The 115,343-nt window shown below is 53.8% G+C and carries 114 protein-coding genes, 11 tRNA genes and 2 other RNA genes; 50 read left to right on the top strand and 77 right to left on the bottom strand.

Features of this window, described 5'->3' with window-relative positions; translation table 11 throughout:
* The 14 genes from JOE25_RS14095 to JOE25_RS14160 form a co-directional block, all read right to left on the bottom strand.
* Positions 1-269: lysozyme (locus JOE25_RS14095; protein ID WP_209636150.1), on the bottom strand; the 269-nt coding region annotated here is incomplete at its 3' end.
* A complete protein-coding gene (locus tag JOE25_RS14100; protein WP_209636893.1) occupies positions 253-567 on the bottom strand; it encodes a phage holin family protein in 315 nt (104 codons plus the stop codon). The genes JOE25_RS14095 and JOE25_RS14100, both read right to left, overlap by 17 nt.
* Positions 568-737: 170 nt before the next feature.
* Positions 738-1,430, bottom strand: coding sequence for a bacteriophage antitermination protein Q (locus tag JOE25_RS14105; protein WP_245209905.1), 693 nt, complete (start codon positions 1,428-1,430; stop codon positions 738-740).
* A gap of 51 nt (positions 1,431-1,481) precedes the next feature.
* A complete protein-coding gene (locus tag JOE25_RS14110) occupies positions 1,482-2,477 on the bottom strand; it encodes a DUF968 domain-containing protein (RefSeq protein WP_209636152.1) in 996 nt (331 codons plus the stop codon).
* Positions 2,474-2,845 carry a RusA family crossover junction endodeoxyribonuclease gene (locus tag JOE25_RS14115; protein WP_209636154.1) on the bottom strand — a complete coding sequence of 124 codons (372 nt, stop codon included), beginning with the start codon at positions 2,843-2,845 and terminating at the stop codon, positions 2,474-2,476. Before JOE25_RS14115 ends, JOE25_RS14110 begins: the two co-directional genes overlap by 4 nt.
* Positions 2,842-3,282 (bottom strand): hypothetical protein, encoded by a 441-nt coding sequence (locus JOE25_RS14120; protein ID WP_209636156.1) that lies wholly within the window; start codon positions 3,280-3,282, stop codon positions 2,842-2,844. The genes JOE25_RS14115 and JOE25_RS14120 overlap by 4 nt, the downstream gene beginning before the upstream one ends.
* Positions 3,279-3,848 (bottom strand): MT-A70 family methyltransferase, encoded by a 570-nt coding sequence (locus JOE25_RS14125; protein ID WP_209636158.1) that lies wholly within the window; start codon positions 3,846-3,848, stop codon positions 3,279-3,281. Before JOE25_RS14125 ends, JOE25_RS14120 begins: the two co-directional genes overlap by 4 nt.
* Positions 3,845-4,072, bottom strand: coding sequence for a hypothetical protein (locus tag JOE25_RS14130; RefSeq protein ID WP_209636161.1), 228 nt, complete (start codon positions 4,070-4,072; stop codon positions 3,845-3,847). The genes JOE25_RS14125 and JOE25_RS14130 overlap by 4 nt, the downstream gene beginning before the upstream one ends.
* On the bottom strand, positions 4,069-4,413 hold the full coding sequence (locus JOE25_RS14135) for a hypothetical protein (protein ID WP_129543837.1): 345 nt from the start codon (positions 4,411-4,413) through the stop codon (positions 4,069-4,071). The genes JOE25_RS14130 and JOE25_RS14135 overlap by 4 nt, the downstream gene beginning before the upstream one ends.
* Complete coding sequence (locus JOE25_RS14140) at positions 4,410-5,132, bottom strand: replication protein P (protein WP_209636163.1); 723 nt, start codon at positions 5,130-5,132, stop codon at positions 4,410-4,412. The genes JOE25_RS14135 and JOE25_RS14140 overlap by 4 nt, the downstream gene beginning before the upstream one ends.
* Complete coding sequence (locus JOE25_RS14145; protein ID WP_209636165.1) at positions 5,129-6,016, bottom strand: helix-turn-helix domain-containing protein; 888 nt, start codon at positions 6,014-6,016, stop codon at positions 5,129-5,131. Before JOE25_RS14145 ends, JOE25_RS14140 begins: the two co-directional genes overlap by 4 nt.
* Positions 6,013-6,195 carry a DUF4222 domain-containing protein gene (locus JOE25_RS14150; protein ID WP_209636167.1) on the bottom strand — a complete coding sequence of 61 codons (183 nt, stop codon included), beginning with the start codon at positions 6,193-6,195 and terminating at the stop codon, positions 6,013-6,015. Before JOE25_RS14150 ends, JOE25_RS14145 begins: the two co-directional genes overlap by 4 nt.
* Before the next feature lie 451 nt (positions 6,196-6,646).
* On the bottom strand, positions 6,647-7,120 hold the full coding sequence (locus tag JOE25_RS14155) for a YmfL family putative regulatory protein (protein WP_209636169.1): 474 nt from the start codon (positions 7,118-7,120) through the stop codon (positions 6,647-6,649).
* A 19-nt stretch (positions 7,121-7,139) separates the two neighbouring features.
* Complete coding sequence (locus tag JOE25_RS14160) at positions 7,140-7,361, bottom strand: YdaS family helix-turn-helix protein (protein WP_209636171.1); 222 nt, start codon at positions 7,359-7,361, stop codon at positions 7,140-7,142.
* 87 nt (positions 7,362-7,448) lie between these two features.
* Here JOE25_RS14160 and JOE25_RS14165 point away from each other — a divergent pair, with 87 nt between their 5' ends.
* The 14 genes from JOE25_RS14165 (at position 7,449) to JOE25_RS14230 (ending at position 15,235) form a co-directional block, all read left to right on the top strand.
* The gene (locus tag JOE25_RS14165; RefSeq protein ID WP_209636173.1) at positions 7,449-8,126 is read left to right on the top strand and encodes a LexA family transcriptional regulator; all 678 of its coding nucleotides are present in this window, start codon (positions 7,449-7,451) and stop codon (positions 8,124-8,126) included.
* 574 nt (positions 8,127-8,700) lie between these two features.
* Complete coding sequence (locus JOE25_RS14170) at positions 8,701-9,231, top strand: HD family hydrolase (RefSeq protein WP_209636175.1); 531 nt, start codon at positions 8,701-8,703, stop codon at positions 9,229-9,231.
* Positions 9,231-9,851: a 3'-5' exonuclease gene (locus tag JOE25_RS14175; RefSeq protein ID WP_209636177.1), complete on the top strand. Its 621-nt coding sequence runs from the start codon at positions 9,231-9,233 to the stop codon at positions 9,849-9,851. Before JOE25_RS14170 ends, JOE25_RS14175 begins: the two co-directional genes overlap by 1 nt.
* Positions 9,848-10,318 carry a hypothetical protein gene (locus tag JOE25_RS14180; RefSeq protein ID WP_209636179.1) on the top strand — a complete coding sequence of 157 codons (471 nt, stop codon included), beginning with the start codon at positions 9,848-9,850 and terminating at the stop codon, positions 10,316-10,318. The genes JOE25_RS14175 and JOE25_RS14180 overlap by 4 nt, the downstream gene beginning before the upstream one ends.
* Positions 10,315-11,028, top strand: a complete 714-nt coding sequence (locus JOE25_RS14185) for a hypothetical protein (protein ID WP_209636181.1) — start codon at positions 10,315-10,317, stop codon at positions 11,026-11,028. The genes JOE25_RS14180 and JOE25_RS14185 overlap by 4 nt, the downstream gene beginning before the upstream one ends.
* 149 nt (positions 11,029-11,177) lie before the next feature.
* Positions 11,178-11,666, top strand: coding sequence for an HNH endonuclease signature motif containing protein (locus tag JOE25_RS14190; protein ID WP_245209907.1), 489 nt, complete (start codon positions 11,178-11,180; stop codon positions 11,664-11,666).
* A 149-nt stretch (positions 11,667-11,815) separates the two neighbouring features.
* Positions 11,816-12,205 carry a hypothetical protein gene (locus JOE25_RS14195; RefSeq protein ID WP_209636183.1) on the top strand — a complete coding sequence of 130 codons (390 nt, stop codon included), beginning with the start codon at positions 11,816-11,818 and terminating at the stop codon, positions 12,203-12,205.
* On the top strand, positions 12,198-12,536 hold the full coding sequence (locus tag JOE25_RS14200; RefSeq protein WP_245209908.1) for an ead/Ea22-like family protein: 339 nt from the start codon (positions 12,198-12,200) through the stop codon (positions 12,534-12,536). The genes JOE25_RS14195 and JOE25_RS14200 overlap by 8 nt, the downstream gene beginning before the upstream one ends.
* 2 nt (positions 12,537-12,538) lie before the next feature.
* Positions 12,539-12,814, top strand: a complete 276-nt coding sequence (locus tag JOE25_RS14205; protein WP_209636185.1) for a hypothetical protein — start codon at positions 12,539-12,541, stop codon at positions 12,812-12,814.
* Positions 12,811-13,059 carry a hypothetical protein gene (locus JOE25_RS14210; protein ID WP_209636187.1) on the top strand — a complete coding sequence of 83 codons (249 nt, stop codon included), beginning with the start codon at positions 12,811-12,813 and terminating at the stop codon, positions 13,057-13,059. Before JOE25_RS14205 ends, JOE25_RS14210 begins: the two co-directional genes overlap by 4 nt.
* Complete coding sequence (locus JOE25_RS14215) at positions 13,056-13,643, top strand: hypothetical protein (RefSeq protein ID WP_209636933.1); 588 nt, start codon at positions 13,056-13,058, stop codon at positions 13,641-13,643. The genes JOE25_RS14210 and JOE25_RS14215 overlap by 4 nt, the downstream gene beginning before the upstream one ends.
* The gene (locus tag JOE25_RS14220; RefSeq protein ID WP_209636189.1) at positions 13,636-13,974 is read left to right on the top strand and encodes a hypothetical protein; all 339 of its coding nucleotides are present in this window, start codon (positions 13,636-13,638) and stop codon (positions 13,972-13,974) included. The genes JOE25_RS14215 and JOE25_RS14220 overlap by 8 nt, the downstream gene beginning before the upstream one ends.
* 56 nt (positions 13,975-14,030) lie before the next feature.
* A complete protein-coding gene (locus JOE25_RS14225; RefSeq protein ID WP_209636190.1) occupies positions 14,031-14,282 on the top strand; it encodes a pyocin activator PrtN family protein in 252 nt (83 codons plus the stop codon).
* Between the two features lie 128 nt (positions 14,283-14,410).
* Positions 14,411-15,235, top strand: a complete 825-nt coding sequence (locus JOE25_RS14230; protein WP_209636192.1) for a pyridoxal phosphatase — start codon at positions 14,411-14,413, stop codon at positions 15,233-15,235.
* A 39-nt stretch (positions 15,236-15,274) separates the two neighbouring features.
* Here the strand turns inward: JOE25_RS14230 and modC are convergent, their stop codons facing one another.
* The 9 genes from modC to JOE25_RS14275 form a co-directional block, all read right to left on the bottom strand.
* A complete protein-coding gene (modC, locus tag JOE25_RS14235; protein ID WP_209636194.1) occupies positions 15,275-16,342 on the bottom strand; it encodes a molybdenum ABC transporter ATP-binding protein ModC in 1,068 nt (355 codons plus the stop codon).
* Positions 16,343-17,032 (bottom strand): molybdate ABC transporter permease subunit, encoded by a 690-nt coding sequence (gene modB, locus JOE25_RS14240; protein ID WP_209636196.1) that lies wholly within the window; start codon positions 17,030-17,032, stop codon positions 16,343-16,345.
* Positions 17,029-17,802 (bottom strand): molybdate ABC transporter substrate-binding protein, encoded by a 774-nt coding sequence (modA, locus tag JOE25_RS14245; RefSeq protein ID WP_209636198.1) that lies wholly within the window; start codon positions 17,800-17,802, stop codon positions 17,029-17,031. The genes modB and modA overlap by 4 nt, the downstream gene beginning before the upstream one ends.
* A 157-nt stretch (positions 17,803-17,959) precedes the next feature.
* Positions 17,960-18,103, bottom strand: coding sequence for an AcrZ family multidrug efflux pump-associated protein (locus JOE25_RS14250; RefSeq protein ID WP_037421566.1), 144 nt, complete (start codon positions 18,101-18,103; stop codon positions 17,960-17,962).
* Positions 18,104-18,272: 169 nt separating this feature from the next.
* Positions 18,273-19,058, bottom strand: coding sequence for an ABC transporter ATP-binding protein (locus JOE25_RS14255; protein ID WP_209636200.1), 786 nt, complete (start codon positions 19,056-19,058; stop codon positions 18,273-18,275).
* Positions 19,055-20,104 (bottom strand): iron ABC transporter permease, encoded by a 1,050-nt coding sequence (locus JOE25_RS14260; RefSeq protein WP_209636202.1) that lies wholly within the window; start codon positions 20,102-20,104, stop codon positions 19,055-19,057. The genes JOE25_RS14255 and JOE25_RS14260 overlap by 4 nt, the downstream gene beginning before the upstream one ends.
* Position 20,105: 1 nt before the next feature.
* Positions 20,106-20,861: a class I SAM-dependent methyltransferase gene (locus JOE25_RS14265; protein WP_209636204.1), complete on the bottom strand. Its 756-nt coding sequence runs from the start codon at positions 20,859-20,861 to the stop codon at positions 20,106-20,108.
* Position 20,862: 1 nt separating this feature from the next.
* Positions 20,863-21,864, bottom strand: a complete 1,002-nt coding sequence (locus JOE25_RS14270) for an ABC transporter substrate-binding protein (RefSeq protein WP_209636207.1) — start codon at positions 21,862-21,864, stop codon at positions 20,863-20,865.
* 7 nt (positions 21,865-21,871) lie between these two features.
* Positions 21,872-24,046, bottom strand: coding sequence for a TonB-dependent receptor (locus JOE25_RS14275; RefSeq protein ID WP_209636209.1), 2,175 nt, complete (start codon positions 24,044-24,046; stop codon positions 21,872-21,874).
* Positions 24,047-24,246: 200 nt separating this feature from the next.
* Between JOE25_RS14275 and modE the strand changes: the two genes are divergently transcribed.
* From modE to gpmA, 9 genes are all read left to right on the top strand, one after another.
* On the top strand, positions 24,247-25,038 hold the full coding sequence (gene modE, locus JOE25_RS14280; RefSeq protein ID WP_209636211.1) for a molybdenum-dependent transcriptional regulator: 792 nt from the start codon (positions 24,247-24,249) through the stop codon (positions 25,036-25,038).
* Between the two features lie 90 nt (positions 25,039-25,128).
* On the top strand, positions 25,129-26,592 hold the full coding sequence (gene modF / locus JOE25_RS14285; RefSeq protein ID WP_209636213.1) for a molybdate ABC transporter ATP-binding protein ModF: 1,464 nt from the start codon (positions 25,129-25,131) through the stop codon (positions 26,590-26,592).
* A 128-nt stretch (positions 26,593-26,720) separates the two neighbouring features.
* On the top strand, positions 26,721-27,293 hold the full coding sequence (locus JOE25_RS14290) for an isochorismatase family cysteine hydrolase (protein WP_209636215.1): 573 nt from the start codon (positions 26,721-26,723) through the stop codon (positions 27,291-27,293).
* Positions 27,294-27,429: 136 nt separating this feature from the next.
* A complete protein-coding gene (locus JOE25_RS14295; protein ID WP_209636217.1) occupies positions 27,430-28,251 on the top strand; it encodes a CPBP family intramembrane glutamic endopeptidase in 822 nt (273 codons plus the stop codon).
* A gap of 287 nt (positions 28,252-28,538) precedes the next feature.
* A complete protein-coding gene (gene galT / locus JOE25_RS14300; protein ID WP_209636219.1) occupies positions 28,539-29,588 on the top strand; it encodes a galactose-1-phosphate uridylyltransferase in 1,050 nt (349 codons plus the stop codon).
* Entirely contained in the window at positions 29,585-30,739 is a 1,155-nt protein-coding gene (galK, locus tag JOE25_RS14305; RefSeq protein ID WP_209636899.1) for a galactokinase, read from the top strand. The genes galT and galK overlap by 4 nt, the downstream gene beginning before the upstream one ends.
* Complete coding sequence (gene galM, locus JOE25_RS14310) at positions 30,733-31,776, top strand: galactose-1-epimerase (protein WP_209636222.1); 1,044 nt, start codon at positions 30,733-30,735, stop codon at positions 31,774-31,776. Before galK ends, galM begins: the two co-directional genes overlap by 7 nt.
* A gap of 196 nt (positions 31,777-31,972) precedes the next feature.
* Entirely contained in the window at positions 31,973-32,311 is a 339-nt protein-coding gene (locus JOE25_RS14315; protein WP_209636224.1) for a PsiF family protein, read from the top strand.
* 214 nt (positions 32,312-32,525) lie between these two features.
* Positions 32,526-33,278 (top strand): 2,3-diphosphoglycerate-dependent phosphoglycerate mutase, encoded by a 753-nt coding sequence (gene gpmA / locus JOE25_RS14320; protein ID WP_004941818.1) that lies wholly within the window; start codon positions 32,526-32,528, stop codon positions 33,276-33,278.
* A gap of 68 nt (positions 33,279-33,346) precedes the next feature.
* Here gpmA and aroG read toward each other — a convergent pair whose 3' ends face one another.
* Positions 33,347-34,402 carry a 3-deoxy-7-phosphoheptulonate synthase AroG gene (aroG, locus tag JOE25_RS14325; RefSeq protein WP_209636226.1) on the bottom strand — a complete coding sequence of 352 codons (1,056 nt, stop codon included), beginning with the start codon at positions 34,400-34,402 and terminating at the stop codon, positions 33,347-33,349.
* Between the two features lie 331 nt (positions 34,403-34,733).
* On the opposite strand from aroG, the gene JOE25_RS14330 reads away from it, so the two are divergent.
* Genes JOE25_RS14330 through zitB form a run of 3 tightly spaced genes read left to right on the top strand, consistent with a single transcriptional unit; the run spans position 34,734 to position 39,510 of the window.
* The gene (locus JOE25_RS14330) at positions 34,734-35,339 is read left to right on the top strand and encodes a response regulator transcription factor (protein ID WP_209636228.1); all 606 of its coding nucleotides are present in this window, start codon (positions 34,734-34,736) and stop codon (positions 35,337-35,339) included.
* The gene (locus JOE25_RS14335) at positions 35,336-38,548 is read left to right on the top strand and encodes a transporter substrate-binding domain-containing protein (RefSeq protein WP_209636230.1); all 3,213 of its coding nucleotides are present in this window, start codon (positions 35,336-35,338) and stop codon (positions 38,546-38,548) included. The genes JOE25_RS14330 and JOE25_RS14335 overlap by 4 nt, the downstream gene beginning before the upstream one ends.
* A complete protein-coding gene (gene zitB / locus JOE25_RS14340; protein WP_209636232.1) occupies positions 38,548-39,510 on the top strand; it encodes a CDF family zinc transporter ZitB in 963 nt (320 codons plus the stop codon). Before JOE25_RS14335 ends, zitB begins: the two co-directional genes overlap by 1 nt.
* A gap of 49 nt (positions 39,511-39,559) precedes the next feature.
* Here the strand turns inward: zitB and pnuC are convergent, their stop codons facing one another.
* From pnuC to sdhC, 28 genes are all read right to left on the bottom strand, one after another.
* Entirely contained in the window at positions 39,560-40,285 is a 726-nt protein-coding gene (pnuC, locus tag JOE25_RS14345; protein ID WP_209636234.1) for a nicotinamide riboside transporter PnuC, read from the bottom strand.
* 32 nt (positions 40,286-40,317) lie between these two features.
* Positions 40,318-41,379, bottom strand: a complete 1,062-nt coding sequence (gene nadA, locus JOE25_RS14350; protein WP_209636236.1) for a quinolinate synthase NadA — start codon at positions 41,377-41,379, stop codon at positions 40,318-40,320.
* 430 nt (positions 41,380-41,809) lie between these two features.
* A non-coding RNA gene (locus tag JOE25_RS14355) (RtT sRNA) lies at positions 41,810-41,932 on the bottom strand.
* Between the two features lie 113 nt (positions 41,933-42,045).
* Positions 42,046-42,170, bottom strand: a non-coding RNA gene (locus tag JOE25_RS14360) — RtT sRNA.
* Between the two features lie 44 nt (positions 42,171-42,214).
* Positions 42,215-42,290 (bottom strand) — tRNA-Lys (locus JOE25_RS14365).
* Between the two features lie 55 nt (positions 42,291-42,345).
* A tRNA-Lys gene (locus tag JOE25_RS14370) sits at positions 42,346-42,421 on the bottom strand.
* 131 nt (positions 42,422-42,552) lie between these two features.
* Positions 42,553-42,628 (bottom strand) — tRNA-Lys (locus JOE25_RS14375).
* Positions 42,629-42,635: 7 nt separating this feature from the next.
* Positions 42,636-42,711 (bottom strand) — tRNA-Val (locus tag JOE25_RS14380).
* A gap of 32 nt (positions 42,712-42,743) precedes the next feature.
* A tRNA-Lys gene (locus JOE25_RS14385) sits at positions 42,744-42,819 on the bottom strand.
* 179 nt (positions 42,820-42,998) lie between these two features.
* Positions 42,999-43,799: a cell division protein CpoB gene (cpoB, locus tag JOE25_RS14390; RefSeq protein WP_209636237.1), complete on the bottom strand. Its 801-nt coding sequence runs from the start codon at positions 43,797-43,799 to the stop codon at positions 42,999-43,001.
* Positions 43,800-43,808: 9 nt separating this feature from the next.
* Complete coding sequence (pal, locus tag JOE25_RS14395) at positions 43,809-44,318, bottom strand: peptidoglycan-associated lipoprotein Pal (protein WP_037418161.1); 510 nt, start codon at positions 44,316-44,318, stop codon at positions 43,809-43,811.
* Between the two features lie 44 nt (positions 44,319-44,362).
* Positions 44,363-45,655 carry a Tol-Pal system beta propeller repeat protein TolB gene (gene tolB, locus JOE25_RS14400; protein ID WP_020825685.1) on the bottom strand — a complete coding sequence of 431 codons (1,293 nt, stop codon included), beginning with the start codon at positions 45,653-45,655 and terminating at the stop codon, positions 44,363-44,365.
* Positions 45,656-45,788: 133 nt separating this feature from the next.
* Complete coding sequence (tolA, locus tag JOE25_RS14405) at positions 45,789-47,030, bottom strand: cell envelope integrity protein TolA (RefSeq protein WP_209636246.1); 1,242 nt, start codon at positions 47,028-47,030, stop codon at positions 45,789-45,791.
* A gap of 81 nt (positions 47,031-47,111) precedes the next feature.
* Positions 47,112-47,540 carry a colicin uptake protein TolR gene (gene tolR, locus JOE25_RS14410; RefSeq protein ID WP_037418155.1) on the bottom strand — a complete coding sequence of 143 codons (429 nt, stop codon included), beginning with the start codon at positions 47,538-47,540 and terminating at the stop codon, positions 47,112-47,114.
* A gap of 12 nt (positions 47,541-47,552) precedes the next feature.
* Entirely contained in the window at positions 47,553-48,236 is a 684-nt protein-coding gene (gene tolQ / locus JOE25_RS14415; RefSeq protein ID WP_209636248.1) for a Tol-Pal system protein TolQ, read from the bottom strand.
* Positions 48,233-48,637 (bottom strand): tol-pal system-associated acyl-CoA thioesterase, encoded by a 405-nt coding sequence (gene ybgC / locus JOE25_RS14420; RefSeq protein WP_012005710.1) that lies wholly within the window; start codon positions 48,635-48,637, stop codon positions 48,233-48,235. Before ybgC ends, tolQ begins: the two co-directional genes overlap by 4 nt.
* A gap of 130 nt (positions 48,638-48,767) precedes the next feature.
* A complete protein-coding gene (gene ybgE / locus JOE25_RS14425) occupies positions 48,768-49,064 on the bottom strand; it encodes a cyd operon protein YbgE (RefSeq protein WP_209636250.1) in 297 nt (98 codons plus the stop codon).
* Positions 49,064-49,177 carry a cytochrome bd-I oxidase subunit CydX gene (gene cydX, locus JOE25_RS14430; RefSeq protein ID WP_004949761.1) on the bottom strand — a complete coding sequence of 38 codons (114 nt, stop codon included), beginning with the start codon at positions 49,175-49,177 and terminating at the stop codon, positions 49,064-49,066. The genes ybgE and cydX overlap by 1 nt, the downstream gene beginning before the upstream one ends.
* Positions 49,178-49,194: 17 nt before the next feature.
* A complete protein-coding gene (gene cydB / locus JOE25_RS14435; RefSeq protein WP_209636252.1) occupies positions 49,195-50,334 on the bottom strand; it encodes a cytochrome d ubiquinol oxidase subunit II in 1,140 nt (379 codons plus the stop codon).
* Positions 50,335-50,348: 14 nt separating this feature from the next.
* Entirely contained in the window at positions 50,349-51,917 is a 1,569-nt protein-coding gene (cydA, locus tag JOE25_RS14440) for a cytochrome ubiquinol oxidase subunit I (protein ID WP_209636254.1), read from the bottom strand.
* Between the two features lie 794 nt (positions 51,918-52,711).
* Positions 52,712-53,584, bottom strand: a complete 873-nt coding sequence (sucD, locus tag JOE25_RS14445; RefSeq protein WP_209636256.1) for a succinate--CoA ligase subunit alpha — start codon at positions 53,582-53,584, stop codon at positions 52,712-52,714.
* A complete protein-coding gene (gene sucC, locus JOE25_RS14450; RefSeq protein ID WP_012005704.1) occupies positions 53,584-54,750 on the bottom strand; it encodes an ADP-forming succinate--CoA ligase subunit beta in 1,167 nt (388 codons plus the stop codon). Before sucC ends, sucD begins: the two co-directional genes overlap by 1 nt.
* Positions 54,751-54,991: 241 nt before the next feature.
* Complete coding sequence (gene odhB, locus JOE25_RS14455) at positions 54,992-56,206, bottom strand: 2-oxoglutarate dehydrogenase complex dihydrolipoyllysine-residue succinyltransferase (RefSeq protein WP_209636258.1); 1,215 nt, start codon at positions 56,204-56,206, stop codon at positions 54,992-54,994.
* Positions 56,207-56,223: 17 nt separating this feature from the next.
* On the bottom strand, positions 56,224-59,031 hold the full coding sequence (gene sucA / locus JOE25_RS14460) for a 2-oxoglutarate dehydrogenase E1 component (protein ID WP_209636260.1): 2,808 nt from the start codon (positions 59,029-59,031) through the stop codon (positions 56,224-56,226).
* A 261-nt stretch (positions 59,032-59,292) separates the two neighbouring features.
* Positions 59,293-60,009 carry a succinate dehydrogenase iron-sulfur subunit gene (locus JOE25_RS14465; RefSeq protein ID WP_209636262.1) on the bottom strand — a complete coding sequence of 239 codons (717 nt, stop codon included), beginning with the start codon at positions 60,007-60,009 and terminating at the stop codon, positions 59,293-59,295.
* A gap of 16 nt (positions 60,010-60,025) precedes the next feature.
* Complete coding sequence (gene sdhA, locus JOE25_RS14470) at positions 60,026-61,792, bottom strand: succinate dehydrogenase flavoprotein subunit (RefSeq protein WP_209636264.1); 1,767 nt, start codon at positions 61,790-61,792, stop codon at positions 60,026-60,028.
* A gap of 1 nt (position 61,793) precedes the next feature.
* Positions 61,794-62,141: a succinate dehydrogenase membrane anchor subunit gene (gene sdhD, locus JOE25_RS14475; protein WP_209636266.1), complete on the bottom strand. Its 348-nt coding sequence runs from the start codon at positions 62,139-62,141 to the stop codon at positions 61,794-61,796.
* Positions 62,135-62,524 carry a succinate dehydrogenase cytochrome b556 subunit gene (sdhC, locus tag JOE25_RS14480; RefSeq protein WP_020825671.1) on the bottom strand — a complete coding sequence of 130 codons (390 nt, stop codon included), beginning with the start codon at positions 62,522-62,524 and terminating at the stop codon, positions 62,135-62,137. Before sdhC ends, sdhD begins: the two co-directional genes overlap by 7 nt.
* A 733-nt stretch (positions 62,525-63,257) precedes the next feature.
* Between sdhC and JOE25_RS14485 the strand changes: the two genes are divergently transcribed.
* Positions 63,258-64,550 (top strand): citrate synthase, encoded by a 1,293-nt coding sequence (locus JOE25_RS14485; protein ID WP_209636268.1) that lies wholly within the window; start codon positions 63,258-63,260, stop codon positions 64,548-64,550.
* 59 nt (positions 64,551-64,609) lie between these two features.
* Here JOE25_RS14485 and nei read toward each other — a convergent pair whose 3' ends face one another.
* The 12 genes from nei to JOE25_RS14545 form a co-directional block, all read right to left on the bottom strand.
* The gene (gene nei / locus JOE25_RS14490; protein ID WP_209636271.1) at positions 64,610-65,401 is read right to left on the bottom strand and encodes an endonuclease VIII; all 792 of its coding nucleotides are present in this window, start codon (positions 65,399-65,401) and stop codon (positions 64,610-64,612) included.
* Positions 65,402-65,457: 56 nt separating this feature from the next.
* Positions 65,458-66,102 (bottom strand): pyroglutamyl-peptidase I, encoded by a 645-nt coding sequence (pcp, locus tag JOE25_RS14495; protein WP_209636273.1) that lies wholly within the window; start codon positions 66,100-66,102, stop codon positions 65,458-65,460.
* A 9-nt stretch (positions 66,103-66,111) separates the two neighbouring features.
* On the bottom strand, positions 66,112-67,131 hold the full coding sequence (locus JOE25_RS14500; protein WP_209636275.1) for a DUF979 domain-containing protein: 1,020 nt from the start codon (positions 67,129-67,131) through the stop codon (positions 66,112-66,114).
* Positions 67,128-67,859 (bottom strand): DUF969 domain-containing protein, encoded by a 732-nt coding sequence (locus tag JOE25_RS14505; protein WP_209636277.1) that lies wholly within the window; start codon positions 67,857-67,859, stop codon positions 67,128-67,130. Before JOE25_RS14505 ends, JOE25_RS14500 begins: the two co-directional genes overlap by 4 nt.
* A gap of 60 nt (positions 67,860-67,919) precedes the next feature.
* On the bottom strand, positions 67,920-68,657 hold the full coding sequence (gene pxpA / locus JOE25_RS14510; protein WP_209636280.1) for a 5-oxoprolinase subunit PxpA: 738 nt from the start codon (positions 68,655-68,657) through the stop codon (positions 67,920-67,922).
* Positions 68,647-69,579 (bottom strand): 5-oxoprolinase subunit PxpC, encoded by a 933-nt coding sequence (gene pxpC / locus JOE25_RS14515; protein WP_209636282.1) that lies wholly within the window; start codon positions 69,577-69,579, stop codon positions 68,647-68,649. The genes pxpA and pxpC overlap by 11 nt, the downstream gene beginning before the upstream one ends.
* Positions 69,573-70,229, bottom strand: coding sequence for a 5-oxoprolinase subunit PxpB (gene pxpB, locus JOE25_RS14520; protein ID WP_209636284.1), 657 nt, complete (start codon positions 70,227-70,229; stop codon positions 69,573-69,575). Before pxpB ends, pxpC begins: the two co-directional genes overlap by 7 nt.
* 152 nt (positions 70,230-70,381) lie before the next feature.
* Positions 70,382-71,125, bottom strand: a complete 744-nt coding sequence (locus JOE25_RS14525; protein ID WP_209636286.1) for a type 2 GTP cyclohydrolase I — start codon at positions 71,123-71,125, stop codon at positions 70,382-70,384.
* A gap of 17 nt (positions 71,126-71,142) precedes the next feature.
* On the bottom strand, positions 71,143-72,123 hold the full coding sequence (locus JOE25_RS14530; protein WP_209636288.1) for an MBL fold metallo-hydrolase: 981 nt from the start codon (positions 72,121-72,123) through the stop codon (positions 71,143-71,145).
* A gap of 22 nt (positions 72,124-72,145) precedes the next feature.
* On the bottom strand, positions 72,146-73,576 hold the full coding sequence (gene phrB, locus JOE25_RS14535) for a deoxyribodipyrimidine photo-lyase (protein WP_209636290.1): 1,431 nt from the start codon (positions 73,574-73,576) through the stop codon (positions 72,146-72,148).
* Positions 73,577-73,591: 15 nt separating this feature from the next.
* Complete coding sequence (locus JOE25_RS14540) at positions 73,592-74,545, bottom strand: 2-thiouracil desulfurase family protein (protein ID WP_209636292.1); 954 nt, start codon at positions 74,543-74,545, stop codon at positions 73,592-73,594.
* 144 nt (positions 74,546-74,689) lie between these two features.
* Positions 74,690-74,896 carry a YbfA family protein gene (locus tag JOE25_RS14545; protein ID WP_209636294.1) on the bottom strand — a complete coding sequence of 69 codons (207 nt, stop codon included), beginning with the start codon at positions 74,894-74,896 and terminating at the stop codon, positions 74,690-74,692.
* A gap of 445 nt (positions 74,897-75,341) precedes the next feature.
* Here JOE25_RS14545 and JOE25_RS26680 point away from each other — a divergent pair, with 445 nt between their 5' ends.
* The 6 genes from JOE25_RS26680 (at position 75,342) to kdpE (ending at position 83,287) form a co-directional block, all read left to right on the top strand.
* On the top strand, positions 75,342-75,431 hold the full coding sequence (locus JOE25_RS26680; RefSeq protein ID WP_004949718.1) for a K(+)-transporting ATPase subunit F: 90 nt from the start codon (positions 75,342-75,344) through the stop codon (positions 75,429-75,431).
* Positions 75,431-77,119: a potassium-transporting ATPase subunit KdpA gene (kdpA, locus tag JOE25_RS14555; protein WP_209636296.1), complete on the top strand. Its 1,689-nt coding sequence runs from the start codon at positions 75,431-75,433 to the stop codon at positions 77,117-77,119. Before JOE25_RS26680 ends, kdpA begins: the two co-directional genes overlap by 1 nt.
* Before the next feature lie 28 nt (positions 77,120-77,147).
* Complete coding sequence (gene kdpB / locus JOE25_RS14560; protein WP_209636298.1) at positions 77,148-79,217, top strand: potassium-transporting ATPase subunit KdpB; 2,070 nt, start codon at positions 77,148-77,150, stop codon at positions 79,215-79,217.
* 19 nt (positions 79,218-79,236) lie between these two features.
* Complete coding sequence (gene kdpC / locus JOE25_RS14565) at positions 79,237-79,806, top strand: potassium-transporting ATPase subunit KdpC (protein WP_209636300.1); 570 nt, start codon at positions 79,237-79,239, stop codon at positions 79,804-79,806.
* Positions 79,807-79,885: 79 nt separating this feature from the next.
* Positions 79,886-82,579 carry a two-component system sensor histidine kinase KdpD gene (gene kdpD / locus JOE25_RS14570; RefSeq protein ID WP_209636302.1) on the top strand — a complete coding sequence of 898 codons (2,694 nt, stop codon included), beginning with the start codon at positions 79,886-79,888 and terminating at the stop codon, positions 82,577-82,579.
* Positions 82,580-82,597: 18 nt separating this feature from the next.
* A complete protein-coding gene (gene kdpE, locus JOE25_RS14575) occupies positions 82,598-83,287 on the top strand; it encodes a two-component system response regulator KdpE (RefSeq protein ID WP_209636304.1) in 690 nt (229 codons plus the stop codon).
* Positions 83,288-83,314: 27 nt separating this feature from the next.
* Here kdpE and JOE25_RS14580 read toward each other — a convergent pair whose 3' ends face one another.
* The 4 genes from JOE25_RS14580 to seqA form a co-directional block, all read right to left on the bottom strand.
* A complete protein-coding gene (locus JOE25_RS14580; protein WP_209636306.1) occupies positions 83,315-83,614 on the bottom strand; it encodes a DUF3861 domain-containing protein in 300 nt (99 codons plus the stop codon).
* Positions 83,614-84,267: a PadR family transcriptional regulator gene (locus JOE25_RS14585; protein ID WP_209636308.1), complete on the bottom strand. Its 654-nt coding sequence runs from the start codon at positions 84,265-84,267 to the stop codon at positions 83,614-83,616. The genes JOE25_RS14580 and JOE25_RS14585 overlap by 1 nt, the downstream gene beginning before the upstream one ends.
* A 184-nt stretch (positions 84,268-84,451) precedes the next feature.
* On the bottom strand, positions 84,452-86,095 hold the full coding sequence (gene pgm / locus JOE25_RS14590; RefSeq protein ID WP_209636310.1) for a phosphoglucomutase (alpha-D-glucose-1,6-bisphosphate-dependent): 1,644 nt from the start codon (positions 86,093-86,095) through the stop codon (positions 84,452-84,454).
* A gap of 77 nt (positions 86,096-86,172) precedes the next feature.
* A complete protein-coding gene (seqA, locus tag JOE25_RS14595; RefSeq protein ID WP_209636312.1) occupies positions 86,173-86,712 on the bottom strand; it encodes a replication initiation negative regulator SeqA in 540 nt (179 codons plus the stop codon).
* A gap of 281 nt (positions 86,713-86,993) precedes the next feature.
* On the opposite strand from seqA, the gene ybfF reads away from it, so the two are divergent.
* The 4 genes from ybfF to fur all read left to right on the top strand — a co-directional run bounded on the left by ybfF (position 86,994) and on the right by fur (position 89,881).
* Entirely contained in the window at positions 86,994-87,767 is a 774-nt protein-coding gene (gene ybfF, locus JOE25_RS14600; protein ID WP_209636314.1) for an esterase, read from the top strand.
* A gap of 291 nt (positions 87,768-88,058) precedes the next feature.
* On the top strand, positions 88,059-88,346 hold the full coding sequence (gene ybfE, locus JOE25_RS14605) for a LexA regulated protein (protein WP_012005675.1): 288 nt from the start codon (positions 88,059-88,061) through the stop codon (positions 88,344-88,346).
* A gap of 228 nt (positions 88,347-88,574) precedes the next feature.
* Positions 88,575-89,114 carry a flavodoxin FldA gene (gene fldA, locus JOE25_RS14610; protein WP_209636316.1) on the top strand — a complete coding sequence of 180 codons (540 nt, stop codon included), beginning with the start codon at positions 88,575-88,577 and terminating at the stop codon, positions 89,112-89,114.
* 320 nt (positions 89,115-89,434) lie between these two features.
* Positions 89,435-89,881 carry a ferric iron uptake transcriptional regulator gene (gene fur / locus JOE25_RS14615; protein ID WP_020825646.1) on the top strand — a complete coding sequence of 149 codons (447 nt, stop codon included), beginning with the start codon at positions 89,435-89,437 and terminating at the stop codon, positions 89,879-89,881.
* A gap of 206 nt (positions 89,882-90,087) precedes the next feature.
* On the opposite strand, the gene JOE25_RS14620 is transcribed toward fur, so the two are convergent.
* The 8 genes from JOE25_RS14620 to nagE form a co-directional block, all read right to left on the bottom strand.
* Positions 90,088-92,049, bottom strand: a complete 1,962-nt coding sequence (locus JOE25_RS14620; RefSeq protein ID WP_209636318.1) for a glycosyltransferase — start codon at positions 92,047-92,049, stop codon at positions 90,088-90,090.
* Positions 92,039-93,076, bottom strand: a complete 1,038-nt coding sequence (galE, locus tag JOE25_RS14625; protein ID WP_209636319.1) for a UDP-glucose 4-epimerase GalE — start codon at positions 93,074-93,076, stop codon at positions 92,039-92,041. Before galE ends, JOE25_RS14620 begins: the two co-directional genes overlap by 11 nt.
* Before the next feature lie 49 nt (positions 93,077-93,125).
* Positions 93,126-94,271, bottom strand: a complete 1,146-nt coding sequence (locus tag JOE25_RS14630; protein WP_209636322.1) for an MFS transporter — start codon at positions 94,269-94,271, stop codon at positions 93,126-93,128.
* Between the two features lie 76 nt (positions 94,272-94,347).
* Positions 94,348-97,005, bottom strand: coding sequence for a beta-N-acetylhexosaminidase (locus JOE25_RS14635; RefSeq protein WP_209636325.1), 2,658 nt, complete (start codon positions 97,003-97,005; stop codon positions 94,348-94,350).
* Positions 97,006-97,019: 14 nt separating this feature from the next.
* Complete coding sequence (chiQ, locus tag JOE25_RS14640) at positions 97,020-97,346, bottom strand: ChiQ/YbfN family lipoprotein (RefSeq protein ID WP_209636327.1); 327 nt, start codon at positions 97,344-97,346, stop codon at positions 97,020-97,022.
* A 216-nt stretch (positions 97,347-97,562) separates the two neighbouring features.
* Positions 97,563-98,966, bottom strand: a complete 1,404-nt coding sequence (locus tag JOE25_RS14645) for an OprD family outer membrane porin (RefSeq protein WP_209636329.1) — start codon at positions 98,964-98,966, stop codon at positions 97,563-97,565.
* Positions 98,967-99,536: 570 nt separating this feature from the next.
* Entirely contained in the window at positions 99,537-101,201 is a 1,665-nt protein-coding gene (gene glnS / locus JOE25_RS14650; protein ID WP_209636330.1) for a glutamine--tRNA ligase, read from the bottom strand.
* Positions 101,202-101,453: 252 nt separating this feature from the next.
* Positions 101,454-103,400 (bottom strand): PTS N-acetyl glucosamine transporter subunit IIABC, encoded by a 1,947-nt coding sequence (gene nagE, locus JOE25_RS14655; RefSeq protein WP_209636332.1) that lies wholly within the window; start codon positions 103,398-103,400, stop codon positions 101,454-101,456.
* Positions 103,401-103,734: 334 nt separating this feature from the next.
* Here nagE and nagB point away from each other — a divergent pair, with 334 nt between their 5' ends.
* The 12 genes from nagB (at position 103,735) to JOE25_RS14715 (ending at position 112,287) form a co-directional block, all read left to right on the top strand.
* Positions 103,735-104,535, top strand: a complete 801-nt coding sequence (gene nagB, locus JOE25_RS14660; protein ID WP_012005664.1) for a glucosamine-6-phosphate deaminase — start codon at positions 103,735-103,737, stop codon at positions 104,533-104,535.
* A gap of 18 nt (positions 104,536-104,553) precedes the next feature.
* Positions 104,554-105,693 carry an N-acetylglucosamine-6-phosphate deacetylase gene (gene nagA / locus JOE25_RS14665; protein ID WP_209636335.1) on the top strand — a complete coding sequence of 380 codons (1,140 nt, stop codon included), beginning with the start codon at positions 104,554-104,556 and terminating at the stop codon, positions 105,691-105,693.
* A gap of 149 nt (positions 105,694-105,842) precedes the next feature.
* The gene (locus JOE25_RS14670) at positions 105,843-107,063 is read left to right on the top strand and encodes an N-acetylglucosamine repressor (protein ID WP_209636337.1); all 1,221 of its coding nucleotides are present in this window, start codon (positions 105,843-105,845) and stop codon (positions 107,061-107,063) included.
* Between the two features lie 67 nt (positions 107,064-107,130).
* A complete protein-coding gene (locus JOE25_RS14675) occupies positions 107,131-107,883 on the top strand; it encodes an HAD-IIA family hydrolase (RefSeq protein ID WP_209636339.1) in 753 nt (250 codons plus the stop codon).
* A gap of 179 nt (positions 107,884-108,062) precedes the next feature.
* A complete protein-coding gene (locus JOE25_RS14680) occupies positions 108,063-109,517 on the top strand; it encodes a glycosyl hydrolase family 18 protein (protein WP_209636340.1) in 1,455 nt (484 codons plus the stop codon).
* Between the two features lie 289 nt (positions 109,518-109,806).
* Entirely contained in the window at positions 109,807-111,471 is a 1,665-nt protein-coding gene (gene asnB / locus JOE25_RS14685; protein ID WP_209636343.1) for an asparagine synthase B, read from the top strand.
* Positions 111,472-111,691: 220 nt separating this feature from the next.
* Positions 111,692-111,768 (top strand) — tRNA-Met (locus tag JOE25_RS14690).
* 8 nt (positions 111,769-111,776) lie between these two features.
* A tRNA-Leu gene (locus tag JOE25_RS14695) sits at positions 111,777-111,861 on the top strand.
* 28 nt (positions 111,862-111,889) lie between these two features.
* A tRNA-Gln gene (locus JOE25_RS14700) sits at positions 111,890-111,964 on the top strand.
* Between the two features lie 40 nt (positions 111,965-112,004).
* A tRNA-Gln gene (locus JOE25_RS14705) sits at positions 112,005-112,079 on the top strand.
* 37 nt (positions 112,080-112,116) lie between these two features.
* Positions 112,117-112,193 (top strand) — tRNA-Met (locus JOE25_RS14710).
* A 19-nt stretch (positions 112,194-112,212) separates the two neighbouring features.
* Positions 112,213-112,287: transfer RNA gene (locus tag JOE25_RS14715), tRNA-Gln, on the top strand.
* A gap of 107 nt (positions 112,288-112,394) precedes the next feature.
* Here JOE25_RS14715 and ubiF read toward each other — a convergent pair.
* Positions 112,395-113,576: a 3-demethoxyubiquinol 3-hydroxylase gene (gene ubiF / locus JOE25_RS14720; protein ID WP_209636345.1), complete on the bottom strand. Its 1,182-nt coding sequence runs from the start codon at positions 113,574-113,576 to the stop codon at positions 112,395-112,397.
* Positions 113,577-113,898: 322 nt separating this feature from the next.
* Here ubiF and miaB point away from each other — a divergent pair, with 322 nt between their 5' ends.
* Positions 113,899-115,335: a tRNA (N6-isopentenyl adenosine(37)-C2)-methylthiotransferase MiaB gene (gene miaB, locus JOE25_RS14725; protein ID WP_209636347.1), complete on the top strand. Its 1,437-nt coding sequence runs from the start codon at positions 113,899-113,901 to the stop codon at positions 115,333-115,335.
* Positions 115,336-115,343: the final 8 nt, after the last annotated feature.

Raw genomic sequence — 115,343 nt, forward strand, 5'->3', positions numbered from 1 at the left:
TTGAACGCCAGCGACACCATCGCGTCAAACTGGTTCTGCGTCATTGGACGCTTGATAGCGCTGTTTACCGTCAACTCATACACGGCCAAATCATCAGAGAAGAATTGCTCTGCCTGATCCTGTGTGATGCGGTCACCCTGCTTCACTCCCTTGGTATGGCCCCAGCCAATCGTCCAAGGCTTACCACCAGTGCCGGGATCTGGATAGGCGATCAGACGGAGAGCTTCAAAACCCTTGATGAATTCTCTACCCTTAACGCTGGTTTTCATTGATACCTCCAAAAAACCGCTCCCAGAAGTACGTCAGCGCTACACTACCCATCGCGCCACACAAGCCAGCACCAACAAACGCCATGTTGACCGATAGACCGGACTCCATGCTGATGACGCCACCAATCAGTCCGGTGAAGCTCGACACGACTATTTGCGCAAGCGCAGCCGCCCAGCTCCACGTAGCCTTATTGCTTTTTACGTCCATGAGATACCTCACGACACCACCCCAGCCCGCAATGAGAATGAAGACTAGCCAAAGGCTGGAGAATATATGGTTGATTTCTTTATCCGGCATGGCTCCAACTACCTTTAGTGGATTGACCGGATAGCCCGGTAATAGAAATAAAAAAGGCCGCGCAAAAGCGCAGCCCAGAAACAAGAAAACCCCGCCGAAGCGAGGTTTTATTTTGGTGCCGGTCATTACATTTGTGGCACGATATCAAATTAACGATAAATATGGCCTATTTAATTAACTTTTGCAAGACCCTGCTGCGAAAATGTCGCTTTTTGTTGTGATCGTGATCTCGATAGAGAAACTAAACCCTCTCGATCCAACCTAAGGAAGACACTGCGCATGCTTGACCAATAGCCGTTGTAATTCTTGGACCAATTCGGAGCGGAAACGCCTACCAGCTCAGCCAGGTCTTGATTCTGGTATGGAGTAAGCCCTTTCATTTCAGACCGCACATCCTGCGCCGCCAACCAGATTAAAGCTCTCAGTCTGTCCATGGTTTTTGTTGCTACCTTTTGGCCGTTAAGGCTTTCTTTGAACTCCAACCATCCCCACTGGGAGATTGCAACTTGGTGTTTGAATTCCAGATCATGCGCATAGCACCAAGATAACCAGCTACGTTGATGCCCAACCAGCGGATATACAGCGCGGCGCCAAGATGTTGCTAAAAATGTTTCCGGCTCTATCAAGGCAATAGCTCCCGAACTAGGCCTCGTTTCTGTACCCGGTACCGGATTGCTATGAACAACGATCCTTGTACCGTCTGGCTCTACAATAGTGCGACGCTTACGCTTCAATCGCGTTGTGCTGATCTGTGTTGACTCAGTGAATGCCTGTAACTGCCCTTTCGTCTTCCCGCTTAGGTCAGCGGTTGCCATCATGAAGCTCTCTCTAATGTACTGCAGATATTGCTGTGTCACGATCATGCTTAAATCTCCAGGCGTCTGGCCCGCATGCCAGCTTGCCTATACTCCACACTATGAAATTGCGCCCTTGCCGATCGAGCGATCCAAAAAATCAAAAAGCACATCTATCTGGTTGCCGTATTCTTCCTCCCAGCGTGACACGTCACGATGCAATTCCAGATGGTGCTTATTGCAGAGCGGGAATGTGAATAAATCATGTGCCTTAGTCGCCCAACCTCCTTGCCCGTGGCCGATGATGTGGTGAGGATCGTCTGCCTGCTGCCCACAACAAACACAGGGCTGAGACTTAACCCACCGGGTGTATTTCTCACTTGTCCAACGCTCATGTTTGGGTATTTTCATGAATGACTTCGGGGGGGCCGGGTCGATAACTAGCGTCTTCACCGCCTTATTGGCTATCTCGGCGATTATCTGGGTAGGTGCGAGGCTAGGCGTTATGTCTGCCTCTTTCCGGGTGCCTGTTGGGATAGTTATCGGCTTGATGCGCAGTGATGCTGCTGCAACTGCCTCAGGCAACAGATCCGTCAACTCCATAACCCATGCCCACCAGCAAAGCTCCGGCAATGTCAGTTGATGGCTCTCTTCGAACATGAAGTAACTCCGCGCCCGGTACACCACGAAATCCGCTATGTTTTGCTCTGCCGTCGCGGAAAGCTCAGGCATGGTTTTATCGCGGTATAAATGCGAGTGGTGCCAGCACAACCGGATAGCACCAGAGCCATAGCGCATCGTCTCCATGTTCTTGTCGTGGTACCCATCGGCGCATTGGCTCTGGCAGTCAGGACGACGATCCAGCCAGCTCTCCAGGCTATTGATGCCACCAGCAGCGGAGAGCACACGCTCATGCAGGAAGAAGGGACGGAAGCGCGGATCACTGGCAAGCTGCTGCTCAGTGGCTGGTAGTGCACCTGATGGCAATTCCCTGAATTCTGCAGGTACTGTGGCCACCAGCACTCGATCACCGAACATCGGCAACAGTTCGGTTCCTGGCTTCAGGATTATTTGCCCCAACTCGCGTACGATGATCGGTTTCAGTATCCCTCTCATACCTGCACCTCGCTGATCCGTAGTTCTACTTTCCCGCCCTTGGTCACTGGCCCCCACTTCGCGTCGATATGCTTAATCTGACTGTCATCGAGCCACACTCCAGCCTTGGTCATCGCATCGAACAGACCCTTGAAGTAATTATCCAGATCACGTCTGGCTTTGGTCGGTGGACAGAACACTACTTCAACGGCGATATCTGCACTGATTGGTTTTGGTCGGCGGCGTAGTTGCTCAAACACCTGGGCGATAGCCTCGGTTTGAAATGCTCTGCCACGTTCACTGACCAGAGTTCTGCCGCTCAACGACCCCTTGTTCGGCGAGCGCCAGTAGCCGTTAACGCTGGGCGGGAATGGCAACGTTAAAATCATGATTTAACCTCCCCTTTTTTCTTCGCCACCAGCTTATTTCCTGCCTCAACCAAAGCCAGGTTCACATCAGCCAGCCTGAATTGTGCCGTCTTGATACGCCCCTTGCAGTTCACCTCTTCTCGTTTTAGCTTCTCCAGCCCTTCACGGTGTTGTTTGATCTCGCCGCGTAATACACGCAGCTCCCAATCCAGCTTCGTTTCGCCCTTTGCCAATGCCAGCAGGTAGTCAAATGCATCAATCACGGCACCGCACCGGCGACACGTCACTTTCCGCTCATGTTCAGAAACAGACACAGCATCGTGGGCGCAGCGCTGCGATAGCCGCTCATCTTCCTCGACAAAGTTCCGCATTTCCTTGATATCGGCGTTTTCATCGAATCGCTTGGTGAACGCTAGCACCTTGGCGCTGTTGTCTGGGTATAGGGTTTCGTCGCTCACAACACCACCTCCGCTTTTCCCGGTACCAGAAGCACGGACTTATCGCACTGATTACCCCAGGTGTGCCAGCCTTCGGTGTGATTACGGGCGAACAGCTCAATGCGCGGAACATCGCCAAGGAGATCAACCAACTTTTCGCGGAAGACCTCAGGCTTTGCGCTGTGCTCCATTCGTGGGGCCGTAATGTGTTGGCAAATCGATGCATCCAGGCGCGGTGGTAGCTTGCCCTTGACCGCAAACAGGCAGTCTTCGCTGTTGGCTCGGGTCATGTGGCCCATGCCGATCGCGCTGTTCCCTTTCACACGGTTGGTTTTGTGCCAGGTGAAGCCCTTCATGGTCATCAAGCGGAATCCCCAGGCATCGATCACCTTCAGCGCTTCCGTCGGCATCGTCGGTACCCACCACATGGCCAGTAGGCATGAATCAGCGGCCAGATCCCACACCGGTAAACGACAGATATCGGCCACCGTCATGGTCGGGTACTTGAAACCGGCACCGCGGTTGCCGTCCTTGCATTTGTCGCTGTAAGTCCACGCCGGATCGGCGTAAATCAGTGGGTATTTCATTTCAAACCCTCCGTCGCCCTTCGTACCAAATACCGGATCCCGTAGTAATCCCAGCCAAAGTGCTGGCGCTGCCAGTCTGTTAGCCATCCCTGCGAAATTGCGTATTTGCGGAAATCACCGCGCTCCTGCCAAGTACGCCGGGCCTCTCGTAACATCCACCAGCGGTACAAGCGGTGCGCCACAGCCAGCAAAGGTAAAACCTCAATGCCTGATACACACTTCATGCGGCTTGCTCCTCTACGGCTACTAGGCGGTAGAAGTACACGTACTTCCCTGACTCGCTTTTCTCTACCCGGCGTTCCTTGACCAGACCGTGGAATGGTTTACTGAATTCGCGCAGGCGGGCACTGATAGCTGGCTGTGTGTCGTACACGCCGTACATCTGCACCACCAGCAGCTCAAGGTCACGGAGTGTGCGCCACGTGGCACCGGCGGCAGCATTACGTACACGGCATACCTGGCTTTCTGGCTTATCTTTCAGGACACCTGCACGAACCAGGCGGCGGATGCCGCTGTTGATACGATCGCTTTCGAATACGTCTACCGGGATCGTTAATTTTTTCATGATGCCTCCCCCTCTCTTTTCGAGCGGATACGCGCCAGCAGCTCTTCGCCCTTGCGCTGATATTTGCCGTCCTTGTCCATCAGTTCTGATGGTGCAGGGATATGCTGCTGATGGGTGATCTGTGGTGCAGGCTGTGGGACACGTTCACCTTTAGCCAAACGCTTTGCCCAACGTCCGAGGTGCAGCTGAATTGACTTGCGGATCTCGCCGTCGGTGTAGTTGTGCTGATGCATCAGGTGGCGAACGTCGATCACGATCCAGTACATTACCGGCACTGACCAATCAAAGTCCTCAGGTCTTGCATGTAGTCCACGGTTGGTGTTGTAGCGTTTGAACTCTGCTTCGACCTCATCGACCGATGGCAAGCCAGCACTTTCAGCAGCCCCCGTCTTGCACCAACCAATGAATTTTCCGCAGCTCGGCCAAAAGTCGCTCTCCTGCTGCCGTGCCATACGCATTCCAGCTTGTAGTTGCTCAACAGAGGTGATCCCATTCTCTGCAAATGCGAGGATCCACTGACGTTTTGCTGCTGCAACTTCTGCAGTTGTGCTCAACGCGGTCTGTTTTGCAGCGGGGAAGACTTGCATCAGGTTGGTGAATAACAGATCAACCAATTTTTCGGCGTTTCCGTTGACCACTCTCGCCTGTGGCTCCGCTGGCATCATCCGCGCCAAGGCTCCACTGTCACGGTTCTGAACAGCACTCATGAATTTGTTCATAGGGTGTTCCCCCAGGCTTCAGCAGTATTCCAATGACCGCCGTTTGCCGCTGGGCTAGCGCTCAGTTTCAACGTCAGGTCATCCCACTTTTCACGTAGCTTGGATGGGCTGAGGATGTTGTTGCACCAGAACGGATCCCGGTTAGCCTTCGCAAATAACTCGCAGATTTGTTTGTGAGTATGGCCATCCTGAGTGCTCATCAGGCGGATCTCGTTTGCCCAGTCAGCCCAGTTCGGTTCTTTTGGCCTTGCCACTTCGCCATCCGTCTCAGCAGCCTGTTCGTACAGCTTGACGATGCGAGAGCGGATCCACTCGGCACACTTGAGGTCTTCTGCACTGCCCCAGATTTTTTTCTTGGCACTGAAAACGACGGCTTCCGGATGCCGAGATAAAAAAACGTCATCAGGGGAAATGTCTGGTTGCGCAGCGACCTGACAAGAAGGTTTTTTGTCTTTAGGTTCTAATGACTGGTTCTGGTGCCACGTGGTGCCACAGGGGGTGCCAGCAGGTGACACAGGGGCTGTGCTTTCTGACGACTCCCCTATGCTTTCTCCTGACACACCTGTGTTTTTTGACGCCACAGGGGCTGTGCTTTCTGGCGACACAGGGTTATGCAGGGTCAGCATGTAAATGTTTGATGTATTACCTTTTCCGTTATTGACGCCCAGCCGGTTCTCTTTAGAGAGCAGCCCCATTTTTATCAGTGCCGTGATATGAGCCTTTACAGCGCTCTTACTGCACTCGCAATGGTCAGCAATATGTTGGTAAGACGGCCAGCATTCGCCTTTATCATTGGCGTTATCAGCCATCTTAATCAGCACCAGCTTACGCAGGGGATTGCCAACCTTTATGCTCATTGCTTGAGCCATCAGGTTCATACTCATGCTGATACCTTCTTGAATTTGGTACCGAAGTCCCGGCGTGGGCACGCACAATCGTACGGATAGCCTGGGCGGCGGAAAATGACGCGCTGGTTTACTTGATCGACACCAATCACACGAACAATAACGCCGTGACTGTCACGACAATCCATTTCAAACGGCACGATTACCTCGTTTTCCATTGGATCCCCCTTTCAGGTGTTTTGGTGTGTTGAAACGGCAGTACTGCCGGGCTTGAGTAAGGCAATCGTCGTAGATACGCCCCTTCCTGCTTGCCTGGGACATTCGGCGATATAGATCGACTGCCTCCTCTGCCCCCCCTTAGCAACATCTTCTGGGAAGCCTTCGCCAACCAACTGCGTCACGACGTTCTTACGAATGAATTCGATAGGGTTCATAGGCCGCGGCTCCGGTTGAAATTAGCCATCGCGTTGTTGACTACCACCGGAGAAACTTCTTGGTAGTTGTCCACCTGGCCCGGACGCCGTACTATCTGGACATACGAAAGAGAGTGGCCGCTGAATGAGCACTTAAATTGCACTGCTGGCCTGACTCGGTTTAAACTGTTCATGCGTTAATTACTCCACACGTTTAATTGATGCACCCGACGCCCCGGACCGCATATCTGGGGCGTCAACCTTTCTGGTATTTGGATTTTTTGCTAAACAGCGCCACCACTGCCCTAACTTCTGCATCACGCGCCTGCAAGTGCTTGCGGTGAAAACGCATAATGTCGGCAGCTTCTTTCTCATCAATGACTCCATCAGCGAGCGACTCCTGAATGATCTGATCCACATGGCCACGGTGAACGGCGGTGCGGATGCTTTTGCTGAACAACTCTACCTGGTCCAATTCTTCGAGGGCTGGGTTCTCTACCACCAGCAAACCTCGACGCTGGGCGAAATATTCGGTCAGCAGGTTGGTGCCGGAGATATCTTCCATTGCTTCCAACTCCCCGATCTCGAAGAAGCGGCATCCGTTCTTCTCGTACAGGTTGTTGTTAAAAGCTGTCTCAGACATGCCCAGTGCGCCGGCCATCGCCGAACGGCCACCAGCTACCGCCTTACACATGCCTTTCACTACATCTTTCAAATTTGGCTCTACCATGTTGTTTTTCCTTTGGTAGTTAACTAGCTTTAAGGGTGGTGGTAGGATTTGCATAAATATCTGGTCGGAGTTGAGTTTTTGTAACGCCGCCACTGGTTTCCTCTTCGATTTTTTTTGCAAGGGAAAAACCAGCTTTTTTGTAACCGTTGAAAACCAGTCTCAGATAACCAGAACTGCTACCAACACGCTTTGCTAGAGCGTTTTGCTCTGCCTTAGTAAGGGTGTCCCAATATTCTTTCATTTTGTACCTCCGAGATACATTATGCATTATTTATATGAACCCGCAAGGCCCTTGTACCACGCTGGTACACATCCTTAAATGATGGGTATGAAAACTAATGAAGAAATCCGGCGTGAGAACGCCAGAAAGCTGCGTGATAGCACTGGTGGGAACAACTCCTTTGCAGTGCTTCTTGATCGTGAACCAACTCAGATCAGCAGAGTTATAGGCAAAAACCCGACGAAGAAAATCGGGGACGACCTCGCGCGCCATATTGAAAAATGCTTTTCATTACCGGAAGGCTGGCTGGATAAGGAACACCAGACAACCAATGTCACTTCAACCTCCTCCGCACCTGATGTATCTGACACAGATCTAGAAATTCATATGGTCCCTGTTATTTCCTGGGTGCAGGCCGGAGCTTGGACAGAAATTGGTTATTGTGAGGCCGATTTGAGTTTTACCGAAAGATACCCATGCCCCGTACCATGCGGGCCAATGACATACATACTTAGGGTCATCGGTGACTCTATGAGCGATGAGTACAGACCCGGTGATATGATTTTTGTTGATCCAGAAGTTCCCGCAATGCACGGCGATGACGTAATCGCCCTTCTCATTGACTCAGGAGAAACAACGTTTAAGCGGTTAGTTGAAGATGCAGGCCAAAAGTATTTAAAAGCCCTAAATAAGAATTGGCCAGAGCAGTACATCAAAATTGACGGGAACTGCTCCATTATCGGGACTGTCGTTTTCTCTGGAAAACCAAGGCGATATAGAGCCTAAATATTGCAAATTGCAAATAACCTGCTTCGGCAGGTTTTTTTACGCTTGACAATGTACCCTGTAGATACATAATGTACCAATCAGGAACGCAGTGTACGCAACGGCATGCTCACTCGGCCTTTCCCTCAGTTCTGGGAGCGGTGGAGGATCCTAACTCATGAGTGAGCATACCGATGTGGTATCCGGTGATAGACGGGCTCCCTCTCCGTCTGTGGGTTAGACTCCTTCACCACACCTTATGCGCCGCGTCGGCGGCACTGCAGCGAGAGCAAGCGCAGATATCCGACGGAGTTTTGCTGTGTGTAGTGAAGCCTTTGCGGCTGTTCTGATTTGGGTTGGTGTCAGCCGCATTTTTTTCACATATCTGGTGGCGTACTGTTCTGGGTTCCCCTTATCCCATTACACAGTATAAAGCCCCGGTGCGGTGCGCCACCTGATGTGTGAGTAATTAACGGGAGCCAGCGCTATGCGGGTGTCTGGCCTCCATTCTTAAAACCCGATTTTCTCTCTGCGAAAAGTTGCCAATTCTGGCAGGGCTTCGCTTTGCCGAAAATCAGCGTGTGGGAATTAACGTATGAGCTGGATTACCACTTTTACCGGGCGTCATTTCGACTACGCCGCGCCAACAGCAGAGAGTATTTGCATTGAGGATATCGCCCAGGCGCTGTCCCATGAGTGCCGCTTTGCCGGTCACCTGCCGAACTTCTACAGCGTGGCTCAGCATTCTGTACTGTGCAGCCAAATCGTTGCGCCAGAGTTCGCTTTTGAAGCCTTGATGCACGATGCCACCGAGGCCTATTGCAAAGATATCCCTGCCCCGCTTAAGCGTATGTTGCCGGATTACCAGCAAATTGAGGACCAACTCGACGCGGCAATCCGCCAACGCTTTGGCCTGCCACTGCAGATGGATATCGCGGTGAAATATGCCGACCTGGTGATGCTGGCCACCGAACGCCGGGATCTGGATATCGATAACGGCGAAGTGTGGCCAATGCTTGAAGGCATATTCCCAGCTGACATCGTGATTAATCCGGTTATGCCAGTACAGGCACGTGCAATGTTTGTTGCCCGGTTTAATGAGCTGACTGAGTGGGGAGTACTGTGATGATTAACACAATCACGATCGATACTGAAACCCTAGACGTTGTGCCTTCAGCGGTGCTCCTATCTATAGGCGCGTTTGCTTTCGACATTGACGACGTTCGTCAGACCCAGCAAAGCATCATCAAAGTGGCGCGTGATGGCGAACTGACAGACTTCTCAGAAAGTGCCTTCTACTGCCTGGCTGATACCTTCGATCAGTTGATGAAAGGCCGTACCGTCAGCACAGAAACCCAGGCCTTCTGGCGTAAGCAAGGTGAAGAAGCTCAGGAAGCCTTAATCGGTGACCGTGAACCTCTGCGCAAGTGTCTTGAGTTGCTGTCCTACTGGATTAAGGATCACCCTGACGCGCGGATCTTCTTCCGTGGTACCGACTTTGACGGATCGATCCTCGAAAATGCCTACCGCATGTATGCGATCGAATGTCCGTGGCACTGGGGCGGCAAACGCGATGTTCGAACCTATATCGATGCTATGACCAAAGGCACCAAAGGTTACCTGCCTAAAACCCACCAGCCATGCTTCGCGATGGTTAAGCATAACTCCCTGCATGACGCTATGAACGATGCAGAGCAGATGGCCATTGCCTATCAGCTGAATAGCCAACAGGTAGGTGCAGCATGAACGTATACGAAATGGAAGGATTCCTGCGCGGAAAGTGTCTGCCTGGTGACTTGTTGGTTGGTGAAAGCCATGCGGCATATCTGGTCAGGAAACTGAGTGAAGTATCGGCTTTGAAGGCTGATCGCGATGCGCAGCAGAAACGAGCCGATGCTCTGGCTGTGGAGAGTGTGGCGCTGAAGGATGCAATCACCACTCATAGCCAATCAACGCACTTCTGCGAACTGTGTGGGAAAGACGACCCTTGCAGCACAGACGATGTTTGCTATGCACTTAATGAAACCCCAGCCACCTCCGCCGCCCTTGCCGCTATCGAAGCGCGGGGAGTTGAGAAGTTTGCCGAGTTAAAGCTGAAGCAGCTTGCCAACATGCACCCTGATACTCACGCATTTGGCGCTACCGCTATGTCTTTACGTGCTCAGATTAACGAGTTGCAAGCTTTCGTCATCGAGCTGCGGGAGGCCAAATGAAAGAGCACCCAGTGATTTTTAACGGAGAAATGGTTCGCGCCATTCTCAGCGGACGCAAGACGCAGACGCGGCGCACATTAACCGATCGACAGTTACAACTGATCGACCTGGCATCACAGGCCGGGGAGTGCTACCCGCTTGAATCTGGCATCGACCATGCCAACAGCCAGAGCTATTACCGCGAACATTGCCCCTTCGGTCAGGTAGGCGACCGGCTGTGGGTACGGGAGACCTGGGGCGTTGTCAGCCATGATTTTGACAGTGACGGATGGATGATTGATTGGGTGCCAGACCGCCCAGCCACCGCCATTGAAGAAATGCCATTCGGCAACGGCTATTACACCGGTCACGCCATTTATGCGGCAGATGGAGCTTTTAGCTGGGGTGATGACGATGGTCACGGTGAGCGCTCTTGCTGGAAACCGTCAATTCACATGCCCCGCGCCGCCTGCCGCATCCTGCTGGACATCACTGCAGTGCGCGTCGAACAGCTGAAAGATATCAGCCAGTCCGATGCTATGGCCGAAGGTGGGCCGCCAAGCCATCCGTCAATAGATGCAGTTTCCCGCGATTACGGATTCCCTGACTTCTCTCGTTCGTGGTTCGCCCAGACGTGGCAACACATCTACGGCGAAGAAAGCTGGAGCGCTAACCCGTGGTGCTGGGTGATCGAGTTCAAGCGTGTGGGAGGTAGTGATGCCAGCAAATGACATGAAGCCCTGCCCGACCATGGGAAGCGACTGCCGAGGCTGTCCTGATTGCCCTGGAGCCAGCAGCACAGGCTTGAAGAGTGGTGACGTCACCAACAAAGCGGCGCGTAAAGAGATTGAGTCGATGGGTGAATTCGAGGAGGCCCAGCATGGCTAAGCTGACCAAATTGCAGCGAGCGGAATTGCGTCAAAAGTTCGGTGGACGGTGCGCTTACTGCGGTTGCGTGCTGCCAGAAAAAGGCTGGCACGCCGACCACGTAGAGCCGGTTATGCGCGAATCAGAGCAGGACATGGCGGCAGCGGCCAAAGGCTTATTCAAGCTGAAAGCTACCGGCAAGGTCTGGCACGAAAACCGCGATTGCATCGAGAACCTAAACCCAGCATGCGCACCTTGCAACCTGTTTAAAACGACATTCAGCCTCGAGATGTTCCGCGAGCAGATAGCAGCACAGGCAGAACGAGCGCGACAGTACAGCGTCAATTTCCGCACCGCTGAGCGCTTTGGCCTCGTTGAAGTGAAGGATATTCCCGTCGTTTTTTGGTTTGAACGGGCTGAATCCCTGGAGAAGCATCATGAGCAAGTATATGAAACATCCACATTTGCCGAAGGCAAATTTAATAACAATCAGAATCTTTAGACACAAGTGGCGTTATCACACTGTGCGGATGGCAAATGCTCGTGAATTTTTTGTACTGCGGAATATATCAATTGTTGTCCGCATGCCTTGGCTTAAAGGCCCCGCCAAGCAGTTACACCCGGAATTATTCAATAAGCCGGAGGTACGTCATGGACAATAAGCTGAGCGAACTGAGCAAGCCGGTGGCGTATTCACTGCGATTCCGGAATATGAATGGCGAGCCTGATAAAACCATCAACGCCAACACCACTTTCTCTACGCTGGAGAAAGCCAAGGCGTATGGCCTGGGGAGCCGGTATGTAACGCAAGGTGACGGCAAGATAGTTAGCGTTCGCGACCCGTCACAAGATCCAATCGTTGAGCCATTCTACTCGCAAGAGTACGTATCCACCCTGCTACAGCGCATCGCCGAACTTGAGAAAAAAGAGCGTCATACCGAAAGGCAAGACGTTATCGATGGCCTGGCTGGTGCGGGTGAAGCATGGTCTGACATTGAAGAATACATGGTTAAGTGGGATGAGGAGCGCCGCAATGGATAAAATCAGCGAACTGAAAGCAATCGCAGAGAAAGCCAAAGAATTGGGCGGCATTAACAACTACAAGAAGGGGAAGGATGCTGTTGCTGCATTCATCGCCGCTGCAAACCCTGCTGTCATTCTCGCCCTGCTGGCAGAGCTGAAAGTGAAGGATAAGCGCATCTCCGAGCTGGAAGCAAAGCTGGCTGCGCCGATTAAAATCGTGAACTACGACGAGTTCTTCATATGCCATGTGACCGGCGCTAGCGATGACTACTGCAAGGGCTGGGTTGATGGGCGCAATGCCGCCGCTCGTGATGTTGGTAAAGCGGGCTTCACAGTGGGGGATGAGTAGCTATGCCAACACATTCAGAGCTGATTAGCTTCACGCGAGACAGAAAGGAGCGCACAACGACCAGCGTCTATCACACCGAGCAGCATTCACATAATGCCAGAACGGTGGTTGAGCAGGAGCTGGTTATCAAAGGTGAAGGCATGTTCCGGCGGTATACCGCCGATATGCGCTTTGATGACTTCCCCGCCTGCGGATCTGAGCGCGAAGCGGCCCTGAAACTTGCGGACTGGATGCAGCGACTGGGAGCTGCAATTGAAGACCACTGGAGCCAACCATGACACAGAAACTAACGACTGAGGCGATGGAGCGCGAAAGCCGCTATCTGGTAATCAAATTTAAAGACGCCAGCGCAGCGCTCACAGCAGAACAGCGCATAACTTTGGCTGACATTGCTGATGCAATCACCGCATATCGGCTTGGCAGCGGTAAGCAGCCACTTGAGGCCGTTGTGGTTGAAGCTGACTGGCCTGAATACGAGCAAGTCTGGAACATGATTGAAACGCGCGTTAAGGAGGGGTTATGACAAGGGCATCAACAGAAGACCTGCGCATATTCCTGATGGAAGTCACCGATGAAATAGGCAGTGCTCACCCCGAGACTCGCGACACTAAAATCAGTGCGCGACTTCTTCGGGATATCCTGACAGAACTCCTGGCTAACAGGGAGGCGCAGCCGGTGGCTGGTGAGCTTGGCGAAATATGCGTTGGCAGACTGCCGACAATGAACCAAGAAGAATATCCCGGCCTTGGCGATTGGTGGGTGCAGCTTCGCATAGGCGCAAATCATGATGAAATCTTGGCGCGAGTTTACGGGGCAACGCCAGAAGAAGCAGTGACAAGAGCCCGAGCACTCACCGCCCCGCCAGCGCCAGCAGTGGTGAATCTTCCGACTGAATTCTACAGCGACGAAGGAATAGTGATTCAGTTGGAAAAGGTAATGGCGGCATTAGCTATAGTCGGCGTGAGATTCAAGCGCAATGTTGATGCCTGCCGCGCCGCAATGCTGGCACAACCTGTTAGCCAGTATTTCAAGTCGCAAACCAGCATCAACACGAACGATGATAGGGCTATGCGCTTGCCAGAATCGCCGGAGGGTGGGAATGGCTAAGACGGATGCAGAACGCAAAGCCGCTCAACGAGCCCGGCAGCGTAAGGGCGGGATCGTCATACGTGAGCTGCAATTGGAACCAGAGGAAGAACAGATGGCGCAGGCCCTTTTGTCAGGTCTGCGCCCTGGCCGGGAACCCTACGAATTCAACGAGGTTGTCGGGATGCTAATCCGCCGGTGCCATGCTGAGTATCAACAGACTTTAGCCCACCAGCAGAAGCGATCATGTAAGAAATGCGGCGATCAATTGCCGGTTACCGAGTGCCCTTGCGTTGGTGAGTCAGCATGCTGGCTTACCCTTGGTTGGCACGAAACCAAATTAACAGTGTGACATGTCACGATTGAATTGATGCCCGTATGCGGCGGGCTTAACGTGTGGAGATAATCATGAATACAATGTTTTTGTTGATAGCTGAATATGAAAAGTCCAATATCCCTCTATCGGAGATTGCAGAACCTTACCTCGGTCTAAAGCCATCAACCGCCGAACAGAAGGCGGCGGAAGGAAAACTCCCTATAGCGACGTTTCGTGTTGGAAATACACAGAAATCGCCGCGTTTAGTGCATGTTGAAGACCTAGCTGCGTTGATTGATCAGCGCCGCAAAGAGGCAAAAGAAGAACTGGAACGCTGCAAGTAATGTTGTGTGGGGCTCGCCCCACCAGCACCCCTATAGCACCCCATAAAAACGTAATGTATTGATTTATATACATCATAAACAAGATGTACCATCGGTTTAATTTTGTTGCTAACGATAATGAGATCCCTATGAGCTACCGCGTCATTGCCCTCGATCTGGATGGCACCTTGCTGGACACCCAAAAACGCATCTTACCGCAGTCACTGGCGGCCCTGGCTGAAGCACGTGCCGCCGGCGTCAAAGTGGTGGTGGTCACCGGTCGTCATCATGTGGCGATCCATCCGTTCTATCAGGCACTGGAGATAGACACCCCAGCAATCTGTTGCAACGGCACCTATTTGTATGACTTCCAGCAGAAAAAAGTGCTGGCTGCCGATCCGCTGGAAAAAGATCAGGCTCGGTTGGTACTGCAGATGCTAAAACAAAGCGATATTCATGGTCTGATGTACGTTGACGATGCCATGCTATATCAGGATACGAGTGGCCACGTCACCCGTTCATTAGCCTGGGCGGAAACCCTGCCACCGGCGCAACGCCCAACACTGCTGCAGGTCAACAGCCTGGCTCAAGCAGCCGATGAAGCGCAGTCCATCTGGAAGTTCGCCACCTCACATGCCGATATTCCTGCGCTGCGCAACTTCGCTGAAACAGTGGAAAAAGAACTGGGGTTGGCGTGCGAATGGTCGTGGCACGATCAGGTCGATATCGCCAAAGGCGGTAACAGCAAGGGGAAACGCCTGCAGCAGTGGGTCGAGTCACAGGGCCTGAGCATGGATCAGGTGGTGGCCTTTGGGGATAACTACAACGATCTCAGTATGCTGGAAGCGGTCGGTTTGGGTGTGGCGATGGGCAATGCCGATGATGCCATCAAACAACGTGCCGATTTGGTGATCGCCGATCACCTGCAACCCGGCATCGCCGAGGTGATCCGCACGCGTGTGCTGGGCCAGTAATGATGCCATGCCCTCTCCAAAATAGATGAGAGGGCATTTTCAACGAGCTTCCCGGCTGATAGACACGCTTTTAACCTGTGCATACAGCCACTGTCCCGGCCGGATCGCCAATTCGTCTCGCGCCCATGGCGTAATCCGCGCCCACAGTACGCTTTCCCCTACCGCCAGTTTCACCTCTACCTGCCCATCGACCTCCAGGCACTCGGTCACCTTGGCGGGCAGAACGTTGCGAATACTGCTGTTGACCGGCGGTTGTAACACCAAAGAGACATCGGCGGCATTGATTCGTATACGCAGTTGAGCCCCCAATGCGGCATCAACACCGCTGACCCACAGGCGTTGGTCACCCAGTGCCAGCGCAGTCATCGCATAGCGCGCATGGTGTTCGATCACACTGACACGCAACACGCTGCTCTGATCTTCACGCTGTAACCACGGACGCAATGCACTGCTGGCCCACACCTCTTCCAGCCCACCGAATGCCCGTACCTGGCCGTTATCCAGCACCATCACCTGCTCCGCTAACTGCAGAATTTCATCCATGCTGTGGCTAACGTAGAGGATTGGGATATTGACGTCCTGCGCCAGTCGCTCCAGGTAGGGTAGCAACTCACGCTTACGCGGCAGATCCAGTGATGCCAAGGGTTCATCCATCAACAGCAGCTCGGGGGCGGTCAGCAAAGCGCGACCAATCGCCACTCGCTGTTTCTCTCCCCCTGACAACGTCAACGGAAGACGATTGAGCAGCGGGCCGATCCCCAAAAGCTCAACAATGCTGTCGAACTGCTTGCGCATGCCAGCTGCCATGCCGTATTGCAGGTTGCCGCGCACCCGGTAATGCGGGAACAGCCGCGCATCCTGAAACACATAGCCAATACGGCGTTTTTCCGGCGGCAGACAAAGCCCCTGATCGGTATCCACCAGCGTACGGCCATTGAGCACAATGCGCCCCTGTTGCAGAGGTGTCAGACCGCCGACGGCGTTGATTAAGGAGGTTTTACCTGCGCCAGACAGACCAAAGATGGCGGTGATGCCCTGGGCGGGCAGATCGGCGCGGACGTTAAGATTCAGATCGCCAAGCCGTTGGGAAAAATCCAGTTCCAGCATTTACACGCCCATCCGTTTGCGACCCCAGCGGGCAAGCCACTCGGAAACCATCAGTGAAACCAGTGACAACACAATGGCAATCACACACAAGCGCGCAGCGGCGGCTTCTGCCCCCGGCGTTTCTATCAGGGTATACATCGCCAGCGGGATGGTGCGCGTTTCACCGGGAATATTGGAAACAAAGGTAATGGTGGCGCCGAACTCGCCCAATGAGCGGGCAAAAGCCAGTACCACGCCAACAATGACGCCGGGTAACGATAATGGCAACGTGATGGTGAAAAACACCCGCCATGGGTTAGCGCCAAGCGTACGGGCCGCCTGCTCTAAACGGGTATCCACCGCTTCCAGCGCCAACCGAATGGCACGCACCATCAGCGGGAATGCCACCACCGCAGAAGCCAAGGCAGCGCCACGCCAACTGAAGCTGAAACTGAAACCGAACCAGTCATACAGCCATTCGCCAATCACGCCGCGCCGCCCCATGGCGATCAGCAATAAATAGCCGACCACCACGGGCGGCAGCACCAACGGCAGGTGAATAATACTGTCCAACAGTGACTTGCCGGGGAAGCGGCAGCGAACCAACACCCAGGCCATCAAAATGCCAAAGGGCAAGCTGCACACCACCGCCAGGGCGGACACTTTCAGGCTCAGCTCTACCGCCTGCCATTCGTACTCACTCAACATCATTTACGCGGGGAGAATCCATAATGTTTGAAAATAGCAGCCGCTTCTGGGCCCTTCAGGTAGCTGTAGAACGCACTAACGGCCGGTGTTTGATGACCTTTAACGATCGCCATCGGGTATTCAACCGGTTTATGGCTGTCTTCTGGGAAGATGGCCACAACGCTGACTTTATCACTGGCTACCGCGTCTGAACCATAAACAATGCCCAACGGCGCTTCGCCGCGCTCCACTAACGCCATAGCGCTACGTACGTTGTTGGCCCGTGCCAGCTTTGGTTCTAATGCGGTCCAGGCACCGAGGTTTTGCAGTGCTTCCTTGGCATAGATACCGGCCGGTACGTGGTCCGGATCGCCCACCGACAGACGGCCCCCATTGAGCAGTTTTGTCCAATCGGTTTGTTTATCGAGCGTAATTTTAGCCTGTTTGGCATCTTTAGCGGCGATCAGCACCAGTTCGTTACCCAACAGGGTATAACGCGTGTCTTTAACCATCTGCTGTTTGTCGATGGCATAGTCCATCCACTGCTGGTCGGCAGAGATAAATAAATCAGCGGGAGCGCCCTGCTCAATCTGACGTGCCAGCGTGGAGGACGAGGCGAATGAAGACACCACCTGGACATCCTGGCCTTTCTGATACTGGGTTGCGATGTCCTGCAGCGCGTTAGTCAGCGATGCTGCTGCAAAAACGGTAATTTTATCTGCCGCAGACGCCTGCATGACCATACCGGATGCCAATACGATACCGCCGACCCACTTAGTCCATTGCTGTTTCATTGTTTTCTCCGCAAGTTAACGTGCATTATCACTCTTCGTTATATAAAAAATAATATAACGTCGCGCAGAAGCTTGTCATGCGGTTTATCGGCAGAGTGGGACATAACTTGAGAAACACCCGCCGAACGGTGCCGACGGGTATAAGGAAGGGGTGGTGCTAGGTACGATTCTCTTTAGAATGGCCCACTTTGGAGAAAATGTTGAACACCTCACCCAAACCGTAGATCAACCCGAGAATGATAGCCATCACAATAGGTACCATCACGACGGCGAACAGCAAACTTTCCAATAATTCCAACATGGTAGCCTCACTTAACTGCCCATTGAGCGGTAATGAACACCGCCACGTAATCTCTACTTTAAACCAAAATACAGACTAAAACGTGCTTATTTTAAAGGCTGCACGACATTTGTAACCGGCCAAACGTGCCATTTGTGCAGCGATGCGTCATACCGACTGCCGATAGACGTTATTGAGCAGGATAATAGATCAACGGTGCGGCATAATCGCTAACCGATGCCACGCGGGCATTAACAGCATACACGTCACGAATCGTCTCAGGCGTTAGCACCTGCTGCGGTGGGCCAAAGGCATGCAAACGCCCCTCTTTCAACAGCATCAGTCGGTCGCAGTAATTGGCCGCCAAATTCAGATCGTGCAGCGATACCACCACGCTGATGCCCAAACGTCGCAGTAAAGCCATAAACTGTTGCTGGTTGGCAATATCAAGGTGATTAGTGGGTTCATCCAGCAGCAGCCATGGCGTTTGCTGTGCCAATGCGCGCGCCAGATGGACGCGCTGCTGCTCGCCGCCCGACAACTGATGCCATTCTCGCTCAGCAAGCGATGACATTCCCACCTGCTCCATTGCCTGTCCGGCAATGCGGTAATCTTCTGCGCTAAATCCCGCCCAACGGCTGGCGTACACCAAGCGTCCAAGCAACACCACGTCCTTTACCGGTATGGCAAAGGCGCTGGGTCCAGACTGCTCGAGGAACGTCATCCGTTTAGCCCGCTCGTGCCCCTTCAACGTGGCAATATCCGTCTCGTGCAGATAAATCCGCCCACGACTGGGCGGGATCAACCCTGCCAACAGTTTGAGTAGCGTGGATTTTCCGCTACCGTTAACGCCCAACACGCCGGTAACCTCGCCGGGACGCGCCTGAAAACTGAGGTCGTCCAGCACCACATTTTCCGGCGTTGACCACCCCACATGTTCAACACGCAACCCGGATACAGCGTTTTCATCCCTCATGCGTTTATTTTCCGATAGAGCAATGCCAGAAACACCGGGACGCCCAACAACGCAGTCAGTACTCCAACCGGTAATTCACGGGGTGCGAACAGGGTTCTGGCCAGCGTATCTGCTGCAACGGCAAACAGCGCACCGCACAATGCGCTGGCGGGTAGCAACAGCCGGTGGCGCGGTCCAACCAGGAACCTGGCGACATGGGGCACCGTCAGGCCGATGAACCCCACCGCACCGCTGAACGCGACAATCACGGCGGTCAGTGCCATGGTAATGACATACAGCAGCAGCTTCAGTGGCACCACCGCCACCCCCAAAGAGGCCGCGGTCAGGCCTCCGAAAGCCAGTGCGTCCAGCTCCCCTGCCTTCATCCAGCAAATCAATAATGCCACGACCAGCAGCAACGCAATCAGAGCCACCTGCGGCCAACGAGCGTCACTAAAAGATCCCAGCAGCCAAAACATCACGCCGCGAGTGGTATTGGCGTCCGCTTGCCACAGGGTAATCAGCGAGGTCAGGGCAGAAAGCAGCTGCGTAACCGCAACGCCGGCCAGAATAAATAATGATGACTCCGCATGCAGAGCGCGCCCACCGAGCAGTAAAACCAGCGCAAACGCGCCGGCAGCACCGATAAATGCCCCGCCAGATACCGACAGCAAGCCACCACCCACGCCCAAAACCAGCACCAGAACTGCGCCCACACCTGCACCGGAAGAGATCCCCAATACCCAGGGATCGGCCAGTGGGTTACGCGTCAGCGACTGCAGGAGCGTACCGGCCAGCGCCAATCCGGCCCCCGCTACCGCAGCCAGCAAGGCTCTTGGCATTCTCAGCGACCAGATTATCCGTTGGTAGACATCCGTGTTTCCGCAGGCATCAGCAGCACCGGGGGCAAATAAAATATGCCACGCATCCTGCAGCGATATCGGGGCCGGTCCATACAAAGACGCACCCAGTAAAAACAGCGGTAACGCCAGGGTGAGCATTAACAGCCAGCAGCCCCCAGAGCCCCCCGGCAAGCGAGTGAAACGACGACGTACGGACCCATCCATGTTATTTCCAGCCTGCAATCACGTAGTCATCCAGCCATTGCCAGACCGGCCCTGCCTCTTTAAAACCCGCCTGTATCAAACTGGCGACGTGAAAGTCCAATGCTACCGCAGGGGGCACTGGACGCCCGGCGAACAGGCTCTCCCTCTGTTGCTGGTATTGTGCCAATTCAGGCAGTTGCTGCACCTTGGCAAACCACTGGTCCCAGTCCTCAACCCCCTCTTGCCACGCCCGCTGTTGTGTCTGGTCATCGTGCTGTTCGGCGAGCGTTTTAATGCGTGGGTGCCGGTGATCAAAACGCTGGTGATCCGCATTCAAAAACACGCCACCGTCGGGCAATAGTTCGACGATGTTACGATACAAAACCCCCAATTGTTCCGGCATTAGCCAGTGCAGTGCGGTACTGGAAACCGCCGCTTGCGGTGCGGAGCCGCCTAGAGATGCAAAACAGTCAGGATCGGCGAGATCGGCCTGAAGGATACGGACCCGATCGCCGTATTCCGCTAAGGCGCCACGGGCAATTGCCAGCAATAATGGATCCAAATCCATTGCCGTCACCTTGGCTCTCGGGAAGCGTTGAAGGATGCGCAAGCTGAGTGAACCTGGCCCACAGGCCAGATCCAGCACATGAAAATCCTGGCCTACCGAGAGTTCCAGTACATCCAACTGTGCACTGAAACGCGCTTCCCGCTCGGCGATGTAGGCACCTTGTTGTTGATCCCATGAGGCCAGCAGTGAAGAGAATGAAAGGGAGGACATATCAGGGTTCCTTGTTGGGAATGGGCAATGGTGAGACCTGTTGCTGCAGGCCCTTGATTAAACGGTGCAAAGCCGGAACCGTACGGACCGAAGGATCCAGGTCATAACCGGGCAAAATGACGTAGCGTTTTTGTCGCACGGCACGCAAAGTTGCCGTTAACGGGTGATGTTCTAAAAAATAGATTTTGTCTTTGGCGCTGTCGCCAAGGCCACCGCGGGGCAAATCGCCAAGTACAATCACATCAGGATCGCGGGCAGCGATGGTCTCCCATGAGACGGTAGGCCAAAGTGCAGCCAGATCGGCAAACAGATTTTCGCTGCCGACTTCCCGGGTAAGCAGCGCCGGAGCTCCGCAGCACCCTGCCACATATGGGGTTTGAGTACCGGCATACCACCAAAGCAGCCGCTGACGAGGAAGTGACGCCGCCTGTTGCCTGAGTTCCCGCAGCCGATCTTGCTGATGCTGGATTAAGGTTTCGGCGTCGCGAGTGACGTTAAAAATGCGGGCAATCTCTCTCAATTCGGCGAAAATGCCGTCAAAGCTCGCTGTTGAAGTTGTCGCGCTTTGTTGCCCCCCGCAGACATTGGGCGAGAGATACGTCGCTATCCCCCACTCTGTCAGCCGTTCGCGATTCGGGGCTTCCGGGCTGTTAAGCCAGTAGTAGCTGGCCGAGTAGACAAAATCCGGGTTCAATAACAACAAGGACTCCGCCGCAGGTGGCGCGGTGGCCGACAGCTTACTCAGTGCCTTATTCCATCCTGCGGGCGCCGGAGAGGGCACAGTATCCTGCGCGTAGTCATAGCCAATAATGCCAACAACGTGCGCCACGACTCCCAGAGCCAGCATATTTTCCAGCGCAGGGTTCGCGTACACCAACACGCGTTCAGGCACCGAAGGGTAACGGTATTGTTGGCCACAGTTGCTTAGCGTCACAGGCGTAGCCTGTGCCAGCGTGCTCATCACCAGCCCAAGTGCGCACAGCAGGCGGATTATCGATGGCATGGCGCTATCAGAACCTCACCGAAATAAAGCTTTCATACGTACGCGACGGCGCAATCAGCACCTGATCCGGGTAGGTGCGCTGGTAGGCGTACAGTTGGTTGGTCGCATTTCTGATACGAACGCCCAGGTTAACGATTGGGGTTAATTGATAGTCTGCTGCCAGATCGAGCGTGGTGTAGGCCGGCATTTTGCGCTGGTTGGCATCGTCGTTATAGCTGCTGCCTACGTAGCGCAGCGATGACGTAAGCCCTAATGACTCCGTCGGTTTGTAACGCGCAGTGAGGTTGGCGGTCCAGTCAGGAATGTAAGCCGGACGATTGCCGTTATAGCTGCGCAACGGGCTACCGCCACGGTATTCATCGTAACGAGCGTGGGTATAGGCCGCATTGGCAGCCAGTTCCCATTGCCAACTTGGCCGCACCATCACGCTTAACTCAACGCCGCGCGAGGTCTGCCGCCCGACAGCATTCAACGTATCCGGTTGTTGTGCGTTAGGCACAAACAAGTTGTCCTTGCGCAGCTCGTATAACGCCAGCGTGGCTTCCCCCTTGTTCGCCCAAAACTGGCCCTTGGCACCCATTTCCCACTGGCGCGCTCGAGTTAACGGCAAACCTGTTTGTGTCGGGCTTAAAAAGAACAGATCGTTGCCAGGTTCCTGACCCGTGGTGTAGTTAGCGTAGACATTAAGGTTGTCGGTTAGCGCATAGCTGGGCCCCAGACTCCAGACGCTAAACGCGTAGGTGTGCTCATGGCTTTCTTCTTGTGGGCTTTGGAAATGCCAATCCATCAGCATGTGGTTGTAACGCAGCTGCCCCAGCAAGGTTAAGCGCTCAGTCAGACTGAAATGATCTTCCAGGAATCCCGCGTACTGGTTTTGCGTGACGTGACGAACAGGAGAACGCTGAAGATCCGTTCCCTGCGAGAAGTCCTCTCTGACCGGCGTTAGCAGCGAAACGTCCTCAGAACCGGGAAACCCGTTGGAGTAGTACTGGAAGCGTCTTTTGCTTACATCAACACCAATCACCAACCGGTTATCAAAACCGCCCAGCGGCCGATCGAATACCAGTGAACTGCGGTTGCCTATCAGATCATCATCGTGGGCCAACGCCCCGAAAGAATCACGGTTTACATAGCCGGATTGGGTCGCAGCAGCAGCAGATGTACGATAACGTTCTACATTGTGCCACTCACGAAAACCGCTGTAGTAATAGAACTGATTATGCAGCTCGATTTCCGGGGTGGTGAACCAGTCCAAACTGGCCTGGAAAGACGTCGCATTGCTCTGAATCCGGCTGTCAGTCAGGTTGTTGTAGTTGATATCGCGCAGCTCGCGTGCAATGCGCCCGTCCACCAGCGGTGTGCCGTAGTAAGGATTGGTCGTGCGGTTAAGCATGCGATCCAAACTCAGCGTCAGCAGGGCATTTTCTGTCAGTTTAAACAGCAATGAGCCGGATACGCGTTTCTGCTTATCGCGTTCATATTGCACGTTGGTACCGTTGTCGTTACCGCTGACATCCAGACGATAAGCTGCCACATCATCCAAAAGCGTGCCGCCAGAACCAAAATGTAAACGCTGGCTGTTGTAACTGGCTAAGCCGTAGTCGAACTCAACAGGCTGGCGGCTAAACGTTGGCTGGCGTGACACCAGATTGACGCTACCGCCGGCTGCGCTCAGGCCATTGAGCACCGAGCCGGGGCCGCGCAGCACCTCAACACTGTCGTAGTGCGACGGATCCGCCAGTTGGATCGTGCTGCCGGGCGTTTCGACACCGTTATACAGCCAAGACACCGGCCTAAAACCACGTAGCGAAAAGTTATTACTCAGCGTAGGTGATGCCACGCCAGACATACCGGTTGCGTGTTCGACCACGTCAGCCAGCGTTTTGTCCCCACGTTGCGCAATAGCCTGGTGGCCGATCACATCCACACTGCGCGGCGTTTCCTTGTTGGTCAGTCCCAAACGTGAGGCCGCGTGTGTGACCGACGCCAAGGCGCTGTAGGTTCCTGGGGACGCAGTTGAAGCTTCTACGGTAACGCTGTCTTCACAGCCTGGTGACGCGTCTGCTTTGTCGCAACCGTTGACGGCGCCCAGAGCGACACCCGAGAAGAGAAAAAAACCCGAGGCAATCAGACGATAAAGTGATTTTATTGGCGTGACGAAACGCCGGCGTGCAGCACTCATTTACAGCATCCCTGTGGTGAAATAAAAACGTGGCGAGGCCTAAGGCCATCATTATATTTTTTGTTATGTTATAACATATCGAAACTTGAGCGCCAGTTTTATTGTCCTTGTGCACTCCCCACGACAACTAACGCGCCATCCTTTGGCGCTTTGCCGATAAATCAGCGACAATAAGGCTTTTGCAGCCGACAGGACGCGTTATGCAGGCCGAAATTCTTCTCACGTTAAAACTCCAGCAAAAACTGTTCGCCGATCCACGCCGCATCGCGCTGCTTAAACAGGTCCGGCACACAGGCTCCATTAGCCAGGGCGCAAAACTGGCGGGTATCAGCTATAAAAGCGCCTGGGATGCGATTAACGACATGAACCAGTTGGCGGAGCAGACTGTGGTTGAGCGTGCGACCGGGGGAAAAGGCGGTGGCGGTGCGCAGGTGACCCATTACGGTGAACGTCTGATCCAGCTTTACGACCTGTTGGGGCAGATCCAGCAAAAAGCCTTCGATGTGTTGCAACAAGACAACCTGCCGCTCGACAGCCTATTGGCGGCCATCTCGCGTTTCTCGTTGCAAACCAGTGCGCGTAACCAGTTCTTTGGCACCGTGATAGGACGCGATCACCAGAAAGTACAACAACATCTCGATATCTTGCTTAACGACGGCAAAACGCGTCTTAGTGCGGCGATAACCCAGCAGAGTGCCGATAGACTGCAACTCTCCCCCGGTAAAGACGTGCTGGCGTTGATTAAAGCCCCTTGGGTAAAGCTGAATACCGATCCCGCGTTGGCGGGGGCCGCGGACAACGCGCTGGAGGGCGTGGTAGCCAGTATCCAGCCAGGCACCGATCATAGCGAAGTGCTGGTCACGCTGACGGGCGGTGAAACCCTGTGCGCCACAGTAGCCAATCCAGAGTTGCAACAACTTAAATTACGCCCCGGCAGCACAGTACAGGCCTTGTTTAATGCCGATCGCGTGATCGTCGCGACGTTGTGTTAAACGCAACGTTACGTTGCATTTTTGCCGATTGACATCGCCTTGCAATGCGCCTATTTCTAAACAAAATAATTGCATAAAAAGGAATAGGTGATGTCGTCGTTGCACATTTCGCAAGGTTCGTTTCGCTTAAGCGATACCCGTACCCTGACGCTGGAGACGCTGGATATTCAGGCCGGCGACAGTTGGGCCTTTGTTGGTGCCAACGGCAGCGGAAAATCCGCGCTGGCACGTGCACTTGCCGATGAACTGGTGCTGCTCAACGGCGAACGCAGCAGCGATTTCAAGCATGCGGTGCGCATCTCTTTCGAACAGTTGCAAAAGCTGGTCAGCGACGAATGGCAACGCAACAATACCGACCTGCTCAGCCCCGGTGAAGAAGACACCGGGCGCACCGTGGCTGAAATCATTCAGGAAGACGTCAAAGACCCCGCGCGCTGTGCGCAACTCGCCGAGCTGTTTGGCATTACTCCGCTGCTGTCACGCCGTTTCAAATACCTTTCAACCGGCGAAACACGCAAAACGCTGCTGTGCCGCGCGCTGATGCCACAACCCGATTTACTGATCCTGGACGAGCCGTTCGACGGGCTGGACGTGAATTCGCGCGCCCAGTTGGCTGCACTGCTGAGCGACCTTTCTGGGCATGGCTATACCCTGGTCCTGGTGCTCAATCGCTTTGACGAAGTGCCGGACTTTATCCGCCAGGTTGGCGTATTGGCAGATTGCACGCTGGCAAGCCAGGGGACACGCGAACAGGTCATGGCAGACGCGTTGGTCGCACAATTGGCGCACAGTGAAAATCTTGATGGCCTGGCACTGCCAGAAACGGAAGATCCAACCCAAACAACCACGTTACCGGCGGATCAACCGTTAATTGTCCTGCGCGACGGCATTGTCAGTTACGACGACAGACCGATCCTTAACCACCTCGACTGGCAGGTTAACCCCAAGGAGCACTGGCAGATCGTTGGTCCGAACGGTGCGGGAAAATCCACCCTGCTCAGCCTGATCACTGGCGATCATCCTCAAGGCTACAGCAACGATCTCACGTTGTTTGGTCGCCGTCGCGGTAGCGGAGAAACCATCTGGGATATCAAACGCCACATCGGTTACGTCAGCAGTAGCCTGCACCTGGACTACCGTGTCAGCACCAACGTCCGCAACGTGATCCTGTCCGGTTTCTTCGATTCGATTGGTATTTACCAGGCGGTATCCGATCGCCAACGGCAGTTGGCCGATCAATGGTTGGCGCTGTTGGGATTACAGGGAGAAGCGCCGTTTCATAGCCTGTCCTGGGGACAACAGCGATTAGCCCTGATCGCCCGCGCACTGGTCAAGCACCCGACGCTGCTGATCCTCGATGAACCACTACAAGGGTTGGATCCGCTCAATCGTCAGCTGGTACGCCGGTTTATCGACGTATTGATCGGCCAAGGTAACACCCAGTTACTGTTTGTCTCTCACCATGCAGAGGACGCGCCGCAGAGTATTACTCACCGCCTGAGCTTTGTCCCTGACGCTGCAGGATATCGCTATCAGCACGATGCATTAGCCTAATCCCCGAGAATGATGCGGATGGGTGGCAAGGCCACTCATCCGATGACATATCCGGCAACACTTCCTCCGTAACACATCACATTTGGCCTTTTATCATAAGGGGTAAAGGATTCGTTTCTGGAGACACTATGTCCGCCGCACTGATTATTATCGATCTTATTGACGATCTGATTGGCCCCAAAGGCCGTGCGAATCATTGTCGTGAACAGGCAGTGGCGCAAAATCTGATTGCCAACACCAATGCCGCTGCGGCTTACGCCCGTGTGCGTAAAATCCCGGTGATTTGGGTGCGCGTCGGTTTTGCCGACGACTATCACGATATTCCCGCCCACTCCCCTCTGTTCAACCACCTAAAACAGATAGGCGCGCTGCGTTTGAGTAGCCCCGGTTGCCAATGGGATAAGGATTTGCAGGTGTTGCCGGCAGATATTAAGTTTGAAAAGCATGGCGTCTCCGCCTTTGCCGGTAACAATTTGTTAGCCTGGTTGCAGGAACATCATTGCCACCATCTATTGCTGGGCGGCGTCAGCACGCCACTGGCAATAGAAAGTACCGCCAGACAGGCGCACGATGCCGGTTTTCAGATCACGGTCTTACAGGATTTGTGTGCAGCCCCCACCCTGGAAATCCACCAGCAGAGTCTGGACATTTTGCAGAATTTGGCGGAAATTTCCCGGTCGTCAACCTGGATGAAAGGTTAATAGCAACATTTGCGCTACTGCCCCGACCTTTACTGTAACTTCACTGTGTTACTATCCGACTTAGCGCTCAATTCCGCCATAATCACACGCCGCAAAGGCACTGAGCGCCGTGTACATATTTTAAAGGGACATAGTTATGTGGGGCGTACTGGCTGCTTCGTTATTCTTTTTGCCATTTAACCGGCTGATTGCCTGGTCAATTTTGGCCGCTTCAGCAGGGATGGGGATGTACCATGGGGTGCTTACTCCGCTCAGCCTGGCATGCTTATTGGGCATCGTTGCTCTCGCGGGGCTAAGGCATCATTTCCGCGCGCAGCGTAATCTCAGTGTCCTGTTCGAAGTGCTGGTCGTTGCAAGTTGTGTGGCGCTGTTCCTGCATCTGGTGCCGGGCATCAATAACCAATTGATGATCGACGGTGAAAAAGCGGGCCCGTTAAGCGCGCCTTTTACGATGTACTACAACTTCGACAAAGCGCTGGTGCCATTCCTTCTATTTGCTTGTTTACCAACGTTATTTAAACGCGACGAACCGGAAAAAAGCAGAGGGTCATTGTCCTGGATAGCGTTGATTATCAGCGTTCCGGTTCTACTGCTGATAGCCGTGGCACTTGGCGGCCTGAAGATCGAGCTGCATACCCCGGCCTGGATCCTGCCGTTCGTCATGGCTAACCTGTTCTTTGTCTGCATGGCTGAAGAGGCATTATTCCGCGGTTATTTGCAGCAACGTCTTAGCCAATGGTTGGGTGCCTGGCCGGCATTGATTATCGCAGCCGTGATTTTTGGTGCCGCACATCTGGCTGGTGGCATGTTGATGGTGGCTTTCGCCACGCTGGCCGGATTGATATACGGTCTGGCATGGATGTGGAGTGGTCGCTTGTGGGTACCTATTTTGTTCCACTTTGGGCTTAATCTGACACATTTGTTGCTGTTCACTTACCCGCTCTATCAACATTCCTGACACCTTTTAGCCGGTAGGTACCTGCCTGCCGGCCGTCCTGGTGAAAACGTTATCACCCATGCACGAATTCTTGTTTCCTTCCTGATATTCCTCGGACTGCATCACCGGCACTCCTTGCCGGCACACCTTGTGTAAGCGATTCCATTTTTCGCGCTAGATCACCTTTTCCCTCCGAAAGACGTGCTATCTTTTTGCCCATAGCTATCCATTTATATGCATTACTGGGCCGTTAGCGGCAGATGAAAGCGATTACACCCAGCCGCATCGACCAAGAAAAAGGAACCGTCATGACGGAATTTAACCCAATCGATCACCCCCATCGCCGCTATAACCCGCTGACTGGGCAATGGGTATTAGTTTCACCGCACCGCGCCAAACGGCCTTGGCAGGGCCAGCAGGAATCCGCGCAGCAAGAAACACTGCCGCAGCACGATCCGAACTGCTTCCTGTGCCCAGGAAATACCCGCGTGACCGGCGATAAAAACCCGGATTATAAAAATACCTTTGTGTTCACCAATGACTTTGCCGCATTGATGACTGACACCCCACTGGCACCGGAAAGTGCAGACCCTTTGATGCGCTGCCAGAGCGCACGTGGTACCAGCCGGGTGATTTGCTTCTCCCCCGACCACAGCAAAACGCTGCCGGAGTTGACGCTTCCGGCGCTGGAATGCGTGATCGCAACCTGGCAAGAACAGACCGCCGATCTGGGGCGCAGCTATCCGTGGGTCCAGGTATTTGAGAATAAAGGTGCAGCGATGGGGTGCTCCAATCCCCATCCGCATGGGCAAGTTTGGGCCAACAGTTTCCTGCCAAACGAAGTCGAGCATGAAGATCGCCTTCAGCGCGCCTATTTCCAACAACACCAATCCCCCATGCTGCTGGATTACGTTCAACGCGAACTGGCCGACGGCAGCCGCACCGTAGTGGAAACCGAACACTGGCTGGCTGTGGTGCCCTACTGGGCCGCTTGGCCGTTTGAAACGCTGCTGTTGCCGAAGCAGAGCGTGCAGCGTATTACCGATCTCAGTACCGCACAGAGTGGCGATCTGGCCGTGGCACTGAAAAAGCTCACCAGCCGCTACGACAACCTGTTCCAGTGCTCCTTCCCATATTCCATGGGCTGGCACGGTGCGCCGTTCAATGATGCGGATAACCGCCACTGGCAATTGCATGCTCACTTCTATCCACCGCTGCTGCGTTCCGCCACGGTGCGTAAATTTATGGTGGGTTACGAAATGTTGGCGGAAACCCAACGTGATCTGACAGCAGAACAGGCCGCAGAGCGTCTGCGCGCCGTTAGTGATATTCATTACCGTGAAGCCGGAGTCCAATAATGAGTTTGAAAAATCTTACCCACTCCCTGTTCAGCGAACGTTTTGGTTACGCGCCAGAGCTGGCTATTCAGGCCCCTGGCCGGGTGAACCTGATCGGCGAACACACTGACTATAACGACGGTTTTGTGCTGCCGTGCGCCATTGATTACCAGACAGTAATCGCCTGTGCCAAACGCAATGATCGTCAGATCCGGGTCATTGCCGCCGATTACGACAACCAACAGGATCAATTCTCGCTCGACGCGCCGATCGTGAGCCACCCGAGCCAGCGCTGGTCCGACTATGTGCGGGGAGTGATCAAACACCTGCAACAGCGCAACGCCGATTTTGGCGGTGCCGATCTGGTGATCTCCGGCAACGTGCCGCAGGGTGCCGGCCTAAGTTCCTCTGCCTCGCTGGAAGTTGCTGTAGGCCAGGCGATACAGGCTCTGTATCAATTACCGATGGATGGCGTGGCACTGGCACTGAATGGACAAGAGGCAGAAAACCAGTTTGTCGGCTGCAACTGCGGGATTATGGATCAATTGATTTCCGCACTCGGTGAGAAAGATCATGCTCTGTTGATCGATTGCCGTTCACTGGAGACACGGGCGGTATCGGTACCGGAAGATATTGCCGTGGTCATCATCAACTCCAATGTAAAACGCGGTTTGGTGGACAGCGAATACAACACCCGACGCCAGCAGTGTGAAGCCGCAGCGCGCTTCTTTGGCGTCAAGGCGCTACGCGATGTCAGCCCAGATCTGTTTTTCCCGATCCAACATGAACTGGATCCGATCGTCGCCAAACGAGCGCGCCACGTGATCAGTGAAAACGATCGTACGCTGGCCGCGGCTGATGCATTGGCCGCGGGCGATATGACATTGATGGGCCGACTCATGGCGGAATCTCACGCCTCTATGCGCGATGACTTTGAAATTACCGTGCCGCCAATCGACCGGTTGGTAGACATTGTCAAAGCCGTTATCGGCGACCAAGGCGGGGTGCGTATGACGGGTGGCGGCTTTGGCGGTTGTATTGTTGCCTTGATGCCACAGGCGTTAGTTGCCCCCGTGCGCGAAGCAGTAGCCCGTGAATATCCATTACAGACCAATGGGCTGAAAGAAACCTTCTACGTTTGCAAAGCATCCGAGGGGGCTGGTACATGTTGAGCGACAACCAGGCGCTGGCGCCTGACGGCCAGCCCTACCAATTAACCCAGTTGAAAAACGCAGCCGGGATGACGGTAACCCTGATGGACTGGGGCGCTACCTGGCTTTCTGCCGTCCTTCCGCTGAAATCAGGCAAAACCCGCGAACTGCTGCTGGGCTGCCAAACGCCGGCTGACTATCTGCTGCAAGCGGCCTATTTGGGAGCCACCGTCGGGCGCTACGCTAACCGTATCGCGACCGCGAGCCTGCAGATTGATGGCAAGCGGCATCCTCTGGATGCCAATCAAGGGGAACACCAGTTACACGGCGGGCCAGAGGGTTTCAACGCCCGGAGATGGCGGATTATTGAGCAGAGTGAACGTCAGGTCAGTTACACCCTCCATTCGCCAGACGGTGACCAAGGCTTCCCCGGTAATCTCGATGTCCAGGTGTGCTATCAGCTCACTGCCGATAACCGGCTGGAAATCAGTTACCAGGCGCAAACCGATAGCGCCTGTCCCGTCAACTTGACCAATCACGCCTACTTCAACCTGGACGGTGAGGGCACCGATGCACGCCACCAGCGGTTGCAACTGTTTGCCGACCGTTATCTGCCGGTCGACAGTGATGGGATCCCCTGTGCTGCGCTTACACCGGTAGAAGGCAGTGGCATGGATTTCCGTCAACCAAAAACATTGCTGCAGGATTTTCTGCGCGACCGCGACCAACAACGTGTAAAGGGCTACGATCACGCCTTCCTGCTGCACCGCACATGCGTTGCGTTAGACAGCCCGGCGGCGCACCTGTGGTCGGCAGATGGCCAGGTGAAAATGAGTGTCTTCACCACTGCACCGGCATTGCAGCTCTACAGTGGCAACTATCTGGGCGGTACCCCAGCGCGTGACGGGGGCAGCTACGCAAATTACGCTGGCGTGGCTCTTGAAAGCGAGTTCTTACCGGACAGCCCGCACCATCCAGAATGGCCGCAGCCCAATTGCTGGCTGCAACCCGGCCAACGTTATCAAAGCGCCACCCATTATCAGTTTTATCCTATCTGACCCGCTACGCCCCTTGCCATGCGGCAAGGGGCCGTTTGTTATAAATACTTACCTTTTTACATCTCCCCCCTGCCGGCCGTTACCTTTCCTTATTCCAAACCTCGCACTAGAATCAGGCTACGGTGATAAGCACAACACCTTGTGCAACGTCACAATTTTCGGCCAGCCCGGCCGGTCAATAGCTGAAGGAACACCTATGCGTCTGATTACTGCACTTCCATTACTGGCAGGTTTACTGCTTAGCACCAACCTGATGGCGGCTGAAACGGCAACAAAAACACCTTCACCCGCCCAGGCCGCGCAGCAGAAACGCATGACCGATTGTAATCAACAGGCCTCTAGCAAAACGCTGAAAGGCGCGGACCGCTCCACCTTTATGAGCACCTGTCTGAAATCCGAAGGTACCGCTGCGACGAAAACGCTGACACCGCAGCAGCAGAAAATGAAAACCTGTAACGCCGATGCCAAGACCAAAAGTCTGAAAGGCGACGAACGTAAAACCTTTATGAGTAATTGCCTGAAAAAATCGGCCTGATTCCCCTGCTCTTGCCGCACGGCTGAATTCCCTTTAGCCGTGCGACTTTCCCTTTCGGCACCCGCCTGAACGATTCAGCTTTTCCTCAGCACAGCACTTACTTTGCGGCAAGAAATTGGCTATGGTTAAACACTATCGATTGCCGAGCCACTGGCCGCGGCAATATAATGATTTTCGTTATCATTGAAATGTCAGATTATTAAGGAGTTAAGCTATGGCTGTAACTAAGCTGGTTCTGGTGCGTCACGGCGAAAGCCAGTGGAACAACGAAAACCGCTTCACCGGTTGGTATGATGTTGATTTGTCAGACAAAGGCCGTACCGAAGCAAAAGCAGCAGGCAAGCTGTTGAAAGATGAAGGTTTCTCCTTTGACTTTGCTTACACCTCCGTACTGAAGCGTGCAATCCACACCCTGTGGAACATTCTGGACGAACTGGATCAGGCTTGGCTGCCGACGGAGAAATCCTGGAAGCTGAACGAGCGTCACTACGGTGCGCTGCAGGGTCTGAACAAGGCTGAAACCGCAGAAAAATACGGTGATGAGCAGGTTAAGCAATGGCGTCGCGGTTTTGCCGTCACCCCACCAGAGCTGACCAAAGATGACGAGCGTTACCCGGGCCACGACCCACGTTACTCTGCGCTGACCGAAAAAGAGCTGCCACTGACTGAAAGCCTGGCCCTGACTATCGATCGCGTGATCCCATACTGGGACGAAGAAATTCTGCCACGTATCAAAAGCGGTGAGCGCGTTATCGTTGCGGCACACGGTAACTCCCTGCGTGCACTGGTGAAATACCTGGATAACCTGAGCGAAGACGAGATCCTCGAACTGAACATCCCAACCGGCGTGCCGTTGGTGTATGAGTTTGACGAGAACTTCAAGCCGATCAAACGTTACTATCTGGGCAATGCCGACGAGATCGCTGCTAAAGCGGCCGCCGTGGCAAACCAGGGTAAAGCGAAGTAATTTTCGCCCGTTGATCTAAAAAGCCCCCGGTTTTGGCCGGGGGCTTTTTTTATGGCGCAAAGCGAGCTTTATTTGGCGCGTCGTGCTTTCACGGCTTGCGCGAGTTCGCGCAATACCGTCTCGGTATCCGCCCAGCCGATGCAAGCATCGGTGACGCTTTTGCCGTAAACCAGCGGTTCGCCGCTTTCCAGGTTCTGATTACCTTCCACCAGATGGCTTTCGATCATCACACCCATGATCGCCTTTTCACCCCCGGCGATCTGCCCACAAACGTCGGCATTCACGTCCAACTGCTTCTTGAACTGCTTGCTGCTATTCGCATGGCTGAAATCGATCATCACCTGTGCAGGCAGACCCGCTTTGACCAGGCCTTCTTTGACTTCTTTCACATGTGAAGCGCTGTAGTTCGGTTCTTTGCCGCCACGCAAAATGATGTGGCAATCGCCGTTACCGCTGGTATTCACAATCGCCGAATGGCCCCACTTGGTGACTGACAGGAAACAGTGCGGTGCGCTGGCAGCATTGATGGCGTCAATCGCGACCTTGATGGTGCCGTCAGTACCGTTCTTGAAGCCAACCGGGCAAGACAGGCCGGAAGACAGCTCGCGGTGTACCTGGGATTCTGTAGTGCGTGCGCCGATCGCGCCCCAGCTCATCAGATCCGCCAGATACTGCGGGGTGATCATGTCGAGGAATTCGCCAGCTGCTGGCAGACCGCTGTCGTTGATATCCAGCAACAGTTTGCGTGCCAGACGCAGACCGTCGTTGATCTGGAAGCTGTTATCCATTTGTGGATCGTTGATCAGGCCTTTCCAGCCCACGGTGGTGCGCGGTTTTTCAAAATAAACACGCATCACGACTTCCAGCTCGCCACTCAGCTCCTGACGCAGTGACAGCAAGCGGCCCGCATATTCTTTGGCCGCTTTGGTATCATGAATAGAGCAAGGACCGATGACAACCAGCAAGCGATCGTCACTACCACGAAGGATCTGATGAATAGCATTGCGTGCCTTGGACACCGTCTCTGCTGCGCGTTCAGTCGCCGGAAACTTTTCTAACAGGGCCACCGGTGGCAGGAGTTCCTTAATTTCTTTAATGCGTAAATCGTCGTTTTGGTAATTCATAACTTTTCCATTCGGTATCGAGAGGCGGTATTTCACAAAACGCATACCCTATGAATTTCAAGTTGCAGCTAGGCACCCAGTTCACTCATCCCCAGGCGCTTACTTAAGTAAGTCACTGGGGTGAGTGAGTGCAGGTAACAACGCTGCAACTTGAAAGGCGACGGGTATAGATCCCACCAATTTAGCCTGTGAGGGTAGCGCTGTAAATCACCTTTGCCGCCCGCAGAATGAACGGCCAAATTAACAGTAGATTGTGCTGTTTCATCAGGGGAGCGTAGTGGCTCCTTTTTCGTTATGCTAACAACCAGGATACAGTTACTCGAGCCAAACCATGCCCTCTCTGTTATTAGTTGATGACCACCCGGTGGTTCATGTCGCACTGGAAGCGGCGCTAATCAAATCGTCCCGCCCGTATCACCTTCAGGCGGTACAAGACGATGTCCAGGCGCTGAGCCAACTGGCCATTCGCGATTTTTCGTTGGTGATCCTCGATATTGGCCTGCCGCAGGTAGATGGCCTGCAGCTGTTGAAAAAAATCCGTCGTCGCTATCCACAGCAACCGGTCTTGATCTATACCGCACAGGAAGAAGACATTTATGCCCGTATGGCCTATGCAGCAGGTGCCAATGGGTTTGTCCATAAGGGCAGCCGACTCGAACAGCTGGTGCAAGCGATTGAAACTGTACTCGATGGTGCCCTGAGCTTTCCCGACACGGCAATGGCAGAAGAAACTCAGTCAGTGGAAGGGGCGCTGCTGACCCCAAAAGAGCTGCAGGTTCTCGGATTACTCAGCAAGGGACTGTCTAATCTGCAAATTGCCGACATGCTGAGCATCAGTAACAAAACCGTCAGCACCCACAAGAAGAATATTTTGCGCAAAACCGGTGCCAGCAACCTGCTGGAACTGGTAGCGGTATTTAAAGAGCTAACGCCATGATGCGTGGCGTTCTGTTGTTGTTAGCCCTGCTGTTGTGTTTAGGTAAAACCGCGCAAGCGGGGCAACCGGTGCGCTACCAACTGGTCAGCAACCTGAGTATCCCTCCCGATATGCTGATCGCCAGTGAGAAAAACCCCTGGCGCGACGCCAGCCTGCGCATCGGGATCATCAGTGAAAACACCAGCCCCTATAACATCATTGTGGATGACGATTTGTACGGCCTGAACGCCGACTACCTCGGTTACATACAGCAGGTCACAGGCATCCACTTTCAAATCTACGGCTTTACCGATCTGGCACGCCTTGAGCAGGCATTACATAACGGCACTATCGATCTGGTGTACGGCATTCCGCAAAACGAAGCGCTGCATAATCTGAAAGTCTCTCAGCCTTATTACGTCAGTAACTTACGTGTACTGCGAGATCGCAGTAATGACCGTCAGGTGATGCTCAATTCCGCCAATGCACGGGTGGCGATCAGTACCTTAACCGATATGCAGGCCGGTAACGCGTTGAAAGCGATCTCCCCTCACGTACAGCGTTATGACAATAACTTGCAGGCGGTATATGCCTTACTGAACGGCAGCAGCGACTACTTTATTGCTGACGAAGCCAGCGCCAGCTTTATTATCGACCAATTGCAGCTCGGGCAGCTTTATCAGATCGAAAGTACCGTTAATCTCGGGAATCTGTCGTTCGTCTTTGCCGCCGCCAACCCGCAACTGATAGACACTCTCAATATTGCCATCGCCGATACCCCGATGGAGTTTATGAATGCCATTCAAAGCCGCTGGAGCAAAAAAATCCCCAGCTATCTCGACACTGGCAACGCCGATCTGACCCAAATGGAAAAAAGTTGGGTGGGAACCCACCCTACCGTTTATTACGCCGCCATTGAGAATAACTTTCCGTTCGCCTACCGCGGTGCCGGTGGGCAGCCGCGCGGCTACGCAATCGACATTTTGAATATCATTGCGCAGAACACCGGGCTGCGCTTTATGCCGCTTTGGGCACGTAATGCCGAGGAGGCGGACCAACTGGTGCAATCCGGTCAGGCCAGTTTCCGAACGGCACTGCCATTAGCCCGTGGCGTTAAAGCGCGCTACAGCGCCAGCATGCCAATCCACCGCTCGCTGTGGGGGGTTTACATTGGCCAACACACCAACGGCATTTCCACCTGGAGCGATCTGGCCGGCAAGCGTATCGGGGTGTTGCAGGGGGACCTGGCTCAAGGGCTTGTTCCCCCCGATGAAGAGCTGATCCGTTTTACCGACAGCAAAACCCTGTATGACGCGTTGGCCAACGGCCAAATAGATGCGCTGGTAGATAATGTGATCTCAGCAAACTTTGTCGCCCTGTCACGCTATTCTGGTGCGATAAAACTGGCGTTTGCCGCCAATAACATTGCCTACCCAGTGGCCTTCGGTGTACGTCAGGATCAGCCGTTGCTGTTAGCTATCCTCGATAAAAATCTGATGCAGATCCCGTCAGAAACGCTGCAATCATTACGCGATGAATGGATTGTCGATCGCAGCAACTTGATTGATGCCGTGAACGAAAACCGTATGCAGCCACAAACTACCTGGCTTTTAGCGCTGCTGGCAGCAGCAATCTTGCTGTTGCTGGGGCTGACACTTCGCCGCTTTGTGCTTCAACGACGAGAAAAGCGCGAGCGTGAAGTGCTCGAGCAGGCACGCCGACATGCTGAAGCGGAAAATCGCATGAAAAGCAAATTTCTGGCTACCGTCAGCCATGAACTGCGCACGCCAATGCACGCTATTCTCGGCTTGCTGGAGCTGGAGCTAAAGCGCCAGCCAGCCCCTGAGGGATTACCGGTCATTTACAGCTCAGCGTCATCGTTACTCAACTTACTCAATGACTTGCAGGATCACGCAAGGTTGGAAACCGGCTCGCTGACATTAGTGCCCAAAGCTGTGACGCTGCGCCCCTGGATTGACCACATCAGCGCCCTGTATCAACCACTGATTGGCGAACGCCCGGTGAGATTCAGTGTGAATGCGGCCGACAACCTACCCACCGCCGTTCTTGTTGATGGTGAGCGTTTACTTCAGGTAGCTAACAATCTGATAAATAATGCGATTAAATTCACCCCCCGCGGCACTATTCAGGTGAATATCGATTGGCACGCGTCCGCCGCGCCTCAGGGGGACCTGTGCCTGACGGTGGCCGACAGCGGCTGCGGTATCGCCGCCGACGAGATAGACAAGCTGTTCCAACCCTTTTACCGCGCGCGCAGTGCACAGCGCGTATCCGTGCAGGGTACCGGGCTGGGTCTGTCTATCTGCAAGGAAATCGTCGAGCAAATGGGTGGCCATATTGCGCTACATTCACAACCCAGCGTGGGCACCCAGGTTTATGTTAGGGTGCCAGTGACTCCGATCGCGGCTGATCGGGCAACCCACCCGGCTGACAAACCGTTCAATTTACCGTCGCCAACCCTACGCGTGGCACTGATCGACGATCATCCCACCAATCTGTTGCTGATGGAGCGGCAATTACGCCACTTCGGGCTACGACCAACCCTGTTCGAACAGGGCTATACACTGCTGAAAGCCCACCGCCAGCATCCGTTTGACCTGCTGTTTATTGATTACAATATGCCGCGCCCGGACGGCCTGACACTGGCACGATTGATACGCCGGGACGAACAACGCCACCACCTTCCCGCCTGCCAAATTATTCTGTGCTCGGCAGATGTGCAGGAATTTACTCGCATCCCATCAGGACGGGTGGCGATCGATCGGTTTTTAACCAAACCTATTTCGCTGTCGGCTATCGCTCAAGTATTACCGCAGCAGCCGCAGGTGACAGAGCAACAGTTAGTCCTCACTGACCTACAACAGACTCTGACCGAGATGGCGGGTAATGATCACGCGATGCTCCAACGTCTGGCGACAACACTGCTGGCAACGTTACAGCAAGACCGACAACGGCTTGAAAAGGCGCTGCAGAGCCAAGATTTATCGGCATTGGGGCAAAGCGCACATCGTATTAAGGGCAGCTTGTTGATGCTGCAACTGCCGGCAGCAGCAAACCTGTGCCAGCACCTGGTAGAAAGTGGCCGTGAAGGAACATTAAATCAGGCCGCCTATACTGAATTAAGTGTGTTAGTGGAACAGATACTGATAGAACTGGCGGGTCTGGTCAGCACTGACAAGTCGTATTTCGCTATGCATAAGGATGAATAATGTCGGACGCCCCACATGTACACCAGCCAAAAGACAGTAATAGTAAACGCCTACTGACCGCTTTTTTAGTCACTGCGGTATTTATGGTCGCCGAAGTCGCCGGTGGGTTAATTTCCGGTTCACTGGCACTGCTGGCAGATGCCGGCCACATGCTCACCGACGCCGCAGCGCTGTTGGTCGCGCTAATGGCGGTGCACTTCTCGCAACGTAAACCTAATGCACGCCACACTTTTGGTTATCTGCGCCTGACCACTCTGGCGGCTTTCCTCAACGCTGCCGCGTTGCTGGTGATTGTTGTATTCATCCTGTGGGAGGCTATACGGCGTTTCTTCGAACCACAGCCAGTGATGGGTACGCCAATGCTGATTATCGCCATAGCGGGGCTGCTGGCTAACCTGTTCGCCTTCTGGCTGCTACACCGTGGCAGTGAGGAGAAGAATATCAATGTACGTGCCGCTGCATTGCACGTGCTGGGGGATTTACTGGGATCCGTGGGTGCCATTGCGGCCGCCATTGTGATATTGACCACCGGCTGGACGCCAATCGACCCAATACTCTCGGTGTTGGTCTCCTGCCTGGTCATACGCAGCGCCTGGCGGCTGTTGAAAGAAAGCTTCCACGAGCTGTTGGAAGGCACACCGCAAGAGGTGGATATCAACAAGTTGCAAAAAGACCTGTGCCTGAATATTCCGGAAGTACGTAACATCCATCATGTGCACGTCTGGCAAATTGGTGAGCAGAAGCTCATGACACTGCATGCGCAGGTGATACCGCCAAACGATCACGATGGCTTGCTGTATCGCATCCAGGCTTACCTACTGGAGCACTACCGGATTGGCCATGTCACCATTCAGATGGAATACCGGCATTGTGATACGCCCGACTGCGGAATTAACCGCGCGCCCGAGCCAAGTGACCACTCACATTCTGGCTCACATTCTCACCTGGGGCATCATCACTAAAACACGTAGGGCACCTAATAAGGTGCCCTAACAATTTATATGTGGAAGATTATGAAGCAGAAGATAAGGGCCGCGATTGGTTACTGCTCGCGCTCTTGATCCACAGCCAAGAGCCGTTCAGCGCAATCAGCGTCAGAATCACGTATTCTAGCGCCATGGCATAAACCCCCTGGTAGGCGAAAATTGCTACGCTGATCACGTCGATCACCACCCACAACAGCCAGTTCTCCACGTATTTGCGGGTCATCAAAATCATCGCCACGATTGACAACACCATCATGGTTGAGTCCCAGAACGGGAAGGCATCCGGCTGCAACTGCGGCATTTGCACGCCCAGACCCAAGCCCTGCATCACCGCAACCGCAATCTGCGTCAGCCCGGCAAACACAGGGTCAATATTGAACGTCATCAAGGCAATGCCGATAACACACACCGCAGCCCAGGCCAGCGCTTTCGGCAATGACAACCAACGGATTTTCAATTCAGCCTGGTTATCCTGAGTCTGACGGCTCCAGGCGTACCAACCGTAGATATTGGCAACAAAGAAGAAGAGCTGCAGCAGCAGGCTGGCGTAGAGCTGAATTTGGAAGAAGATCACCGCAAACAACGTCACGTTAATCAAACCAAACAGGTAGTTGATAATCTTCTCTTTGCTGGCATACCAAATGCACAGCAAACCGAACAGGGTGCCAATGGCCTCAATCCAAGAAAGATCGTAGCCTCCGGCCCCCAACGGAATATGCACCAAAATATTGCTGGTACTGAAAAAGCTCATTTTATCATCCTTATTAAGCGGTTAATCTGCCCTCAGGCGTTCCCTTTTACCTGCATTTTTAATTGCGCAGCGAAATCCAGCATCCGGTTCAGTGGGATCAGGGCCTTCTGGCGTAGCGCAGCGTCGACGTGTATCTCATGCAGTGCGCCACCTTGCTCCAACCCATCAGCGATGGCCTTCAGGCCATTCATCGCCATCCACGGACAGTGTGCGCAGCTTCGGCAAGTGGCGCCTTCACCGGCAGTAGGCGCTTCGAATAATTCTTTGTCCGGACAGGCTTGTTGCATCTTATAGAAAATACCGCGGTCGGTGGCGACAATCAGCTGCGGATTAGGCAGCGTTTGTGCCGCCTGAATCAATTGGCTGGTTGAACCCACCGCATCTGCCAGATCAACCACTGCCTGTGGCGACTCTGGATGCACCAGTATCGCTGCGTCTGGGTACAAGGCCTTCATACGCATCAAGGCCTGGGTTTTAAACTCGTCATGGACGATACAAGCGCCCTGCCAGCAAAGAACATCGGCACCCGTCTGCTTTTGCACATAGTTACCCAGATGGCGATCCGGTGCCCAGATGATCTTTTCACCCAGGCTGTCGAGATGCTCAATTAATTCAACAGCAATACTGGACGTCACGACCCAGTCGGCACGTGCTTTTACCGCCGCGGAGGTATTAGCGTAGACCACCACGGTACGATCCGGATGGCTATCACAAAAGGCATTGAACTCTTCTTCCGGGCAGCCAAGATCCAATGAGCATTCCGCATGTAACGTCGGCATCAGCACCTGCTTTTCCGGGCTGAGGATCTTGGCGGTTTCCCCCATAAAACGGACGCCGGCAACCAGCAGAGTCGACGCAGGGTGATTGCTGCCGAATCGTGCCATCTCCAGCGAATCCGCCACGCAGCCGCCCGTTTCTTCAGCCAACGCCTGGATTTCCGGATCGGTATAATAATGGGCTACCATCACCGCATTACGTTGCTTGAGCAGCATTTTAATTTTCTCGCGATAAAATGCCTTCTGCGCAACATCCAGCGGCACGGGTTTAGGCGGGAACGGATACACCGCCGCGTTCACATCAAACATTTCACTCATCGCTACAATCTCTGTGCTAGGCTGGGTGTCTGCTGCAAGGGTACTCCCCCTACCACAACCCATTCGTTTTATATACTAAACAAAATACCTAAAATCGCGCGAAAAGTCCGCTGATATTTTTGCGTTTACGCTAATTGTGTTTAATACATTAAAAATGTTGAGATAATGAAGTTCAAAAGAGGGCCGTGCGGGGGTCTAAAAGGGATTAATCAGCTCAAAGGGGCGGGATTGATTCAGCCTTATGGCCTCACCCTTCGGGCAACGCTGCGCGATGCTCGAACCTGAACGCAGGTTACTCGTCTCTTTCAGAGACTCGCCCTTCGGGCCAGCTCAAGCGCTGTTCAAAAGCGTATATGCTTTTGTCTCACCACAGGATTCGTGCGGTATGCGATATTCGAGTTTGGGAAAAGTGCTGAAGTACTTTGAGAAATGGTGGGTCGTGCGGGATTGATTCGGCCGTTGGCCTCACCCTTCGGGCAACGCTACGCGTTGTCGTATCGCTGCGCGATGCTCGAACCTGAACGCAGGTTACTCGTCTCTTTCAGAGACTCGCCCTTCGGGCCAGCGCAAGCGCTGTTCAAAAGCGTATATGCTTTTGTCTCACCACAGGATTCGTGCGTTATGCGATATTCGAGTTTGGGAAAAGTGCTGAAGTACTTTGAGAAATGGTGGGTCGTGCGGGATTGATTCGGCCGTTGGCCTCACCCTTCGGGCAACGCTGCGCGTTGTCGTATCGCTACGCGATGCTCGAACCTGAACGCAGGGTCTCACCCACACGATTCGTGCTTTATGCCAATCAAGGTTTTTTATAATAAGGGGGGTATTTCTTTAAGAATGGTGGGTCGTGCGGGATTCGAACCTGCGACCAATTGATTAAAAGTCAACTGCTCTACCAACTGAGCTAACGACCCACTGATGTGGTTTACTGCTGAACCGCGCAAGCAGGAGAAGGACTCGCTGCAATAATGGTGGGCCGTGCGGGATTCGAACCTGCGACCAATTGATTAAAAGTCAACTGCTCTACCAACTGAGCTAACGGCCCACTAACGTGGTTTACTGCTGAACAACCAATACAGACGCTAAGACTGTATTGCGGAAAAACGATGCGGGGTGGGGGACAATTCGAAAAACTCGATTTGGACCTTCTGTTTCACATCTCTACCAATCTGAAAATGGTGGGCCGTGCGGGATTCGAACCTGCGACCAATTGATTAAAAGTCAACTGCTCTACCAACTGAGCTAACGGCCCACAGCAGTGGTGGGTGATGACGGGCTCGAACCGCCGACCCCCTCCGTGTAAAGGAGATGCTCTACCAACTGAGCTAATCACCCACTAGTGTGGTTACTGCTACTACTTCAGAAATTGGTGGGTCGTGCGGGATTCGAACCTGCGACCAATTGATTAAAAGTCAACTGCTCTACCAACTGAGCTAACGACCCAATTTCCTTGCTGCTTTAACATCTTGCAAGATGTCTTGGCAACGGCGGCATATATTACTAATTTATCTTGGCAGCGCAACTTAAATTTTCGAACAAGTGGTTCAACTGCTTGTTCTTCACACGAATGAGCCCAGAAATCGGTCAAATCGACTAACTTCTGGGCTCATTTTTTTTGCTTGCTAACCGGCGACGCGACTTTTCGCCTGTTTGGCCGCAGCACTGGTTGGGTATTGTTTAATCACCTGCTGGAACACGGCTTTGGCTTTATCAGCCTGCCCTTTTTCCTGCATGATGATACCCACCTTGTACATTGCGTCCGGTGCCTTTGGTGATTTTCCGTAATTCTTCACCACGACCGCGTAATAGTAGGCCGCATCATCTTTCTTACCCTTATTGTAAAACAACTGGCCCAGCCAATAGTTGGCATTAGGCTGGTAAGTCGATTTTGGGTACTGTTTTACGAAGGTCTGAAAAGCGGAAATTGCCTGGTCATACTGCTTTTTTTCCAGCGCCAATGAAACAGCGGCATTATAGTCGCTGTTTTCATCGCCCGAGCTGGCGGGTGCTGCAGCTGTAGCGCCCGCAGACGCGCTCTCAGCGCCATCGGAAGATGCAGCCGCTGCTGCCCCACCCGCGGCACCTGCTGCGGCAGCAGAGCCCTGAGCGCCGCCCTGGCTGATGCTATCCATTTGTTGATAGATCTGCTTTTGGCGTTCAACAACCTGATTCAGTTGATATTGGTTTTCCTGGATTTGCCCGCGGAGAGAGTCAATATCACGCTGGTTGTCAGAGAGTTGTTGCTGGAGTTGGTTTAAAAGCTGGCCCTGAGCATTGCTGATGCGCTCAAGTGAGGTGACACGGTCTTCGACCGAGCCGGAGCCGACATTACTGATTGGCGCTTGGGCAGTAGCGGCCCATGGGACCGCTACGCCAACCAGTAACGACAGACTCAACAAGTGACGTCTGAAGTTACTGTTCATGCGATTCTCTTAGTAAACCAGAACTGCACGACGGTTTTTAGCATAAGCCGCTTCGTCGTGGCCCAGTACTGCTGGTTTTTCTTTACCGTAAGAAACGATAGAGATCTGGTCAGCAGAAACGCCTTTACCTTGCAGGTACATTTTCACTGAGTTAGCACGACGCTCACCCAGGGCAATGTTGTATTCCGGCGTGCCACGCTCATCCGCATGACCTTCTACGGTCACTTTGTAAGACGGGTTGTTACGCAGGAATGCAGCGTGCGCGTCCAGCATCTGAGCGAACTCAGAGCTCACGTCATACTTGTCCAGGCCGAAGTAAACAATGTTGTTCTTCTGCAGTTCTTGCATCTGCAGACGAGCTTGTTCTTCAGAAGACAGGTTGCTGCTGCCATTTTCTGTACCAGTGCCAGCGCCCATACCAGATTGGTCGTTGTTTGCGCTTTTGTTAGAACTACAAGCCGCTACAGCCAGAACTGGCAGTGCCAGCAGAAGCCCTTTCAGCACTTTGTTCAGTTGCATTTCTTTAATCCTTTTATAGTTTGCCATACATATTTACACATGCATCACAGATACGGCGACCAGGCAGGGAATTTGACCTGTCCATCAGTTGCCGGAAGACGCGCTTTGAAACGCCCATCAGTCGATACCAGTTGCAACACGGAGCCCATACCTTGCGTGGAGCTATAGATCACCATGGTGCCATTTGGCGCAATACTAGGCGTTTCGTCCAGGAAGGTGCCGGTTAAAACTTGAACGGCGCCCGATCCGAGATCTTGTTTGGCGATATGCTGAGCACCATTGTTGGAGCTCACCATCACCAGGAATTTACCATCAGAGCTGACTTCAGAATCCTGGTTCTGAGAGCCTTCCCATGTCAGACGCTGTGACGCACCGCCACTGGCACTGACTTTATAAATCTGTGGCCGGCCGCCCTGATCGGAGGTATAAGCCAGAGACTGGCCATCCGGGAACCAGGTCGGTTCGGTATTGTTGCTGCGCCCGTCGGTGATTTGGGTGATTTGGCCAGAGCCAAGGTTCATCACGTACAGGTTCAGGCTGCCGCTTTTAGACAGCGCAAAAGCCAGTCGGCTGCCGTCCGGTGAGAACGCAGGTGCACCGTTGTGACGCGGGAACGACGCGATCTGACGGATAGCACCGTTAGCCAGCGTCTGCACAACCAACGCTGAACGGCCGCTCTCAAAGGTCACGTACGCCAGCTTGCTGCCGTCCGGTGACCAGGCTGGGGACATCAGTGGTTCCGGTGAACGGTGTACCACAAACTGGTTGTAGCCGTCATAATCCGCGACGCGCAGCTCGTACGGGAATTTCCCGCCGTTGGTCTGCACCACGTAAGCGATACGGGTACGGAATGCACCTTTAATACCGGTCAACTTCTCAAACACTTCGTCACTGGCGGTGTGAGCAGAATAACGCAACCATTGCTTGGTCACTTTATACTGGTTCTGCGCCAGAACGGTGCCGGGTGAACCCGAGGTGTCCACCAGTTGATAAGAGATCAGGTAGCCGCCGTCTGCACCAGGTTGCACCTGGCCGACCACGACTGCGTCAATGCCCAATGCAGTCCATGCCGCCGGCGTCACTTCAGACGCGGTAGTAGGTTGCTGCGGCATACGCGCCACGTCAATTGGGTTGAATTTGCCGCTGTTGCGCAGGTCTGCGCCGACAATCTTGCCAATATCTTCTGGAGGCGTGCCTGGGCCCGCCCATTTAAACGGCACCACACCAATAGGACGAGCAGAGTCGACCCCTTGGGTGATTTCAATGCGAACTTCCGCGTGAAGAACGGATGCCCACAGAATCAAAAAACCTAACGCTACTCGAAATGCCTGCTTCATCTCATCTCCCTTATCCAGGCGGGATGCCTGCGATAAATTAGCAGAATTTTAACAAACCAACGCAAACAAAACTACATAATCCCTGTTGGTTACCTTAGTACATCCCTGCGGTATGACTTAGCTAAAACAACCATTATTGTGGCTTAAACGTAAGGGGAGCATTCTTAAACACCTCATAAACTGCCTGACTTGGCGGTTTCGGGATCTTCGCCTGTTTCGCAGCAGCTATTGCCGCCTGACACAGTGCTGGATCACCCCCTTCAGATTTAACATCAATCAACAGGCCGTCCGGTGCCAATTTGATCCGCAGGTCACACTTACGTCCTTTATACAAGTCTGCGTCGTAAAACTTGCTTTGAATGGCCGAAGTAATCTGCCCCAAATAGCCGTTGATCTCAGCACCACTGGCACCCGCAGTCTTGGCATTGCCCTGACCCGCCGGTTTACCGTCACCCTTCTGCTTGCCGCCGCCTTTCGGCGCGTTTTTGCCGTCCGCCAGACCACCGAACAAATCGTCAACTTCTGATGACTGTGCAGCGGCTGCAGCAGCTTTCTTCTTGGCATCTGCGGCTTTCTTGGCTGCGGCTTTCTCAGCAGCAGCCTTTTCGGCAGCAGCGGCTTTTTTCTCAGCTTCCGCGGCCGCTTTTTTCTCAGCCTTCTCGGCTTCTGCCGCAGCCTTCTTCTCGGCGTCAGCAGCAGCCTTTTTCTCCGCGGCTTCGGCAGCTTTTTGTTCTGCAGCCTCAGCAGCAGCTTTCTTCGCCTCTTCCGCCTGTTTCTTGGCGGCTGCGGCAGCAGCGGCTTCTTTCTTGGCTTCAGACTCGGCTTTCTTCTGTGCGTCCGCCTGCGCTTTAGCGACTTTATCCGCTTCAGCCTTGGCCTTCGCAGCGGCCGCTTCCGCTACTTTCTGTTGTTCTTTGGCTTTCGCCGCGGCGTTCTCGGCCACTTTTTGCTGTTCAGCTGCCTGCTTTTGTTGCTCTGCGGCCTGTTTTTGCTGTTCAGCCTGTGCTTTGGCGTCCTGGGCCGCTTTTTCCTGCGCGCTCAAACGCTCTTTCTCCAGCTCTTTCAGGCGTTGCTGTTCCGCCGCCTGCTTCTGCTGAAGTTCTTCGGCCTGCTGTTCCGCTTTTTTCTGGCGCTGCTTTTCAGCACGCTGCGCGTCGTTACTCTGCTGTTGTTGGCGGTTGTACTGCTCCACCACTGCCCCGGGATCGACCATCACCGCACCGACGACCGAACCGTCGCCGCCACCGCCGGCACTCATTTCGACGTTTTCTTGCAGCGATCCCCAAATCAGCAGGGCAATCAATACAAAGTGCAGAACGACCGAAACAATAACGGCGCGGTTCAGCTTATCGTTTTGCTCAGTTGCCTTTACCAAAATAGATTCCCAAAAACTGGCATTGCTTATACGGGGTTCCTGCGCCGCAGCACAGGAACCGGGTTGCCACTGACCTCAGGGTCAGATCGGCTGGGTCATCAGCCCTACAGAAGTGACGCCCGCCTGATGGAGAATATTCAATGCCTTGATAATCTCATCATACGGAACTTCCTTTGCCCCACCGATCAAAAAGACCGTTTTAGGGTTAGCCGCTAAACGCGACTTGGCTTCGGCAGCAACCTGCTCCGGCGGCAATAACTCCATGCGATCGTGATCTACCACTAACGTGTATTGACCCACACCGGAAACCTCAAGGATTACCGGCGGGTTATCGCTACTGGACACCGCTTTAGAATCGGTGGCGTCTGGCAGATCAACCTCAACACTCTGCGTGATAATCGGCGCCGTTGCCATAAAGATCAGCAACAGCACCAGCAACACGTCGAGCAACGGAACTATGTTAATTTCGGACTTCAGCTCGCGCCGATTACGTCCACGAACTCTCGCCATGCTACCTCCTACTTATTTGCTGTCGCTGGAGAAGGCCTGACGATGCAGAATAGCGGTGAACTCTTCCATAAAGTTGTCGTAATTCTGCTCAAGCTTGTTGACGCGCTGGTTGAGGCGGTTATAGGCCATAACAGCCGGAATAGCGGCGAACAAACCGATAGCCGTTGCGATCAGTGCTTCAGCGATACCCGGCGCTACCATTTGCAGCGTGGCCTGTTTAACCGCGCCCAGTGCGATAAAGGCATGCATAATCCCCCACACGGTACCGAACAGGCCGATATATGGACTGATCGAACCTACCGTGCCAAGGAAAGGAATGTGGGTTTCCAGCGTTTCCAGTTCGCGGTTCATCGAGATACGCATCGCACGCGACGCCCCTTCGATCACCGATTCCGGCGCATGGTTGTTAGCACGATGCAAACGCGCGAACTCTTTGAAACCAGAGTGGAAAATTTGTTCGGAACCCGTCAGGCTATCGCGACGTGCCTGGCTTTCCTGGTACAAACGGGAAAGCTCAATACCGGACCAGAATTTGTCTTCAAAGGCTTCGGCGTCACGCGTAGCCGCATTCAAAATGCGGGTGCGCTGAATGATGATCGCCCAGGAGGCCACTGAGAAGCATATCAAAATCAACATGATAAGCTTAACCAGCAGGCTTGCCTTCAAGAATAAATCTAGGATGTTCATCTCATTCACTGCTTAAACTCCGCGACAATAGACTTAGGAAGCGCTATCGGCTTCATTTGGTGTGGATCAATGCATGCAATCAACACATCGGCCTGACTCAAAAGAGTTCCGTCAGAATTGACAATACGTTGAGCAAACGTAAGAGAAGCCCCGCGCATCGAGGTGATTTCACTCTGAACTTCCAACTGGTCATCAAGACGTGCGGGAAGCAGATAATCTACCGTCATGCGCCGGACAGCGAAGGCGACATTTTCACTGAGCAGCTGCTGTTGATGAAAGTTATGATGACGCAGCATCTCAGTGCGCGCTCTTTCAAAAAAAGCCACATAGCGGGCGTGATAGACAACACCACTGGCATCGGTATCTTCGTAGTAAACGCGAACCGGCCATCGAAACAACGTATTACTCACTCTACTTCCCAGCAATGCAATTTAACGGTGCTACTATACGCAAGACGGATCGGGTTGGGAATGGGTTACAAGATGGGAACGAAAATAATTATGGGCCGCGATGGCCCATAACTTGGGGGTATAGCGGAGATTATAAAGAAACGTAAAGTAATCCTGCGGCCAGGATCACAATTGCCGGAAGTGGCGCAAAAAAAGCACGCCACAAAGTGCGTTGCGGTCGGAACCCGACGCCATGAACCACCCCGGCGCACACTGCCCAAATAAGCAGCAGGCCTTCCCAAATCTCCAGCGAGCTGGTCTTCGCCGCAAAGCGGGTCGGATCCCAGAAAATACAGCCCGCCAAAATCAACGCCAGCACCAGTGAAAGGGCCCTGACAGGGCCCTTATCAGTGATAGCGTACAGCTTGTCAGTCAATGACGAACTCATTACTTACCGTCTTGCTGTGCTTTTGAATCTTCGTGATGCTCAAGCGCCAGCGCCGTGATGATACCGAAGGCACAGGCAAGAAGCGTTCCGAGAATCCAGGCAAAATACCACATGGTTTAGCTCCCTATCCTTAATACAGCGAATGCTTGTTGTTCTCGACGAAGTTTTTGTCGAGACGGCCGAACATTTTGTAGTACGACCAGCTGGTGTACCCCAGAACGATAGGCACGAAGATCGCCGCGACAACGGTCATCACTTCCAGCGTCAACAAGCTGGAGGTGGCATCCCACATCGTCAGGCTGATGTTAGGCACCGTGCTTGATGGCATCACGAACGGGAACATGGTTACCCCGGCGGTCAGGATCACACAGGCAATGGTCAATGACGACGTCACGAACGCCAGCGCGTCTTTCGACAAGCGAGAGAACAGAATCGTGAACAACGGCAGCACCACGCCCAAGGCAGGCAGTGCCCACAGCAGCGGATACTTGTTGAAGTTGATCAACCAGGCACCGGCCTGATGAGCCACTTCTTTGCGCATCGGGTTAGACTCTGCCATGGTGTCCAGCGCCGAGGTAATCACATAACCATCGATGCCTTTTACCAGCCAAATGCCACCTAACAGGAAGAATACCGCCATCACCAGCGTGGAGATCTGCGCCGCAGCGCGAGCACGCAGGTGAATCTCACCGGTTGTACGCATCTGCAGGTAAGTTGCCCCCTGCGTCACCAGCATGGTCAAACTGACCACACCCGCCAACAGACCAAACGGATTCAGCAGTTGGAAGAAGTTGCCGGTGTAGAACAGACGCATGTATTCGTCCATGTGGAAAGGTACGCCCTGCAGCAGGTTACCGAATGCCACGCCGAACACCACCGCCGGCACGAAGCTGCCGATGAAGATGCCCCAGTCCCACATGTTACGCCAGCGGCTGCTTTCCAGCTTCGAACGGTAGTCAAAACCGACCGGGCGGAAGAACAAGGCAGACAGCACCAGGATCATAGCAACATAGAAACCGGAGAACGCCGCCGCATAGACCATTGGCCAGGCAGCAAACAACGCACCACCGGCAGTGATCAGCCACACCTGGTTACCGTCCCAGTGCGGTGCGATGGAGTTGATCATCACACGGCGCTCAGTATCGGTTTTACCGATAATGCGCACCAGGATACCGACACCCATGTCGAAACCGTCGGTGACGGCGAAACCGATCAGCAGTACGCCAATCAGGACCCACCAGATAAATCGCAGTACTTCATAATCAAACATACGTGGACTCCTGTTTAGCGCGCTTCCTGCACGGCGGCAGTCGGTTGTTCAAAGTGGTAGCGGCCAGTTTTCAGGCTGCTTGGACCCAGACGTGCAAATTTGAACATCAGGTACATTTCAGCCACCAGGAACAGGGTGTACAAGCCGCAAATCAGCCCCATCGAGAACAGAATGTCGCCCGCAGTCAGTGAAGAGTTCGCAACCGCAGTCGGTAGCACCTCACCAATTGCCCAAGGCTGACGACCGTACTCAGCCACGAACCAGCCGGCTTCGATCGCAATCCAGGGTAATGGCAAGCCGTACAGCGCCGCACGATGCAGCCACTTCTTCTGGCCAATGCGGCCGCGAAGGACGCTCCAGAACGACAGACCGATGATCAACAGCATCAGCACGCCACAGGCCACCATGATACGGAAGGCGAAGTACAGTGGTGCTACGCGTGGAATGGAGTCTTTGGTTGCCTGTTGGATCTGCGTTTCCGTCGCGTCGGTGACGTTCTGGGTATAACGCTTCAGCAGTAAACCGTAGCCCAAATCCTGTTTGGCTTTATTGAACTCAGCACGTACTGCCGGGTCGGTATTGCCGCTGCGCAGCTCTTCCAGCAACTGGTAGGCTTTCATACCGTTGCGGATACGGACTTCATGCTGCGCCATCAGATCTTTCAGGCCGGTGACCTGGGTATCTGTTGAGCGGGTGGCAATCAGGCCAAGCGCATAAGGAATTTGGATAGAGTAGGAGTTTTCCATTTTATCCTGATTCGGAATACCGAACAGGGTAAAGGAAGCCGGGGCCGGTTGAGTGTCCCACTCGGCTTCAATAGCAGCCAGTTTGGTTTTCTGCACGTCGCCCATTTCGTAACCGGATTCATCACCCAGTACGATAACAGACAGCACGGCAGCCATGCCGAAGCTGGCAGCAATAGCGAAAGAGCGCTTGGCAAAGGCAGTATCACGGCCTTTCAGCAGGTAGTAAGAACTGATACCCAGAACGAACATCGCGCCACAGGTATAGCCGGCAGCCACGGTGTGTACAAACTTCACTTGCGCAACGGGGTTGAGTACCAGTTCGGAGAAGCTGAGCATCTCCATACGCATGGTTTCGAAGTTGAAATCCGAGGCAATTGGGTTCTGCATCCAACCGTTGGCAACCAGGATCCACAGCGCAGAGAAGTTTGAGCCTAATGCAACGAGCCAGGTAACGGCCATGTGCTGCACCTTGCCCAGACGATCCCAGCCGAAGAAGAACAGGCCGACCAGCGTCGATTCAAGGAAGAACGCCATCAGACCTTCGATGGCCAGAGGGGCACCGAAAATATCACCGACGTAATGTGAGAAATATGACCAGTTAGTCCCGAACTGGAACTCCATGGTCAAACCGGTGGCCACACCCAGAGCAAAGTTAATTGCAAATAACTTGCCCCAGAATTTGGTCATATCTTTATAGATTTGCTTGCCTGACAGTACATATACCGTTTCCATAATTGCCAGCAAAAACGCCATACCTAGCGTTAATGGGACAAATAAGAAATGGTACATCGCCGTTAAAGCAAACTGTAAGCGCGACAGTTCGACAATATCAAACATCTTGACTCCTTGCTCCTCGCAGGAAGACTCCGACATGCGGTTATCGATATGACTTCGGGTGAAGCTACCGGTAACGCCCCGCAGTGAATGCCCTTAAACACAACAAAAATTTGATCCAGCTTCTCCGCTTTCAACCATGCATTCGACGCAGGCCACACCGGCCAATGTACTAAACACACCACTGAAAACCGACAACGGGTAACAAATGCAACAAGATCAACCATCCATTTTCATCATGGATGATACTCGCCCAATCCCACACAATAAATAGGTTTTTACGTGATATGGGTTAGACTTTTGGTTACAGGTCAAATTCTGGCCTAAAGAGGTATTCAGACGTAATTTGATCTGAAACAATTTAAGCCTATCTGCATTTTATTTCCAGATTCAGCTCACAATTTCTCATAATTATCTTGTGGTTATGTTACACAATGGTTTCGTAGTCTATCTACGTGCCTTTTGTGTTAAATAGATGTGATATTTAATGGTTATTTGTATTTAAATCGAAGTGGCCCTGTGACTAATGTTAGCTTTTATTAACCTACTCTCAGGACAAGCTTAGCTTATTTTTTTGCTCTGATAATTTCTGGCAATAAAAAAGAAAAATTATTGATTAAAACGGTCAGCATATACACCCACCGCCTATCCTCTTTCCGCCACGAAATGGCTCTCCGCAGGTGCCTGACGCCCGGTACACAGGATATAGGTTAACGCTCCCGCCGAGGGCAGGCAAAAAAACAGGGCCAGACAAAAAGTCTGGCCCTGTTTAAATATGGGTTACTTCAGGCGGTTAATTAGCGATTCAGAACCGCTTTTACTGCCTCACCGATATCAGCCAGGCTGCGTACGGTTTTAACCCCTGCCGCTTCCAGCGCCGCAAACTTCTCGTCTGCCGTGCCTTTACCGCCGGCAATGATGGCACCAGCATGGCCCATACGTTTGCCTTTAGGCGCGGTAACACCCGCGATATAGCCAACCACTGGCTTGGTCACGTGGTCTTTGATGTAAGCGGCGGCTTCTTCTTCCGCGCTGCCACCGATTTCACCGATCATCACGATCGCTTCGGTTTGCGGATCTTCCTGGAACAGCTTGAGGATATCGATGAAGTTGGAGCCCGGGATCGGGTCACCACCGATGCCCACACAGGTAGACTGACCCAGACCGGTATCCGTGGTTTGTTTCACCGCTTCATAGGTCAGGGTACCAGAGCGGGAAACGATACCCACTTTACCCGGCAGGTGGATGTGGCCAGGCATGATGCCGATTTTGCACTCGCCTGGGGTGATAACACCTGGGCAGTTAGGGCCGATCATGCGCACGCCGGCTTCGTCCAGCTTCACTTTCACGGTCAGCATATCCAGCGTTGGGATACCTTCGGTGATGGTGATGATCAGTTTGATGCCTGCATCGATAGCTTCCAGAATGGAATCTTTGCAGAATGGCGCCGGTACGTAGATCACGGACGCTGTGGCGCCAGTCGCTTCTACGGCTTCACGCACAGTGTTAAACACGGGCAGGCCCAGGTGCTGAGTGCCACCTTTGCCCGGCGTAACGCCGCCGACCATTTTGGTGCCGTAAGCGATAGCTTGCTCAGAGTGGAAAGTCCCCTGGCTACCGGTGAAGCCCTGGCAAATTACTTTGGTGTTCTTATCGATTAAAATGGACATTATTTGCTCCCCACTGCCGCAACAACTTGCTGAGCCGCATCAGTCAGGCTGGTCGCAGCAATGATATTCAGACCGCTGTCCGCCAGTTTCTTGGCGCCCAGCTCGGCGTTATTCCCTTCCAGACGCACAACCACCGGGACGTTAACGCCCACTTCGGCGACTGCGCCAATGATACCGTCGGCGATCAGGTCGCAACGCACGATACCACCGAAAATGTTAACCAGAACGGCTTTCACCTTGTCGTCAGACAGGATGATTTTGAATGCTTCGGTCACGCGCTCTTTGGTTGCACCGCCGCCCACATCGAGGAAGTTAGCAGGTTCGCCGCCGTGCAGTTTAACGATGTCCATGGTACCCATCGCCAGGCCTGCGCCGTTAACCATGCAACCGATGTTGCCGTCGAGAGCAACGTAGTTCAGCTCCCACTGAGCCGCACGGGATTCACGCTCATCTTCCTGAGAAAGGTCGCGCATTTCACGCAGCTCTGGCTGACGGAACAATGCGTTGCCGTCGGCGCCCAGTTTACCGTCCAGGCAGATCAGATCGCCCTGCTTGGTGACGACCAACGGGTTGATCTCAACCATGGCCAGGTCACGCTCCAGGAACAAGGTCGCCAGACCCATGAAGATCTTGGCGAACTGGCCAACTTGCTTGCCAGTCAGGCCCAGTTTGAAGGCCAACTCACGACCCTGGTAAGGCTGCGGGCCTGCCAGTGGATCGATAGTCATTTTGTGGATCAGCTCCGGCGTTTCTTCCGCAACTTTCTCGATCTCAACGCCACCTTCGGTGGATGCCATAAACACCACGCGACGGCTTGCACGGTCTACTACCGCACCCAGGTACAGCTCTTTATCGATATCGGTCGCGGCTTCTACCAGGATCTGGTGAACCGGCTGACCCAGCGCGTCAGTCTGGTAAGTCACCAGACGTTTGCCCAACCAGGCTTCAGCAAAAGCACGGATATCTTCTTTGCTGTTTACGACTTTAACGCCGCCAGCTTTACCGCGGCCGCCAGCATGAACCTGACATTTAACCACCCACGGGCCGGAGCCGATTTTGGATGCGGCTTCTTCCGCTTCACGCGGTGTGGTACAGGCATAACCGGTTGGTGCCGGCATACCATACCGAGCAAACAGCTGTTTTGCCTGATATTCGTGTAAATTCATGATGTTCTATCCATTCAGTTCTGAAGGTTTTAGCCGAGCCATTTTGGCGGAAAACCGCATGACTTTAATCGGCCACATAGCACAGAGTGTGGACGCGGCGTACCCGCCATACTTGAAGCTGCAACTTTGTTGGCTGCCTTCTCTCACCCCAGTCACATAGTTCGCTATGTTCCTGGGGATTCGTTCCGTTGCCGCCGCGATGCAACTTCAATTATTTAAGGTCGCGCGCCCATCAGGGTTACTAAACGTCCAGCAGCAGACGAGCCGGATCTTCCAGCATCTCTTTGACCGTCACCAGGTAACCCACGGATTCTTTACCGTCGATCAGGCGGTGGTCATAGGACAGTGCCAGATACATCATTGGCTGAATCACAACCTGGCCTTTAACCGCCATTGGGCGATCTTTAATGGCGTGCATGCCCAGGATGGCGCTTTGCGGTGGGTTGATGATCGGGGTAGACATCAGTGAACCGAATACGCCGCCGTTGGTAATGGTGAAATTACCGCCCGTCAGCTCTTCCACAGTCAATTTGCCATCACGGCCTTTGACTGCCAGTTCTTTGATTTTCTTCTCGATGTCCGCCATGCTCATGCTGTCTACATCGCGCAGCACTGGGGTCACCAGGCCACGTGGGGTAGATACTGCAATGCTGATATCGAAATAGTTGTGGTACACCACATCGGTGCCGTCGATAGACGCATTCACTTCCGGGAAGCGTTTCAGCGCTTCAACCACGGCCTTGATGTAGAAGGACATGAAGCCCAGACGTACACCGTGACGTTTTTCGAAGGCTTCACCGTACTGCTTGCGCATGTCCATGATCGGCTGCATGTTGATTTCGTTGAAGGTCGTCAGCATCGCAGTGCTGTTCTTCGCTTCCAACAGGCGCTCGGCTACGCGCTTGCGCAGGCGGGTCATAGGTACACGCTTCTCGCTGCGACCGCTCAGAGCAGGCTGCGGAGCGGCCTCAACGGCAGCTGGCTTATCGCCTTTCTTGCCGTTAGCCAGATGTGCTTCCACATCTTCGCGGGTGATACGGCCACCCACACCGCTACCTTTGATGGCAGCAGCATCAAGATCGTGCTCGGCAATCAGGCGGCGGATCGCCGGGCTGAGTGCGTCGTTGCTTTCTTCTTCCAGGCTGGCGGTTGCGCGCTGAGCTGGAGTGGCTTCTTTAGCCTGGCTCTTCTCTTCGGTCGGCTTGCCTGAACTGTTGCCCGGGCGAATACGGCCGAGGATCTGGCGAGAAAGCACGGTTGCGCCCTCTTCTTCCACGATCGCATCGAGGATCCCTGCTTCGCTGGCCGGTACTTCCAGCACAACTTTATCAGTTTCGATTTCAACCAGAACTTCGTCACGCTGGACGCTGTCACCTGGTTTCTTGTGCCAGGTGGCTACGGTCGCATCTGCAACCGATTCAGGAAGGTCAGGAACCAGAATATCTACGCTACTCATTTGCTTTCCCTTAATCTTTAATCAATATTCAGCGCGTCATTAACCAGAGCCTGCTGCTGCTTCTGGTGTACGGACATATAACCGACTGCCGGAGAGGCAGAGGCTGGACGTCCGGCGTAACGTAAAGAAGCCCCGAACGGCACGACTTCACGGAAATTATGTTGGCTACAGTACCAGGCACCCTGGTTCAGCGGCTCTTCTTGACACCAGACGAAATCATGCACGTGAGCATATTTCTCCAGCACCGCCTGAAGGGCCTGATGCGGGAACGGGTACAGTTGCTCAATACGTACGATGGCCACGTCTTTCTGGTCGTTTTTGCGACGCTGTTCCAGCAGATCGTAATAGACCTTACCGGAGCAAAGCACCACGCGTTTGACCGCTTTCGGATCCAGATCGTCGATCTCACCAATCGCCGGCATGAAGGTGCCGTTAGCCAGCTCATCCAGAGAAGAGGTCGCCAGTGGGTGACGCAGCAGAGATTTCGGTGACATCACCACCAGCGGACGGCGCATACCGCGCAGCGCCTGACGACGCAGCATGTGGTAAACCTGGGCCGGGGTGGATGGGATGCACACCTGCATATTCTGCTCAGCACACAGTTGCAGGTAACGTTCCAGACGCGCAGATGAGTGCTCTGGGCCCTGGCCTTCGTAACCGTGCGGCAGCAGCATCACCAGACCACACATACGGCCCCATTTCTGCTCGCCGGAACTGATGAACTGGTCGATGACCACCTGGGCGCCGTTAGCGAAGTCACCGAACTGCGCTTCCCAAATCGTCAAGGTGCGTGGTTCTGCGGTGGCATAGCCATATTCGAACGCCAGAACGGCCTCTTCAGACAGTACGGAGTCCCAAACTTTGAACTCGCCCTGCCCGCTGTGGACATTGGCCAGCGGCACGTAGACCGAGCCATTTTTCTGGTTATGCACCACCGCATGACGGTGGAAGAAGGTACCGCGACCGGCATCTTCACCGGAAAGGCGGATTGGAATGCCTTCGTCAACCAAAGTAGCGTAAGCCAGCGTTTCCGCTGCGCCCCAGTCGAACGCTTTACTACCTGCTGCCATCTCTGCGCGGTCACCGTAGATTTTCGCTACGCGTGATTGCATTTCGATCGCTTCCGGCACGGTGCTGATGCGACGGGCCAGTTCCTGCAGGCGCTTCATTTCAACTTTGCTTGGGTACTCTTCGTCCCATTCATGGTTGAGGTACGGCGACCAGGTAAAGGAGTGCAGGTTCATCGGACGCCATTCTTCAACCACGCAGTCACCGCGGTCGAGCGCATCACGATACAGGTTGACCATTTCCGTGGCATCTTCCAGCGTGGCGACTTTTTGTTCAGTCAGCACGTCAGCATAAAGCTTGCGCGGCGTAGGGTGTTTTTTGATCTTCTGGTACATCACCGGCTGGGTTGCACTTGGCTCATCGGCCTCGTTATGCCCGTGGCGACGGTAGCAGACCAGATCGATCATCACGTCACGTTTGAAGGTGTTACGGAAATCCAACGCCAGACGGGTAACAAAGGCCACCGCTTCAGGATCGTCAGCATTCACGTGGAAGATCGGCGCCTGCACCATCTTGGCAATGTCGGTACAATATTCGGTTGAACGCGCATCCAACGGGTTGGAGGTGGTGAAACCAACCTGGTTGTTAATCACGATACGAACCGTACCACCCACTTCATAGCCGCGAGCCTGAGACATGTTCAGCGTTTCCTGAACTACGCCCTGGCCAGTAATGGCGGCATCACCGTGGATGGTGATTGGCAGTACCATATTGCTGCGCGCTTCATCCAAACGGTCACGACGAGCACGTACAGACCCCATAACCACTGGGCTGACGATCTCCAGGTGCGAAGGGTTAAACGCCAGCGCCAGGTGAACCATGCCGCCTTCGGTTTCTACGTCGGAAGAGAAGCCTTGGTGATATTTCACGTCACCGGTACCGAGGTGTTCTTTGTGCTTGCCGGCAAACTCGTCGAACAGGTCGGCAGGTTTTTTACCCAGCACGTTGATCAGCACGTTCAGACGGCCGCGGTGGGCCATGCCCAATACCACTTCGCGCGTGCCATTCTTACCGGCGTGACGCACCATCTCTTTCAGCATCGGCACCAGCGCATCGCCGCCTTCCAGCGAGAAGCGCTTCGCACCCGGGAACTTGGCACCCAGGTAGCGTTCCAGACCTTCCGCAGCGGTCAGCTCGTTCAGGAAACGGCGTTTCTCGTCGTTGGTAAAGCTAGCGTGACCCACGACCGATTCGATACGCTGCTGGATCCAGCGTTTCTCTTCGGTATTGGTGATGTGCATGTATTCAGCACCGATCGAACCGCAGTAGGTCTGCTTCAGCGCAGCATACAGGTCGCCCAGTTTCATGGTTTCTTTGCCGATGGCGAAAGAACCCACGTTGAAGGTTTCCTGGAAGTCGGCTTCGGTCAGGTTATGGTAGCCAGGCTCAAGGTCAGGAACTTGCTCCCGCTGCCATAGACCGAGCGGATCGAGGTTGGCATGCTGATGTCCGCGGAAACGGAAGGCGTTAATCAGCTGCAGTACCTTGACCTGTTTGGCGTCGGTGTCTGGATCGTTGATGGTGGTGTTATAACGCGCAGAGTCTTTCGCCAGGCGGCGGAAGTAGTCACGCGTTTGAGAGTGAAGCTGATCGGGTTTTACACCCGCGGTTGGTAGCTGTTGAAAAATGGAACGCCAGCTATCTTCAACGGAGCCCGGATCGGTTAAGAAGTCTTCATAGAGCTGTTCTATGTAAGACTGGTTCGCGCCCGCCAGATAGGAGGAATCCAGCCAGGCCTTCATTGCGCCGTTCTGCATCATGATCCCTTAAGCTTTGAAGCTTTAGTTTTCGCCGTGGTTAACATAATTACCGTGATGGATACGGTTTGCCGTAGAAACGGTTCACTCGACGTACTTTTACGGTACGTTCTGCTATGGACCTCGCGGTCCCTTACAAGGAACCTCTAAAAACCGGCGGGCGAACCAGGCTGCATGTTGCCACAACCACTGGTCAGTTTTTAGAGGCTCCCTCCTTTGCGATGTGCGCCGGAAACTGCCCGGCGCAGCATCTCATTCCACTTATGCGCCGCGTTGCAGCAACATAGACTTGATATGACCGATAGCACGCGTCGGATTCAAGCCTTTAGGGCATACACTGACACAATTCATAATGCTATGGCAGCGGAAAACACTGAAAGCGTCGTCCAGATCGTCTAAACGTTCTTCCGTTTCCGTATCACGGCTGTCGATCAGGAAGCGATACGCCGCCAACAGGCCAGCCGGGCCAACGAATTTGTCAGGGTTCCACCAGAACGATGGGCAAGACGTCGAGCAACATGCACACAGAATGCACTCGTAAAGACCATCCAGCTTGGCGCGTTGCTCCGGCGATTGCAGGTGCTCACGCGCCGGTGGGTTCTTGCCGTCGTTCTGCAGGTAAGGCTTGATCTTTTCATACTGGGTGTAGAACTGACCCATATCAACGACCAGATCGCGCACGACCGGCAAACCTGGCAGCGGACGAATCACAATCTTGTTATTGCCTTTACGCAACGACGAGACCGGTGTGATACATGCCAGACCGTTTTTACCGTTCATGTTGAGGCCATCGGAACCACAGACCCCTTCACGACAAGAGCGGCGGAACGACAGGGTCGGATCTTTCTCTTTCAGCTGGATCAAGGCATCCAGCAACATCATGTCGCGACCTTCTTCCGCTTCCAGGCTGTAGTCCTGCATATGCGGAGCGTCGTCAACATCCGGATTGTAGCGATAAATTGAAAATTCGAGTTTCATCAATCGATCTCCGCAATTAGTAAGAACGCACTTTCGGCGGGAATGCCGGGCGCAGCTTCGGTTGCATGTTCACTTCACGACGCGTCATGCTTTCCGATTGCGGCTGATACAGCGAATGACACAGCCAGTTGGCATCGTCACGTTCTGGGAAGTCGAAGCGGCTATGTGCACCACGGCTCTCAGTACGGAAGTTGGCCGACACGGCGGTGGAATACGCAGTCTCCATCAGGTTATCCAACTCCAGGCATTCAATGCGTTGGGTGTTGAACTCGCTGGAGGTATCATCCAGACGTGCATTCTTCAGACGTTCACGGATCTCTTTCAGCTCTTCCAGGCCTTTCGCCATCGCATCACCTTCACGGAATACCGAGAAGTTGTGCTGCATACAGGCTTGCAGTGCCTTACGGATTTCAACCGGATCTTCACCTGAACGGGTATTGTTCCAGCGGTTCAGACGATCGAGTGACGCTTCCACATCAGATTCACTGGCATCACGGCTTGCGCCCTGCTCTGCCATCGACTCCTGCAGATGCATACCGGCAGCACGACCGAACACCACCAGGTCCAGCAACGAGTTGCCACCCAGACGGTTAGCGCCATGCACGGATACGCAGGCAATTTCGCCAACGGCGAACAGGCCCGGGATCACAACATCTTCGCCTTTCTCGTTCACAGTCAGTGCCTGGCCAGTCACTTTGGTCGGAATACCGCCCATCATGTAGTGACAGGTTGGAATAACGGGAATAGGTTCTTTCACTGGATCGACGTGAGCGAAAGTACGCGACAGTTCCAGAATACCCGGCAGGCGGGATTCCAGAACTTCTTTGCCCAGGTGATCCAACTTCAGTTTGACGTGCGGGCCCCACGGACCGTCACAACCACGGCCTTCGCGGATTTCAATCATGATCGAACGAGCAACCACGTCGCGACCAGCCAGGTCTTTAGCGTTCGGCGCATAGCGCTCCATGAAACGCTCGCCGTGTTTATTCAGCAGATAACCGCCTTCGCCACGGCAACCTTCGGTCACCAAGACACCCGCGCCAGCGATGCCGGTCGGGTGGAACTGCCACATTTCCATGTCCTGCACGGGCACGCCGGCACGAATTGCCATGCCAACACCGTCACCGGTATTGATATGTGCGTTAGTGGTGGACTGGTAAATACGGCCTGCGCCGCCGGTTGCCAACACGGTAGCTTTGGCTTTGAAGTACACCACTTCACCGGTTTCAATGCAGATAGCCGTGGTACCGACGACCGCACCATCCTGGTTTTTCACCAGATCCAGCGCGTACCACTCGGAGAAGATAGTGGTGTGGTTTTTCAGGTTCTGTTGATACAGGGTATGCAGCAACGCGTGACCGGTACGGTCAGCTGCCGCCGCAGTGCGGGCCGCCTGCTCGCCACCGAAGTTCAGTGACTGGCCGCCGAATGGACGCTGATAGATGCGGCCATCATCCGTACGAGAAAACGGCAGCCCCATATGTTCCAGTTCCAGAACGGCTTCAGGGCCGGTTTTACACATATATTCAATGGCGTCTTGGTCACCGATATAATCTGAGCCTTTCACCGTGTCATACATATGCCATTCCCAGTTATCTTCGTGGTTGTTACCCAGGGCTACGGTAATACCCCCCTGAGCAGACACGGTATGGGAACGGGTCGGGAAGACTTTTGACAGCAAGGCGCAAGTAGAGCCCGCTTGAGAAATTTGCAGTGCCGCGCGCATACCTGCGCCGCCTGCACCGATAACGACAGCATCAAACTCTCTGACCGGCAGTTTCATTTTACGCACCCCACACTACGATTGTTCCGTACAGTAAATAGACCAGCAACACGACAATAACCGCCAGTTGCAACACCAGACGCACCGCGACGGGTTTGACATAGTCTGTCAGTACCTGCCACAAACCGACCCAGGCGTGAACCAGAATCGACAGCAGCGTCAGTACAGTGAACACTTTCGTAATAGAGGTGGCGAAGAAACCGCGCCAGATTTCGTAGGTGAGATCCGGGGCCGTGACGAAGAAGCCCAGGATATACAGTACATACAGGGTGATGACGATAGCGGAAGCACGCAGTAACAACCAGTCGTGTACGCCGTTGCGTCCTAATGCAGAAACATTGTTTACCATACGAGGACTCCAGCCAGAACTGACAGCACGACGGTCAGACCGATCGCCACCTGGGCAGAACGGGTACCGGCGGCTAAACTCTCTTCGATATAGCCAAAATCCATTAACAAATGGCGAATGCCACCGCAAATGTGATAGGCCAGCGCAGTGAGGATGCCCCAGAATATGAATTTGACAACGAAGCTATTCATGATGGCAGCAGCCTGCATGAAACCCTCTTGGGAAGAGAGAGACAGGCCCAGCAGCCAGAGGAGGATACCCACGGCAACGAAGGTAATTACGCCAGAGACTCGATGTAAGATGGACGCTATCGCAGTTACGGGAAACCGGATCGTTTGCAGATCCAGGTTGACAGGTCTTTGTTTTTTCACGTTTTTGCCCACACAGCTCTTATTATTTTCCTTCCTCCGGCCTGGGCGGGGATCAGACAGCGTTAAGAGCCAAAACCCTCACACGTCACGCGCTCAAACAACAACATCCTGTGTGCTTAAACGGCGCGTAGTTATAACGCTGGGTGCTCCTACTTCAGGGTATCCCGGAGACCTGGCGGCAGTATAGGAGGATCACATTCTGATTACAATTCCCATACAATCCCTTTGGTAACATTTCCCCCGAACAGTGATTTAGATCACGGATTTCACAATTGGCACAAAATTAATTATCTGATTTGACAAGAGATCAACAATTCCATTACATATAGGGGCACAAACGGCCCTATGACGCGCTATAGGTCAGCAGATACACTTCCCCCAGTGTTCAAGATATGCAACAGTGTATTTGGCGGAACCTATCCCAATGGCGGTTTTTGCCGTTCATATTTGCAGCACATTGCCGCAGACATAATTAAATAAGGCATAGAAAACAGTTTATTGGGATAGGTTCAACAACCCCCGAACACGTCGTAGGTAAGATTAACAGAACATAACGAATTCCGATGAATCGTTAACAACTGGTCACCCGCCTCGTTCGCCTGGTTAGCACTCTGTACCCTACCCGCGCAATTGCGCAGTCGCTCACAGAGTTAGCGTCCGCACCATTTTTTGCGGGCAACCTGAGGAGAATTAAGGTATTTCAGTTGTTAGAGGTTTTTAAAATAAGGCGCAAAGGAGACTGTAAATGACTGATAAGAAAGCGACGCTAACCATTAACGATGGTGAAGCTCCAATCGAACTGGGCGTATTATCCCCGACACTGGGCCCCGATGTCCTTGATGTCCGCGCCTTGGGCTCCAAAGGTTATTTCACGTTTGATCCCGGCTTTACCTCTACCGCTTCCTGCGAATCCAAAATCACCTTTATCGACGGTGACAAAGGCATACTGCTGCATCGTGGCTTCCCAATCGAACAGTTGGCGAAAGAATCTTCCTATCTGGAAGTATGCTATATCCTGCTGTACGGCGAGACCCCGACTGCTGAAGAGTTTGAGACCTTCAAAACGACCGTCACCCGCCACACCATGATCCACGACCAGATCACCCATCTGTTCCGTGGTTTCCGTCGTGACTCACACCCAATGGCCGTGCTGTGCGGTGTAACAGGTGCCCTGGCGGCGTTCTACCACGATGCACTGGACGTTAACAACGAGCGCCACCGCGAAATCACCGCGTTCCGCCTGCTGTCCAAAATGCCTACCGTGGCAGCCATGTGTTACAAATATTCTCTGGGCCAGCCGTTCGTTTACCCTCGCAACGATCTGTCCTACGCCGGCAACTTCCTGCATATGATGTTCGCGACTCCGTGTGAAGAATACGTGGTGAACCCGGTGCTGGAACGCGCTATGGATCGCATCCTGATCCTGCACGCAGACCACGAGCAAAATGCGTCCACCTCAACCGTACGTACCGCAGGCTCTTCAGGCGCTAACCCGTTTGCCTGTATTGCTGCCGGTATTGCTTCACTGTGGGGGCCAGCACATGGCGGTGCCAACGAAGCCGCACTGAAAATGCTGGAAGAGATCAAAACCGTTGAGCACATCCCTGAGTTCATCAAGCGTGCCAAAGACAAAAACGACTCATTCCGTCTGATGGGCTTTGGCCACCGCGTGTACAAGAACTACGACCCACGTGCCACCGTGATGCGTGAAACCTGTCACGAAGTGCTGAAAGAGCTGAACAAGAAGGACGATAACCTGTTGGAAGTGGCGATGGAGCTGGAACACATCGCGCTGAACGATCCGTACTTCATCGAGAAGAAACTGTACCCGAATGTCGACTTCTATTCAGGTATCATCCTGAAGGCGATGGGTATTCCTTCTTCCATGTTTACCGTTATCTTCGCTATCGCCCGTACTATCGGCTGGATCGCACACTGGAACGAAATGCACGACGAAGGCATCAAGATTGCCCGTCCGCGTCAGTTGTACACCGGCTATGCCGAACGCGACTTCACGTCCCAGCTGAAAAATAAGTAACGCCGCTTTACCCTACGTATTGCCGCTAAAATGCCGCCCCAATGGGCGGCATTTTTTTGCTATTTCTGACATCCCGGACACCAATAGAAAGGCCGGGACGACAATGAAGTACGCGCGATCATCGCACCGCAACGCTCACAAGGTTCGCCACTGCGGTGGAATACTTTAAAACTGAACAGCGCACCATGGTGGCGGTTTTCATCCACCTGCCCGCGCGTTTGGTAAGACAATCGCGGCACCGCCAGTAAAGCTTCCGCCAGCCGCTGTAAAACGTCAGGCGACAGATCTTGCGGCTTATGGTGAGGTGCCAATTCTGCCTGCCAAAGAATTTCTGCGCGCAGATAGTTACCCAACCCCGCGAGAAAAGCTTGATCGAGCAACATGCCGCCCAGTTGTCTGCGGCGAAATGCAGGCGACAAGAGTCGCAGCTCCACTGCCGCCACCGTCAGCGTCATGTCCAACACGTCAGGGCCAATGCGCTTTAAAAACGGGTGCTGTTCTATCTCTTCACGCGGTCCGACGGTAATATCCGAAGCGCTGTACAACAGAATCGCCCGCTCCGCCGTTTCAAGCCTTACACGCAGATCCCGTTTGGTTTCAGGCATCTCCCCCGCGTTCACCACCTTCCATACGCCATACAATTGGTTATGGCTATACAGCGTCAATCCGTTTGAAAAATGGGTTAACAGCGCCTTGCCACGCGGTTCAATAGCGACAATACGTTCGCCAATTAGCTGATTGCGATAATGTTTAAGTTGGGGGAAAGCAAAACCGACCTCGGTCAGCGGTTGGTCTAGCACCGCCGCCGCCAGCGCATCTGCCGCCCGGCGAATTTCCGGTCCTTCCGGCATATGAAAACTCCTGAATAAGCCCCGGCGCAGCAAGCCGCACAGGGGAATGACGGGCGTTAGTGTGTCGCACCGCCAACCACTTTCAAATCATGTTCCACCTGCAATGCAATGGAAATCGCCAGCTCGAGGGCAAACAACACCGTGTTCGCGGCCATGCTCGGCGCACCAGGGTGCGCCGCCGCCTGTTCCGGCAGATAAGGGATATGAATAAACCCACCCTTGATTGCCTGTTGGTCACTCAAGCGGTGCAACAAGCCGTACATCACGTGGTTGCAGACATAGGTCCCGGCCGTTTGTGACACCGAGGCCGGAATACCGGCTTCACGCATCGAGTTCACCATTGCCTTGATCGGCAACGTGCTGAAATAGGCTGCCGGCCCACTTGCAACGATAGCTTCGTCTATTGGCTGCTGCCCCTGATTATCGGGGATACGCGCATCATCGATGTTGATCGCCACCCGTTCGAGGGTTATATCGGTGCGCCCACCCGCCTGCCCGATAGCCAGCACCATCACGGGTTGTACCTCATCAATCGCGGCATTCAGCGTTTCCAACGCCGCGCCGAACACGCAGGGCAGTTGGCGCGCAATAATGCGCGCACCAGCCAATTCCATATCATTGAGTTGCTTGACCACTTCCCACGAAGGATTAACGCGTTCGCCGCCAAAGGGTTCAAAACCCGTGATCAATACCTTTTGCATGCGTTCTCCTTACAGGAACATCAGGAAATAAAGCAGGAATACGTTAACCAGCAGCAGCAGCACCCCAGTCGGTACCTGTGCTTTGATCACCGCATTCTTGTCCGGCAATTCCAATAACGCCGCCGGTACAATATTAAAGTTAGCAGCCATTGGCGTCATCAGCGTGCCGCAATAGCCGGAAAACATACCGATAGCCGCCATGACTGCCGGGTTACCCCCATGCTGTAACACCAGAATCGGAATACCGATACCTGCGGTAACAATGGGGAAAGCCGCAAAGGCATTGCCCATCACCATCGTCAGCAACGCCATACCGATAGCGTAAACCGCGACGGCAATAAAGCGATTGTCGACCGCCAGATACTCCTGGGTCAGATGAGAAATGGCCGTGCCGACACCGGCTGCGGTAAACAACAGGCCCAGCGTGGCGAGGATTTGCGGCAAAATAAACGCCCAACCGATGGAGTCCAGCAGGCGACGCGCTTCCTGGATCGGTTGCAGCACTTTTTCATGCGTCATTTTCACGGCGATAACCAGGCCAAGCAAACAACCGGCGGTCATCGAGAACAGCGTAATCAAGGTTGCGTGATTGCCGCTGCCGAATACCGCGGTTTGCAGCGCAGGAATATTGTTAAACAGCAGTACACCCACGACCGTCACTACCGGGATGGCCAATGCGGGAATAAACAGCCGGTTCCCCAGGCGCTTGGCACTTTCTTCGCGCTGTTGTGGAGTACGCTGATGATAGCTACCCAGGCGTACACCGCCAAAACCGGCGATCAACGCCATGATCACGACCACCACACCGACAATGATGTGCAGCATGCGTTTCTCGTTGCTGCCCTCACCCAGCACGTCACCTAACAGACGATAGGTCCAGTCGCCAACCAGGAACACCAGGCCATACAATGCCCAGAACAAACCCGTGGTGATGCGGCGTGGATTGGCACGATCGCGGAAAGACATCACCGCCACGATCAACAGCACGACACCGGCCAGCCAATAGAGATATTGTTGTTGGAAAGTCATTGAGCATCCCCTTTAGCCTGCAGCGCCGCCTGATTGAGTTGTGCCAATTCGGCACTGAGCTGTTTATCCATCCGATAAAGCCGGAATGAATGGATCAGGAAAGCAAAGATGGCCGTCGGGATACCCCAAAGTGCGATATGCAATGGCTCGGTCTGAATACCACCGGACTCCAGCATAAAGTTGTGCATGAAGATAATGGCACCGAAGGCCACAAAAATATCCTCACCAAAGAACAACCCGACGTTATCCGTAGCAGCAGACATGGCACGCAGACGGTGGCGCGTACGTTCCGGCAATTCGCCGTAGCGGTTTTCTGCTGCCCCTTCAGCCATCGGCGCCAACAATGGACGCACCATTTGCGGATGCCCGCCCAGGCTGGTCAGCCCCATGGCTGCGGTGATTTCACGGACAAACAGATAGACGATCAACAACCGTCCTGCGGTGGCACTTTTGATCTTGGCGATCCACGCCTGCGCGCGCTCTTTCAACCCGTGGCGCTCCAGCAAACCAATTACCGCCAATGGCAGTAACAAGATCAGCGGCAGGTTACGGGTATTGAGGAAGCCTTCACCCAGTTTTTCCAGGATCACGTCTAGCGGCATCAGTGCCGCCAGCCCGGTGATGATACCGGCGACAATCACCACCAGCACGGGGTTAAAGCGTAAAACAAATCCAACCACGATGGCGGCAATGCCAATCAATGGCCAGAGGTTAACGGCCTGTTCCATAGTATTCCCTCGATAATTTCTAATAGTTTTTTTGTTTGTGATGTTGTGTGTACTGCTTAACTACTCGGCGCTAACGTTGATACCTTCAGCGGCAAAACGCTCGCGCAGCGTGCGCGCGTATTCCAGCGCATGTTCACCGTCGCCATGCAGGCAGACAGTTTCGGCCTGAACGGCGGCCCAGGTGCCGTCCAGCGTACGAACCCGATGATGACGAACCATTTCCAGCGTTTGTGCCAACGCCAGTTCGTCGCTGGTAATCAGCGCCCCAGCCTGGCCACGCGGCACCAGCGTGCCATCGGCCTGATAACCACGATCCGCAAAAACTTCCTGCCGTGTCTTCAGCCCCTGTTTTTGACCGGCGCGGATAAGCTCACTGCCCGCCAATCCCACTAACCGCAGCGTCGGATCTACCGCTTTAACCGCCCGGGCGATAGCCTCTGCCAGCTCCGGTTCTACCGCGGCCTGGTTGTACAACATGCCATGGGGTTTCACATGCACCATCACTCCGCCTTCAGCACGGGCAATTGCGGCAAGCGCACCAAGCTGATACACCACTTGCGCATACACCGTTTCTGGCGGCAATTGCATACGAGTACGGCCAAAATTCTCACGATCGGGGAAGCTTGGATGCGCGCCAATAGCTACGCCGTATTGCAGCGCCCAACGCACCGACTGCCGCATGGTCTGTGCATCCCCAGCGTGAAAACCGCAGGCGATATTGGCCGAGCTCACCCGTTGCAACAGCGCCTCATCGTTGGCGCAGCCTTCTCCAAGATCGGCATTTAAATCAACGATCATTTAGCCCCCAGGCAATCTGTTGGATGAAGTGTTCCTGTTCCGCCTTGGCGCGTTGCGCCTCTGCCAGAGTACAGGGTACAAAGTGGATGGCTTCGCCCAGGCGAATTTGCGCCAAATGGTAAAGATCGGCTTCGATCACGCAGGCAATACGCGGATATCCCCCGGTAGTCTGCGCATCGGCCATCAGTACGATTGGCTGGCCGTTATGCGGTACCTGTACAACACCCGGTAACAGGCCATGCGACAACATTTCGCGATCGGTGGTGCGGCTCAGCGCACTGCTACCATGCAAGCGATAGCCCATGCGATTACTCTGCGGGCTCAGCTGCCAGGCCGTACGCCAAAATGCTTCCCGCGCCTCTTCACTGAATTCGTCATATTCCGGCCCCGGCAACGCACGGACGCGGTTGTTAAACAGCAATTGCTTTACGCCAGTGCTCTGCGGCGGCAACGAACGCCCTTGCCCCAATGGCAGGCTGTCACCATCCCGCAGGTTGCGCCCTTCCAGCCCGCCGAAAGCCGCTTTGCTATCTGTACTATGAGAGCCGAGCATTTCAGGAACCGCGATACCCCCGGCTATTGCAAGATAAGTACGCATTCCGCGTTTCGGCATTTTCAAAACAAGCTGCTGACCCGCACTGACCGCATAGCGCCAGCCGGTCCATAAAGGCTTTCCATCCAATTGCGCATCGCAACCAGCACCGGTCAGAGCGATCCAACCTGGCTGGGTAAATTCGGCGCTAAATTGCCCAAGGGTGATTTCCAGTCCGGCGGCCTTGATGTCATTGCCCACCAGCAAGTTAGCGATCCTCAACGCGGGTTCATCGAGTGCACCGCCCTGGCTGATCCCCAGACGGCGGAAACCGTTACGGCCCAGATCCTGCACCGTGGTGTAAATACCTGCACGCAGAATCTTCAGCATACGCCCTCCTTCTGTGGCACAAACCTTACGCTATCGCCAGGACGCAGTAGGGTTGGTGGCATTTCATACGGATTAAACAACGCCAGGGGGGTTCGCCCAATCAACTGCCATCCGCCCGGGGTCACCAACGGATAAATCCCGGTCTGGCTACCGCCAATGCCTACGGAACCGGCCGCCACTGACAGCCGTGGTTCGGCACGTCGCGGCGTCGCCAATTTTTCAGGCATACCGCCCATGTAGGAAAAACCGGGCTGGAAACCGAGGAAATAGACCACGTAAGCTGCTGATGAATGACATTCCACCACCTGCTGTGGCGTCATACCGGTATGGCGCGCGACGTCATCCAGATCGGGCCCATCCTGGCCACCATAAATGACCGGAATATCCACCTGTCGCGATTCAGGAACCAGGCTTTCCTTGCTGTCCCAGCCCTCTTGTAACAACCCCAGCATCGCTTCGGCGTCAGCCTTGGGCGTATTCAGCAACAGCGTAAGATTATTCATGCCCGGTACCACTTCACGTACATCGGGATGATGATTCAGTTTTTCGGCCAACGCCCAGATCCGCTGCTGGCTCGACAGCGTCACCGGCGGCGACAGTTCAAGCACTACCGCTCTTTCACCTAACAGGTAACATCGTGCTCGTTGCACCCTTTTCTCCTTATTATTATCGCGATGAAAACCCATCAGTTATGCGTGACAGCGCCCCGGCTGTCAATAGAACAACCTTTGCGAAAATAAGGGATTAGGCTATTAAAAGGATTCAGCCAGTGTATAAACCGGCTGAATCCTGAAGAGAAAAATCAGGCAGGATTCGGGATATCAATAAAGGTCACATCAAAACCATGTTGTTGAGCCAGCCATTCCCCCAGCGCCTTGATACCACCGCGCTCAGTGGCATGGTGACCAGCAGCAAAGAAATGAATGCCCATTTCCCGCGCGCTGTGAATAGTTTGCTCAGAAACTTCGCCGGTAATGAAGGCATCCACGCCAAATCGTGCCGCGCTGTCGATAAAGCCCTGACCGCCGCCGGTACACCAGGCAACGCGGCGGATATGTGCTGGCGCATTATCACCACAGTGCAGCACGGAACGCCCCAGACGGCTCTCGATACGTTGTTGCAGTTCAGTCCCGGTCAGCGGTTGTTCGAATTCGCCGTGTGGTACCAGGGGTTCCACTTCACCAATCACGCGAATACCCAGCAAATGTGCCAACTGTGCGTTATTGCCCAATACCGGGTGTGCGTCCAGCGGCAGGTGATAGCCATACAGGTTGATATCATTGCTCAGCAGCGTTTTCAGCCGGTTGCGCTTCATGCCGCGTATTGATGGCGCTTCGTTTTTCCAGAAATAGCCATGATGCACCACAATAGCGTCTGCCTGGTGTACCACCGCGGCATCCAGCAAGGCCTGGCACGCCGTAACGCCAGTGACAATGCGCTGCACATGCGGCCGCCCTTCCACCTGCAGGCCATTTGGCCCGTAATCCTGAAACGCGGCGGTGTTCAGTTCGCTATTGATCAACTGTTCCAGATCGAGGTTACGCATAAAGTTCTCTCTTCAATTCAAAATGTCTGCCGGTCGCCCTGTTCCATCAGGATAAATTTTACGCCCAGATCGTTGCCCTGATCCAACTGTTGCTTAATGGTCGCGCGCACGTTTTCACCTTGCTTCAAACTGGGTTTGATATGGCTGATCACCACCGGTAAATCTTTCAGTGAACCTTCACCGCCGCTGTACTGCGCCAGATTTTTCAGCTCTTTAAACAACCACGCAGGCGTCAAATGCCCATACAGATTTTTATCCTCCACCTCATTGGGGTAGGACGTTTCGATGATCATCCCTTTCAGTTTTTTCTGTTCGATAAGCGGCCCCAGCACGCGCCAGGCGCTATCCAGATTACGTGATTGCTCAAGTGCATCCGGCCCGGTATCGCCGAAAAAGGCAAAGGATCCGCTCCGGTCGGACACCAGCAACATCGATGAAGGGTAACGATCATGGCTGAGCGGATACATCACGCCCGTCAATCCGGTGACCCCCAGCGTAACGCGCTGCTGCGGCCTTACCGTTTGCAAGCGGTAGGTGCCCAACCGCGATCCATTGCCGGAGTCGGTGAAGTTGGGCCAGGCCTTCCAGTTAAAGTAATGGTTGCGCAAGGTCAGAATGGTATCTGCCTGGGCATAGATATTTTTCTTGCTGTCTTCCGGCGAGCCGATAATCAGCCCCGCCACATGGTCCAAATGGCCGTGACTGATAAAATAAGCGCCAATCAGCTGGCGGAATACATAGCCTTGCGGGGTATAGGGCGCAGCCAATTCAGGGGTGACTTGAGGGAAACTGCCCTTTTCCAGCCCTTTGGCAATGCCTGGCAGCAGCGAACCGGCATCCAGCGCCAGATACTGCGACTGATTGTCGCTGCGGATCAGGTAGGAGGTCAGATTGCCGTCGCTAACCCCCCCGTCCACGCCTAATGCCACTACATCAAAGCCCGCCATCGCCAGGGCTGAATAACTGCTCAGGCACAGGGCCAGCACCTTTTTCATCATTATGTCGCTCCTTGCTGTTGCCTTAATATTCCCCGCGCTTCGCCGCTTCAAAGGCTGCCAGCGTATCCAACCGCGCCTGCTTGTGGTCGACAATCGGCAGCGGGTAATCCAGCACACGCTGCTGCTGTTCCGCCCAGCGATGGGGTTGATGGATAGCATTGTCCGGTACATCCGCCAGCTCGGGCAACCATTTACGGATAAAAGTGCCTTGCGGATCAAAACGTTCGCCTTGAGTGGTCGGGTTAAAAATACGGAAATAGGGCGCAGCATCGGTACCGGTTGACGCCGCCCACTGCCAGCCACCGTTATTGGCCGCCAGGTCGCCGTCCACCAGTTTTGACATGAAGTAACGTTCGCCAGCGCGCCAATCAACCAACAAGTCTTTCACCAGAAAGCTGGCGCTGATCATACGTAAGCGATTGTGCATCCAACCGGTTTCATTCAACTGGCGCATGGCGGCATCGACAATCGGATAACCCGTTGCCCCCTGCTGCCACGCCTGCAAAAACTCAGGATTATTCTGCCAGCGTACCTTATCCGTCCAATCGATAAAGGGACGGTGCCTGCATAACGCAGGATAGGCCACCATCAGATGCCGATAAAACTCGCGCCAGATCAGCTCATTTAGCCAACCAAAGGCGCCGCTATCGCTGTTTTCCAATACCTGCGGGCATTCAGCTCGCAGACGATTAAAGCACTGACGCGGCGATAAGGCGCCGATGGCCAGATAAGGCGACAAACTGCTAGTGCCGGCAATGGCGGGCAGATCTCGCTGTTCAAGGTAATCTTGCACCTGTTCACGGCAAAAGGTTCGTAACCGCTGCAGCGCCGCCTCTTCCCCTGCAGGGAAATCCCCCATTGCCTCTGCCGGCGGATAATTGAATGCTTCAGGTACGGCGGTTATTGGCAGCGCGCCACCACACCGTGTTTTGGGGGCGGGCAGGGAACGAACGTCCGATTCTGTCAGGCGTTGGATAAAAGCTTTACGAAATGGCGTATAGATTTTGTACATTTCACCGCCACCGGTTCTTACGCTACCCGGCGGCAATAACAGGCTGTCATCAAAACTCTGGCAAATCACCTTCCCGGATAAACACTGCTCTAACCCTTGGTCACGGCCGCGTTCGTTGATCTCGTACTGGCGATTGTAAAACAGCCTATCCACCTGTTCCTGCTCGCAGTAAGCAACCAACCAATCAACCGAGGTGGCGAAATCATCACATTGATGGTAGCCGAGCGGAATACCACGTTCGGCAAGCGCCTGCTGCACCAGCAGCAAATTGGCATGGATAAATGCCGCCTGGCGCGGTGCCATTTCGTGCTGTAACCATTGTTGCGGGGTGGCGATAAACACGGCCAACACGCGGGCGTCAGGATCGCTACAGGCGGCGTGCAGCGCTTTGTTGTCGGTAATACGCAGATCGTTACGCAACCAGACCAGATGCGTGGTCATAAAACTCCTTGTCGGTTAGTGGCCATAACGCAGGCGCAGCGCTTCGGGATAGGGTTCGAAATAACGTTGATCCGCCAGATAGCGATCGGGGTACTCAGCCATGTAATGCTTGAGCAAGGTGATCGGTGCCAGCAGCGGTTGTACACCCTGTCGATAACGATCAATCAGCTGTGCCAACTCCTGGCGCTGCGCAGAACTCAGATGGCTGCGGAAATAACCCTGCACATGCATCAGCACGTTGGTGTGGTTGCGGCGCGTCGCCTTGTGCGCCAGCAGTTTCATCAAGCGACTACGGTATTCAATGGCAAACGCCTCCAGCGATTCCCATTTGTCCACACCTGCCACAAAACGGCCCAACTCACGGTATTCTGGCTGCGAGTGCGCCAACAACGACAGCTTGTAACGGCTATGAAAGGCAATCAACCCGCCACGGGTTAGCCCTTTGCGCCACAGCATGTTCAATTCATACAGCGCATAAACGCGTTCTACAAAATTTTCCCGCAGCGTTGCATCGTTCAACCGCCCGTCTTCTTCCACCGGTAACCAGGGCATTTGCCGCAGCAGTTCGGCAGTGTACAACCCGACACCGCTTTTACGCGCGCCTTCGCCGCTATCGTCATACAGTCGAACCCGCTCCATCCCACAGCTTGGCGAGTTGGCGCAAACAATGTATCCGCACAGGTGCTGCAAAGCGGCAATGCGCTGTGAGGAAAATTGCTGCATCTGGTCGGTCACGTCGATGCTGTCGTCATTGCTGTAGCGTAATGCCACATGATGTTGTTTTTTGATCAACCGCAGTGCCGGGCGCGGGGTCGACAAACCGATTGCCATTTCCGGGCAAATCGCCTCAAAACGCACGAAGGGGGCCAGTTGTTCCACCGCAAAGGCCAGCCGTTTATGGCCACCGTCAAAGCGCACCTTCTCACCCAGCAGGCAGGCGCTGATCCCAATAGGAATTTTGTCACTCATCAATAGGCTCTCCCAGCGTTGGATGATGTTAAAAGTGTAGAGGAATTTCCCTCAGGGGACGAACCTTACCGACACAATGACTGAACGGCGCCCATAAAAAAACCCCCGCTGTGAAGCGAGGGTTTTAGGGGACGACGGCAACGATCAGTAAAAATCGCAGGACGCCAGTTCCGCCTGTTGCAGCCAGACCGGTTTATCGCTGGTTTTTGACCAAACGCGGTGCAAATAGCTGTAAAAACGTGCGCGGTCGCTGCGGAACAGCATTACCGGTAAAGCCAATAAACCTGCCAGGATCACTGCGCTGCGGCGCAGGAGAATCCGATGCAATGAATAAGCGTGATAGATAGACATGCGAACCTCCTCAAAAAACGCCTGGCCGTTGATCTGTCTTGGAAACAGCACTGGCGTAAACAATTAAAACAGGACCATTTGGTAACTGGACAAAATTTTAGCGCAATTGATGAAAGTTTACTACTCATCCGACCACCTTATCGCACAAAAAACCGCAAATAATTCGTACAATCCGTAATTTTGTTACATCAAGGTTAATAATTAACTAACCATTGGTTACATTGTGGTTATTTACAGCCTGTTTACGCAAACCTTCATCTTCACGCCCCTAAACAGGCGTCCAATCGCACTACGCCCCCCAAAACCGAGGCTAAAAAGCCATTTTCTGCTGTAATTTCAGCCATTTTTATACTTTTTTTACACCGGCCAACGCTATTTTTTCATCTTCTTTCTACCGCCCTCCCTACACTCGCTGTATCAAAAACTACACCTCTGGAGGTGTCCCGTGAGTATCAGCGTTATTGGTGGTGCGCTGTTGGTTCTGCTGCTGTTGGGCTATCTGGTCTATGCCCTGTTTAATGCGGAGGATTTCTGATGGCGGCTTCAGCCTTTTTATTGATTGCCAGCTTCCTGTTGGTGCTTCTGCTGCTAGCCCGTCCATTGGGCGGCTTTCTGGCGCGGTTGATCGAAGGTGAGCCACTGCCGGCACTGCGTCAGTTGGAAACGGCCGTTTGGCGCTGCTGTGGCAATACTACCGCTGAGATGAAATGGTGGCAGTACGCGCTGGCAATCATGTGGTTTAACCTGCTCGGTCTGGCTTTACTGTTCGTGCTGCTGATGACGCAAGGTTCGCTGCCACTCAACCCACAGGGCTTCCCCGGCCTGTCTTGGGATCTGGCGTTCAATACCGCCGTTAGCTTTGTCACCAACACCAACTGGCAGGCCTACAGTGGTGAAAGCACACTCAGCTATTTCAGCCAGATGGCGGGATTGGCAGTGCAGAACTTCCTGTCAGCAGCGACCGGTATCGCGGTGGCGTTCGCCTTGATCCGTGCTTTCACCCGCCGTTCCAGTGCCACCATCGGTAACGCCTGGATCGACATATTCCGCGTGACGCTCTATGTCTTGTTGCCAATTTCACTGCTGATTGCGCTGTTCTTCGTCAGCCAGGGCACGCTGCAAAACTTCCTGCCTTACGTGCATATCAGCACGCTGGAAGGCGCGCAGCAAACGCTGCCTATGGGGCCGGTAGCCTCACAGGAAGCGATCAAGATGCTCGGTACTAACGGCGGCGGCTTCTTTGGCGCTAACTCCGCGCACCCGTTTGAGAACCCAACGGTTCTGACCAACTTTGTGCAGATGCTGGCGATCTTCTTGATCCCCTGCGCGTTGTGTTTCGCTTTCGGCCGCGTGGCCGGAGAGAACCGCCAGGGCCACGCGTTGATCTGGGCTATGGCGCTGATCTTTGTCGTCGCTGTGGTCGTAGTGATGTTTGCCGAACTGGCGGGTAACCCGCATTTGAGCGCATTGGGCAGCGATAGCAACATCAACATGGAAGGCAAAGAATCACGCTTTGGCATTCTCGCCACCAGCCTGTTCTCGGTGGTGACGACTGCGGCCTCCTGCGGTGCAGTCAACGCCATGCATGACTCCTTCACTGCGCTGGGTGGCATGGTGCCCATGTGGCTGATGCAAATTGGTGAAGTGGTGTTTGGCGGCGTCGGCTCTGGCCTGTACGGCATGCTGCTGTTCGTCCTGCTGACCGTCTTTATTGCCGGCTTGATGATTGGCCGCACCCCCGAATACCTAGGCAAAAAGATTGACGTCTATGACATGAAAATGACCGCGCTGGCGATTTTGGTGACACCGACGCTGGTGCTGTTGGGCACGGCGTTGGCTATCGCCACCGACGCAGGACGCGCCGGTATCCTGAATCCAGGTGCACACGGTTTTAGCGAAGTGCTGTACGCCGTGTCGTCCGCAGCCAACAACAACGGCAGCGCCTTTGCCGGGCTGAGCGTCAACACCCCGTTCTACAACCTGCTGCTGGCCTTTGCCATGTTCGTCGGCCGTTTTGGGGTGATCCTCCCTGTCCTGGCGATTGCCGGTTCGCTGTGCGCGAAGAAACGTCAGCCGGCGGGTAACGGTACTCTGCCAACCTACGGGCCACTGTTTATTGGCCTGCTGATCGGCACCGTATTGCTGGTGGGCGCTTTAACCTTCGTACCGGCGTTGGCGTTGGGACCGGTGGCAGAGCATTTGCAGCTTTGGCTGGCTAAATAACAGAGCTCATAGAGAGAGAGAAGAAGAGATGACTCGCAAACAACGCGCGCTGTTTGAACCGGCATTGGTCCGTACCGCGCTGATCGATGCGCTGAAAAAACTGGATCCGCGCACTCAATGGCGTAATCCGGTGATGTTCGTGGTGTATATAGGCAGCATCCTGACCACGGTTATCTGGTTAGCGATCCTCACCAAACAGACCGAGGGTAGCGCAGCCTTTACCGGCAGCATTGCCCTGTGGCTGTGGTTCACCGTGCTGTTCGCCAACTTTGCCGAAGCGCTGGCTGAAGGGCGCAGCAAGGCCCAGGCAGAGAGCCTGAGAGGCACCAAGAAAACCAGCTGGGCGAAAAAACTGGCCGCGCCGCGCCGTGATGGCGTGACCGAGAAAGTTTCCGCCGAGAGTCTGCGAAAAGGCGACATCGTCCTGGTTGAGGCCGGTGACACCATTCCGTGTGACGGTGAAGTGCTGGAAGGCGGTGCCTCGGTCGATGAAAGCGCCATTACCGGTGAGTCTGCCCCGGTGATCCGTGAATCCGGCGGTGACTTCTCCTCGGTGACCGGCGGTACCCGCGTGCTGTCCGACTGGCTGGTGATACAGTGCAGCGTCAACCCAGGCGAAACCTTCCTCGACAGGATGATCGCCATGGTGGAGGGCGCCAAACGCCGCAAAACCCCGAACGAAGTGGCACTGACTATTTTGTTGGTCGCGCTGACCATTGTATTCGTACTGGCGACGGCCACGCTGTTCCCGTTTTCGCAATACAGCGTGGAAGCCGCCAACGGAGGGTCTGTCGTCACCATCACCGTACTGGTGGCACTGCTGGTTTGTCTGATCCCTACAACCATTGGCGGCCTGCTGTCTGCCATCGGCGTGGCGGGGATGAGCCGGATGCTGGGTGCTAACGTCATCGCTACCAGCGGGCGGGCGGTAGAAGCCGCCGGTGACGTGGACGTGTTGCTGCTGGATAAAACCGGCACCATTACGCTGGGTAACCGCCAGGCTTCCGAGTTCCTGCCGGCTCCCGGGGTTAAAGAACAGGAACTGGCCGATGCCGCACAGCTGTCTTCACTGGCCGATGAAACGCCGGAAGGTCGCAGCATTGTGGTACTGGCCAAACAGCGCTTTAACCTGCGTGAACGCGACCTGCAGGCGCTGAATGCTTCCTTTGTGCCTTTCTCCGCCCAGACGCGTATGAGCGGCGTGAACGTGCAGGACCGCATGATCCGTAAAGGGGCTGTGGATGCCATCCGTCGCCACGTGGAATCCAATCAGGGCCACTTCCCACAGGCGGTGGACGATTTGGTCGCCAGCGTGGCACGTACCGGTGGTACACCGCTGGTCGTAGCCGAAGGCCCACGCGTGCTGGGGGTGGTCGCACTGAAAGATATCGTCAAGGGCGGTATCAAAGAGCGTTTCGCCGAACTGCGCAAAATGGGCATCAAAACGGTAATGATCACCGGTGATAACCCGCTCACCGCAGCAGCCATCGCCGCCGAGGCCGGGGTGGATGACTTTCTGTCAGAAGCAACACCGGAAGCCAAGCTGGCGTTGATTCGCCAATATCAGGCAGAAGGACGCCTGGTCGCGATGACCGGCGACGGTACCAACGACGCTCCTGCGCTGGCACAGGCCGATGTCGCGGTGGCGATGAACTCCGGTACCCAAGCCGCCAAGGAAGCGGGCAACATGGTGGATCTGGACTCCAATCCGACCAAGCTGATTGAAGTCGTGCACATCGGTAAACAAATGCTGATGACGCGTGGTTCACTGACGACGTTCAGCATCGCCAACGACGTAGCGAAGTATTTTGCCATTATTCCGGCGGCGTTCGCGGCAACCTATCCGCAGTTGAACGCGCTAAACGTGATGCACCTGCACTCCCCTGCGTCCGCCATTATGTCGGCGGTTATTTTCAACGCCTTGGTGATTGTGTTCCTGATCCCACTGGCGTTGAAAGGGGTGAGCTACAAGCCGATGAGTGCAGCCGCACTGCTGCGTCGCAACTTGTGGATCTACGGTGTCGGTGGTCTGTTAGTGCCCTTTGTCGGCATCAAGTTGATCGATCTAATCCTGGTTGCTTTGCACATTGCCGGTTAATCATTGAGAGGAAATAACCATGTCTTACTTACGTCCGTCGCTGGTGATGCTGGTCCTGCTGACGTTGATTACCGGTATCGCTTACCCGCTGTTGACGACCGGGCTGTCACAGTTACTGTTTTCTCATGCAGCCAACGGCTCTTTGCTGCATCAGGGCGACAAAGTGATAGGTTCGGCGCTGATCGGCCAAAACTTCACTAAACCGGCGTATTTCTGGGGACGCCCTTCTGCTACCGGTGATTCGGCCTATAATGCCATGGCGTCTGCCGGCAGCAACCTGGCTGCCACCAACCCGGCACTGGATAAAGCCATCGCCGAACGCGCGGCCCAATTGCGCCAGGCCAACCCAGCAATGAAAGGCCCGATCCCGGTCGACCTGCTGACCGCGTCGGGCAGCGGGTTGGATCCGCAGATTTCACTTGCGGCGGCACAATACCAACTGGCCCGCGTTGCTGCGGCACGCCAATTGGCACCGGAGCAAATCGCCAAACTGATTGATGAAAGCACCGATCAGGCGACCCCCAATTTTATGGGCGAGTCGGTAGTAAACGTGCTGAAATTGAACCTGGCACTCGACGCATTGAAATAATGCTTCACGTGCGAGTGACAGGATAAGTATCGGGTTCGGCGTGCCGAACCCGCTTTACGTTGCTGCAAAAGGAACTCCGATGGTGGATGAGGAACAACAGCGTCCAGACCCAGACAGCCTGCTGGCACTGGCCAATGAGAAACCACGCGGTCGGCTGAAGGTATTTTTCGGTGCCTGTGCCGGCGTAGGCAAAACTTACGCCATGCTGCAAGAGGCGCAGCGGCTGCGTGGCCAAGGGTTAAACGTGCTGGTGGGCGTGGTCGAAACTCACGGTCGCAGCGAAACCGCTGCGCTGCTGAATGGGTTAGATGTGTTAGCGCAAAAGCGCATCCAGTATCGCGGCAGGTTAGTGCAGGAGTTTGATCTCGACGCCGCGCTCGCACGTCACCCTGCTCTGATCCTGATGGATGAACTGGCGCACAGCAACGCCCAGGGGTCACGCCACCCGAAACGCTGGCAAGACGTGGAAGAGCTGCTGGATGCGGGCATCGACGTGCTCACCACCGTCAACGTACAACACCTGGAAAGCCTAAACGACGTGGTTGGCGGCGTGACCGGGGTGCGAGTACGCGAAACGGTGCCCGATCATGTCTTCGACGAAGCCACCGAAGTGGTATTGGTTGACTTGCCCCCCGACGATCTGCGCCAGCGCCTGAACGAAGGCAAGGTGTATATCCCCGGTCAAGCCGAACGTGCCATCGAGCACTTTTTCCGTAAGGGCAATTTGATTGCCCTGCGTGAACTGGCGCTGCGCCGCACTGCCGATCGGGTCGATGACCAAATGCGCGCCTTCCGCGATACTCAAGGCCGTGAACGCGTGTGGCATACCCGTGACAGCATATTGCTATGCGTCGGTCATAACAGCGGTAACGAAAAACTGGTGCGCATCGCCGCTCGCCTGGCAGCCAGACTGGGTTGTCACTGGCACGCAGTTTACGTGGAAACGCCAAAGTTGCACCGTCTGCCGGAGAATCAACGCCGGGCAATACTGCGGGCGCTGCGGCTGGCACAGGAACTGGGTGCCGAGACCGCCACGCTGTCCGAACCCTATGAAGAACGTGCGGTGCTGCGCTATGCCCGTGAGCACAATCTGGGCAAAATCATTATTGGCCGTCGCAGCGAGCAACGCTGGAAACTGCGCGGCAGCTTTGCCGACCGTCTCGGCCGGCTGGGGCCGGATCTGGATCTGGTGATCGTCGCGTTGGAAAACGATCCCCCCGTAGCGCCGGGGAAAGAGCATGATAACCGTAACTTTACCGAAAAGTGGCGCATGCAATTGCGCGGCTGCGCCGTGGCGGTCGCACTCTGTGCCCTGATTACCCTGCTCTCTCAATGGTTGCTGCCAGGCTTTGACCAGGCCAACCTGGTGATGGTGTATCTGCTCGGGGTCGCAGTCGTCGCGTTGTTCTTCGGCCGCTGGCCCTCAGTTCTGGCCGCTGTGATTAACGTCGCCAGCTTCGATCTGTTCTTCGTCCAGCCGGAATGGTCGTTTGCCGTCAGTGACATGCAGTATCTGCTGACCTTCGGCGTGATGCTGATCGTTGGCATCACCATCGGTAACCTGACCGCAGGCGTGCGCTATCAGGCGCGTGTCGCGCGTTATCGCGAACAGCGTGCTCGACACCTGTATGAGATTTCTCGAGGGCTGAGCCAGGCGCTGACCGCCGAAGACATCGCCAAAACCAGTCGCCATTTCCTCTCCAGTAGCTTCCAGGCCAAAACCGTGTTGTTGCTCCCGCAGGAGGACGGCAAGTTACAGCAAATGGTCGGGGAAACCGGCGGATTATTATCGGTGGATGAAGCCATCGCACGCTGGAGTTTTGATAAGGGCATGCCTGCCGGCGCCGGTACCGACACTCTGCCCGGCGTCCCCTATCAGCTGCTGCCGTTAGCCACGTCGAAACAAACCTTTGGCTTATTGGCCATCGAACCCAGCAACCTGCGCCAACTGATGGTGCCGGAACAACAGCGGCTGCTGCAGACCTTTGCCGTATTAATCGCCAGTGCGCTGGAACGCTTGCATTTGGCACGCAGTGCCGAGGAAGCCAAACTGGATGCCGAGCGCGAGCAACTGCGTAACTCGCTCTTGGCGGCCCTGTCCCATGATTTACGCACCCCACTGACGGTACTGTTTGGCCAGGCGGAAATTCTGACGCTCGATTTAGCGGCAGAAGGTTCCAATCATGCCCCCCAGGCCAGTCAAATCCGCCAACAGGTGCTGAGCACGACACGGCTGGTGAACAACCTACTGGACATGGCTCGCATTCAATCGGGTGGCTTCAACCTGCGTAAAGAGTGGCAGTCACTGGAAGAGATCGTCGGCGCATCGCTGCATATGCTGGAACCCTTGATGACCCAGCATCAAATCAAGGTTGAGCTGCCGCCAGAGCAGATATTGGTCAACTGCGATGGCAGCCTGTTGGAACGGGTGTTCACTAACCTGTTGGAAAATGCCAATAAATATGCCGGCTACGATGCTACTATCGGCATTCGTGCCCATACTCTGCCTGAATGGCTGGAAGTCGAAGTCTGGGACAATGGCCCGGGAATTCCCGAAGGGAAAAAACAGCTTATTTTCGATAAGTTTTCCCGCGGCAATAAAGAGTCTGCAATCCCCGGTGTGGGTTTGGGGTTAGCGATTTGCCGTGCCATTATTGAAGTACACGGTGGCCGCATCTGGGCAGAAAACGGGGCCAACGGCGGGGCCAGTTTCCGCTTTGTGCTACCGCTGGAAAAGCCACCGGAAATAGACAATGAAGCCTTTGATCTTTAATCAAGCCCCGGGAGTCTTGTGAGCAGCACGCCAACCAATATTCTGATTGTCGAAGATGAGAAAGAGATCCGGCGTTTCGTCCGCACCGCGCTCGAAAGTGAAGGTCTGCGGGTGTTTGAAAGCGAAACGTTGCAACGTGGGTTAATAGAAGCCGGCACGCGCAAACCGGATCTGATTATTCTTGATTTAGGGTTGCCAGACGGCGACGGGCTTAACTATATCCGTGATTTACGGCAATGGAGCGCTATTCCGGTGATTGTGCTGTCGGCGCGCAACGCCGAAGAAGACAAGATTGCCGCGCTGGACGCTGGAGCGGACGACTATCTCAGCAAACCTTTTGGTATCGGTGAACTGCTTGCTCGGGTGCGGGTCGCTTTACGGCGTCATTCCGGCAGCCTGCAGGAAAGCCCATTGGTTAACTTCTCGGAAATTACCGTCGATCTGATTAATCGCCGGGTGCTGCGTAAGGGTGAAGATCTGCATCTGACGCCGATTGAGTTTCGTCTGCTGGCCGAACTGCTGGCAAATTCCGGCAAAGTCATCACCCAGCGTCAGCTACTGAGCCACGTCTGGGGACCGAATTACGTCGAGCATAGCCATTATCTGCGGATTTATATGGGTCATCTACGGCAAAAGCTGGAGGCCGATCCGGCCCGGCCAAAACATTTACTGACCGAAACCGGCGTCGGTTACCGCTTTATGCCTTAAGAGTCAGGGGCGCGACAAACCGCGCCCCTACGCGTTTGGCCCTTTCTTCAACCCCATCATAAATTCTTTGAACGCCTCACGTAACGGTGCAAACACCGGGTGCTTGCGGTTTTCGATCATCACTTCAGAAAACAACTTGAGGCCAACGGCAAAAGCCGCGCTGTTATTGTCACCGAAATTCAGATCTTCACGCGCTTTGATACGTTCAACGATGCCCAGAATGTCGTCGTGGTTCTCCACCTCAAAGCTCAGTGGTGCTTTGTCGACGGGCTCCCCCTTACGGTCATTCAACGCTTCGACGGTAATACGGAAACGGTGTCCTGGCATCAGTCATTCTCCGTCGCTGTTGGGGTAATGTTCATTTCGCTTTCAATCGCCGCTACTGCGGTGAGCAATGCGGCATTAATGCGTTCAACTTGCTGCGGTGAAAGATCGGCACGCATCACATTACCGCGTAGCAAACTGCGCAGACGGTTCATGGCGTCAGAGATGCCTTCGGCAAGATTGCCGTGATGATGATGACCCCGACCGGCTCCTGCCAGGCGGGCCAGGATCACGTCGACAGCGGCCTGGTGCTTTTGCAGCTCACTCTGGCCCAGTGCGGTAATCTGGTAGCTTTTACGGCCGTTGCCGCTGGTGATTGGCTCAAGAAAATCTTGCTCTTCCAGCAGTGTCAGCGTGGGGTAAATCACACCTGGGCTTGGCACATACAGGCCGGAGGAGGCCTCATCAATCGCCTTGATGAGTTCGTAACCATGGCTTGGCTTACGCGCCACCAGCGCCAACAGCACCAATCGTAGATCGCCATGTTCAAACATGCGGTGACGCCCGCCACGTCCGCCTCGCCCACCACGGCCAAGTTCTTCGCCGTGATCGCCACCAAAGTGATGACGTCCGCCGCGACGGCGATGATGGTCGTGCCCTTCTTCGCTGTCATGGTGACAACCATGACGACGGTGTAAATCTAAACGGTGAAACATAGGTATACCTCTCAATGAATAGTACGCTGACGAGGTCATTTAGATATATCTAAACAACTTCGATATATCTAATCTAGATCGATATATCGAAATGCGCAAGCGGTGTTCATGAAAAAGATATATCTAAACTCCGGGCATAAAAAAAGCGCTGTAAAAACAGCGCTTTTTATCAGACAAAGAAAGATTACTTAGCGGATGCCAGTACTGCACTCACGATATCGACGGCTTCATGCTCGATCTTTTCGCGATGTTCGGCACCCAGGAAGCTCTCACAGTAAATCTTGTAGGCATCTTCAGTACCGGAAGGACGTGCTGCGAACCAACCGTTGTCTGTCATCACTTTCAAACCACCAATCGGTGCACCATTACCCGGCGCTGCCGTCAGGCGTGCAGTGATAGGGTCACCCGCCAGAGTATCGGCCTTGACCATGTCTGGCGACAGCTTGGACAACGCGGCTTTTTGCGCTGAGGTTGCCGGTGCCTGGATGCGGTTGTAGCTCGGTGCACCAAAGCGCTTGGCCAAATCATCGTAGTGATGCTGAGGATTTTCGCCAGTCACCGCAGTGATTTCAGCGGCCAACAGGCACATGATGATGCCGTCTTTGTCGGTCGACCAAGGTGTGCCGTTGAAACGCAGGAACGATGCCCCTGCACTCTCTTCACCACCAAAGCCCAGGCTACCGTCGAACAGACCGTCGACAAACCATTTGAAGCCCACCGGCACTTCGACCAGTTTACGGCCCAAATCTGCCACTACGCGGTCAATCATCGCGCTGGAAACCAGCGTCTTACCCACTGCCACATCAGCGCCCCACTGTGGACGATGCTGGAACAGATAGTTGATAGCCACCGCCAGATAATGGTTCGGGTTCATCAGGCCCGCCGGTGTAACAATGCCGTGGCGGTCATAGTCCGGGTCATTGGCGAACGCCAGATCGAACTTGTCACGCAGCGCCAGCAGGCCACCCATCGCCGGAACCGACGAACAGTCCATGCGGATCACGCCGTCGTGATCCAAGTGCATAAAGCGGAAGGTCTGATCGATAGAATCATTCACCAGCGTCAGATCCAGCTTGTAGTGCTCTGCAATGCGCTGCCAGTAGGCAATGCCAGAACCCCCGAGCGGATCAACACCCAGCTTCAGACCGGCACGCTGAATGGCAGGCATATCGACCACGTCCACCAAACCTTCAACATAGGGCTGCACCAGATCCTGAGCCTGTACATGACCGCTGTTCCAGGCTTTATCCAGCGACTGACGCTGTACGCCTTTCAACTGCACAGACAGCAGTTCATTGGCACGTTTTTCAATCACAGAAGTCAGGTTGGTATCGGCCGGGCCACCGTTGGTCGGGTTATACTTGATGCCGCCGTCTTCAGGTGGATTATGGGATGGGGTAATCACAATACCGTCAGCCAATGCTCCGCCGTTGCGGTTGTGGCATAAGATGGCGTGAGATACCGCAGGCGTCGGTGTGAAACCGTTATTTTCCTGCACGATCACATCCACGCCGTTGGCGGTCAGCACTTCCAACACAGAAATGAAGGCTGGCTCTGACAATGCATGGGTGTCTTTGCCCACGTAGCATGGGCCGGTAACCCCTTGCTGGTGGCGTACTTCGGCAATCGCCTGCGCGATAGCGAGAATATGGGCTTCATTGAAGCTGTGGCGCTGAGCGCTGCCACGATGGCCTGAGGTCCCGAACTTCACCGCATGTGCGGCGTTGCCCGCTTCCGGTTGCAGTACATAGTACTGCGACGTCAGCTGGGCTACGTTGATCAAATCGCTTTGCTGAGCCGGCTGCCCGGCACGTGGGTTATTCGCCATCGACATATCTCCCTAATCCCTGTCCAGCGGCCTGGCAATATGTCGCTCACGGCCACCATGACGGGCTGTTCGCTAAATTAGATAGTGCCGCAAACTTTATCTGTCAGTTCCGCTGGGAACTGCATAGCCTGCATGATGTGCTCCACCATGCTGCGTTTGCGACCGGTATTGGTATTGGTGATCACCCAATAAGGCGTGCCCGGAACGTGCTTCGGCTTGGTGTGCGTTCCATTCGCCAACAGGGTTTGCTGATCGCCTGCAAAATAGGTGCGGGTACGGCCGTGCAACGCTTCAGTTGCGGTGGCAAAACCGGCCGCATCGAGGGTATACAGGGTGGATAGTACCAGCATAAAACGATTCACCGCTTTGCTCTGCTCGGCATACTCATCCGACAACAGCAGTTCGCGCACGGCACGCACGCGATCGCGCGGTCGCGGAGCAGCAACAATTTTGTCCTGCTCGGCGCTCTGTGCGCTGGCAGCTGGCGCAGCGCGCAAGGGCTGACCGGCGGTAAATTTCAACATACGGCGCAAAATATCGGACGCGCTCTCACCAATATGTTGCGTGTGGCTGGCAATATAACGGTAAAGCTCTTCGTCGACTTCAATAGTTTTCATCTTTATCCAGTACTGTTTTTTTCTACTTAGAACCTGAAGCCAGATCCTGCATTCAAGCCATGGGATTATAAGGTTAAAAGCGCGGGAGCGAACATAACAATGTGCCCCGACAGGGCAAAAGCAGACTATTACCTAGAGTCCGCCCAGCATCCACGTTGCCAAACCCGCACCTTACCATGAAAAATCCGCGTTATACCCCATGGATTTCAAGCGGCAGCACGGCAACGGGTATGTTCATCCGGTGTTTTAATCATGATAACCTAATCTGAATCTCTCTCAGTATGAACTTCACCATGAAATTACATTATCAATTGCTGGCAACCGAGTCCGCAGCGTTGCCGGTCATGCTGATCCACGGGCTATTCGGCAATCTGGACAATCTGGGCGTCCTGGCGCGCGACCTGAACCAACGGCACAGCGTGATTAAAGTCGATTTGCGTAACCACGGCCTGTCGCCACGCTCAGCGGTAATGACCTACCCGGAAATGGCCCAGGATCTGCTGGCGTTGCTGGATGATTTGCATCTGGAGAAGGTCATTGTTATCGGCCATTCAATGGGCGGTAAAGCGGCGATGGCACTGACGGCCATCGCGCCAGAGCGAGTGGAGAAACTGATCATTATTGACGTTGCACCGGTGGACTATCACGTTCGCCGCCACGACGAAATTTTTGCCGCGTTACAAGCCGTCAGCGCAGCCGGCATCACGCAGCGCCAACAGGCTGCGGAGTTGATGCGCAGCTATCTGGATGAAGAAGGTGTGATCCAGTTCTTGTTGAAGTCATTCCATCAGGGCCAATGGCGTTTCAACCTGCCGGCGCTGATCGATCAATATGAAAATATCACCGGCTGGCAGGAAGTCCCCGCCTGGCCGCACCCGACGCTGTTCATTCGTGGTGGGCTGTCGCCCTATGTACAAGATAGCTACCGCGCCGATATCGCCCGTCAATTCCCACAGGCACGTGCACACGTGGTTGCAGGCACTGGGCACTGGGTTCATGCAGAAAAACCAGAAGCCGTGTTACGTGCCATTCATCGTTTTCTCGGCGAAGCCTGAGCCAATTGCCCCCTTGTCAGAGAAGTAATCCTCCCTAAAACGGCCATCTGGTGAAAAAACGCGCTAAAGATAACGGCTTAGCGCGTTTTCGGCTCAGTTAAACATTGTCGTCGCTCCATCTGCTGGGGTAATATGGCGCGCTATAATTTTGCCGCCGTGCTAAGCGTGTTCAATAGCGCCAGGCTGGGGGTGAATTTGGGTTAGGGTTTATTGGCCCGAAGTGTGTTAACCGAACCATCCAGAAGCGTTTACGCGCTTTTTGATGCAAACTCCCTTGCAGTACCGCTACCTATGGCAAAAGAACAAACGGATCGCACGACGCTGGATCTGTTCGCAGATGAACGCCGTCCGGGGCGCCCGAAAACCAACCCGCTATCCAGAGATGAACAGCTTAGAATCAATAAGCGTAATCAGCTTCGACGCGATAAAGTCCGTGGCTTACGGCGTGTGGAACTGAAGATCAACGCGGATGCGGTGGACGCCCTGAACAAATTGGCGGAACAGCGTAATATCAGTCGCAGCGAGCTTATTGAGCAAATGCTGTTGGCACAACTGGCAGACGACCAGCCAGAACATTGATCATTGCAGCCGCACGTGCGGCGCGGCGTTAAGGATGACGCCCGATCAACATCGTTTTATTCCACCCGGTATCGCATAAACGTGATAAAACCCCGGGGTAAATTTCTGGCATGATACGCAATTACCGGTAAGGGTTTCCCTTGCTATGGCATCATTTTAATCGGTGTTATCGTGGTCAGCGCTAACATCGTGTAATGCAATTTATTGAATTTAAAGGTTATACGCGATATGGCTAATGTAGGCATTTTCTTTGGCAGCGACACTGGCAATACCGAAAACATTGCCAAGATGATCCAGAAAATTCTTAAGCAACAGTTTGGCGACGATGTTTGCGAAATTCACGACATCGCCAAAAGCAGCAAAGAAGACCTGGAAGGTTTCGATATTCTGTTGCTCGGTATCCCGACATGGTACTACGGCGAAGCCCAGTGTGACTGGGATGACTTCTTCCCAACGCTGGAAGAGATCGACTTCAACGGCAAGCTGGTTGCGCTGTTTGGCTGTGGCGACCAAGAAGACTATGCAGAATATTTCTGTGATGCGATGGGGACTATCCGCGACATCATTGAACCACGTGGCGCCGCCATTGTAGGCCACTGGCCAACCAAAGGTTACCACTTCGAAGCGTCAAAAGGCCTGGCGAGTGACAGCCACTTCATCGGTCTCGCCATTGACGAAGATCGCCAGCCAGAACTGACCAATGAACGTGTCGAAGGTTGGGTAAAACAAATCGTCGAAGAGTTGAGCCTGGCCGAGATCGTCGGGTAACGCCAAAGGTTGAACAAAAGCCCTGCAAAGTGCATAGTGTTGCCGGCAGGGCCGTCATCGGCAGTACGGATTACTGCAATAGAAGATACACATTTGTAACTTCTCACATCGTCAAGGTAGACTGAGATATCGGTTTATCCCATCCATCAAGACGTTGCGTGTGCAACATGCAATAGTGCAATTATATCTTTGTTAACAACCGGCGGTTTCTATTTAGGCCAACCGGTTCTATAATGAGACGCAATTAACACTTTGTGCCGACCGATGCCACAGGCGAGAACGCCTCAACTTGATTAGCATAGTAACAGGACTGAATCCGCATGACTGACAACAACACCGCATTGAAGAAGGCCGGCTTAAAAGTCACGCTTCCGCGACTCAAAATCCTGGAAGTACTGCAAAATCCGGAATGCCATCACGTCAGTGCGGAAGATCTGTACAAAAAACTGATAGATATGGGCGAAGAAATTGGCCTGGCTACGGTTTACCGCGTACTGAACCAATTTGATGATGCAGGCATTGTGACTCGTCACAACTTCGAAGGCGGCAAGTCCGTGTTCGAACTGACCCAGCAACATCATCACGACCACCTGATTTGCCTGGATTGTGGCAAAGTGATCGAATTCAGCGATGAATCTATCGAAGTGCGTCAGCGTGATATCGCCAAACAACACGGCATCAAGCTCACCAACCACAGCCTGTACCTGTACGGCCACTGTGAAACGGGTGACTGCCGCGAAGACGACACTCTGCACGACAAAAAATAATGTCCTTAACCGGCATTGAGAACCGCCTTAACGGCGGTTTTTTTATGCCTGAAGCAAATAGATAAAAAAATCCCCGGACAGGCCCGGGGAAAGATCATAGCTAAATGACAACAATTGCAGCGGCACTTCTCCACGGTACTTCTCACTTCCCACTTACACCCACTTCAACGTCAACTCCCCCGCCGACACGCGGATGAGTAAACTCGTTACAATGCATATTCAAGAAAGAGCAGCCGATCAAAAAACATGGCCTTGGCTTGGTCGAACACACCACGAATACGGAACCCCTTGTTCAAATACATTTTGCAGGCATCACTACTTTGCCAGACGCACAGCGCGATGTTTTTCGCCTGGCGTTGATCCGCCTGTAGCTGAATCAAGGCAAACATTTGGTTAAAATACCCCAGCCCCCGAAATTGGCTCTCAATCGCCAAGCTACAGACAAAATAATCGTCAGCGACACAGTGGCTTTGCACAAAGCTGTCGTAAGCCTCATCAAGAGGTTTCATTTCATCGCGATAAAGGTAGTCCGCGTCTATGGCATACAGTTCACTGACGGTCGCCGCATTGAAAAAACCGATAAACTCTCCGCGCCGATCGTAAGCCACGGTGATCAGATCCAGGTAAGGCTCGATATTTTGCGCCTGCTGCAAAGACACCAGATCCAGCCCAGCACGATTGCCAACAGAACAGTATTCCAGGTAGCTCGTGCTAAAAATCAGCTTTGCCATGCGGGTCTTATCCGCTTCACCCACCTGCCGTCCCGCCATGAAATGCAACGATCCCCGCGGTTCAGGCGGCACAGCCTCCCCCTCGCCCTGGGCAGAACACCAGTAATTCCCTGCCGCTATCTGCCGCCGGTTGTCGGCAATCAGGTACTCCCCAAAAAGCTGGTTTACCCGATCAAGCCGCTGATCATGAGAAAGCACCGAATAGTAGTGGTAATGATCGATGTCGGACCGAATCTGCGCCGGATAGGCCATGCGAGGTACTTCATCAACGGTAAATATTTCCGCATAGCGTGCCAAATCCAGCGGCTGCTCAAGCTGCCAATCCAGATTTTCCAACCTGCTAACACATTGCCGGTAGCTCTGCTCTTCTTCTTGCGACAACGGTAGCCGCTCATTGGTGATCACATCTTCCAGCAGCCGCATACCGCGAATACCGCAGGTCACCGCCTGTGGGGTTGCGTCATACAAAACACCATGCATCTGGCAAAAACGATCGTGGCTGAGGAAAGTACGTTCAATATGGCGACTCCACAATTGGTAAAAAGGATCGAACAGCTTCCGTTCATAAATCGGATTTCTTTCCGGTACCTCACTGCTTTCCCCCGCATAAATTTGATCGAGCCCAGCTAACATCCTGCACAGCGCCATATCTCCCTTACGGCTGATGATCATTCCCGTTTCGTCGAGGAACAAATTCAACCAACTGACGTGGCTAACTTCACCTCCGGGCAGGAACTGAAGATAGTCCGGAACCTCAGGCTTGATCAGAAACAGTGTCGCCGCTCGGTGGGGAAGTGTGTCGATATCCATATACAAGCCCCCCATCTCAATCAAAATCAAAAAGCGGAAGTAGTCGGACAGTGTGGCGTAATAGCGTTTATCATGGAGCTGATGGATAAACCCCAAACTATTACCGACTCTTCTTTGCGCCAGTTCACTCAACGAATGCACCTGCAGGCGATGGTTACCGGCATCGTACTCACCCAACTGGCCGCCATGCGTTTGGGGTGAGGCAATGAAACAGGCATCCTTTGCCAGCTGCTTTGCATCCCAAACCCATAACATGCCGACCCAGTCACGAGCCTCGCCACGACTCACCGCTTGTTGTGCATCCCCCCACTGAGAGATAACTTCTCGCGCGTCGTCAGGAATGGCTCCGCCCAACCAAATGCGGTGCAGCAATTGTTCCCCTGCGGCAAGTGGCCGCGTGGGCACGCAAAACAGTGAAGAACAGCGTGCGGCATCAAATAAATGCCCCTGCGCAGACAGCCATTCCCGTAGTTGATTCACCCCACGTTGATAACGCGCCTTTGCCGCTGGCGTAGCCTGACGTTGGCACTTCACGAATTCAAACTTCAAATCGCTTAGCCGCGCCTCATATTCAGCCCGAAACAGATCATCCTGCAGGGCGCCAAAATGCCCGTTGTTAAGCGCCATCGGCAGCCATCCTTATTAATGGACCATAACCCTGCGGATTTTTGCTCTGCCAAGACCAGGCATCACATACCATTTTTTCCAGGCTGCGCTTGGCTTGCCAACCCAGCTTTTCCGCAGCCAACGACGGATCGGACCAACACTCGGCGATGTCACCCGCACGTCGGGGATTAAATTGGTAGGCGATCTTGAATCCACAGGCACGTTCGAACGCCTGAATAATTTCCAGTACCGAGTAACCCTTGCCCGTGCCCAGGTTATAGACGTTAAAACCTGGCTGCAGGTTATCCAGCGCTTTCAAATGCCCTTCAGCCAGATCCATAACGTGGATATAATCACGTACACCAGTTCCATCGCTGGTCGGGTAGTCGTTGCCATACACGGGCAACACCGCGAGTTTGCCAATAGCCACCTGTGCCAGATACGCCAGAAGATTATTGGGAATGCCGGCGGGATCTTCACCAATCAAGCCAGACTCATGCGCCCCGGCGGGATTAAAATAACGCAATGCGGTGATCGCCATCTGTGGCGCAGTGGTGGCAAACTCTGCCAGGATCTGCTCAACAATCAGCTTGGAAGTGCCATAAGGATTTGTGGTCTGCCCAACACGGCAATTTTCCGTCAGCGGAGTATATTCCGCAGGTCCGTAAACGGTGGCCGAAGAGCTGAAAATAAACTGATTAATGCCCGCATGGCGCATTCTGTCCAGTACGATCAATGAGCCAGAAATATTATTTTGATAATATTTCAGTGGCTGCTCGGTTGATTCTCTGACAGATTTCAAACCGGCAAGATGAATAACAGCATGAATATCATGCTGACGGAAGATGTGATCCAATAGGTGATATTGCTGAATATCACCCTGATAGAAAATGACTTTTTTCCCCGTCAGCCTTTCTACGCGAAACAGAGACTCTGACGAACTGTTGGACAGGTTGTCTAATACAACGACGTTCTCCCCCCTTTCCAACAGCGCCAACACCGTATGCGAGCCGATATAACCGGCGCCGCCCGTCACCAATATAGCCATCATATATCCTTGTTTGTGTTTAAAAATAAACGACTCACTCAGAAACCACCTACACTTCCCGGGTTTTAAAACCGACAGGTAAAGCAATAAAAAGCAGTAATATGGCTAACAGATAAACGGAGGAATGTGGCCCGTACTCGGTCAGGATCCCTTGTAATATTCCGGCCAGGATCACGCCGGTTGAAATACTGTTGGTGAACAACGTGGTGGCCATCCCCGCCCGTTCCGGCATCAAATCCTGGAAGTAGAGCATGCCGATGGTGGCCCCAATACCGATAAATATCGCATTAAAGACCTGCAAGACCAGCAAGCCAACGGGAGAGGTAAACCACAGCATGCCGGCATAAAACAACATGCCAGCCACCATCGCAGTCAACATCATCAGGCGTTTGCCCACCCAGTTCACGTAACGCCCTGCCAGGATCATGATCGGGATTTCTATCGCAGCGGCAACGCCCATCATCCAGCCGGTCAAACGCTGCGGCAAACCCAGTTCGGCACTGATATACAGCGGAACATCAATCAGATACATGGCGCTGCAGGTCCACATCAATACCGAGGCAAAAAACAGCAGGCTAACGTCTTTATCAAAGACCGTTTTTTGCTGCGTTGCGACGTGGCTATTGATGATGACACGCGCCACCTCGGGCAATATCCGCCAAGCCAACAGAGTGACTAACAGAAATATCCCCGCGGCAAAAATAAACATGGCAGTGAAGCCATAATTCACCACCAGCATAAACGCCAATGGGGGGCCAAAGACCCAGGCAAGAGAAAGTTGGGCGCGCATGACCGCGCTGAACATCGCAACGTTTTGCGATGAGCGCTCGCCATACTCACGCGCAAGAGCAAATAATTGCGGTATCGCCGTATTGGCGATGGCCGTTAACAGCACGCCCACCGTTATTAGCGTTAAATAATTACGATTAAATGCAAATAACAGACAGTTCCCCGCCGCCAATAAATAACAGATTAAAATCAGGTTGCGCCGATCCCGTTGGCGGTCTGATTTTTTCGCCAGTAAAAAACTGACAATAATGCCAACGCCAGCGTTAACCGCATAAAAAAAACCGACCCATAAAGACGTGACCTGCACCTCGGTCGTGAGGAACAGACTCAGGGTCGGTATTTGCAGTGCCCCGGCAATCCCGGAAAAAAAAGCAACGACCATAAAGGTCAGCCGTATCGAATTCATCTCTGATTACCGTCGGTCGCTGCTATTGAGGATCAATAACGGCCCGCCTGCGAACAGACGGGCCGTGGCTCAAAAATTACACTTTCTCGGCACGGCTGTAGCGCTTCCCGTCCGGGCTTATCGCGCGGATAAGCACCTCACCGCCAACACGCGGCTTGGCGTTGGCATCGTACCGCTGCCATTGCTTGCCACCATCCGTGGAATACTCAATGCCCAGACCCGGCAGAGAAATATTGGCCTCCAGCATGCCCCCCACTACGCGAGCGCCCGGCACCGGCAGCCGATAACTCACGCCACCTTTGTCCAGTTTTGCCAGTTCTCGCTGACCAAGGAGGTTGGCGAAGCGCAGCCAATCACGATCCAGTTTCTTCGTGTCGACAAAGTGGGTTTCACCGCCTTTATACTCCCGGCCCGCCCGGTAATCTTGCTCCCAACTTGCGCGGTGCCATGCGCGCTCTGCCACCGAAAGCGAACGAGGGAATATCATGTATTCCATTTCATCGTCGGTGCGCTGGGTTTCACTCCACATCTGGGCTGAAATACCGTAAGCGCCCGGCCAAGGTTTGTCGCTCTTGGCGGTGAAATGATTGCCATCACGGTCAACCGAGGTTTCCGCATTTTGCGGCAAGTTATTCGGCGCAAAGCTGAACATTTTCTGTTCGTCGCTGAAACGGGTACCCCAGTAATAGCCACGCTCGTCCGGATTCACCTCATACGGGAAATCCATGTAAACGTAATCCGGGTTAGACAGGATCACTTCGTAGCCTTTATTGGCCCAGTCATTGGCACTATCAAAACCGCCCCAATACAAAGTATCCCAGAAATTCACCCCGACGCGTTCAGTAGCGAATGCCTTGGCATTCTTCGCATCTTTCAGACCATCCTGCCAAGCCTGCATTCTGTCGATGCCATGTGCCTTCACCAGTTGGCTAACTTCGACGCCAAAGTAGCTTGGTAGGTGTTCCATATCCGCGACTTTACCGTCTTTGATCATCATTTGGCACACCTGGGACTTCGCCCAAGGTTTGTCTTCTTTACGCTGATCAATGATGCCTTTACCCGCCTCCGGCTTGGCAACATCGGTATACCCAGCACCTAAACGAATGTTTTTCGCCTCGTCACCGCCAAAGTGCCAAGTGCTCAGCGGCTGCCCCGCCTCTTTGTGCATTTGGGCAATCTCGCCAATCACCTTATCGACAAAGCGCTTGGACGAGTCCAGGCAAGGGTTGAGGTAGCTTTGACGGTTGAAGTACTGCACCGAGGTGGTATTGGAGGTATCGGTCGGATCCACCAGGCGGAATTCGTTGGCCTCTTGCTCTTTACCTGCGGCATGCAGTTTTTTATAACGTGCTTCCATTGAGACCACAGCTGCACGAGCATGCGCCGGCATATCGATCTCTGGGATCACTTCAATCTTGCGCGCCTGAGCGTACTTGATAATGTCGATATAATCCTGACGGGAGAAGAACCCACCGTAGACGTCAGGGCCTTGGCCGTATTGTGGTAACAAGCAGGTGGTTTCACTCAAGTCATGGCAGCGCTGCCCCCCGACTTCCGTCAATTCCGGCAACCCTGGGATGGCAATACGCCAACCTTCGTCATCACTCAGGTGGAAATGGAATTTATTGAGTTTGTAAGCCGCCATCTGGTCAAGCAGACGCAAAACGGCCTCTTTTTGATGGAAGTTACGTGCGACGTCCAGGAAGATACCGCGATACTGGAAGCGTGGAGCATCTTTAACCTCCAGCGTGGCAATTTTGGCGCTACCGTCGGCAGGAATCAGCGACAGTATAGATTGCAGACCATAGAAAACCCCGGCCTGATCGAAACCGATAACCTGTGCTCCCTTGTTGCCAATGCTCAACGCATAGGCACCCGACACCGCCAACTCACCGTTGAATTTGCCAGGCTGGATATCGGTCTTGATCGGATAGCCACTCGCGTTATCGGTTATTCCCAATAAAGCAAAACGTTGGGTTGCCGCGTCTGCGGCCGGTTTGGACAATGCGCTTAATTCCAGCGCTACGCCGTTACTCAGATCGGCATCCTGTGAATGTACTTTCACATGCAGCGGCGTGGGCACGATCTGACCGCGTAGTGACGCTGCCGGCAAGGTTTTCAGCTCGGCATTTTTTGTGAAACGGGAGGCTGGCGTCATCAAGATGTTATTGTCATCTTTGGTGCGCTTCCACTGGTCGCCGGTAAAGGGCGCCACAAACTGACTCAGATCTTCGGTGTCGGTATTGATCAGGATTTTTGGCTTGGCATCGCCTGAAGTGGCATACCAGCGCGGCACAAAGTCTGTTTTAAACAACTGCCAGTATTCTGCAATAATCGGGATATCAACCGTTTTACCCGCAGGGAAGCCGGTAAATTTATCGGTGGGCTCCAGCTTATACAGATCGCCCGTCAGGTGAGATATTTTGAATTGATCGTTGTCCACCCGCATTGTCTGGCGGGCACTGTGGAAGTAAATCGCCCAGTCGTGGCCTGTAATTTCCTGATTATCGTTGGTCAGACTGATTAGGACCTTATTGCATGCTGCCCAATCGGCGCCCAGTTTGCCGCAATCCAGGCCACTGTCTGCGGCGCGGTTATCGACCATTTTCAAATTCAGTTTCAACTGGCTAAGTTGATCCACCAATTGCTGATTGGCCATCGCGTTCCCCACGCTGCCAAATAACCCTACGGTTGCCGTCAATGCAGCAACCGCACTCAATTTGAATTTGTTCATCTTTAGCATCATCCTTAATTATTGTTATCGTGGATCTCTTTCCAAATTTTCCCGCACTGTGCGTCATAAGCCTGGCCGTTGCCGCTATGAACCGCCTGAATGCAGTTCTGATAATCCATCACCCGCACCGTTTCCTGCTCGGCAAACTGCTGATGCTGCTTCTCTTGTTTCAATACGTTCAGCACGGCCTTACAGGGCTGTAGCCTTTCTGGCGACCCTTCGGCAGTGTTAATACAGGCACTGTAGGCCTGTTTCAATTTGGCGTCTTCCGGCGGTGCAGCTGGCTGTACACACGCACTCAGCGCGACAGTTGCGGCCAACATCAACATGATTTTTTTCATCGTGTTATTCCCGTTAAGTGTCCCCGGCGCTGCCGCCGGGAATATACCCGTCATCTTTCAAGCCGCAGCGTTGTTATCGGCACTCGCTTACCCGTTACCCTAGGGGACGAATATATTCGTCCCGATGAATACGGGCGCTGCATGCAGCGCCCCTACCTTGCCAGGGGAGGAGCCAGCTGGCCGCCTAGCCGTAACTTGAAGGCCATAGGCTATGTTTTAGAAAATGGTGAATGGTGCGATAACCATGAACTTGACGTCTTTCTCGTCCTGGAAGATGTTGCCGTAGCCGCCACCCCAGCTTGGGATGTTGGTGTGGTTGTCATATTGGGTGTAGTGCAGTTTCAGCAGGGTGCCTTTGGCACGACCGTCCTGAATGGTGTACATCGCGTCCAGGCTCCAGGCGCTTTCTTTCAAACGCTGGCTCTGATCGTACATTGGGTTGGTACTCGGCTTCGCATCCCAGGCATAAACATAAGAACCGCCAACCGCCATCCCCGGCAGGTTCCAGTTGCTCAGGTCATACATCACGCCGGCGTAAACCGCTTTTTCGCCGTTGGCGTTGAAGTCAGAACGGTTATCCCACCACACGTCGAGACGCCCGTTGGACGAAGCGTAAGTTGGAGTCATACGCTGCAGGAAGTAACCCTGATTGCCTTCGGCCTTGACCATGGTGCCTTCCAGGCGCCAATTAAACTGCCCTGTGGTGTAGCCAAAAGTCAGCGCCTGCAACCAGGCTAACCCGTCATAGATGCTGTTAGGATCATTCTTGTCGCTAATGCGGTCTTCCGTACCGTAGAACTGATAGCTGGTCGTCAACGGGTTGCCTACCAGATCGAATTTATAAGAGGCTTTGGTGAAGTACTGGTTTACATAGCCCTGGGCCTGACCGAATGCCGCTTCCAGTACAAAGTCGTTTTTAAAGTCATACTTCGCACCAAGCGAATGAAGGTAGGAGACGCCCGTTTTTTTATCGTTCTGGCGGAAGTCGTCCATTTCGATATGCCATGGCGCTTTGTATTTATTGGTCCACATGTAGGAGAAACTCAATGCCCCTGCATCACCGTAGTCAAATTTGGCACCGGCCTCAGCCCCTTGATAGGTGCCCGGCATAAAGCTCCAGTGTGGCGCCAGCAAAGTTTGGCCGGTTGGCTGGATATAACCGGCACGTGCCCAGACGGGGCCATACTTGAATTTACCTGCAGCTTTATACAGGCTGATACCGCCTTTATCGCCGCTGTAATCTTCATCATAGGTACGGTTTTTGGAAGAGAACGCAATTTCGTTCGGGTGGCCGCTGGCACTGGACTCAGCGAGCTCAATGGCGGTAAAGGCGCCTACGTCCAGACCAAACATGTCCCAGGCATAGCCCGAAGCGAAATCCAGGCTCAGGTTGGCCGTCGAATGTGACAGGTTAGTGGTGTATTTATTGTAATCGTCACTGGTCGGATTGAGATCTTTACGGTCGCGTTCACGTTGCCAGTAATACACACCGCCGGTCATCGTGGAATCATCGACAAACCCTGCGGCTTTCGCCTCAGGGGCCATGGCAAACCCTGTTCCCAACAGCGCACCCGCTACTGCGAGCGCCAGCGTTTTACGCTGAGCACCGTGCGTACCCATAATGAAATTCCTCTTTGACTTAACTTTAAAAGTTGCAGCCGCCCGTGTTCACCACTGCCCTGCACGACTGCTAATAAAAAACCCAACCGGGTAAAAAATAATGCTGGCAGAGCTCAAACCCCACAGCACTTATTGCTACAGCTAGACTATTTTTCGCGACGCGAATTATCAAATGAATTATGAGAGAGATTTGTCAAAGTATGACAAAGAGCACATATCGATGAGATTTTGTTACGTAGCTATGCAAAGAGGCTGTCGAATAAAAAATTCAATTAAATCAGAATAAAAAAGGATATCAGGTCAACCAGAGACGATTAATGGTTTCAGCTTAATCAAAAAAGTCAGTCAGGAGAAAAAATGTGAGAGCGCTCTCTAAATGACATTAATTCGCATCGCGAATATATAAGACAATGTTATATTACTAATGATTTTTATCAAGAAATTACTGATATGCCGGGCAGATAAATAAGATTGAGAAAATAAAATGCCCTGCTGGGGCTAAGCGGCAGCGACAGGCATAAAAAAAGCGCAACTCAAGTTGCGCTTTTCGCGTTAATACCGCTTCAGAACTCAGGCGTCAATTTTAGCCCAGGTATCACGCAGGCCAACAGTGCGGTTGAACACCAGGTGCTCGGCCGAAGAGTCGCGGTTGTCAGCACAGAAATAACCTTCACGCTCGAACTGATAGGCTTTTTCAGGCTGTGCTGCTGCCAGGCTTGGCTCTACGAAGCCACGCTTGATAACCAACGACTCAGGGTTGATCGTGGTCAGGAAGTCCTCTGCTGCAGCTGGATTCGGCACATTGAACAAACGATCATACAGGCGGATTTCAGCTGGCAATGCGTGCTCAACGGAAACCCAGTGGATCACACCTTTCACCTTGCGGCCATCGGCAGGATCCTTGCTCAACGTATCGGGGTCATAGCTGCAGAAGATGGTGGTAATCTCACCCTCAGCGTCTTTCTCAACGCGTTCCGCCTTGATCACGTATGCATTACGCAGACGCACTTCTTTACCCAGTACCAGACGCTTGTACTGTTTGTTGGCTTCTTCACGGAAGTCAGCGCGATCAATATAAATCTCACGGCTGAACGGCACTTCACGGCTGCCCATTTCCGGCTTATTCGGGTGGTTAGGCATCGTCACCATTTCCACACCGGTCGTCAAATTCTCGATAACGACCTTCACCGGATCCAGCACGGCCATCGCACGCGGCGCGTTCTCGTTCAGATCTTCACGAATACAGGCCTCAAGCGCCATCATTTCGACGTTGTTATCCTGCTTGGTCACGCCGATACGCTGGCAGAACTCGCGAATTGATGCGGCAGTATAGCCACGGCGACGCAGGCCAGAAACGGTCGGCATACGCGGGTCATCCCAGCCTTCAACGATATTCTCGGTCACCAACTGATTCAGCTTGCGCTTCGACATGATGGCGTACTCAAGATTCAGACGCGAGAACTCGTATTGACGCGGATGACAAGGGATGGTGATGTTATCCAGCACCCAGTCATACAGACGGCGGTTGTCCTGGAACTCCAGCGTACACAGTGAATGGGTGATCCCTTCCAGCGCATCGGAAATGCAGTGGGTGAAATCGTACATCGGATAGATGCACCATTTGTTGCCAGTCTGGTGATGCTCAGCAAATTTGATACGGTACAGCACGGGATCGCGCATCACGATAAACGAGGATGCCATATCAATTTTAGCGCGCAGGCAAGCGGCACCTTCGGCGAACTCGCCGTTGCGCATTTTCTCAAACAGCGCCAGGTTCTCTTCTATGCTGCGGTCACGGTATGGGCTGTCTTTACCCGGCGCGGTCAGGCTACCGCGATATTCACGGATCTGTTCAGGCGACAGTTCATCGACATAAGCCAAGCCTTTACCGATCAGTTCCACCGCATAATGGTGCAGTTGATCGAAGTAATCTGAGGAGTAACGGACGTTACCGCTCCACTCAAAGCCCAACCACTCTACATCGTGTTTGATCGACTCAACGAACTCGATGTCTTCTTTTACCGGGTTAGTATCATCGAAACGCAGGTTGCACTGGCCTTGATAATCTTGGGCGATGCCAAAGTTCAGGCAGATGGATTTAGCATGGCCAATATGCAGATAGCCATTTGGCTCTGGTGGGAAACGGGTATGAACAGACGCGTGTTTCCCTGACGCCAGATCTTCATCAATGATCTGACGGATAAAATTGGTTGGGCGGGCTTCAGCCTCACTCATTTCACTATTCCTCAATGCAAAGCGCTACACATAACCGCCTATGTTCCAACAAGCCACGCCCGGAAACAACCGTTTGTTTCACGAAAAATGCGGAGCATTGCACCACAATGGATCGCTGCCCCCCTTTCTGTGGCCTCTTCTTTCTTCGCCACCCATAAAAAAGCGGGAAGAGATTGCTCTCTTCCCGCCAAAGGTAGGGTGCCTTCCGTCATGACTCGTTAAACACCCCGGGCACTACTCAGGTAAAACAGTTTATTTTTGGATCTCAAACAGCTTGGTCTGGCCAGCCACGACAGAGCCGGTTGCCAGCGCCGTCAGACCTGCGTAATCGTCAGAGTTACTGACCACGACAGGACTGATCATCGAACGGGCATTGGCGTTCAGGAATTCCAGATCCAATTCAAGGATTGGCTGACCGGCTTTCACCTCAGCACCCTCTTCAACCAGACGTTTGAAGCCTTGACCGTTCAGTGCAACGGTGTCGATACCCATGTGCACCACAATCTCCGCACCTTTGTCTGTTTCCAGACAGAATGCATGATTGGTGTTGAAGATTTTCACGATGGTGCCATCAGCCGGTGCCACTACGGTTTTGTCGGTCGGGCGAATCGCTACGCCGTCGCCTACGGCTTTGCTGGCAAAGGCTTCATCAGGAACCTGATCCAACGCCACCACGTCACCTGTTACCGGCGCCACCAGCGACTCAAAGGCCACTTTAGGTGCATTAGGCACAGCCTGTGATTTTGCGACATTCACACCGGCAGCCGGTGCGACTTCTGCCGCAGGAACCGGGCCGGTAGCGATGACTGCACGCATACCATCAGCAATGGCTTCAGCTTTAGAGCCCACGATAACCTGAACGGTTTGCTTGTTCAGTTTCACGACGCCTGAAGCCCCCAGGCGCTTACAGCTTGCATCGAGTACTTTTGAAGAATCTTTAACGGTCAGACGTAAACGGGTGATACAGGCATCAATGCCGGTCAGGTTGTCAGACCCCCCGATGGCACCAATGTAGCTGCGAGACAGTGCGCGCAGGCCTTCATCCGTGTTGCTGTTGGCTTCAGGAGCGACGACATCGTCAGACGCATCTTCACGCCCAGGGGTTTTCAAGTTGAACGCACGGATAATGATAGAGAACAGGACGAAGTACACCGCGAAGGCAACCAGACCCATCACAATCAGCATCCAGACGTTCTTACTGGCCGCTGGCAGGTTGTACATCAACACGTAGTCGATCGCGCCGGCAGAGAAGGAGAACCCGGCATGGATGCCCAGCAAGGTAGCAACAAACAGGCTGATACCGGTCAAAATAGCGTGGACTAAATACAGCAGCGGAGCCAGGAACATGAACAGGAATTCAAGTGGCTCGGTCACACCGGTCAGGAATGCGGTCAGTGCAACGGACAGCAGCATACCGCCGACCATTGGGCGACGCTCTTTAGGTGCCGCGAAATACATGGCCAATGCCGCACCCGGCAGACCAAACATCATGATTGGGAAGAAGCCGGACATGAACATCCCGGCGGTGCCGTCACCCGCGTAGAAGCGGTTGATGTCGCCGTGGAAGATAGTGCCTGCGGCATTGGTGAATTCACCAATCTGGAACCAGGCGATGGTGTTCAATACCTGATGCAAACCGGTTGGGATCAGCAGACGGTTAACGAAACCGAAGATACCGGAACCGATCGCGCCCATGGAAACAATCCATTCACCGCCTGCGTGGATAGCATTCTGAACCGGTGGCCAAATATAACCAAAGATGGCTGCAAGGATTAAACAGAAAAAGCCGGTAGCGATTGGGACGAAACGCTTACCGCCGAAGAAGGAAAGGAACTCTGGCAGTTTGATGCCGGACCAGCGGTTATAGACAGCACCACCCACCAGGCCGGTAATGATACCTGCCAACACACCCATGTTGATTGCTGGGTTAATGGTGACCATCGCCTTGGTCAGGATGAAGTAACCCACCGCGCCCGCCAGTGCAGCTGAGCCGGCATTGTCTTTCGACCAGGTTGCCGCCACACCGATAGCAAAGATCAACGCCAGGTTATCGAAGATTGATCCACCGGCCTGTGCGATGAACGAAATATTGAGTAAATCAGGCTGGCCGAAGCGTAGCAAAAGCGCCGCAACGGGCAGTACTGCGATTGGCAGTTGCAACGACCTGCCCAATCTTTGGAAAAAGCCGAGTATGTTCACCTTAATATTCCCCCTAATGCCCTTTTATGGGCTTTATCATATTTTACGCAAGCGCCATCACACACTGCGATTAACTCTGGACGAGCGACAACAAGTGGAGTGTAAAAAAATTATTTCGTATCGCAAATTAAAACCTCCTTTTTTGTGATTTATATCACCAAAAAGCAGTCTTTACCTGCCACATTGCTAGCCATCACACAAAACTTATTTTATCATTAAAAAAATCATCAAGCCTGACGCTTCACGCGAGAATCATAAAGCTGGGTTACGCTTAGGACTCTTGCACAGGCTCGAACCAGTATAGCTTTAGTTTACTTACCCCAAGAGGTGTTAGATGAGACTTATCCCACTGAAAGATACTGCACAAGTCGGCAAATGGGCCGCCCGCCATATCGTCCAGCGCATCAACGCATTCAAGCCTACTGCGGAGCGTCCGTTTGTGCTCGGCCTGCCAACCGGCGGTACTCCGCTGGAAGCGTACAAACATCTGATTGCGATGCACAAAGCAGGTGAAGTAAGCTTTAAGCATGTGGTGACTTTCAACATGGATGAATACGTTGGCCTGCCGCAGGAACACCCGGAGAGCTATCATACCTTCATGTACCGTAATTTCTTTGATCACGTTGATATACCAAGTGAAAATATCAACTTGCTGAATGGTAATGCACCGGATGTTGACGCCGAGTGCCGCCAGTACGAAGCAAAAATCAAATCCTACGGCAAAATCAATCTGTTCATGGGCGGCGTCGGCATTGACGGTCATATCGCGTTTAACGAGCCGGCTTCATCCCTGGCATCACGTACTCGCATCAAAACGCTGACTGAAGATACCCGTATCGCCAACTCCCGCTTCTTCGGCGGCGATGTCAGCCTGGTGCCGAAGTTTGCACTGACCGTGGGTGTCGGTACGCTGCTCGACGCAGAAGAAGTGATGATTCTGGTGACCGGCCATGCCAAGGCACAAGCTCTGGAAGCCGCTGTGGAAGGCAATATCAACCATATGTGGACCATCAGCTGCCTGCAATTGCATGCCAAAGCGGTTGTGGTGTGCGATGAGCCATCCACCATGGAACTGAAAGTCAAAACCGTTAAATATTTCCGCGAATTAGAAGCGGAAAGCGTTAAGAGTCTTTAATTCTTGCAGGGGGCTACGATGTTCGCTTTAACCCACGGCCGTATTTTCACCGGCCACGACGTACTTGACGACCACGCAGTTATTATCGCTGATGGGCTGATTGAACGAGTCTGCCCGCTGGCTGAGCTGCCGGCCGGCATCGAAACGCGCGATCTGGGTGGCGCTATCCTGGCCCCCGGTTTGATTGACGTGCAGCTTAACGGCTGCGGCGGCGTGCAATTTAACGACTCGCTGGACGCCATTTCGGAAGAGACGCTGGAAATCATGCAGCGTGCCAACGAAAAATCCGGCTGCACCAGCTATCTGCCAACGCTGATCACCAGCAGCGACGAATTTATGAAGCACAGCATCGATGTGATGCGCGCTTATCTGAAAAAACACCCGAATCAGGCACTTGGCCTGCATCTGGAAGGGCCGTACCTTAGCCCGCTGAAAAAAGGCACCCACAACCCCGCGTTCATCCGCAAGCCGACCAGCGAGATGATCGACTATCTGTGTGCTAATGCCGATGTGATCACCAAGGTCACGCTGGCGCCGGAAATGGTAGAACCGCACTTTATCAAGCAGCTGACCGCCGCCGGCATTGTCGTGTCCGCCGGTCACTCGAATGCGACGTACGAGCAGGCCCGCACCGGATTTGCTGCCGGTATCACTTTCGCCACTCACCTGTATAACGCCATGCCGTATATTACCGGGCGTGAACCGGGGCTGATGGGGGCAATCTTCGACACGCCAGAAGTCTATACCGGCATTATCGCCGACGGTCATCATGTCGCTTGGGCGAGTATCCGTAACGCCAAACGCATGAAAGGTGATAAATTGGTGCTGGTCACCGACGCCACCGCCCCGGCGGGGGCCGATATTGACCAATTTATTTTCGCCGGTAAAACAATATACTATCGCGATGGGCTGTGCGTGGACGAAAACGGCACCCTGAGCGGTTCTGCGCTGACCATGATCGACGCCTTGAAGAACAGCGTTGAACACGTCGGTATCGCGTTGGACGAAGCGCTGCGTATGGCAACGCTGTATCCAGCGCGTGCCATCGGCGTGGATCACCGTTTAGGCACGATCGAAGCCGGTAAGGTGGCGAACCTGACCGCATTTACCCGTGATTTTAAGATCACCAAAACGCTCGTTAACGGTAACGAGGTTTAACTAACATATGTACCCAAAATAATTCGAGTCGCAGGTAGGCGGCAACTGAACGAACCTCAATGAACATACGCGGGTATGTGATTTAAGTGAGTAAAGGCAGCCCCCCTGTGACTTGAAGTATGAAGGGTAGACAGAGAGTAAAATTATTGATGAGTACTGGCGGACAAGCACAGATAGGGAATGTTGACTTAGTCAAGCAACTCAACGGCGCGGCGGTTTACCGTCTGATCGACCAACAAGGTCCGATCTCGCGCATTCAAATAGCCGAACTGAGCCAGCTAGCGCCCGCCAGCGTCACTAAAATTACTCGCCAGCTGTTGGAGCGCGGGCTGATCAAAGAAGTCGATCAGCAAGCCTCTACCGGCGGCCGCCGCGCCATTTCCATTGTCTCCGAAACCCGGCATTTCCATACCGTGGCGGTGCGCCTGGGTCGTCACGATGCCACCATCACGCTGTACGACATGAGCGGTAAATCGCTCGGTGAAGAGCACTACCCACTGCCGGAGCGTACCCAGGAGACACTGGAAAATGCGCTGTTCACTGCCATTTCACAGTTTATCGAAAGCTATCAACGCAAGCTGCGCGAGTTAATCGCCATTGCCGTCATCCTGCCCGGTCTGGTTGACCCCGCGCTAGGCGTGGTGCGCTATATGCCGCACATCAGCGTCAATAACTGGGCGCTGGTCGACAACCTACAACAACGTTTTAATGTCACCAGCTTTGTCGGCCATGACATTCGTAGTCTGGCATTAGCTGAGCATTATTTTGGTGCCACCCGCGACTGCGAAGACTCTATTTTGGTGCGTCTGCACCGGGGTACCGGTGCTGGCATTATCGTTAATGGCCAGATCTTCCTGGGTAACAACGGCAACGTCGGTGAAATTGGTCACATTCAAATCGATCCGCTGGGCGAGCGCTGCCACTGTGGTAACTTCGGTTGCCTGGAAACCGTTGCCGCCAACGCCGCGATTGAACACCGCGTTCGTCAATTGCTGACTCAGGGCTACCCAAGCAAACTGACGCTCGACGACTGTAGCATCGCCGCCATTTGCAAAGCCGCTAACCGCGGCGATCTGCTGGCCAGCGAAGTGATTGAGCACGTGGGTCGTTATCTCGGGAAAGCCGTGGCTATTGCCATCAATCTGTTTAATCCGCAGAAAGTGGTGATCGCCGGTGAAATCACCGAAGCGGAAAAAGTGCTGTTGCCGGCAATCCAAAGCTGCATCAATACTCAGGTGCTGAAGGACTTCCGCAAGAACCTGCCGGTAGTCACCTCCGAACTTAATCATCGCTCGGCAATCGGCGCTTTCGCCCTGGCCAAACGGGCGATGCTCAACGGCGTGCTATTGCAGCGATTGCTGGAAAGCTGATCCGCCGCCTCGGGCAGGTGTGCTATCTTCGCGTTTTGCCTGCCGCAAATCATGAGAAACAGCAACAATGACAATCAAAAACGTTATATGTGATATCGACGGCGTGCTGCTACATGACAACACGCCGGTTCCCGGTGCCGATCTTTTCCTGGCGCGTATTCAGGAACAGGGCATGCCGCTGGTCGTTCTGACTAACTATCCGTCACAAACCGCGCAGGATCTGGCGAACCGCTTCTCCGCCGCCGGGCTTGAAGTGCCGGAAAGCGCGTTTTATACCTCAGCCATGGCCACCGCCGATTTTCTGCGCCGCCAAGAAGGCAAAAAGGCCTACGTGGTCGGTGAAGGTGCCCTGATCCACGAACTGTATAAAGCTGGCTTCACCATTACCGATATCAATCCGGACTTTGTGATCGTCGGTGAAACTCGCTCTTATAACTGGGACATGATGCACAAAGCCGCCTACTTCGTGAACAATGGCGCCCGCTTCATTGCCACCAACCCGGACAGCCATGGCCATGGTTTTACACCGGCTTGCGGCGCACTCTGTGCCCCAATTGAAAAGATCACCGGGCGCAAACCCTTTTACGTGGGTAAGCCAAGCCCGTGGATTATCCGCGCCGCGCTGAATAAAATGCAGGGGCATTCGGAAGAAACGGTGATTGTTGGCGACAACCTACGCACCGATATCCTGGCGGGCTTCCAGGCCGGTCTGGAAACCGTCTTGGTCCTGTCTGGCGTTTCGACGCTGAACGATGTCGAAACCATGCCATTCCGCCCGAGCTACATCTTCCCTTCCGTTGCGGATATCAATATTTTCTAATGCCTAAGGTGGCCATTGCGGCCACCTTTATCTCCCCGTCAATTTGAATTAAATTTATTATTGGCAGGAAAAGGTTTCACCCCGCCCTCGTTAAAAACCCGCATTATATATTTACGCCCCGCCAATAAACCCTATTGACGGCAAGTGGAAATACTCTTACCTAAAATAACGAGGTTACTATGAGCTCCGATAATATTATCAATGCACAGGTTGCAGATGCTGCAGCCGCCATGCCGGATATGTCCAATAAAAAAATCATGATGGGCTTTTGGCATAACTGGGCAGCGGGTGCCAGCGACGGTTACCAACAGGGCCAGTTCGCTAATATGAACCTGACCGATATTCCTGCTGAATATAATGTGGTTGCCGTGGCGTTTATGAAGGGCGACGGTATCCCAACCTTCAAGCCCTACAACCTGTCCGATACCGAGTTCCGCCGCCAGGTTGGCGTTCTGAACAGCCAGGGCCGTGCGGTACTGATTTCTCTGGGCGGTGCTGACGCGCATATCGAATTGAAAACCGGCGACGAAGACCGGTTGGCTAATGAAATTATTCGTTTGGTGGAAACCTACGGTTTTGATGGCTTGGACATCGATCTGGAACAAGCCGCCATCGGCGCAGCTAATAATAAGACGGTCTTACCGGCCGCATTGAAAAAAGTAAAAACACATTATGCCGCTGAAGGTAAAAACTTTATTGTCAGCATGGCGCCAGAGTTCCCTTATTTACGTACCAACGGCACTTACCTGGATTATATTACCGCACTCGAAGGTTATTATGATTTCATTGCACCGCAATATTATAACCAGGGTGGTGACGGTATCTGGGTCGATGAAGCCAATGGCGGTAAAGGCGCCTGGATCACTCAAAATAATGACGCCATGAAAGAAGACTTTCTGTATTACCTGACGGAAAGTCTGGTTACTGGCACCCGCGGTTATACCAAAATCCCAGCGTCCAAGTTTGTTATCGGCCTGCCAACCAACAATGACGCCGCTGCTACCGGGTATGTGGTCGACAAGCAAGCTGTCTATAACGCCTTCGCGCGCCTTGATGCCAAAGGTTTGTCGATCAAAGGCCTGATGACCTGGTCGGTTAACTGGGACAACGGCAAGAGCAAGGCCGGCGTGGCCTACAACTGGGAATTCAAAACACGTTACGCCGCGCTCATTCAAGGAGGTGTAACACCACCGCCGGGAAAGCCTGAGGCACCCACGGCGTTGAACGCCAGCGCGATCACCTCAACCTCGCTTACGTTAAACTGGGCTGCGGCTAACAGCGCCAATCCGATAAGCCAATATACGGTTTACCGTAACGGTAACGCGATCGGCCAGACCGGTGGTCTGTCGCTGCAAGACAGCGGCCTGACGGCGGCGACGCAATACAGTTATTTTGTCACCGCCACCGACAACAAAGGCAACACCTCCCTGCCGAGCAGTGCACTGGCAGTGAAAACGGCAGACGGCGGCACACCGCCGGACCCTGGCGTCAATGAGTGGCAAAACAGCCACAGCTACAAGGTCGGTGATGTAGTGACCTACAAAGGAAAGAAATACACCTGCCTGCAAGCACACACCTCTAACGCCGGATGGACACCGGACGCAGCCTTCACACTCTGGCAGCTGACTGCCTGATAGTCCGCAATGAGTTGCCGGTAAAACTTTCCGGCAACTCATCTATTTGTCAAAAAAAATGCATTATCATTAATTATTGACGTCAAAAACTGAATATCCGCTAATAATCACCCTACCCCAAACAACTATTTTCTGGCACTGCGCTAAAACGCTTGCATCCCCTGTTGGTTTTGACGCATTTTCATAAACACAACGCAGCAACACCGCGCCATCATTGATGAGCCGGGACGCTGCCTATAACAGCAAAAACAACATCACAGTCTATAAAAGTCGTTAGGAGAGTCGTTATATGTGTTCTATTTTCGGTGTGCTCGATCTGAAGTCCGATCCCGTTGAACTGCGTAAAAAAGCGCTGGAGCTGTCCCGTCTGATGCGCCACCGCGGGCCGGACTGGTCCGGTGTTTACGCCAGCGATAAAGCCATTCTGGTGCATGAGCGTCTATCGATTGTCGACGTTAACAATGGCGCACAACCGTTGTACAACGCAGCACACACCCACGTTTTGGCCGTTAACGGTGAGATTTACAACCACCAGGCGCTGCGCCAACAACTGAGCGATCGCTATGCGTTCCAGACCGGCTCTGACTGTGAAGTGATCCTGGCGCTGTACCAGGAAAAAGGCACTGACTTCCTCGACGACCTGCAAGGCATGTTCGCCTTTGCGCTATACGATTCAGAGAAAGACGCTTACCTGATTGGCCGTGACCATCTGGGTATTATCCCGCTGTATATGGGTCATGATGAATTCGGCAACCTGTATGTCGCCTCTGAAATGAAAGCGCTGGTGCCGGTTTGCCGCACCATTAAAGAATTCCCGGCAGGCAGCTATCTGTGGAGCCAGGACGGTGAGATCCGCGAATACTACCAGCGTGACTGGTTCGATTACGACAATGTCAAAGACAACGTGACAGACGCCAATGCCCTGCGCAACGCGCTGGAGGACTCGGTGAAAAGTCACCTGATGTCTGACGTGCCTTATGGCGTGCTGTTGTCTGGCGGCCTGGACTCTTCCGTCATTTCCGCTATCACCAAAAAATACGCCGCTCGCCGAGTGGAAGATCAAGAGCGCAGCGAAGCCTGGTGGCCGCAGCTGCATTCATTTGCTGTCGGTTTGGAAGGCTCACCAGACCTGCGCGCCGCGCAGGAAGTGGCGAACCACCTGGGCACCGTGCACCATGAGATTCATTTCACCGTGCAAGAAGGCCTGGATGCCATTCGCGACGTGATTTACCACATCGAAACCTATGACGTGACCACCATTCGTGCCTCGACCCCGATGTACCTGATGTCACGCAAGATTAAAGCGATGGGTATCAAGATGGTGCTGTCTGGCGAGGGAGCAGACGAAGTGTTCGGCGGCTACCTGTACTTCCATAAGGCGCCGGATGCCCGCGAATTCCATGACGAGACCGTACGCAAGCTGCTGGCATTACATATGTTTGACTGTGCTCGCGCGAATAAAGCAATGTCTGCCTGGGGTGTAGAAGCACGCGTGCCCTTCCTAGATAAAAAATTCCTCGACGTGGCGATGCGTATCAACCCGAAAGACAAAATGTGCGGCAATGGCAAAATGGAAAAACATATCCTGCGTGAATGTTTTGAGTCCTATCTGCCCGCCAGCGTGGCCTGGCGCCAGAAAGAGCAGTTCTCCGACGGCGTGGGCTATAGTTGGATCGACACGCTGAAAGAAGTCGCTGCCAAGCAAATTAGCGATCAACAGCTCGAAACCGCACGTTTCCGTTTCCCGTACAACACGCCAGGGTCTAAAGAAGGTTACCTGTACCGCGAAATCTTCGAGGAGCTGTTCCCTCTGCCAAGCGCAGCCGAGTGCGTGCCAGGCGGCCCGTCAGTGGCTTGCTCTTCAGCGAAAGCCATCGAATGGGATGAGTCATTCAAAAAGATGGACGATCCTTCTGGTCGTGCAGTCGGCGTTCACCAGGCTGCCTACAAATAATCGTCCGGCGTTTTATTCTTTGGGCGGGCCTTCGGGCCCGCCTTTTTGTTGATGTTTTCAACCATTAATCGGCCGAATTGATGATTTTATCGCCATACTGTTCACAACCCAGACAAACAACACATCAGGTCGCTTTTTTGGGAAAAAACTTGTTGACGCAAAACGGCCATATACGCATAATGCGCCCCGCAACGCCGATGAAGGTTGCGCGAAAAAAGATGGCTACGTAGCTCAGCTGGTTAGAGCACATCACTCATAATGATGGGGTCACAGGTTCAAATCCCGTCGTAGCCACCATCTTTTTTGCGGGAGTGGCGAAATTGGTAGACGCACTAGATTTAGGTTCTAGCGCCGCAAGGTGTGCGAGTTCAAGTCTCGCCTCCCGCACCATTTCATTCATCGAGTTGCAGGCATCTAATGGGGTATCGCCAAGCGGTAAGGCACTGGTTTTTGATACCAGCATTCCCTGGTTCGAATCCAGGTACCCCAGCCATTTTTAAATGGTCGATGCAAAAAAAAGTTAGACATGTTGATGGGGTATCGCCAAGCGGTAAGGCACTGGTTTTTGATACCAGCATTCCCTGGTTCGAATCCAGGTACCCCAGCCATCATCTACTTTGACTTTAAAGTAAAATATCGACAAATGGCTACGTAGCTCAGCTGGTTAGAGCACATCACTCATAATGATGGGGTCACAGGTTCAAATCCCGTCGTAGCCACCATATTTTACTGTTACACCATTGGGGTGTCGCCAAGCGGTAAGGCTCTGGTTTCTGATACCAGCATACCCAGGTTCGAATCCTGGCACCCCAGCCACATTTAGAAAAGCCCGCTTCGGCGGGCTTTTTGCTGTCTGACGTTTGGGCGATATGAAGGTTGTTTATCAGGGCGCAACATGCAGCGCCCCTACGAACAAGGGGCAATTACAACCCCAGTGCGTATTTCAGCGCATGTTCCTTCAACTTACCCGCCCGCTGAGCTGCCATCAATGCAATATTGCGTGCCACGCTGAGCGGCGCCAAATTATTACTGAAGGCGGTATAAAAGAGATCCATACCACTTTGCATCAGCAAATTGTCGGTACGGCGGCGGCGCTGATAACGCATGAGCACCGCTTCGCTGCTCCAGTCCTCGCCCTGCTCCCGCGCATCCCCCACCACGGCCAACAACGCTTCCACATCGCGATAGCCCAGGTTCACGCCCTGTCCAGCCAGCGGATTAATCGTATGAGCCGCGTCTCCGATCAATGCCAACCCTGGTAATACATAACGCTGCGCATGTCGACGGGCCAGTGGGAACGAGCCGGCAGCATGCACTTTTACCGCCCCCAAACGTGCAGGAAACGCTTCGGCGATTTCTCGCTCCAGCTGCGCTGACGGCATTGCCTGCAACTGACGGATGCGTTGCGGGCTGTCGTACCATACCAATGAAGCCCATTGATCATACAGCGGCAGGAAAGCACGTGGCCCAGAAGGGAAAAACTGCTGCCAGGTCACATCCTGCTGCGGTGCACCGGTATCGACGGTGATCAGCATGCAAGACTGGCGATACTGCCAACCGTTAGTACCAATAGCCACCAGGTTCCGTACCTGCGAGTTCGCACCGTCGGCCCCCACCACCAAACGCGCCTCTAGCGTCTCAGAGGAGTCCAACGTCACGCGCCAATGGTCATCAACACGTTGCAGAGAACGCAGCTTGGCAGGGCAACAGAGCGTCAGATTTTCGCACTGTTCCAATTGCTGCCACAGCGCCAGTTGCAGAATGCGGTTTTCCACCATAAAACCCAGTTCCGGCAGTCCGAGCGAGACAGCATCAAACGCCACCCGTGAAGACGCCCATTCCCAGGTTTCCAAACGACGGTAGGGTGCGGTACGCATGGCTTGCACCGCTGGCCAGGCACCCAGTTGTTTGAGTAACCCCACCGATGTGCACCCAATCGCAGAAATGCGCAGATCCGGTGTGCTGTGGGCATCGAACGCCTGCGGAGCCTGGTGCTCCAGCAATGCCACGGACCAACCCGCCTGTGCCAGCCCCAGAGCGGCGGCTGCGCCGACCATTCCGCCCCCGACCACCACGGCGTCATACCGTTTTTGAGAAGTGTTCATATTGGCTATATTTTCTTAGTGGATTATCGCCATCCCCACCGGCATGGCGTTTGGCATCAGTGTAACGGATTTTTAATTTGGCTTCAGGTTGCATACCGTTTTCCCCGCGCTGGTCACAACGGCGTCAAATGTTTACAATATACCTGTCGTCTTTCAAGCCGCAGCGTTGTTGGCTGCCTTCGCTCACCCCAGTTACTTACCTGAGTAAGCGCCTGGGGACTCCCGAACTTGCCGCCTAACTGCAACTTGAAAGCCATAAGGTATAAGCGCTCTGCACGTCGTGTATCGCAACTTTCGCTCCGCACTGAGTAATGGCAAGTCAATGACGAAGAAACTACATATCAAAACCTGGGGCTGCCAGATGAATGAATACGATTCATCAAAAATGGCAGACCTGTTGAACAGCACGCACGGCTTCGAGTGGACCGAAAACGCCGAAGAAGCGGACGTGCTGCTGCTGAACACCTGCTCGATCCGCGAAAAAGCGCAAGAAAAAGTTTTCGCCATGCTGGGCCGCTGGAGATTGTTGAAAGAGAAAAACCCTGCGCTGATCATCGGTGTGGGCGGCTGTGTCGCCTCCCAGGAAGGGGAGTTGATCCGTACTCGCGCCCCCTGCGTAGACGTGGTATTCGGTCCTCAGACTCTTCACCGCCTACCGGAAATGATCAACCATGTGCAGGGCACTCGCAGCCCGGTGGTCGACATCAGCTTCCCGGAAATCGAGAAATTCGATCGCCTGCCGGAGCCGCGCGCTGAGGGCCCAACGGCCTTTGTCTCTATCATGGAAGGGTGCAACAAGTACTGCACCTTCTGCGTGGTGCCTTATACCCGCGGTGAAGAAGTCAGCCGCCCGAGTGACGACGTGCTGTTCGAAATCGCGCAATTGGCAGCGCAGGGCGTGCGGGAAGTGAACCTGCTCGGTCAGAACGTTAACGCCTACCGCGGAGCCACTTACGACGGCAACATCTGTTCGTTCGCCGAACTGCTGCGTCTGGTCGCGGCCATCGACGGTATCGATCGCATCCGCTTCACCACCAGCCATCCGATCGAGTTCAGCGATGACATCGTCGCCGTGTATGAAGATACGCCGGAACTGGTCAGTTTCCTGCATCTGCCGGTGCAGAGTGGCTCAGACCGCATCCTGACCATGATGAAGCGCGCGCACACCGCGCTGGAATACAAAGCGATCATTCGCAAATTGCGCAAGGCGCGTCCTAACATTCAGCTTAGCTCAGACTTCATCATCGGCTTCCCAGGCGAGACCCAGGCTGACTTCGAGCAGACCATGAACCTGATTGCCGAAATTAACTTCGACGCCAGCTTCAGCTTTATTTATTCATCACGCCCGGGAACCCCGGCAGCCGATATGATCGATGACGTCAGTGAAGAAGAGAAAAAACAGCGACTGTACATTCTGCAAGATCGCATCAACCAGCAGGTGATGCAGTTCAGCCGTAAGATGCTCGGCACTGTACAACGCATTTTAGTGGAAGGTACCTCTCGCAAAAGCGTGATGGAATTAGCCGGCCGTACCGAATGCAACCGCATGGTGAACTTTGAAGGCACGCCGGACATGATCGGCCAGTTCGTTGATGTGGAAATCACCGACGTTTTGACCAACACCCTGCGTGGCGCAGTGGTACGTACCGAACAGCAGATGGACCTGCGCGTACATGAATCCCCGCAGTCAGTCATCGCCCGGACGCGCAAAGAAAATGCGTTAGGTGTCGGTATTTACCAGCCCTCCCTTCATACTTGAAGCTGCAT

It is taken from the genome of Serratia sp. PL17 (genome assembly GCF_017832355.1).
GTDB lineage: Bacteria > Pseudomonadota > Gammaproteobacteria > Enterobacterales > Enterobacteriaceae > Serratia.

Bases quoted from the DNA above. Each gene is read 5' to 3' on its own strand.
- JOE25_RS14295 (WP_209636217.1), top strand. From the start codon at position 27,430: ATGTGGGGCGTACTGGCTGCTTCGTTATTCTTTTTGCCATTTAACCGG.
- cydB (WP_209636252.1), bottom strand. From the start codon at position 50,334: ATGTTTGATTATGAAGTACTGCGATTTATCTGGTGGGTCCTGATTGGC.
- JOE25_RS14195 (WP_209636183.1), top strand. From the start codon at position 11,816: ATGGACAATAAGCTGAGCGAACTGAGCAAGCCGGTGGCGTATTCACTG.
- kdpD (WP_209636302.1), top strand. From the start codon at position 79,886: ATGGTGGATGAGGAACAACAGCGTCCAGACCCAGACAGCCTGCTGGCA.
- JOE25_RS14680 (WP_209636340.1), top strand. From the start codon at position 108,063: ATGAGCTCCGATAATATTATCAATGCACAGGTTGCAGATGCTGCAGCC.
- fur (WP_020825646.1), top strand. From the start codon at position 89,435: ATGACTGACAACAACACCGCATTGAAGAAGGCCGGCTTAAAAGTCACG.
- pnuC (WP_209636234.1), bottom strand. From the start codon at position 40,285: ATGAGCTTTTTCAGTACCAGCAATATTTTGGTGCATATTCCGTTGGGG.
- gpmA (WP_004941818.1), top strand. From the start codon at position 32,526: ATGGCTGTAACTAAGCTGGTTCTGGTGCGTCACGGCGAAAGCCAGTGG.
- kdpA (WP_209636296.1), top strand. From the start codon at position 75,431: ATGGCGGCTTCAGCCTTTTTATTGATTGCCAGCTTCCTGTTGGTGCTT.
- JOE25_RS14130 (WP_209636161.1), bottom strand. From the start codon at position 4,072: ATGAAGTGTGTATCAGGCATTGAGGTTTTACCTTTGCTGGCTGTGGCG.
- JOE25_RS14335 (WP_209636230.1), top strand. From the start codon at position 35,336: ATGATGCGTGGCGTTCTGTTGTTGTTAGCCCTGCTGTTGTGTTTAGGT.
- kdpC (WP_209636300.1), top strand. From the start codon at position 79,237: ATGTCTTACTTACGTCCGTCGCTGGTGATGCTGGTCCTGCTGACGTTG.
- JOE25_RS14620 (WP_209636318.1), bottom strand. From the start codon at position 92,049: ATGGCGCTTAACAACGGGCATTTTGGCGCCCTGCAGGATGATCTGTTT.
- cpoB (WP_209636237.1), bottom strand. From the start codon at position 43,799: ATGAACAGTAACTTCAGACGTCACTTGTTGAGTCTGTCGTTACTGGTT.
- sucA (WP_209636260.1), bottom strand. From the start codon at position 59,031: ATGCAGAACGGCGCAATGAAGGCCTGGCTGGATTCCTCCTATCTGGCG.
- aroG (WP_209636226.1), bottom strand. From the start codon at position 34,402: ATGAATTACCAAAACGACGATTTACGCATTAAAGAAATTAAGGAACTC.
- nagA (WP_209636335.1), top strand. From the start codon at position 104,554: ATGTTCGCTTTAACCCACGGCCGTATTTTCACCGGCCACGACGTACTT.
- JOE25_RS14540 (WP_209636292.1), bottom strand. From the start codon at position 74,545: ATGAGTGACAAAATTCCTATTGGGATCAGCGCCTGCCTGCTGGGTGAG.
- galM (WP_209636222.1), top strand. From the start codon at position 30,733: ATGTTGAGCGACAACCAGGCGCTGGCGCCTGACGGCCAGCCCTACCAA.
- sdhD (WP_209636266.1), bottom strand. From the start codon at position 62,141: ATGGTAAACAATGTTTCTGCATTAGGACGCAACGGCGTACACGACTGG.
- JOE25_RS14140 (WP_209636163.1), bottom strand. From the start codon at position 5,132: ATGAACAAATTCATGAGTGCTGTTCAGAACCGTGACAGTGGAGCCTTG.
- pal (WP_037418161.1), bottom strand. From the start codon at position 44,318: ATGCAACTGAACAAAGTGCTGAAAGGGCTTCTGCTGGCACTGCCAGTT.
- JOE25_RS14145 (WP_209636165.1), bottom strand. From the start codon at position 6,016: ATGAGTATGAACCTGATGGCTCAAGCAATGAGCATAAAGGTTGGCAAT.
- nadA (WP_209636236.1), bottom strand. From the start codon at position 41,379: ATGAGTGAAATGTTTGATGTGAACGCGGCGGTGTATCCGTTCCCGCCT.
- JOE25_RS14150 (WP_209636167.1), bottom strand. From the start codon at position 6,195: ATGGAAAACGAGGTAATCGTGCCGTTTGAAATGGATTGTCGTGACAGT.
- modC (WP_209636194.1), bottom strand. From the start codon at position 16,342: ATGCTGGAACTGGATTTTTCCCAACGGCTTGGCGATCTGAATCTTAAC.
- JOE25_RS14185 (WP_209636181.1), top strand. From the start codon at position 10,315: ATGAAAGAGCACCCAGTGATTTTTAACGGAGAAATGGTTCGCGCCATT.
- JOE25_RS14485 (WP_209636268.1), top strand. From the start codon at position 63,258: ATGACTGATAAGAAAGCGACGCTAACCATTAACGATGGTGAAGCTCCA.
- sucD (WP_209636256.1), bottom strand. From the start codon at position 53,584: ATGTCCATTTTAATCGATAAGAACACCAAAGTAATTTGCCAGGGCTTC.
- modB (WP_209636196.1), bottom strand. From the start codon at position 17,032: ATGATGTTGAGTGAGTACGAATGGCAGGCGGTAGAGCTGAGCCTGAAA.
- tolR (WP_037418155.1), bottom strand. From the start codon at position 47,540: ATGGCGAGAGTTCGTGGACGTAATCGGCGCGAGCTGAAGTCCGAAATT.
- ybgE (WP_209636250.1), bottom strand. From the start codon at position 49,064: ATGAGTTCGTCATTGACTGACAAGCTGTACGCTATCACTGATAAGGGC.
- JOE25_RS14215 (WP_209636933.1), top strand. From the start codon at position 13,056: ATGACAAGGGCATCAACAGAAGACCTGCGCATATTCCTGATGGAAGTC.
- JOE25_RS14160 (WP_209636171.1), bottom strand. From the start codon at position 7,361: ATGAAAGAATATTGGGACACCCTTACTAAGGCAGAGCAAAACGCTCTA.
- sdhA (WP_209636264.1), bottom strand. From the start codon at position 61,792: ATGAAACTGCCGGTCAGAGAGTTTGATGCTGTCGTTATCGGTGCAGGC.
- JOE25_RS14165 (WP_209636173.1), top strand. From the start codon at position 7,449: ATGAAAACTAATGAAGAAATCCGGCGTGAGAACGCCAGAAAGCTGCGT.
- modE (WP_209636211.1), top strand. From the start codon at position 24,247: ATGCAGGCCGAAATTCTTCTCACGTTAAAACTCCAGCAAAAACTGTTC.
- JOE25_RS14105 (WP_245209905.1), bottom strand. From the start codon at position 1,430: ATGATCGTGACACAGCAATATCTGCAGTACATTAGAGAGAGCTTCATG.
- JOE25_RS14125 (WP_209636158.1), bottom strand. From the start codon at position 3,848: ATGAAATACCCACTGATTTACGCCGATCCGGCGTGGACTTACAGCGAC.
- JOE25_RS14180 (WP_209636179.1), top strand. From the start codon at position 9,848: ATGAACGTATACGAAATGGAAGGATTCCTGCGCGGAAAGTGTCTGCCT.
- nagB (WP_012005664.1), top strand. From the start codon at position 103,735: ATGAGACTTATCCCACTGAAAGATACTGCACAAGTCGGCAAATGGGCC.
- JOE25_RS14585 (WP_209636308.1), bottom strand. From the start codon at position 84,267: ATGTTTCACCGTTTAGATTTACACCGTCGTCATGGTTGTCACCATGAC.
- JOE25_RS14115 (WP_209636154.1), bottom strand. From the start codon at position 2,845: ATGATTTTAACGTTGCCATTCCCGCCCAGCGTTAACGGCTACTGGCGC.
- JOE25_RS14220 (WP_209636189.1), top strand. From the start codon at position 13,636: ATGGCTAAGACGGATGCAGAACGCAAAGCCGCTCAACGAGCCCGGCAG.
- JOE25_RS14190 (WP_245209907.1), top strand. From the start codon at position 11,178: ATGGCTAAGCTGACCAAATTGCAGCGAGCGGAATTGCGTCAAAAGTTC.
- odhB (WP_209636258.1), bottom strand. From the start codon at position 56,206: ATGAGTAGCGTAGATATTCTGGTTCCTGACCTTCCTGAATCGGTTGCA.
- ybfF (WP_209636314.1), top strand. From the start codon at position 86,994: ATGAACTTCACCATGAAATTACATTATCAATTGCTGGCAACCGAGTCC.
- phrB (WP_209636290.1), bottom strand. From the start codon at position 73,576: ATGACCACGCATCTGGTCTGGTTGCGTAACGATCTGCGTATTACCGAC.
- JOE25_RS14500 (WP_209636275.1), bottom strand. From the start codon at position 67,131: ATGACTTTCCAACAACAATATCTCTATTGGCTGGCCGGTGTCGTGCTG.
- pxpA (WP_209636280.1), bottom strand. From the start codon at position 68,657: ATGATCGTTGATTTAAATGCCGATCTTGGAGAAGGCTGCGCCAACGAT.
- sucC (WP_012005704.1), bottom strand. From the start codon at position 54,750: ATGAATTTACACGAATATCAGGCAAAACAGCTGTTTGCTCGGTATGGT.
- seqA (WP_209636312.1), bottom strand. From the start codon at position 86,712: ATGAAAACTATTGAAGTCGACGAAGAGCTTTACCGTTATATTGCCAGC.
- JOE25_RS14200 (WP_245209908.1), top strand. From the start codon at position 12,198: ATGGATAAAATCAGCGAACTGAAAGCAATCGCAGAGAAAGCCAAAGAA.
- JOE25_RS14270 (WP_209636207.1), bottom strand. From the start codon at position 21,864: ATGCCATCGATAATCCGCCTGCTGTGCGCACTTGGGCTGGTGATGAGC.
- nei (WP_209636271.1), bottom strand. From the start codon at position 65,401: ATGCCGGAAGGACCGGAAATTCGCCGGGCGGCAGATGCGCTGGCGGCG.
- pgm (WP_209636310.1), bottom strand. From the start codon at position 86,095: ATGGCGAATAACCCACGTGCCGGGCAGCCGGCTCAGCAAAGCGATTTG.
- cydX (WP_004949761.1), bottom strand. From the start codon at position 49,177: ATGTGGTATTTTGCCTGGATTCTCGGAACGCTTCTTGCCTGTGCCTTC.
- JOE25_RS14330 (WP_209636228.1), top strand. From the start codon at position 34,734: ATGCCCTCTCTGTTATTAGTTGATGACCACCCGGTGGTTCATGTCGCA.
- tolB (WP_020825685.1), bottom strand. From the start codon at position 45,655: ATGAAGCAGGCATTTCGAGTAGCGTTAGGTTTTTTGATTCTGTGGGCA.
- JOE25_RS14465 (WP_209636262.1), bottom strand. From the start codon at position 60,009: ATGAAACTCGAATTTTCAATTTATCGCTACAATCCGGATGTTGACGAC.
- JOE25_RS14110 (WP_209636152.1), bottom strand. From the start codon at position 2,477: ATGAGAGGGATACTGAAACCGATCATCGTACGCGAGTTGGGGCAAATA.
- JOE25_RS14630 (WP_209636322.1), bottom strand. From the start codon at position 94,271: ATGAATTCGATACGGCTGACCTTTATGGTCGTTGCTTTTTTTTCCGGG.
- galT (WP_209636219.1), top strand. From the start codon at position 28,539: ATGACGGAATTTAACCCAATCGATCACCCCCATCGCCGCTATAACCCG.
- JOE25_RS14205 (WP_209636185.1), top strand. From the start codon at position 12,539: ATGCCAACACATTCAGAGCTGATTAGCTTCACGCGAGACAGAAAGGAG.
- pcp (WP_209636273.1), bottom strand. From the start codon at position 66,102: ATGCAAAAGGTATTGATCACGGGTTTTGAACCCTTTGGCGGCGAACGC.
- JOE25_RS14580 (WP_209636306.1), bottom strand. From the start codon at position 83,614: ATGCCAGGACACCGTTTCCGTATTACCGTCGAAGCGTTGAATGACCGT.
- JOE25_RS14505 (WP_209636277.1), bottom strand. From the start codon at position 67,859: ATGGAACAGGCCGTTAACCTCTGGCCATTGATTGGCATTGCCGCCATC.
- JOE25_RS14645 (WP_209636329.1), bottom strand. From the start codon at position 98,966: ATGGGTACGCACGGTGCTCAGCGTAAAACGCTGGCGCTCGCAGTAGCG.
- galE (WP_209636319.1), bottom strand. From the start codon at position 93,076: ATGGCTATATTGGTGACGGGCGGCGCCGGTTATATCGGCTCGCATACG.
- JOE25_RS14210 (WP_209636187.1), top strand. From the start codon at position 12,811: ATGACACAGAAACTAACGACTGAGGCGATGGAGCGCGAAAGCCGCTAT.
- JOE25_RS14230 (WP_209636192.1), top strand. From the start codon at position 14,411: ATGAGCTACCGCGTCATTGCCCTCGATCTGGATGGCACCTTGCTGGAC.
- fldA (WP_209636316.1), top strand. From the start codon at position 88,575: ATGGCTAATGTAGGCATTTTCTTTGGCAGCGACACTGGCAATACCGAA.
- JOE25_RS14170 (WP_209636175.1), top strand. From the start codon at position 8,701: ATGAGCTGGATTACCACTTTTACCGGGCGTCATTTCGACTACGCCGCG.
- ybfE (WP_012005675.1), top strand. From the start codon at position 88,059: ATGGCAAAAGAACAAACGGATCGCACGACGCTGGATCTGTTCGCAGAT.
- JOE25_RS14545 (WP_209636294.1), bottom strand. From the start codon at position 74,896: ATGTCTATCTATCACGCTTATTCATTGCATCGGATTCTCCTGCGCCGC.
- JOE25_RS14225 (WP_209636190.1), top strand. From the start codon at position 14,031: ATGAATACAATGTTTTTGTTGATAGCTGAATATGAAAAGTCCAATATC.
- JOE25_RS14290 (WP_209636215.1), top strand. From the start codon at position 26,721: ATGTCCGCCGCACTGATTATTATCGATCTTATTGACGATCTGATTGGC.
- JOE25_RS14530 (WP_209636288.1), bottom strand. From the start codon at position 72,123: ATGATGAAAAAGGTGCTGGCCCTGTGCCTGAGCAGTTATTCAGCCCTG.
- JOE25_RS14260 (WP_209636202.1), bottom strand. From the start codon at position 20,104: ATGGATGGGTCCGTACGTCGTCGTTTCACTCGCTTGCCGGGGGGCTCT.
- miaB (WP_209636347.1), top strand. From the start codon at position 113,899: ATGACGAAGAAACTACATATCAAAACCTGGGGCTGCCAGATGAATGAA.
- JOE25_RS14265 (WP_209636204.1), bottom strand. From the start codon at position 20,861: ATGTCCTCCCTTTCATTCTCTTCACTGCTGGCCTCATGGGATCAACAA.
- chiQ (WP_209636327.1), bottom strand. From the start codon at position 97,346: ATGAAAAAAATCATGTTGATGTTGGCCGCAACTGTCGCGCTGAGTGCG.
- glnS (WP_209636330.1), bottom strand. From the start codon at position 101,201: ATGAGTGAGGCTGAAGCCCGCCCAACCAATTTTATCCGTCAGATCATT.
- JOE25_RS14175 (WP_209636177.1), top strand. From the start codon at position 9,231: ATGATTAACACAATCACGATCGATACTGAAACCCTAGACGTTGTGCCT.
- zitB (WP_209636232.1), top strand. From the start codon at position 38,548: ATGTCGGACGCCCCACATGTACACCAGCCAAAAGACAGTAATAGTAAA.
- JOE25_RS14135 (WP_129543837.1), bottom strand. From the start codon at position 4,413: ATGAAAAAATTAACGATCCCGGTAGACGTATTCGAAAGCGATCGTATC.
- kdpB (WP_209636298.1), top strand. From the start codon at position 77,148: ATGACTCGCAAACAACGCGCGCTGTTTGAACCGGCATTGGTCCGTACC.
- JOE25_RS14675 (WP_209636339.1), top strand. From the start codon at position 107,131: ATGACAATCAAAAACGTTATATGTGATATCGACGGCGTGCTGCTACAT.
- JOE25_RS14315 (WP_209636224.1), top strand. From the start codon at position 31,973: ATGCGTCTGATTACTGCACTTCCATTACTGGCAGGTTTACTGCTTAGC.
- JOE25_RS14255 (WP_209636200.1), bottom strand. From the start codon at position 19,058: ATGAGGGATGAAAACGCTGTATCCGGGTTGCGTGTTGAACATGTGGGG.
- asnB (WP_209636343.1), top strand. From the start codon at position 109,807: ATGTGTTCTATTTTCGGTGTGCTCGATCTGAAGTCCGATCCCGTTGAA.
- cydA (WP_209636254.1), bottom strand. From the start codon at position 51,917: ATGTTTGATATTGTCGAACTGTCGCGCTTACAGTTTGCTTTAACGGCG.
- JOE25_RS14100 (WP_209636893.1), bottom strand. From the start codon at position 567: ATGCCGGATAAAGAAATCAACCATATATTCTCCAGCCTTTGGCTAGTC.
- JOE25_RS14670 (WP_209636337.1), top strand. From the start codon at position 105,843: ATGAGTACTGGCGGACAAGCACAGATAGGGAATGTTGACTTAGTCAAG.
- JOE25_RS14155 (WP_209636169.1), bottom strand. From the start codon at position 7,120: ATGGTAGAGCCAAATTTGAAAGATGTAGTGAAAGGCATGTGTAAGGCG.
- pxpC (WP_209636282.1), bottom strand. From the start codon at position 69,579: ATGCTGAAGATTCTGCGTGCAGGTATTTACACCACGGTGCAGGATCTG.
- JOE25_RS14275 (WP_209636209.1), bottom strand. From the start codon at position 24,046: ATGAGTGCTGCACGCCGGCGTTTCGTCACGCCAATAAAATCACTTTAT.
- JOE25_RS14635 (WP_209636325.1), bottom strand. From the start codon at position 97,005: ATGAACAAATTCAAATTGAGTGCGGTTGCTGCATTGACGGCAACCGTA.
- modF (WP_209636213.1), top strand. From the start codon at position 25,129: ATGTCGTCGTTGCACATTTCGCAAGGTTCGTTTCGCTTAAGCGATACC.
- ubiF (WP_209636345.1), bottom strand. From the start codon at position 113,576: ATGAACACTTCTCAAAAACGGTATGACGCCGTGGTGGTCGGGGGCGGA.
- JOE25_RS14525 (WP_209636286.1), bottom strand. From the start codon at position 71,125: ATGCGTAACCTCGATCTGGAACAGTTGATCAATAGCGAACTGAACACC.
- modA (WP_209636198.1), bottom strand. From the start codon at position 17,802: ATGAAACAGCAATGGACTAAGTGGGTCGGCGGTATCGTATTGGCATCC.
- JOE25_RS14250 (WP_037421566.1), bottom strand. From the start codon at position 18,103: ATGTTGGAATTATTGGAAAGTTTGCTGTTCGCCGTCGTGATGGTACCT.